Annotated in this window: 112 protein-coding genes, 4 tRNA genes, 1 other RNA gene, 1 pseudogene and 1 riboswitch (1 of these 119 only partly in view); of the genes and pseudogenes, 50 read left to right on the top strand and 68 right to left on the bottom strand. The window is 62.8% G+C overall.

Annotated elements, in window-relative coordinates; genetic code table 11:
- Positions 1 to 166: 166 nt before the first annotated feature.
- Positions 167 to 1,507, bottom strand: a complete 1,341-nt coding sequence (locus G394_RS0106605) for a sigma-54-dependent transcriptional regulator (RefSeq protein WP_028576984.1) — start codon at positions 1,505 to 1,507, stop codon at positions 167 to 169.
- Positions 1,508 to 1,830: 323 nt separating this feature from the next.
- On the opposite strand from G394_RS0106605, the gene G394_RS0106600 reads away from it, so the two are divergent.
- The 8 genes from G394_RS0106600 to G394_RS21135 all read left to right on the top strand — a co-directional run bounded on the left by G394_RS0106600 (position 1,831) and on the right by G394_RS21135 (position 10,297).
- Positions 1,831 to 2,019: a hypothetical protein gene (locus G394_RS0106600; RefSeq protein WP_028576983.1), complete on the top strand. Its 189-nt coding sequence runs from the start codon at positions 1,831 to 1,833 to the stop codon at positions 2,017 to 2,019.
- Between the two features lie 501 nt (positions 2,020 to 2,520).
- On the top strand, positions 2,521 to 3,195 hold the full coding sequence (locus G394_RS0106590) for a PilW family protein (protein ID WP_028576982.1): 675 nt from the start codon (positions 2,521 to 2,523) through the stop codon (positions 3,193 to 3,195).
- A gap of 400 nt (positions 3,196 to 3,595) precedes the next feature.
- The gene (locus G394_RS20700; protein WP_156902489.1) at positions 3,596 to 4,075 is read left to right on the top strand and encodes a GspH/FimT family pseudopilin; all 480 of its coding nucleotides are present in this window, start codon (positions 3,596 to 3,598) and stop codon (positions 4,073 to 4,075) included.
- 24 nt (positions 4,076 to 4,099) lie between these two features.
- The gene (locus tag G394_RS20695; RefSeq protein WP_084435400.1) at positions 4,100 to 4,687 is read left to right on the top strand and encodes a PilW family protein; all 588 of its coding nucleotides are present in this window, start codon (positions 4,100 to 4,102) and stop codon (positions 4,685 to 4,687) included.
- A 9-nt stretch (positions 4,688 to 4,696) separates the two neighbouring features.
- A complete protein-coding gene (locus G394_RS20690; protein WP_084435398.1) occupies positions 4,697 to 5,098 on the top strand; it encodes a type IV pilus modification PilV family protein in 402 nt (133 codons plus the stop codon).
- The gene (locus tag G394_RS21140) at positions 5,052 to 5,597 is read left to right on the top strand and encodes a pilus assembly PilX family protein (RefSeq protein WP_169725537.1); all 546 of its coding nucleotides are present in this window, start codon (positions 5,052 to 5,054) and stop codon (positions 5,595 to 5,597) included. Before G394_RS20690 ends, G394_RS21140 begins: the two co-directional genes overlap by 47 nt.
- Positions 5,598 to 5,685: 88 nt before the next feature.
- Entirely contained in the window at positions 5,686 to 9,729 is a 4,044-nt protein-coding gene (locus tag G394_RS20685; RefSeq protein ID WP_084435408.1) for a pilus assembly protein, read from the top strand.
- A gap of 280 nt (positions 9,730 to 10,009) precedes the next feature.
- Complete coding sequence (locus tag G394_RS21135) at positions 10,010 to 10,297, top strand: hypothetical protein (protein ID WP_156902485.1); 288 nt, start codon at positions 10,010 to 10,012, stop codon at positions 10,295 to 10,297.
- Here G394_RS21135 and G394_RS18265 read toward each other — a convergent pair.
- Positions 10,278 to 11,108 (bottom strand): histidinol-phosphatase, encoded by an 831-nt coding sequence (locus G394_RS18265; protein ID WP_051307006.1) that lies wholly within the window; start codon positions 11,106 to 11,108, stop codon positions 10,278 to 10,280. The two genes, G394_RS21135 and G394_RS18265, sit on opposite strands and share 20 nt — an antisense overlap.
- Positions 11,108 to 12,496: an aminopeptidase P family protein gene (locus G394_RS0106570; protein ID WP_028576981.1), complete on the bottom strand. Its 1,389-nt coding sequence runs from the start codon at positions 12,494 to 12,496 to the stop codon at positions 11,108 to 11,110. The genes G394_RS18265 and G394_RS0106570 overlap by 1 nt, the downstream gene beginning before the upstream one ends.
- A gap of 192 nt (positions 12,497 to 12,688) precedes the next feature.
- Between G394_RS0106570 and G394_RS0106565 the strand changes: the two genes are divergently transcribed.
- The gene (locus tag G394_RS0106565) at positions 12,689 to 13,327 is read left to right on the top strand and encodes a thiamine diphosphokinase (protein WP_028576980.1); all 639 of its coding nucleotides are present in this window, start codon (positions 12,689 to 12,691) and stop codon (positions 13,325 to 13,327) included.
- Between the two features lie 468 nt (positions 13,328 to 13,795).
- Here the strand turns inward: G394_RS0106565 and proB are convergent, their stop codons facing one another.
- From proB to G394_RS0106520, 9 genes are all read right to left on the bottom strand, one after another.
- Positions 13,796 to 14,950, bottom strand: coding sequence for a glutamate 5-kinase (gene proB, locus G394_RS0106560; protein ID WP_028576979.1), 1,155 nt, complete (start codon positions 14,948 to 14,950; stop codon positions 13,796 to 13,798).
- On the bottom strand, positions 14,934 to 15,977 hold the full coding sequence (gene obgE, locus G394_RS0106555) for a GTPase ObgE (protein ID WP_028576978.1): 1,044 nt from the start codon (positions 15,975 to 15,977) through the stop codon (positions 14,934 to 14,936). The genes proB and obgE overlap by 17 nt, the downstream gene beginning before the upstream one ends.
- A gap of 95 nt (positions 15,978 to 16,072) precedes the next feature.
- A complete protein-coding gene (gene rpmA / locus G394_RS0106550; RefSeq protein ID WP_028576977.1) occupies positions 16,073 to 16,339 on the bottom strand; it encodes a 50S ribosomal protein L27 in 267 nt (88 codons plus the stop codon).
- A gap of 18 nt (positions 16,340 to 16,357) precedes the next feature.
- A complete protein-coding gene (gene rplU / locus G394_RS0106545) occupies positions 16,358 to 16,669 on the bottom strand; it encodes a 50S ribosomal protein L21 (protein WP_028576976.1) in 312 nt (103 codons plus the stop codon).
- A 162-nt stretch (positions 16,670 to 16,831) separates the two neighbouring features.
- Entirely contained in the window at positions 16,832 to 19,435 is a 2,604-nt protein-coding gene (locus G394_RS20090; RefSeq protein WP_051307005.1) for a hybrid sensor histidine kinase/response regulator, read from the bottom strand.
- Positions 19,432 to 20,166 carry a ComFC family protein gene (locus G394_RS0106535; protein WP_043774891.1) on the bottom strand — a complete coding sequence of 245 codons (735 nt, stop codon included), beginning with the start codon at positions 20,164 to 20,166 and terminating at the stop codon, positions 19,432 to 19,434. The genes G394_RS20090 and G394_RS0106535 overlap by 4 nt, the downstream gene beginning before the upstream one ends.
- Positions 20,160 to 20,723: a flavodoxin family protein gene (locus tag G394_RS18255; protein ID WP_043774889.1), complete on the bottom strand. Its 564-nt coding sequence runs from the start codon at positions 20,721 to 20,723 to the stop codon at positions 20,160 to 20,162. The genes G394_RS0106535 and G394_RS18255 overlap by 7 nt, the downstream gene beginning before the upstream one ends.
- Positions 20,720 to 20,902 carry a hypothetical protein gene (locus G394_RS18250; RefSeq protein WP_043774887.1) on the bottom strand — a complete coding sequence of 61 codons (183 nt, stop codon included), beginning with the start codon at positions 20,900 to 20,902 and terminating at the stop codon, positions 20,720 to 20,722. The genes G394_RS18255 and G394_RS18250 overlap by 4 nt, the downstream gene beginning before the upstream one ends.
- Before the next feature lie 55 nt (positions 20,903 to 20,957).
- Positions 20,958 to 21,587, bottom strand: a complete 630-nt coding sequence (locus G394_RS0106520; protein ID WP_028576974.1) for an MBL fold metallo-hydrolase — start codon at positions 21,585 to 21,587, stop codon at positions 20,958 to 20,960.
- 125 nt (positions 21,588 to 21,712) lie between these two features.
- Between G394_RS0106520 and G394_RS0106515 the strand changes: the two genes are divergently transcribed.
- The 5 genes from G394_RS0106515 (at position 21,713) to G394_RS0106495 (ending at position 26,590) form a co-directional block, all read left to right on the top strand.
- Entirely contained in the window at positions 21,713 to 24,157 is a 2,445-nt protein-coding gene (locus tag G394_RS0106515; RefSeq protein ID WP_028576973.1) for a diguanylate cyclase domain-containing protein, read from the top strand.
- 42 nt (positions 24,158 to 24,199) lie between these two features.
- Positions 24,200 to 24,275 (top strand) — tRNA-Asn (locus G394_RS0106510).
- Positions 24,276 to 24,615: 340 nt separating this feature from the next.
- Positions 24,616 to 25,695, top strand: a complete 1,080-nt coding sequence (locus G394_RS0106505) for a TOBE domain-containing protein (protein ID WP_028576972.1) — start codon at positions 24,616 to 24,618, stop codon at positions 25,693 to 25,695.
- A gap of 97 nt (positions 25,696 to 25,792) precedes the next feature.
- Entirely contained in the window at positions 25,793 to 26,419 is a 627-nt protein-coding gene (locus tag G394_RS0106500) for a hypothetical protein (RefSeq protein ID WP_028576971.1), read from the top strand.
- Between the two features lie 95 nt (positions 26,420 to 26,514).
- A tRNA-Asn gene (locus tag G394_RS0106495) sits at positions 26,515 to 26,590 on the top strand.
- A 126-nt stretch (positions 26,591 to 26,716) separates the two neighbouring features.
- On the opposite strand, the gene trxB is transcribed toward G394_RS0106495, so the two are convergent.
- The 8 genes from trxB to G394_RS0106455 form a co-directional block, all read right to left on the bottom strand.
- Positions 26,717 to 27,664 (bottom strand): thioredoxin-disulfide reductase, encoded by a 948-nt coding sequence (trxB, locus tag G394_RS0106490; protein ID WP_245578277.1) that lies wholly within the window; start codon positions 27,662 to 27,664, stop codon positions 26,717 to 26,719.
- A 28-nt stretch (positions 27,665 to 27,692) separates the two neighbouring features.
- Positions 27,693 to 30,116, bottom strand: a complete 2,424-nt coding sequence (locus G394_RS0106485; protein WP_028576969.1) for a Lon protease family protein — start codon at positions 30,114 to 30,116, stop codon at positions 27,693 to 27,695.
- Positions 30,109 to 30,567: an Hsp20/alpha crystallin family protein gene (locus G394_RS0106480; RefSeq protein WP_028576968.1), complete on the bottom strand. Its 459-nt coding sequence runs from the start codon at positions 30,565 to 30,567 to the stop codon at positions 30,109 to 30,111. The genes G394_RS0106485 and G394_RS0106480 overlap by 8 nt, the downstream gene beginning before the upstream one ends.
- 29 nt (positions 30,568 to 30,596) lie before the next feature.
- Entirely contained in the window at positions 30,597 to 31,502 is a 906-nt protein-coding gene (locus G394_RS0106475) for a hypothetical protein (RefSeq protein ID WP_028576967.1), read from the bottom strand.
- A gap of 29 nt (positions 31,503 to 31,531) precedes the next feature.
- Positions 31,532 to 32,536 (bottom strand): ABC transporter ATP-binding protein, encoded by a 1,005-nt coding sequence (locus G394_RS18245; protein ID WP_051307003.1) that lies wholly within the window; start codon positions 32,534 to 32,536, stop codon positions 31,532 to 31,534.
- Positions 32,533 to 33,225, bottom strand: coding sequence for an ABC transporter permease (locus G394_RS0106465; protein WP_043774884.1), 693 nt, complete (start codon positions 33,223 to 33,225; stop codon positions 32,533 to 32,535). The genes G394_RS18245 and G394_RS0106465 overlap by 4 nt, the downstream gene beginning before the upstream one ends.
- A gap of 120 nt (positions 33,226 to 33,345) precedes the next feature.
- A complete protein-coding gene (locus tag G394_RS0106460; protein WP_028576965.1) occupies positions 33,346 to 34,218 on the bottom strand; it encodes an ABC transporter substrate-binding protein in 873 nt (290 codons plus the stop codon).
- A gap of 87 nt (positions 34,219 to 34,305) precedes the next feature.
- Positions 34,306 to 34,878, bottom strand: coding sequence for a FlgO family outer membrane protein (locus tag G394_RS0106455; protein ID WP_028576964.1), 573 nt, complete (start codon positions 34,876 to 34,878; stop codon positions 34,306 to 34,308).
- A 109-nt stretch (positions 34,879 to 34,987) separates the two neighbouring features.
- Between G394_RS0106455 and G394_RS0106450 the strand changes: the two genes are divergently transcribed.
- From G394_RS0106450 to G394_RS21130, 3 genes are all read left to right on the top strand, one after another.
- The gene (locus tag G394_RS0106450; protein WP_156902483.1) at positions 34,988 to 35,710 is read left to right on the top strand and encodes a hypothetical protein; all 723 of its coding nucleotides are present in this window, start codon (positions 34,988 to 34,990) and stop codon (positions 35,708 to 35,710) included.
- Positions 35,707 to 36,462 carry a FlgO family outer membrane protein gene (locus G394_RS0106445; RefSeq protein ID WP_028576962.1) on the top strand — a complete coding sequence of 252 codons (756 nt, stop codon included), beginning with the start codon at positions 35,707 to 35,709 and terminating at the stop codon, positions 36,460 to 36,462. The genes G394_RS0106450 and G394_RS0106445 overlap by 4 nt, the downstream gene beginning before the upstream one ends.
- A gap of 137 nt (positions 36,463 to 36,599) precedes the next feature.
- The gene (locus G394_RS21130) at positions 36,600 to 36,743 is read left to right on the top strand and encodes a hypothetical protein (protein ID WP_156902481.1); all 144 of its coding nucleotides are present in this window, start codon (positions 36,600 to 36,602) and stop codon (positions 36,741 to 36,743) included.
- 94 nt (positions 36,744 to 36,837) lie between these two features.
- Here G394_RS21130 and G394_RS0106435 read toward each other — a convergent pair whose 3' ends face one another.
- From G394_RS0106435 to G394_RS0106385, 11 genes are all read right to left on the bottom strand, one after another.
- Positions 36,838 to 38,898: a ribonucleoside triphosphate reductase gene (locus tag G394_RS0106435; protein ID WP_028576961.1), complete on the bottom strand. Its 2,061-nt coding sequence runs from the start codon at positions 38,896 to 38,898 to the stop codon at positions 36,838 to 36,840.
- Positions 38,899 to 38,932: 34 nt separating this feature from the next.
- Complete coding sequence (locus tag G394_RS0106430) at positions 38,933 to 39,571, bottom strand: anaerobic ribonucleoside-triphosphate reductase activating protein (RefSeq protein WP_028576960.1); 639 nt, start codon at positions 39,569 to 39,571, stop codon at positions 38,933 to 38,935.
- 65 nt (positions 39,572 to 39,636) lie between these two features.
- Positions 39,637 to 39,766, bottom strand: a riboswitch (cobalamin riboswitch).
- 64 nt (positions 39,767 to 39,830) lie between these two features.
- On the bottom strand, positions 39,831 to 41,030 hold the full coding sequence (locus G394_RS0106425; protein WP_245578275.1) for an MFS transporter: 1,200 nt from the start codon (positions 41,028 to 41,030) through the stop codon (positions 39,831 to 39,833).
- A 54-nt stretch (positions 41,031 to 41,084) separates the two neighbouring features.
- Positions 41,085 to 42,200, bottom strand: coding sequence for an acyltransferase family protein (locus G394_RS0106420; RefSeq protein ID WP_028576958.1), 1,116 nt, complete (start codon positions 42,198 to 42,200; stop codon positions 41,085 to 41,087).
- Positions 42,201 to 42,330: 130 nt separating this feature from the next.
- The gene (gene qrcD / locus G394_RS0106415) at positions 42,331 to 43,566 is read right to left on the bottom strand and encodes a menaquinone reductase integral membrane subunit QrcD (RefSeq protein ID WP_156902479.1); all 1,236 of its coding nucleotides are present in this window, start codon (positions 43,564 to 43,566) and stop codon (positions 42,331 to 42,333) included.
- On the bottom strand, positions 43,559 to 44,329 hold the full coding sequence (gene qrcC / locus G394_RS0106410; RefSeq protein WP_028576956.1) for a menaquinone reductase iron-sulfur cluster-binding subunit QrcC: 771 nt from the start codon (positions 44,327 to 44,329) through the stop codon (positions 43,559 to 43,561). Before qrcC ends, qrcD begins: the two co-directional genes overlap by 8 nt.
- A gap of 41 nt (positions 44,330 to 44,370) precedes the next feature.
- A complete protein-coding gene (qrcB, locus tag G394_RS0106405) occupies positions 44,371 to 46,431 on the bottom strand; it encodes a menaquinone reductase molybdopterin-binding-like subunit QrcB (RefSeq protein WP_028576955.1) in 2,061 nt (686 codons plus the stop codon).
- A 17-nt stretch (positions 46,432 to 46,448) separates the two neighbouring features.
- The gene (gene qrcA, locus G394_RS0106400) at positions 46,449 to 46,988 is read right to left on the bottom strand and encodes a menaquinone reductase multiheme cytochrome c subunit QrcA (RefSeq protein ID WP_028576954.1); all 540 of its coding nucleotides are present in this window, start codon (positions 46,986 to 46,988) and stop codon (positions 46,449 to 46,451) included.
- A 208-nt stretch (positions 46,989 to 47,196) separates the two neighbouring features.
- Positions 47,197 to 47,748 (bottom strand): dTDP-4-dehydrorhamnose 3,5-epimerase, encoded by a 552-nt coding sequence (gene rfbC, locus G394_RS0106395; RefSeq protein WP_028576953.1) that lies wholly within the window; start codon positions 47,746 to 47,748, stop codon positions 47,197 to 47,199.
- 154 nt (positions 47,749 to 47,902) lie between these two features.
- Positions 47,903 to 47,993, bottom strand: a tRNA-Ser gene (locus G394_RS0106390).
- Positions 47,994 to 47,999: 6 nt separating this feature from the next.
- Positions 48,000 to 48,095: transfer RNA gene (locus tag G394_RS0106385), tRNA-Ser, on the bottom strand.
- Between the two features lie 179 nt (positions 48,096 to 48,274).
- On the opposite strand from G394_RS0106385, the gene G394_RS0106380 reads away from it, so the two are divergent.
- The 13 genes from G394_RS0106380 (at position 48,275) to G394_RS0106320 (ending at position 61,874) form a co-directional block, all read left to right on the top strand.
- Positions 48,275 to 49,567 (top strand): homoserine dehydrogenase, encoded by a 1,293-nt coding sequence (locus G394_RS0106380; protein ID WP_028576952.1) that lies wholly within the window; start codon positions 48,275 to 48,277, stop codon positions 49,565 to 49,567.
- Positions 49,567 to 50,754 (top strand): cofactor-independent phosphoglycerate mutase, encoded by a 1,188-nt coding sequence (locus G394_RS0106375; protein ID WP_043774882.1) that lies wholly within the window; start codon positions 49,567 to 49,569, stop codon positions 50,752 to 50,754. The genes G394_RS0106380 and G394_RS0106375 overlap by 1 nt, the downstream gene beginning before the upstream one ends.
- Positions 50,751 to 51,164 carry an acyl-CoA thioesterase gene (locus tag G394_RS0106370; protein WP_028576950.1) on the top strand — a complete coding sequence of 138 codons (414 nt, stop codon included), beginning with the start codon at positions 50,751 to 50,753 and terminating at the stop codon, positions 51,162 to 51,164. The genes G394_RS0106375 and G394_RS0106370 overlap by 4 nt, the downstream gene beginning before the upstream one ends.
- A 1-nt stretch (position 51,165) precedes the next feature.
- Positions 51,166 to 52,005: an amidohydrolase family protein gene (locus G394_RS18240; protein ID WP_051307001.1), complete on the top strand. Its 840-nt coding sequence runs from the start codon at positions 51,166 to 51,168 to the stop codon at positions 52,003 to 52,005.
- Between the two features lie 66 nt (positions 52,006 to 52,071).
- Positions 52,072 to 53,580 (top strand): lysine--tRNA ligase, encoded by a 1,509-nt coding sequence (lysS, locus tag G394_RS0106360; RefSeq protein WP_028576949.1) that lies wholly within the window; start codon positions 52,072 to 52,074, stop codon positions 53,578 to 53,580.
- 46 nt (positions 53,581 to 53,626) lie between these two features.
- Positions 53,627 to 54,856 (top strand): lipoprotein-releasing ABC transporter permease subunit, encoded by a 1,230-nt coding sequence (locus G394_RS0106355; protein ID WP_028576948.1) that lies wholly within the window; start codon positions 53,627 to 53,629, stop codon positions 54,854 to 54,856.
- Positions 54,849 to 55,526, top strand: a complete 678-nt coding sequence (locus G394_RS0106350) for an ABC transporter ATP-binding protein (RefSeq protein ID WP_028576947.1) — start codon at positions 54,849 to 54,851, stop codon at positions 55,524 to 55,526. The genes G394_RS0106355 and G394_RS0106350 overlap by 8 nt, the downstream gene beginning before the upstream one ends.
- A complete protein-coding gene (gene bamA / locus G394_RS0106345) occupies positions 55,516 to 58,197 on the top strand; it encodes an outer membrane protein assembly factor BamA (protein ID WP_028576946.1) in 2,682 nt (893 codons plus the stop codon). Before G394_RS0106350 ends, bamA begins: the two co-directional genes overlap by 11 nt.
- A 39-nt stretch (positions 58,198 to 58,236) precedes the next feature.
- A complete protein-coding gene (locus G394_RS0106340; RefSeq protein ID WP_028576945.1) occupies positions 58,237 to 58,749 on the top strand; it encodes an OmpH/Skp family outer membrane protein in 513 nt (170 codons plus the stop codon).
- A gap of 11 nt (positions 58,750 to 58,760) precedes the next feature.
- Positions 58,761 to 59,789 (top strand): UDP-3-O-(3-hydroxymyristoyl)glucosamine N-acyltransferase, encoded by a 1,029-nt coding sequence (gene lpxD / locus G394_RS0106335; protein ID WP_028576944.1) that lies wholly within the window; start codon positions 58,761 to 58,763, stop codon positions 59,787 to 59,789.
- A 7-nt stretch (positions 59,790 to 59,796) separates the two neighbouring features.
- Entirely contained in the window at positions 59,797 to 60,261 is a 465-nt protein-coding gene (gene fabZ / locus G394_RS0106330; protein WP_028576943.1) for a 3-hydroxyacyl-ACP dehydratase FabZ, read from the top strand.
- Complete coding sequence (gene lpxA, locus G394_RS0106325; protein ID WP_028576942.1) at positions 60,261 to 61,052, top strand: acyl-ACP--UDP-N-acetylglucosamine O-acyltransferase; 792 nt, start codon at positions 60,261 to 60,263, stop codon at positions 61,050 to 61,052. The genes fabZ and lpxA overlap by 1 nt, the downstream gene beginning before the upstream one ends.
- 6 nt (positions 61,053 to 61,058) lie before the next feature.
- Positions 61,059 to 61,874 carry an LpxI family protein gene (locus G394_RS0106320; RefSeq protein WP_028576941.1) on the top strand — a complete coding sequence of 272 codons (816 nt, stop codon included), beginning with the start codon at positions 61,059 to 61,061 and terminating at the stop codon, positions 61,872 to 61,874.
- Positions 61,875 to 62,024: 150 nt separating this feature from the next.
- Here the strand turns inward: G394_RS0106320 and thrC are convergent, their stop codons facing one another.
- The 21 genes from thrC to G394_RS0106220 all read right to left on the bottom strand — a co-directional run bounded on the left by thrC (position 62,025) and on the right by G394_RS0106220 (position 81,933).
- On the bottom strand, positions 62,025 to 63,467 hold the full coding sequence (thrC, locus tag G394_RS0106315; RefSeq protein WP_028576940.1) for a threonine synthase: 1,443 nt from the start codon (positions 63,465 to 63,467) through the stop codon (positions 62,025 to 62,027).
- Positions 63,468 to 63,491: 24 nt separating this feature from the next.
- Positions 63,492 to 64,346, bottom strand: a complete 855-nt coding sequence (locus tag G394_RS0106310; RefSeq protein WP_028576939.1) for a UbiA-like polyprenyltransferase — start codon at positions 64,344 to 64,346, stop codon at positions 63,492 to 63,494.
- An 8-nt stretch (positions 64,347 to 64,354) separates the two neighbouring features.
- Positions 64,355 to 65,551, bottom strand: coding sequence for a tyrosine--tRNA ligase (tyrS, locus tag G394_RS0106305; protein ID WP_028576938.1), 1,197 nt, complete (start codon positions 65,549 to 65,551; stop codon positions 64,355 to 64,357).
- Positions 65,548 to 66,336 (bottom strand): TIGR00282 family metallophosphoesterase, encoded by a 789-nt coding sequence (locus G394_RS0106300; RefSeq protein WP_028576937.1) that lies wholly within the window; start codon positions 66,334 to 66,336, stop codon positions 65,548 to 65,550. Before G394_RS0106300 ends, tyrS begins: the two co-directional genes overlap by 4 nt.
- A 7-nt stretch (positions 66,337 to 66,343) precedes the next feature.
- Entirely contained in the window at positions 66,344 to 67,900 is a 1,557-nt protein-coding gene (gene rny / locus G394_RS0106295) for a ribonuclease Y (protein ID WP_028576936.1), read from the bottom strand.
- Between the two features lie 155 nt (positions 67,901 to 68,055).
- Positions 68,056 to 68,238, bottom strand: a non-coding RNA gene (gene ssrS, locus G394_RS20680) — 6S RNA.
- Positions 68,236 to 68,490, bottom strand: coding sequence for a cell division protein ZapA (locus tag G394_RS0106290; protein ID WP_245578281.1), 255 nt, complete (start codon positions 68,488 to 68,490; stop codon positions 68,236 to 68,238). Before G394_RS0106290 ends, ssrS begins: the two co-directional genes overlap by 3 nt.
- Before the next feature lie 24 nt (positions 68,491 to 68,514).
- A complete protein-coding gene (locus G394_RS18235) occupies positions 68,515 to 68,694 on the bottom strand; it encodes a hypothetical protein (protein WP_043774879.1) in 180 nt (59 codons plus the stop codon).
- 8 nt (positions 68,695 to 68,702) lie between these two features.
- Positions 68,703 to 70,091, bottom strand: a complete 1,389-nt coding sequence (glmU, locus tag G394_RS0106280; protein WP_028576934.1) for a bifunctional UDP-N-acetylglucosamine diphosphorylase/glucosamine-1-phosphate N-acetyltransferase GlmU — start codon at positions 70,089 to 70,091, stop codon at positions 68,703 to 68,705.
- Between the two features lie 205 nt (positions 70,092 to 70,296).
- On the bottom strand, positions 70,297 to 70,725 hold the full coding sequence (locus tag G394_RS0106275; protein ID WP_028576933.1) for a F0F1 ATP synthase subunit epsilon: 429 nt from the start codon (positions 70,723 to 70,725) through the stop codon (positions 70,297 to 70,299).
- Between the two features lie 21 nt (positions 70,726 to 70,746).
- Positions 70,747 to 72,156 carry a F0F1 ATP synthase subunit beta gene (gene atpD / locus G394_RS0106270; RefSeq protein ID WP_028576932.1) on the bottom strand — a complete coding sequence of 470 codons (1,410 nt, stop codon included), beginning with the start codon at positions 72,154 to 72,156 and terminating at the stop codon, positions 70,747 to 70,749.
- 13 nt (positions 72,157 to 72,169) lie between these two features.
- A complete protein-coding gene (locus G394_RS0106265; RefSeq protein WP_028576931.1) occupies positions 72,170 to 73,042 on the bottom strand; it encodes a F0F1 ATP synthase subunit gamma in 873 nt (290 codons plus the stop codon).
- A gap of 20 nt (positions 73,043 to 73,062) precedes the next feature.
- Positions 73,063 to 74,571 (bottom strand): F0F1 ATP synthase subunit alpha, encoded by a 1,509-nt coding sequence (gene atpA, locus G394_RS0106260; RefSeq protein ID WP_028576930.1) that lies wholly within the window; start codon positions 74,569 to 74,571, stop codon positions 73,063 to 73,065.
- A gap of 5 nt (positions 74,572 to 74,576) precedes the next feature.
- Positions 74,577 to 75,131: an ATP synthase F1 subunit delta gene (gene atpH, locus G394_RS0106255; protein WP_028576929.1), complete on the bottom strand. Its 555-nt coding sequence runs from the start codon at positions 75,129 to 75,131 to the stop codon at positions 74,577 to 74,579.
- A complete protein-coding gene (locus tag G394_RS0106250; protein WP_028576928.1) occupies positions 75,128 to 75,697 on the bottom strand; it encodes a F0F1 ATP synthase subunit B in 570 nt (189 codons plus the stop codon). Before G394_RS0106250 ends, atpH begins: the two co-directional genes overlap by 4 nt.
- Positions 75,698 to 75,757: 60 nt before the next feature.
- Positions 75,758 to 76,153 (bottom strand): F0F1 ATP synthase subunit B, encoded by a 396-nt coding sequence (locus G394_RS0106245; protein WP_245578274.1) that lies wholly within the window; start codon positions 76,151 to 76,153, stop codon positions 75,758 to 75,760.
- A gap of 292 nt (positions 76,154 to 76,445) precedes the next feature.
- Entirely contained in the window at positions 76,446 to 77,555 is a 1,110-nt protein-coding gene (rodA, locus tag G394_RS0106240) for a rod shape-determining protein RodA (RefSeq protein WP_028576926.1), read from the bottom strand.
- 12 nt (positions 77,556 to 77,567) lie between these two features.
- Positions 77,568 to 79,361, bottom strand: a complete 1,794-nt coding sequence (gene mrdA, locus G394_RS0106235) for a penicillin-binding protein 2 (protein ID WP_028576925.1) — start codon at positions 79,359 to 79,361, stop codon at positions 77,568 to 77,570.
- On the bottom strand, positions 79,348 to 79,854 hold the full coding sequence (locus G394_RS20085; protein ID WP_156902477.1) for a hypothetical protein: 507 nt from the start codon (positions 79,852 to 79,854) through the stop codon (positions 79,348 to 79,350). The genes mrdA and G394_RS20085 overlap by 14 nt, the downstream gene beginning before the upstream one ends.
- A complete protein-coding gene (mreC, locus tag G394_RS18225) occupies positions 79,851 to 80,888 on the bottom strand; it encodes a rod shape-determining protein MreC (RefSeq protein WP_051306998.1) in 1,038 nt (345 codons plus the stop codon). Before mreC ends, G394_RS20085 begins: the two co-directional genes overlap by 4 nt.
- Positions 80,889 to 80,892: 4 nt before the next feature.
- Positions 80,893 to 81,933, bottom strand: coding sequence for a rod shape-determining protein (locus tag G394_RS0106220; RefSeq protein WP_028576924.1), 1,041 nt, complete (start codon positions 81,931 to 81,933; stop codon positions 80,893 to 80,895).
- Between the two features lie 182 nt (positions 81,934 to 82,115).
- On the opposite strand from G394_RS0106220, the gene mnmL reads away from it, so the two are divergent.
- Entirely contained in the window at positions 82,116 to 83,063 is a 948-nt protein-coding gene (gene mnmL, locus G394_RS0106215) for a tRNA modification radical SAM protein MnmL/YtqA (protein WP_043774877.1), read from the top strand.
- A 2-nt stretch (positions 83,064 to 83,065) separates the two neighbouring features.
- Positions 83,066 to 83,545 carry a methylated-DNA--[protein]-cysteine S-methyltransferase gene (locus G394_RS0106210; protein WP_028576922.1) on the top strand — a complete coding sequence of 160 codons (480 nt, stop codon included), beginning with the start codon at positions 83,066 to 83,068 and terminating at the stop codon, positions 83,543 to 83,545.
- Here the strand turns inward: G394_RS0106210 and G394_RS0106205 are convergent.
- The 5 genes from G394_RS0106205 to G394_RS0106185 all read right to left on the bottom strand — a co-directional run bounded on the left by G394_RS0106205 (position 83,514) and on the right by G394_RS0106185 (position 89,304).
- On the bottom strand, positions 83,514 to 83,888 hold the full coding sequence (locus tag G394_RS0106205; RefSeq protein ID WP_028576921.1) for a PilZ domain-containing protein: 375 nt from the start codon (positions 83,886 to 83,888) through the stop codon (positions 83,514 to 83,516). The two genes, G394_RS0106210 and G394_RS0106205, sit on opposite strands and share 32 nt — an antisense overlap.
- 208 nt (positions 83,889 to 84,096) lie before the next feature.
- Entirely contained in the window at positions 84,097 to 86,025 is a 1,929-nt protein-coding gene (locus tag G394_RS18220) for a DEAD/DEAH box helicase (protein ID WP_169725536.1), read from the bottom strand.
- Between the two features lie 70 nt (positions 86,026 to 86,095).
- Complete coding sequence (gene hemW, locus G394_RS0106195) at positions 86,096 to 87,265, bottom strand: radical SAM family heme chaperone HemW (RefSeq protein ID WP_028576920.1); 1,170 nt, start codon at positions 87,263 to 87,265, stop codon at positions 86,096 to 86,098.
- Between the two features lie 3 nt (positions 87,266 to 87,268).
- Positions 87,269 to 87,817 carry an epoxyqueuosine reductase QueH gene (locus tag G394_RS0106190; RefSeq protein WP_028576919.1) on the bottom strand — a complete coding sequence of 183 codons (549 nt, stop codon included), beginning with the start codon at positions 87,815 to 87,817 and terminating at the stop codon, positions 87,269 to 87,271.
- An 8-nt stretch (positions 87,818 to 87,825) separates the two neighbouring features.
- Positions 87,826 to 89,304, bottom strand: coding sequence for an Rne/Rng family ribonuclease (locus G394_RS0106185; RefSeq protein WP_028576918.1), 1,479 nt, complete (start codon positions 89,302 to 89,304; stop codon positions 87,826 to 87,828).
- Between the two features lie 270 nt (positions 89,305 to 89,574).
- Here G394_RS0106185 and G394_RS0106180 point away from each other — a divergent pair, with 270 nt between their 5' ends.
- The 4 genes from G394_RS0106180 to mutM all read left to right on the top strand — a co-directional run bounded on the left by G394_RS0106180 (position 89,575) and on the right by mutM (position 93,825).
- Positions 89,575 to 90,414, top strand: a complete 840-nt coding sequence (locus G394_RS0106180) for a tRNA (adenine-N1)-methyltransferase (RefSeq protein WP_028576917.1) — start codon at positions 89,575 to 89,577, stop codon at positions 90,412 to 90,414.
- A 143-nt stretch (positions 90,415 to 90,557) separates the two neighbouring features.
- Positions 90,558 to 91,823, top strand: a complete 1,266-nt coding sequence (locus tag G394_RS0106175) for a phenylacetate--CoA ligase family protein (protein WP_028576916.1) — start codon at positions 90,558 to 90,560, stop codon at positions 91,821 to 91,823.
- Positions 91,823 to 93,007, top strand: a complete 1,185-nt coding sequence (locus tag G394_RS18215; RefSeq protein ID WP_051306996.1) for a ChaN family lipoprotein — start codon at positions 91,823 to 91,825, stop codon at positions 93,005 to 93,007. Before G394_RS0106175 ends, G394_RS18215 begins: the two co-directional genes overlap by 1 nt.
- Complete coding sequence (gene mutM, locus G394_RS0106165; protein WP_028576915.1) at positions 93,007 to 93,825, top strand: bifunctional DNA-formamidopyrimidine glycosylase/DNA-(apurinic or apyrimidinic site) lyase; 819 nt, start codon at positions 93,007 to 93,009, stop codon at positions 93,823 to 93,825. The genes G394_RS18215 and mutM overlap by 1 nt, the downstream gene beginning before the upstream one ends.
- 55 nt (positions 93,826 to 93,880) lie before the next feature.
- Here the strand turns inward: mutM and G394_RS0106160 are convergent, their stop codons facing one another.
- The 4 genes from G394_RS0106160 to minC form a co-directional block, all read right to left on the bottom strand.
- Positions 93,881 to 94,501: a GNAT family N-acetyltransferase gene (locus G394_RS0106160; RefSeq protein WP_028576914.1), complete on the bottom strand. Its 621-nt coding sequence runs from the start codon at positions 94,499 to 94,501 to the stop codon at positions 93,881 to 93,883.
- A gap of 89 nt (positions 94,502 to 94,590) precedes the next feature.
- A complete protein-coding gene (gene minE, locus G394_RS0106155) occupies positions 94,591 to 94,845 on the bottom strand; it encodes a cell division topological specificity factor MinE (protein WP_028576913.1) in 255 nt (84 codons plus the stop codon).
- A 1-nt stretch (position 94,846) separates the two neighbouring features.
- Complete coding sequence (gene minD, locus G394_RS0106150; protein WP_028576912.1) at positions 94,847 to 95,653, bottom strand: septum site-determining protein MinD; 807 nt, start codon at positions 95,651 to 95,653, stop codon at positions 94,847 to 94,849.
- An 18-nt stretch (positions 95,654 to 95,671) separates the two neighbouring features.
- Complete coding sequence (minC, locus tag G394_RS0106145; RefSeq protein WP_051306995.1) at positions 95,672 to 96,349, bottom strand: septum site-determining protein MinC; 678 nt, start codon at positions 96,347 to 96,349, stop codon at positions 95,672 to 95,674.
- Between the two features lie 142 nt (positions 96,350 to 96,491).
- On the opposite strand from minC, the gene G394_RS18210 reads away from it, so the two are divergent.
- From G394_RS18210 to G394_RS0106125, 4 genes are all read left to right on the top strand, one after another.
- Entirely contained in the window at positions 96,492 to 97,001 is a 510-nt protein-coding gene (locus tag G394_RS18210) for a PaaI family thioesterase (protein WP_342663405.1), read from the top strand.
- A complete protein-coding gene (locus tag G394_RS18205) occupies positions 96,998 to 97,639 on the top strand; it encodes a cysteine hydrolase family protein (protein ID WP_043774875.1) in 642 nt (213 codons plus the stop codon). Before G394_RS18210 ends, G394_RS18205 begins: the two co-directional genes overlap by 4 nt.
- A gap of 31 nt (positions 97,640 to 97,670) precedes the next feature.
- The gene (locus tag G394_RS0106130) at positions 97,671 to 99,089 is read left to right on the top strand and encodes a PAS domain-containing protein (protein ID WP_028576910.1); all 1,419 of its coding nucleotides are present in this window, start codon (positions 97,671 to 97,673) and stop codon (positions 99,087 to 99,089) included.
- 127 nt (positions 99,090 to 99,216) lie between these two features.
- Positions 99,217 to 100,131 carry a rhodanese-like domain-containing protein gene (locus G394_RS0106125; RefSeq protein ID WP_028576909.1) on the top strand — a complete coding sequence of 305 codons (915 nt, stop codon included), beginning with the start codon at positions 99,217 to 99,219 and terminating at the stop codon, positions 100,129 to 100,131.
- A 21-nt stretch (positions 100,132 to 100,152) separates the two neighbouring features.
- On the opposite strand, the gene G394_RS0106120 is transcribed toward G394_RS0106125, so the two are convergent.
- Together G394_RS0106120 and G394_RS0106115 are read right to left on the bottom strand one after the other, a co-directional pair.
- Positions 100,153 to 100,848 (bottom strand): phosphoribosylanthranilate isomerase, encoded by a 696-nt coding sequence (locus G394_RS0106120; protein WP_043774873.1) that lies wholly within the window; start codon positions 100,846 to 100,848, stop codon positions 100,153 to 100,155.
- Positions 100,848 to 101,114, bottom strand: coding sequence for a hypothetical protein (locus G394_RS0106115; protein WP_028576907.1), 267 nt, complete (start codon positions 101,112 to 101,114; stop codon positions 100,848 to 100,850). The genes G394_RS0106120 and G394_RS0106115 overlap by 1 nt, the downstream gene beginning before the upstream one ends.
- 262 nt (positions 101,115 to 101,376) lie before the next feature.
- On the opposite strand from G394_RS0106115, the gene G394_RS0106110 reads away from it, so the two are divergent.
- From G394_RS0106110 to G394_RS0106090, 5 genes are all read left to right on the top strand, one after another.
- Entirely contained in the window at positions 101,377 to 102,300 is a 924-nt protein-coding gene (locus G394_RS0106110; RefSeq protein WP_028576906.1) for a cation diffusion facilitator family transporter, read from the top strand.
- Positions 102,293 to 102,709 (top strand): MarR family winged helix-turn-helix transcriptional regulator, encoded by a 417-nt coding sequence (locus tag G394_RS0106105; RefSeq protein ID WP_028576905.1) that lies wholly within the window; start codon positions 102,293 to 102,295, stop codon positions 102,707 to 102,709. The genes G394_RS0106110 and G394_RS0106105 overlap by 8 nt, the downstream gene beginning before the upstream one ends.
- Before the next feature lie 120 nt (positions 102,710 to 102,829).
- A complete protein-coding gene (locus G394_RS0106100; RefSeq protein WP_028576904.1) occupies positions 102,830 to 103,606 on the top strand; it encodes a lysophospholipid acyltransferase family protein in 777 nt (258 codons plus the stop codon).
- A complete protein-coding gene (gene ansA / locus G394_RS0106095; RefSeq protein ID WP_028576903.1) occupies positions 103,603 to 104,631 on the top strand; it encodes an asparaginase in 1,029 nt (342 codons plus the stop codon). The genes G394_RS0106100 and ansA overlap by 4 nt, the downstream gene beginning before the upstream one ends.
- The gene (locus G394_RS0106090; protein ID WP_028576902.1) at positions 104,618 to 105,307 is read left to right on the top strand and encodes a pseudouridine synthase; all 690 of its coding nucleotides are present in this window, start codon (positions 104,618 to 104,620) and stop codon (positions 105,305 to 105,307) included. The genes ansA and G394_RS0106090 overlap by 14 nt, the downstream gene beginning before the upstream one ends.
- A gap of 53 nt (positions 105,308 to 105,360) precedes the next feature.
- Here the strand turns inward: G394_RS0106090 and G394_RS0106085 are convergent, their stop codons facing one another.
- Positions 105,361 to 105,729 (bottom strand): Hsp20/alpha crystallin family protein, encoded by a 369-nt coding sequence (locus G394_RS0106085; protein ID WP_028576901.1) that lies wholly within the window; start codon positions 105,727 to 105,729, stop codon positions 105,361 to 105,363.
- A gap of 25 nt (positions 105,730 to 105,754) precedes the next feature.
- Positions 105,755 to 106,168, bottom strand: coding sequence for an Hsp20/alpha crystallin family protein (locus G394_RS0106080; protein ID WP_028576900.1), 414 nt, complete (start codon positions 106,166 to 106,168; stop codon positions 105,755 to 105,757).
- 133 nt (positions 106,169 to 106,301) lie between these two features.
- On the opposite strand from G394_RS0106080, the gene rbr reads away from it, so the two are divergent.
- Positions 106,302 to 106,880, top strand: coding sequence for a rubrerythrin (gene rbr / locus G394_RS0106075; protein ID WP_028576899.1), 579 nt, complete (start codon positions 106,302 to 106,304; stop codon positions 106,878 to 106,880).
- A 9-nt stretch (positions 106,881 to 106,889) separates the two neighbouring features.
- Here the strand turns inward: rbr and G394_RS0106070 are convergent, their stop codons facing one another.
- Complete coding sequence (locus G394_RS0106070) at positions 106,890 to 107,381, bottom strand: hypothetical protein (RefSeq protein WP_028576898.1); 492 nt, start codon at positions 107,379 to 107,381, stop codon at positions 106,890 to 106,892.
- Positions 107,382 to 107,412: 31 nt separating this feature from the next.
- Positions 107,413 to 108,630 carry an APC family permease gene (locus G394_RS18200; protein ID WP_051306994.1) on the bottom strand — a complete coding sequence of 406 codons (1,218 nt, stop codon included), beginning with the start codon at positions 108,628 to 108,630 and terminating at the stop codon, positions 107,413 to 107,415.
- Positions 108,631 to 108,730: 100 nt separating this feature from the next.
- Between G394_RS18200 and G394_RS18195 the strand changes: the two genes are divergently transcribed.
- Entirely contained in the window at positions 108,731 to 109,627 is an 897-nt protein-coding gene (locus G394_RS18195; RefSeq protein WP_051306993.1) for a LysR family transcriptional regulator, read from the top strand.
- Here the strand turns inward: G394_RS18195 and aspA are convergent.
- Positions 109,624 to 111,036 carry an aspartate ammonia-lyase gene (gene aspA, locus G394_RS0106055; protein ID WP_028576897.1) on the bottom strand — a complete coding sequence of 471 codons (1,413 nt, stop codon included), beginning with the start codon at positions 111,034 to 111,036 and terminating at the stop codon, positions 109,624 to 109,626. The genes G394_RS18195 and aspA overlap by 4 nt on opposite strands.
- Positions 111,037 to 111,110: 74 nt before the next feature.
- Here aspA and G394_RS0106050 point away from each other — a divergent pair, with 74 nt between their 5' ends.
- The 3 genes and pseudogenes from G394_RS0106050 to G394_RS0106045 all read left to right on the top strand — a co-directional run.
- Positions 111,111 to 111,404: a DUF2845 domain-containing protein gene (locus G394_RS0106050; RefSeq protein ID WP_028576896.1), complete on the top strand. Its 294-nt coding sequence runs from the start codon at positions 111,111 to 111,113 to the stop codon at positions 111,402 to 111,404.
- Positions 111,405 to 111,469: 65 nt separating this feature from the next.
- Positions 111,470 to 111,658, top strand: a pseudogene (locus G394_RS21825) (Rdx family protein); the annotation flags it as partial.
- A gap of 153 nt (positions 111,659 to 111,811) precedes the next feature.
- Positions 111,812 to 112,307: the 5' portion of an NAD(P)H-dependent oxidoreductase gene (locus G394_RS0106045; RefSeq protein ID WP_028576895.1), read on the top strand. Its footprint extends 83 nt past the window's final position; the window shows 496 of its 579 coding nt (coding positions 1-496); the start codon lies at positions 111,812 to 111,814; its stop codon lies off the right edge, out of view.

Below are 112,307 nucleotides of genomic sequence, written 5' to 3'. Positions count from 1 at the left end.
AATTTGAACGCAGGGGAGGCGCGAACCGGGAAGCCCCGAACAAGCCGTCACCCCGTTGAAGAAGAACAAGTGCTTCTGTAAACCACTGAGGAGACATGAATTTTCGCCTTCGTGGGAATGACGTGCGGGCTCGCTCGGGACTACGTGCCGCGATGTCCGGGCAAGGCTAACTTGCCCTTCTGCCCGTCTCGATGCCAAATTTCTTGATCTTGTAATGCATGGTGCGGCGGCTGATGCCGAGCAGGTCGGCGGCGTCCTTGACCACCCAGTTGCTTTTCTCCAGGGCGCTGACGATGACCTGCCGTTCGCTGTCCTCAAGGGAGAGCACGTTGCCGGGCAGCGGGAGGTCCAGGTCGGTTTCCTCGAACTGCATGTCCTCCATGCGGATGACGCCGTCCGAGGACAGGATGACGGCCGCCTCGAGCATGTTCCGAAGTTCGCGGACATTGCCGGGCCAGGCATAGTCGAGCATGGCCTCGGCCACCTCGGGGTCGAGTTTGCGGACGCGCCCGTCCTCGGCGAACATCTGCAGGAAGCGTTCGGCCAGGATGGGAATGTCGGGTTTACGCTCGCGCAGCGGGGGCACCTGGATGGCGATTACCTTCAGGCGGTAGTAGAGGTCCTCGCGAAATTCCCCGCGCCGGACCAGTTCGGCCAGGTCCGCGTTGGTGGCGGCGATGACCCGGCAGTTGACGGGCGTCTCGGACACGTCGCCCACGCGGCGGATGCGGCGCTCCTGCAGGAAGCGCAGAAGCCGCAGCTGCATCTCCGAGGAGATGTTGCCGATCTCGTCAAGGAAAAGGGTCCCGCCGTGAGCCTCGGCCACGAGTCCCTTCTTGTCCTTGAAAGCGTTGGTGAAGGCGCCCTTGGCATGCCCGAAGAGCTCGCTTTCGAGCAGGGTGGACGGCGTGGAGCCGCAGTCCACCACAACGAACGGCCCGTACGCGCGCTGGCTCAGACGGTGCAGGAGGCCCGCGATCTTCTCCTTGCCCGTGCCGGATTCGCCAAGCAGGAGGATCGTGGCTTCCGTCGGTGCGACGCGTTCGATGAGCTTGCACAAGCGCTGCATGGCCGGACTCTTCCCGCCCCACAGCTCCTCGGCAAGCAGCCCGCGCCCCCCGATCCAGGCACGGGTGTCCCGGACCGCGAGGATGGACGCGATCTTGCCGAGCAACTCCCGACCGTCGAAGGGTTTGAGCAGATAGTCCACGGCCCCGGCCTTGATGGCCTCCACAGCCTCGGGCACGGTGCCGTACCCGGTCAACAGCACGACAGGCAGCCCGGGCCAGCGCCGCACGCACTCCCAAAGCAGCTCGCGCCCGCTCATGCCGGGCATCTTGTCGTCGGACACGACGAGGTCCACATCCCCATTCTCAAGCCTGAGCAGAGCCTCCTCGCCGTCGCCCGCAAAGACCGTCCTGTACCCGACAGAAGCCAGCAGATCCTGCAGGACCTGGCGAACGCCCTCGTCGTCATCGACGACCAGGATGGTCCGCTCCCGGTTCACGCCATCTCCAAAACAAGTCGGCAAAACACGAGGGGCGTCGGTGCGCAGGGGATGCACGGGTGTCCCGGCCCTTGCCGCCGTCCATGGCCCAGGGACGTCCGCGCGCAGAGGATGCAGGGCGTGAAAATATGTAGTCGCATTCCGCTCATGAGACGTGGATATATGAAAATCCATGAAGACTCAAACAGGGCATCATACCCACAGCGCGCAGCATATCATCAGCACCCATACGAAGAAAGCACCCGGCGGCCCCACCCGGACCATGTTGTCAGCGTGCTCCCCCGCGGCTATAGTCCGTACAGAAGAAACCAAGGAGGTCTCCCATGACGAACGAACAGGAAAAGCCCCTGTCCATATCAGGCGACACGACGAAGAAGCTTTCCGGCCGCAAGTGCAAGGAACTCAACGGCCAAACGGCCGCGATGCTCGAAGAGGGCGAGGTCAAGGCCATCACCGGCGACAAGGACGAATGGTGGTGTCCCAACCCGGACTGCGCGATCGTGGACAAATAGGGCCGAAAGAGCCCACGCATTTTCGGTTCGGCCGGGCTCCATGCCCGGCCATTTTTTTTCTGGCCCCTTGTTCACGGCTCCTGTCCGCCATCTTTTCAGGCACCGACAATCCTGTCCGCGCCAGCGTCAGCCTCTTGAAGAAAGGGAATCCCGTTCCCTGGTTGAATGCCTCGGCGGCTAAGCGTGAGGGACATCGTTCACTGAGCCCCACCACACTTCGTCGCCTTGCCGGTCATTTCCAGCTCAGTGCAGCAATCCATCCTTGCCTTCGAGGCAGCTCAGCTCGATGGCGCCATAAGAAAACGTCTCAAAGACTACGCATGCCCTCCCCCAAAGAACGGGTACCTGCGCACCGTTGCTCCCAGTTCAAAGGCAACCTCAATATACCGCCTTCCACCTTCATAACACGCGAAAACTCAACATCGTACGCATTTCCCTCTTCAGACCGGTCCTCTATCCTCTGCGGGATTTCCATCACCGACCTATCCTGCGGAGTGCTACGTGCAAACAACATTACGACCCCAATCCGGCATGACCCTTATCGAAATCCTCGTGGTGACGGCCATCGCAGGGGTCATGACAGCGGCAATTGCCACGCTTTTCCAGTTTCACCACCGCATGGCCATGAAGCAGGAGGAAACCACCCTCATGCAGCAGGAACTGCTCGCGGCAACCAGCCAGATCGCGGAGGAACTGCGCATGTGCGGTTACTCTCCCACCGGAGCCCCTGGGTTCGGCTTCAAAAATTTGCCGGAAAAGGGAAAACCGGACTACGGTAGAGCGACCAACCAAACGGCAATCTATTGCACGCTGGACTACATGGGCGACGGCAAGGTCGATGAAAGCGGCAGCGGCAGCCTTTGGGACCACGCAGGATTCAGACTGAATGTCCTCAACACCGGCGCACCCAAATCCGAACCCGACAACGTCCTCAGAAAATACGACACCGGTGCCGTGCACTGGCAGCCGCTATGCACGAACATCGGAGAACTTCGTTTCGCCTATTTTGACAACAAGGGCGAATCCATAGAGGACCCAGAACAGAACACCGATAAAATCTGCATTGTTGAGATCAAAATAACAGCTATCCCCTCTTCAAATCGCGCAAATCTGGGTATTGGAAACCGAACCATGGCTACGCGGGTAACATGCCGAAATCTTACGTGCGGCCGATAAGCCGCGTCCGAGACCACCACCAACGAAGATAATATACCCGCTCGCATTTAGCTAATCCGTGACTGCGCAGATTGACTGCGCAGAATATGTCAAATTTGAACAAAAAATGTCATCATCCAAGGTCGTGCGTACCCAACGACGGCCGATCGTTCAAAGCAACATCCTGCGAAGTCAGAAAGTTTGAGATAATGAAAGAGACACCGTGATTGGCTCAATTCTTGTTATATAATTCTGTTACGCACAAATATTGAGGTCGGGCATGCTGAGTCAGAACTTGACCACGCTACTGAAGCAAAAAGTACTCACTCCCCCCGGTGCCCCCCCTTTTTTACCTACGAAAAGGCTTGTGTACCTTGCTTAACTTGATATAGGATAATAACTAGGAAAAATACGACATCCCTTGTCCACCCTGATCATCAAAGAAAGCGTCATGATCACAAAAAAAAACACCCCGGCGACATCACAGGGTTTCAGTCTGGTCGAATTGCTCGTCATCGTGGCGATAATTGCCATCCTTGCAGGCTTGTCTGGCTTGGCGCTGATGAAATGGATTCCTCAAGCCAATCTGAAGCGGGCGGCGAGAACAATCGTGAGCATGTGCCAAGATGCGCGCATCGAGGCCATCAAGAGGAATCAGCCTGTCAGCCTGAACTGCACACAAAACGAAAATTCGTGTATCGTCAGACTAGATGATGGAACGATATACAGACAATTCAATCTTTCGTCCCTGCAAAGCAACGTTCATCTCACAGGATCCCTTATTACCACGTTTAACAGCCGTGGCAGAGCATCAGTTGCTGACTCACTACCAATCAAAAACAACGCCGAAAAGACACTGACAATAACCGTCCGATCCTCAGGCAGCATCGTGACAAATTAGTAATAAGCTTAAGGAGATTGAAGCATGCCTGAAAGAAACAAAGAACACGGCATGACCTTGGTGGAAATCCTAGTGGGCTTAGTCATGATGGGTATTATTGTGACGGGCATCTATAATCTTTTTCGCGTGCATAACCTTATGGCTGCCAAGCAGGAAGAGACAACAATGATGCAGCAAGAGCTTCTTACTGCGCTAGTCGACATGTCGGAAGAACTTAGAATGTGTGGCTTTAAACCGATGGGAATAGGAAATTTCGGATTTAATGCGACAGCTACAAATCAAACTTCCATATACTGCACACGCGGAATGTCATTAAACAACAACTCAACAAATATTATTGCATACACAAGAAACAGCACAAACCACCTTCTTGTATACATGACAGACGATGACACATGGGTTGAGGCAGCATCAAATATCAGCGATTTGCGCTTCGCATATTATGATGCAAACAGTGTCGAAATCTCCAATCCAACAAGCGGAAATGTTGACAAAATACGCATGGTCGAAATTAATGCAACAGCGACACCATCCCCTGCCAGAGCAGCACTAGGGATTAGTAATAGAAATATGCATACTCGCGTTTGGCTACGCAACATGGGGCTAGACTGAGGAAAGCGAATGAAACACCACAATGAATCCAAGATCAATGGCTTTACGCTAGTCGAAGTACTAATCGCTTCAGCAATACTAGCTGTCGGACTACTCGCTGTATCAACAATGATTGCAAAATCAACGATACAAGACAGCAGATCTTACTACATGACAAAAGCAAGCATGCTTGCTGAAGAATTTTTTGAACAAGAATCCTATAAACAATACACAACAAAATTTGGCAACCTCACTGATACCACAAAAAGCATAATCATAGACGGAATATCATACGAAAGAAACTGCAATGTCAACAATGCAACTCCAGTTGAATTTTGCAAAGAAATGACGTGCTCAATCACGTGGAACAATAAAGGGGTAGTAGGTGAAACAGAATATGTATATGATTTTTGTAGATACACGCAAGAATAGAATGAAACAAGAAAAAGGATCAGCACTTATCATAGCAGTAATTGTCCTAACTATATTAGGGATACTTGGGCTTGCTGCACTTGATATTGCCGACTTGAATCTTTTTATGGCGGCAAACGACAGAGAATCTAAAGCCTCCTTTTTTAGAGCGGATTCAGGGGCGAATATCGGCAGAGAATTCATAATGAAGGCTTTTGACGAAGGCAATTCAACATTCTATGAAAGCAATGCAAATGAATGGCAAAACGCCACATTTAACGCCACTGAACCAGGGCTTTTAAAATATCATATTTACAATGACCAAGCCACATATATCAAAGCAGGACTTTTAGAAATTAACGCCAAAGGAACTGGATTGATCATTGGGGCTGGGTATGAAGGCTTCGGCAAAGGATTAGCCCATGGGGCAGAGTTCCATTACCTTATTCGATCGCACAGAACTGGTGCGCGAAATAGTGAAGCCGAAGTCGATCTTGGCTTTAGAGATGTTGATAACTAAATCAATATTGCAGACTTTATATAACGCTAAGTGATGACTACGACCGACAAAAGAGTATTGCAAGCACACATGACCCAGGAGTGAAGGCATGAAAAGCAAAATCAATTATATTAAACACATTTTCTTACTGCTTACAATAATATCTACATCTACTCCAACGCTTGCATATAAAGCTACTGATTTCAACTGGAGACCACCGTTTACTAGCACCAGCGACAAGCCGTCTGTAACAATTATCTTTGATAATTCTCGCAAGATGAACAGGCCAGCCTATGCGAATATCAGTCTCGCAGGCGGCCCTAAAGAAACAATCGGCGAAATGTATAACTCTAAAAAAGAATACTATGGTTACTTTAATTCAAATTTATATTATAAATATAATAATTCAACAAATCCACAGCACTTTTATGCTGTCGATGAGCCTGACACGGAAACATTTTATGGAAATTTTTTAAACTGGGCAACAATGCATAAGCTTGATGTAGCTAAAAAAATACTAACCGGCGGACTCTACGAAAATGGTTACTATAAAGTTATGCCGAGCACAATCGATACGTCTCAAGACTCATATTGGACAATTTATATCGATTACTTACTTGGATCGACAGACTTAGACGGAAACATTCATAGCCCAATACCCGCGACATACCCCAGCAAAGACCTAGAACTTTTTCAATTAAGAGACACCACTAATTTAAGAATACGTTACAAATCAGGCGGAAAGGACATTGATAGTCTTTATAATTTATACATAAAATCGTCGACGCCCAAAGAGGGCGTCCTCCATAAATTTGAAACTAAGGCAAATTTTGCACTGTTTTGGTTTGTAGATTTAAAAACAGGGAACCCTGGAAATGAACATGCTGGTGGCGAGTTAAAAGTCCCAATGTCCTCTTCTAGCACTCCAGATATCATCGAGACAATAGACGAACTCGTTCCAACCTCAACATCGACAACACTTGGCGAAACATTATTGAGTGTAGCTGGGTACATAAATAATAACCACTATCCAGATCTTGTCTTTCCTGATGGCGATATGCCTGTTGGAACATACTATCCAAGCAGCGATCCATTTTTACCGACTTGGTGCACACAGCAAAATGTGATTATTATCACCGGCGGAGAAAGTACTCACGACAATATCTCACCTTCAAAAACATTCGATTATCCTTCAAAATCGAATCCGTATCCGGTTCTGAAAAATGTTGACCCTTACATTCCTCAGTTTTTTGAAAATGGAGGCTCAACTGACATCATAACCGCTTCATATTTTGTTCATACCCAAGACCTAAGACCAGACTTAGGCGGTCTACAATCTATAAATATTTTTACAGTTTTTGCTTTTGGAAAATCAAGCTCGCTGTTAAAGCACGCTTCAATATGGGGAGGCTTCCAGGACAAGGATGGCACGTATAGCCCCGCACGCCCATCACCAGACTTACTGGCGGAGGGAAAACTTGGATACGATAAAATTCCATACTCTGACGAATACAATACAGATGGTTATGTAGGAACCATCCCATCCAATGCCACAAAAAACGAGGTTAATCCCGACAACTACTTCGAAGCGGAAACTGGCGCAGATTTAGAAAAAGCTATCACCGAGGCATTTGAAGCTGCCACACGAGCAATTATGTCCGGAACAGCTGCAGCTGTAACCTCACAAACTCGCAGCGGAGAAGGCGCAGTATATCAAGCCCTATTTTTTCCACCTTCAAACGCTACATCATTCGCCCCCCCTTGGACGGGCCAAGTACACGCGCTACTTGTAGACACTGAGGGCAAAATGCATGAGGATACGCCTGATGCAAATAACATTCAAAACGGGATACTTGATGATTCTGACAAGTATATCGAATATAACGGCACGGATGTCTATAGATACTCAAAAGGTGACGCCACTAAACAAACTATATCTACACAAGATATCAATTTTTTATGGTCTTCGTCTCCTTGGCTTAACTCAATTAGCAATTCTACAATCACAAAAAACAGACAATACAACAATTATTTGGCTGGAGACAAAACTAGACACATAATTACATTCGCAGATGCAAACAATAACATGATTGCGGACACGAATGAACAACAAGAATTTGCGTGGAATAGTTCGCAGAGCATAAAAAATAAATCTCATTTTTCTAGTTATTTAACTTTGTTCGAATCAGATTCTGGCAAGCTTGGCTACCCGACTGACAACTCTTTGCGAGACGATGACGACGTCATGCCTATTTTGGCTCAACGACAAATCAATTTCATCCGAGGACAGGATCAGCCAGAAAAATCCTTTGTTATAAACAGCAAAACCGTTCCTGATCCTATGCGGTCTCGCACTCTTGGCAATGGCACGACTTGGCGACTAGGAGATATTGTTTATTCTTCACCCACAATAGTTGGAACACCAACTGAAAATTACCATATACTCTATCGCGACAGCACATATCGCGATTTCTACAATTATTACAAAAATAGGCGTCAAGTTGTTTACGTTGGCGCAAATGACGGAATGATACATGCTTTTAACGGAGGATTTTATAAATCAAAAAGCGAAGGATTTTCACTGTCGCATAATGGAACACAAACAACTTTTCCACTTGGAATGGAACTTTGGTCATATATTCCTTACAATCTTTTACCACATCTAAAGTGGTTAACAGATCCGGACTATGGTGGAAAATTACATGTCCCTTACATGGATTTAAAACCTAAAATATTCGATGCTCGGGTATTTAGTGCAACAAGTTCATCCGGAATATATCATCCGCAAGGTTGGGGAACCCTACTAGTCGCTGGAATGCGTTTCGGTGGCGGGATGATACAATCAGACCCACTTAAAAACGGATCCGACATCAGAACAATGACATCTGCATACGTCATCCTTGACATAACGGACCCGGAACAACCACCCAAGGTTTTAGCAGAGCTAACAATGCCGAACCAAGGGTTTACGACATGCTATCCAACCGTGCTGCCTATGGCCACGGCAAACACAATGGATCCTTCAAATTCCACAAACCAATGGTATCTTGTTTTTGGTTCTGGCCCGGCAGATGAAAATGGAGACGCAACCACCATACCTAATGACTATCGAAATCCAGCAATTAGCAAGCAAAATGGCCATCTATATGTTATAGACTTAAAAGAACTCGTAGCAGGAAAGGTCTACTCTTTAGACGAGAACAACAATAAGGCGAAAACCGCAGGCGCTCATATTTTTAAAACAACAGAATCTTTATCTTTTATTGGCGATCCGGTTTCAACAGATTTAGACTATGGCAGCTATAACACTCAAAAAGAATTTAAAACAGACTTTGTTTATTACGGCACAATCAGCGGAAATGAGACAAATCCAGCAGGAACATTAAGAAGAATCACTACATATAACAATCAAACTACTTCTTCATGGGACGATGCTGTTGTAATAGACGTAGCGAAGCCAGTCTACGCTGCACCCAACATATCTATTGATGAAACAGACCAGCTCTGGGTCTATTTTGGAGCTGGCCGATTTTTTAATCGCGGCGACATTCCTCAAACCCAGCACATGTCTTTCTATGGAGTCAAGGATCCTGTCTACAACGGCACGTTAGTCCAAAATACACCTAGCCCTGTCATAACTAGCGAACTTTACGACAGCACGCACGTTACACTCAACGGTGACGACTGCCCCTCAGGTTCATATGACAGAAAGTGCGTGAAAGTTTATAAATCTGGCCAACTGATCGGAGACTGGGATACATTTATTACAGAAATATCTCCATATAAAGGCTGGCGAAATGATTTCATTCCTAATTGGGAGCGCGTATTAGGACAATCTGCTGTTTTTGGAGGAGCTGTTGTTTTCACATCGTACACTCCTGACGATGATATCTGCATCCCAGAAGGAACTAGCAACCTTTACGCTCTTTATTACAAAACAGGCACATCATACTATCTCCCCATACTTAATGGAAAATTTGACAAATATATTTCACTTGAAAAAGGGTTAGCAATTACGCCAAGCATTCATGTTGGCGAAGATGGCTCAACTGCATATGTGCAAACTAGCACTGGAGCTATTTTAACTTTTAAAATCGAAACACCAATTAAAGTAAACCCAGGAGTGTTATTTTGGAGAAAAAATTTAAATTAAAAATATAATTATCAATAACGAAGTGCATATACAATTTCATTTCTCAATATTACATATGCACTTCGTTTATTTAAGTGAACGTACTACTTCATTCTTCAAACACACCATGCAAAGGCAAATAATTTATAGTCTCACGCCTCGCGCTACTCCCAAAACTCGACTTTTTGGTGCCGCCCTTACTTGGTCAATTGCGGGCTTGTTTCTGACAGGAAAAGGATTGTGGTTTTCACACCAGTGCTCATGGGCGTTCATACTGAACTCGATACTGGCAGGAACTGCTTTGGGATTCTTAAAGAGCCGGTTTGTTTTTGACAAAGTCGCATCCAAAATCGTAACTCATAACGACAATAAGCCCGAACGAACCTGTCTGGGTGGTCTGTTTTCTCTCAAAAACTGGGCGCTGATTATTGTGATGGTCTGTTTCGGCCGCATCATCGGGACTCTTCCCGTCGACGACTTGCTCAAGACTGGAATCTACGTCATGGTTGGCAGCGGGCTGGCCTTTTCCAGCCGACTCATGTGGTCGGCCTGGAAAAAACCGGTTACGCCTAAACTTCGCAGGATTTGATAGACATCTCCCCAACACCGAAGAGCAGAGCATCAACTCTTTCAAATCCGAAACCGACCTCACAGTGACCATGGGCGTCGTCCCCGTAGGCGAAACAAATTCCCATCCCCGACGCCGCTTGCAAAATGGAGCCACATACATACGGCTCGGCCTGCCCCTTCAGGAGCGCCCGTGCATTCATGTCCATCACAGCTCCAATCTCCCTCACGTATACCAGATTGCGCATAATTCGTCGCCAGACTTCCGGCTTTGCCAATGTGTCCGGGTAATTCGGATCGTGGAGCCTGATAAGGTCGAGGTGCCCTACCAGCTCCGGCTTGATCGTCTGCATCATGGTCAACTGGGAATCAAAGTAGGCCAGATACATGGGCTCAAGCCCTCCTAACCTGTCTGCTGTGTCAGCATAAGCCTCTTTCGAAAAATCGAAACACTGCCCACCTACGTGGTGGACCGAGCCAACCACGTAATCCAACTCATGCTCGCGCCGCAGCCTTGCCACCCATTCCCCGCACCCCGGATACCACTCGCTCTCCATCCCCACCAAAATCCGCATGCGCCCGGCGTATTCCCGCTCCAGCCGCCTGGCCTCGGCCACATATCGCCCGAATCGCTCCTGCATCCATACCGCCGTCCTGCCCAACTCAACCTCGTCGGGATAGAGCCACGCATCGCTCAGCGGTGGCATATGCTCCGTAAGCCCCACGCATTCAAACCCCGCGGCGTGGTAGGCCGCGACGATTTCCGCCAGGGTGTCTCGGGCGTGGTCGCAGAACTGGCCGCTGTGGCCGCCGTGGAGGCTGATCCGCTGCATCACTGCGCCATGCGGTCTTCGAGTTCCGCCACCGTCTTCGGGATGGTGGCACTGAGGACATCGACGCCGGTCTCCGTGACCAGCACGTCGTCCTCGATGCGGATGCCTCCAAAGTCCAGATATGGTTCCAGGGCGTCGTAGTCGATGAATTCCGTTTGCCGACCCTGTTCGCGCCACAGGCGGATCAGATCGGGGATGAAGTAGATGCCCGGTTCCACAGTCACGACGAAACCCGGCCGCAGCCTGCGGGCCATGCGCAGGCCGGACAGGCCGAATTGGCCGCTGCGGCGGAATTCCTGGTCATAGCCCACGTTGTCCTCGCCCAGGCTCTCCATGTCGTGCACGTCGAGGCCTAGCATGTGACCCAGGCCGTGCGGGCAGAAGAGTGCGTGGGCTCCGGCGGCCACGACGACTTCCGGTTTGCCGCGCATGAGACCGAGGGCCGAAAGGCCCTCGACCATGACTTTGGCCGCCGCCAGATGGCAGTCCAGGAAGGGGATGCCCGGGGCCATGCTGGCGATGCCCACTGCCTGGGCGTGCAGCACGATTTCGTAGATGTCGCGCTGCCACGGCGTAAACGCACCGCCCACGGGCAGGGTGCGCGTGATGTCCGAGGCGTATCCCCGCGGCGAGCAGACCCCGGAATCCACAAGCAGCAGGTCCCCCTGACGCAAAATCTGGTCATGGGTGTGATTGTGCAGGACCTCTCCCCGCCGGGAGAGGATCATGGGAAAGGCCTCCCGGCTGCCCCGCGACAGGATCAGGCCCTGCAGACGTCCGTAGAGTTCCATCTCCGACACGCCGGGACGGCAGCAGGCCATGAGTTCGGCATACATGTCCGCCGAAACCGCCACGGCTCGGCGGATTTCCTCGACCTCCGTCTCGTCCTTCAGGCTGCGCAATTCCACCATGGCCTCGATGAGCCGTTGCGAGAACCCGGCCTCGATTTCACCTGGAGTTCTGCCGAGAAATCTCGCCAGCCGCAGCACGCCGTCGCCCTGGTACGGCGGAAGATAGTGCACCTCGCGGCCATTGCCCATAGCCTTACGGCAAAGCTCCTGCACGCCGACCGCGCTTCCGTGCCGGGCAACCCCGGCCCTTTCCGCCAACTCACCCAGGGACGGCGCAGGGCCGCTCCAGATGGTGTGCATGAGGTCCGGCTCGGGCCCGCACAGCACCTCCTCACCGCTCTCGCAGTCGAGCCACAGGCACAGGCTTGGCGTATCCAGGCCGGTGAAATACAAAAAGGAGCCGTCCTGGCGGAAGGGGTATTCATTGGCCTTGTAATTCATGCCCAGCAGGTCGTTGCCGGGGAGCACAATGACGCCCGTCCCGACGGAGCGCATCGCTTGCGCACGCCTCGCCGCATATATCGTCGCATCGAACATTGAAGCCTCCGTGATGGGATCATGGCCGCCGGGCCGGACCTTTTTTATGCCCGTCGACCGGTCGGGGAAGCCGATTCGAACTAAGGCCAGGCCGAGCTCCTTGCCTTGGGCAACCGGCGTGATTACTCTGTGAAACGTATCGGGATGCCCCCGAAACAGCAAGATTTCCCCACTTCACACCAAGGACGTTCCATGCACTGGGTTCTCCTGGCCAACGGCCCTCTTGACCTCACCCACAACATCCGCACCCTGATCGCCACGGCCGACCGCGTCGTCGGCGTGGACGGGGGCAGCCGCCACCTTGCGCCGCTGTCCATCATCCCCCACCTGGCCGTAGGGGACATGGACTCCATTCCGGAAGACCTCCTCGCCAGCTACCGGGACGCAGGGGTCGAGATGGACCTCCACCCGCCGAAAAAGGACGCCACGGACCTAGAGCTGGCCCTGGAGCTGGCCCTGGAGCGCGGCGCGACGCGCATCTCCATCCTGGGCGGAACCGGCGGGCGCCTGGACCATACCCTGGGCAACCTCTTCCTGCTGTCGCGTTGCCTGCCCGTCGGCATACCGGCCTGCGTCATGGACGAGGGCCAGTGCGTGCACCTCACGGACCAGCCCCTGACCCTGAACGGAAGCGTCGGCGACACCCTGTCCCTGCTCCCGGCTACGGCCGAAGTCCACGGCGTGACGCTCTCCGGCCTGGAATACCCGCTCCGTGACGCCACCCTGACCTTCGGCACCAGTTGGGGCATGAGCAACATCTTCACCGAAACCACCGCCACCGTGACCCTGCGCTCGGGGCGGCTCTTCGTTTTTCACCTTTACAGACCCTGACAGGCCGCCCAAAAAGTTGTGTGAGTCACGCTCAGCAAATTTTCCACGGCATGAGGGGTAACCTCAAGCCGTTTGCGACCGAGAATCGGCCCGCCAAAACTCATCCAAGGTCGCGAACGCACAAAGCATACAGATCCGACAGTTGCCGCTCCAACTCCCCTCCTGCCAAGGAGGGGTGCCCGAAGGGCGGGGTGGTTGCCTCTTGCTCTGACCTGACCCGTCGGTTCAGGGGGAATACCCCCTCCCCCTTCGGGTACTCCCCCTTGGCAGGGGGAGAATCAAGACAATTCTTGCCGCGCAATCCCTTTCGACATGCAAAAAAACGGCGCTGGAAGCCGGAACATTGGGACAGACACGGACCGTCACGGACCGCGGGAATTTCGGCGTGCGCGGGCGCAAAAAAAGGCTTCGTGCATGAAAATGCAGAAGCCTTCCATCCCGCAGCGCGGCAGCGTCAACCCGAATTCTTCAGAGCGAACTGTCCAGCACCAGGTTGTCCCGGTGCACGACCTCCTGGTGGGGACACGGCCCCAGGACCTTCTCGATCTCGGCGCTGCTCAGGCCCTGGATCTTGCGCAGCTCCGCGGCCTTGAAGTTCGTCAGGCCCACGCCGACGGTGGCGCCGTCCAGTCCGGCGATGCGCACCAGCGCGCCCATGCCGAAGTTGCCCTCGACATCCTTCACCCCGGCGGCCAGCAGACTCTTGCCCTTGGACGTCAGGGCGCGGGCGGCACCGTCGTCGACCACGATGGTCCCGGCCGGGTCAAGGTGGTAGGCCAGCCAGAACTTGCGGCCCGAGAGCATCTTCTGGGTCGGCGCGACCCACGTGCCGATCTCCTCCAGGTTGAAGACGCGCTCCAGCACGAATTTCTGCTTCCCCGAAACGATGAGGGTCGGCACGCCGATGCTGGCCGCGCGGCGGGCGGCCATGAGCTTGCTGAGCATCCCGCCCGTCCCGGCCCCGGTCTTGCCCCGGCACATGGACTGCAGGTTCAGCTCGGCGATGTTCTCGATGCAGGGCACGAAGGCCGCTTCTGGGTTTTCCAGAGGGTTATCGTCGAAGACGCCGTCGGCCGAGGTCAGGTTGACGATGACGTCTGCGCCGACGAGGTTGGCTACCATGGAGGACAGGGCGTCGTTGTCGCCGAACTTGAGTTCCTGCACGGCCACGGTGTCGTTCTCGTTGACGATGGGGATGACCTTCCAGTCCAGCAGGCGCGTCATGGTGTTGCGGGCGTTCAGGAAGCGCTCGCGGCTGCGCAGATCGTCCTTGGTCAAGAGGACCTGGGCCGTGACCTTCTCGTAGCGGGCGAAGGCCTCGTCGTAGCTGTGCATGAGGCGGCTCTGGCCCACGGCCGAGGCCGCCTGCTTGTGCACCATGCACCCGGCGGCTCGGTCCGCGCCGAGCACGCAGCGGCCCGCGGCCACGGCGCCGGAGGTCACGAGGACGATCTCCAGGCCACGGTCGTGCAGGCCCGCGATCTGGTCGGCCAGACGGTTGACCACCCGCTCGTCAAGGCCCTTGTCCGTGGTCAGCACAGCGCTGCCCACCTTGACGACCACGCGCCTGGCCTTCTCCAGAATCCTGCGGCGCTGGACGCGCCAATCAGTCGACTGTTCCATCTTCGGTTTCGCCCCCGTCCTTCACGGTCGCGAGATGCAGCGCCCACATGGCCGCAAGCACCTCGTCGACGCCGATCTCGTTCAACGCCGACATGAAGTACACCTGAAGGCCCAGGCGGTCAAAGGCCGCCCGCACCTCGGCCAGACGCTCGGCGTCGACCAGATCGATCTTGTTGATGACGCGCATCTGGGGCTTCTCGGCCAGCTCCGGGTCGAACAGGCGCAGTTCGTCGTCGAGGATATGAAAGCCGGCCAGGGGGTCTTCGGGGTTCACGTCCTCGATGCTCAGAATATGCACCAGGAAGCGCGAGCGCTCCACGTGCCGCAAAAAGGTGTGCCCCAGGCCCAGGCCCGTGTGCGCGCCCTCGATGAGGCCGGGGATGTCGGCCACGACCAGCTTGCGGTCGTTCTCGTCGATGACCACGCCCAGGTTGGGCGCCAGGGTGGTGAAGGGGTAAGCCGCGATCTTTGGCCTGGCCGCGGAAATGCGCGAGATGAACGTGGACTTGCCCGCGTTGGGCAGGCCCAGCAGACCCACATCGGCGAAGACCTTGAGCTCCAGGCGGATGTACTTCTCCACGCCCGGCTCGCCGGGCTGGGCGAAACGCGGCACCTGCATGGTCGAGGACTTGAAGTGGGCGTTGCCCTTGCCCCCGCGCCCGCCTTCGGCCACGACAATCTCCTGGCCGTCCCTGGTCAGGTCGGCGATGAGGACTTCGCCGTCATCCGTCTCCTCGAAAACCTGGGTGCCCACGGGCACCTCGATGACCTTGTCCACCCCGGCCCGGCCATAGCAGAGCCGCCCGGACCCGGGCCGGCCGCTTTCGGCCTCCTGGATGGGCGCGTGGCGATAGTCGTAGAGGGTCAGCAGGTTGCCCACGGCGCGGAACACGACGTCGCCGCCCTTGCCCCCGTCCCCTCCGTCGGGGCCCCCGCGGGGCACATATTTCTCCCGGCGGAACGACACGGAGCCCTGGCCTCCGCTGCCGGAACGGATAATGATCTTGGCCTCGTCAACGAATCTCATGTGATCTCCCGGCCCGGGATCGACCCGGACAGCAAAAAAAGCCGCCCAAGAGCACCCTCTTGAAGCGGCTTGAAAAATCGTCGCAGCGACAATGTCTAGACGGCGGGAACGATATTGACCCTGGTCCGGACCTTGTTCTTGCGGGTGTATTTTTCAAACTTCACGACCCCGTCAATCAGGGCGAACAGCGTAAAATCCTTGCCAACACCGACGTTGACGCCGGGATGGACCTTGGTGCCGTGCTGACGCACGAGGATGTTGCCCGCCAGGACAGCCTGGCCACCGAACTTCTTCACGCCGAGCCGCTGACCGGCACTGTCGCGTCCGTTGCGTGAACTACCACCTGCTTTTTTATGAGCCATGTTTTCCTCCCGACGACACTAGGCCTGAATGGACTTCACCTTCAGGGTGGTGAAATCCTGACGGTGGCCCTGTGTTCTACGATAATCCTTGCGGCGTTTCTTCTTGAAAATGATGATCTTCTTGTCACGACCGTGCTCGACCACCTCACACGTCACGGCAGCGCCGTCGACGAAGGGCTGACCGATCTTCACGTCGGCGCCGGTCCCGACCAGCAGGATTTTGTCCAGAGTGATCTCCGAACCGGCCTGCGCATCAAGCTTGGCGACCCTCAGGCTGCGGCCTTCTTCAACACGGAACTGCTTTCCGCCAGTTTCTACGATTGCAAACATCTTGCGACCTCCAAAATATTGAACGACGTGGCTACCTTTTCCGGGGAACCCCGTCAAGACTTTCATAACGCTACAAGGCCGCCCGGAGCAGAGCAGCCGTCGAGAGGGAGGATGCACATAAAACGAAACCAAGAGTCCGTCAACCGAAATCTGACGACTGCCTCACCCGCACCACTTCGCCAGCGTGTCCCGCAGGTCCTTCAGGCTGTAGGGCTTGGGCAGATGTCCGTTCATGCCTGCCTCCCGGCTCTTCTGCTGGTCCGACTCCAGGACGTGGGCCGTCAGGGCGATGATCGGCACCTCCTGGCCCATTGCCCGGATGGCCCGCGTGGCGTCCAGTCCGTCCAGAACCGGCATCTGGATGTCCATGAGAATGATGTCGAAGACCTGCCCCCCGGCCAGCGCGTCCACGGCCTCCTGCCCGTTCTCGGCCATGGTCACCCTTGTCACGCCGAGGGTGCCGAGCATCTTCTTGAGCAAACTGCGGTTGAATGCGTTGTCCTCCACGGCCATCACACGGACTTCGACGTAGACCCCTTCCCCGGCCACGTCCTGCGGCAGCCCCTGCACGCGCGGCATGACGATGGCCGGGACGTCCAAAGGCAGGACAAAGGAGAACGTGCTGCCCTGACCGGGGAGGCTGTGCACGGAGATGCCGGCGCCGCCGAGCAGGCGGACCAGGTTGTTGGCGATGGTCAGCCCCAGGCCCGTTCCTCCGTACTGCCGGGTCAGGGAGCCGTCGACCTGTTCGAAGGACGTGAAGATGTCCTTCTGGCGGTCGGCAGAAATCCCGATGCCCGTGTCGCGCACGAAAAAATGCACGCTGGCCCGGCCGCCCCGCACCGGTTCGGCGCTGACCGTGATCTCCACGCTGCCCCTCTCGGTGAACTTGACGGCGTTGCCGACGAGATTGACCAGAACCTGCACGAGCCGCCCCTGGTCCGTACGCACCGTCGCGGGCAGCCCCGTCGTGGTCAACCGCAGTACCAGGCCCTTCTGGTGGGCCTGCTCGCCGAACATGGTCCGCAGGCGTTCGAGCATGGCCGCGAGGTCCACGTCCTCGGGCACGATGCGCATCATGCCGGCCTCGATCTTGGAGAAGTCGAGGATGTCGTTGATGATGACCAGCAGGCTTTCGGCGCAGACCCGGATGCTCTGCACGCATTCGGCCTGCCCCGGGTCCAGGGCGGTGTGGGAGAGCAGCTCGCCGTGGCCGACGATGGCGTTCATGGGCGTGCGGATCTCGTGGCTCATGTTGGCCAGGAACATGCTCTTGGCCTGGGAGGCGGCCTCGGCCCTGCGCCGGGCGTCGACGATCTCCGTGACCTCGATGACGCTGACGATCATGCCGCCGAAGGCGTCCTTGCCCAGCACGGGCTGCATGCGCACCACCAGGGCCATGTCGCGGAAGGATTCGAGCTGGATCTCGCGCAATCGGGTCCGCGGGTCATGCCTGAGACTGCGCAGGCCCTCGTCGAGCTCGTCCCCGAGAACGCCTCCGGGGAAAAGGTCCCAGACCTTGGCCCCGAGCAGCCGTTGCCTGTCCAGGCCAAGGATGCGGCAGAGGCTCGCGTTGACCTCGATCACCGACCCATCCTCGTCGCTCAGGGCCACGCCTTCGTCGATGCCGGCCAGCAGGGATTCCAGGCGCGACTTCTCCTGCAGCAGGGCGTTTTCGGCCTGCTTGCGCTGGGTCACGTCCATGAAGACCTCGAGGATGAGCGTCTCGCCCTTGAGGATGACGGGGATGGAGCTCTTGATGACGTCGAGGGTCCGCCCTTGCATGGCGTGCATGCGCACCTCGTGCTCGAATTCGACCCGGGGGCCGTTTTCGGACGTCTCCGTCTCCTCGCAGAACATGTCCCAGGGTATGCGGCGCTCGAAGAACCAGCCGGGCTCGATGTCGAGGAGGTTGGTGGCGGCGAGGTTCACGCGACGGATGGTGCGGTCCTGGCCGAGGATGGCTATGCCCACGGGCAGGGCCTCCAGAATCCGCTCCATGCCGGCGTTGGCCTCGACTACGGCCTCGGCGTCCCGGACCCGCTCCTCCAGAAGCCCACCCACTGCGGCCATGCTGCGCAGGCACAGTCCGCTCATGACCGCCAGCAACAGCGCCCCCACCGCGAGGCGGCCCACCAGCGCGCGGTTGGCCCGCGTCTGATGGTCGTCGATGTGTCCCGAGATGCTCTCGGCAATACGCTGCGCAACGGCCTGCGCCGTCGCATCGGCCTGAATGAAAAGGCTCTCCACCCGCACCGCTGTCACCGGGTCGAACGTTGCCGACGTTGCAGTTCTCGCCGTCAGATTCGTGCTCGCGTCCAGAATCCCCTGGACCATGGGCACGAGAGGCGCTGCCGTTGCCAGGAACTCGGGCGGCATGGGTTCAGGCAGGGAAATGGGGACGGCCCCGGCGCTCTCCCCTTTCACGCGCAGCGCCCCGCCCTGGTGCATCAGGACCAGCAGTCCCTTGGCCCGCAAGAGCCGCCTGTCCGCCTCGACCGAAAGGCCCTTGGCCACGGAGGGGTCACTCTCCCCGGGCAGCCTGGAAAGGGCCAGGCGGGCGGCCCCGAGGTCGAAACGCAGGCTCTGCACCAGCTCCAGATGGCGCTGGTCGATACGCAGCTGCTGCTGGTGCTCGTCGATGCTCAAAAAACGGTACACCTCGATGCCCATCAGCCCGACGGTCCCAACCACCAGACAGACCAGCATGACCAGCAGACGCTTCTGATCGGGATGCCTCCAGCGGAGGGTGAGAACGCTCTTCATAGGGCCCTGGCCAGGACGAAGACATCCACCTTCGCGGCGCCGGCATCGAGACAGGCGCGGGCGCAGGCCGTCATCGTGGCCCCGGTGGTCATGACGTCATCGACGATGAGGACATGCCGGCCCCGCACCTCGGGAGAGGCGGCGAAGGCTCCGGCGACGTTGCCGCGACGGGCGGCGCGCCCCAGGCTCGACTGGGTGCGCGTCTCACGGGTCTTGACCAGGGCGTGCGTCAGCGGCCGCAGGGCCATGGCCCGGCCCAGCATCCGGGCCAGCTCCGCGCTCTGGTTGAATCCGCGGCGCAACACATGGCCCGGCAGCATGGGCACGGGGACGATCACGTCCGGCCGGCCCATCCCCCGCAACTCCCAGGCCTGGCGGGTCAGAAAGGACAGCAGGCGGCCCAGGCCGAGCTCGTGGCCGAACTTGTGACGGTGCACCAGTTCCTTGAGATGGCCGTCGTAGGGACCGTGAAAGGCCAGCCCGGACCAGGGCGGCGGGGACATGCGGCAGGCCAGGCAGCGGTAGACCGGCGATCCGGGATCGGCAAAGCAGGTGCCGCACAGCGGGCAGTGTCCGCCCCGGCGCGGCGCCAGTTCCGATGCGCATTCCGGGCACAGGGGATAGTCGCGCGGGTCGTCCAGCACCGCCGCGCAGAGCTGGCAGCGTCGGCCCGTAAGGCAGGCCAGGGCGTCCAGGCAGCGCCCGGCCGTGACCGCAAGGCCGCCTACCATCCGCTCCTCCCGGCCAGGTCGCGCACCGCCTGCATGGCCTCGTGGCATCCCGAGAAATCGCCGGCCTCGTCGATGCCGCGCAGCAGGGCGGTTCCTTCCAGGCGGAAATCCAGGACATCCAGAAAATAGCGCAGGGTCGGCAGAATACCTTCGAAAAGCTTCTCGCCGCGCGGGCGCCCGGCGACGATCACGGCATAGGCCGGGCGCACGGCGCCCACCGCCGTCAGCCCCGCCTGCCTGGCCAGGTACCGGGATTGGGCGCGGTCGATCCAGGCCTTGGCCTGGCTCGGGAGATGATAGAAATAGACGGGCGCGGTCAGGACGAGCCCTGAAGCCTGATCAAGCCGCATGAAGAGGTCGTCCGCAGCGTCCTCGCCGCTCATGCGGCAGACACCTGCGGCGGCGCAGGCACCGCAGCCCGTGCAGGGCGCCACATGGTGGTCCCGCAGGCGCAAGGCATGGCTTTCGCCATGCAGGCAGCGCGCGAAAAGGTCCGCGGCCTGATCGCTGTTGCCGCCCCCGCGGGGGCTCAGGGACATGACGACGGGCCGTCTCATGGGCGACGCTTGCGGACGAACTCCGCCCGCACGTATTCCCCGACCGGCTGCGTGGTCAGGGTCCAGTCGGTTTCGACGTAGAGCGCGTTCTCAAGCTGGGGAACGACGCCCGGGCTGACCCAGAAAACCTGCCGGTCCGTCCGGCTGAAACGCAGATACCAACTGGCATCGGAACCCACGTGTCAGCACTTGTCCCGGAAATCGTGTTCGCCTTCGGGAATCATGCGGTCCTCCCTAGTGGGTGAACTCGGTGAAAAATGGGTTGTTGAGCCGTTCCTGCCGCACCGTGGTCTCGGGCCCGTGGCCGGGATAGATCACGGTGTCCTCGGGCAGGGTGAAAATCTTGGTGCGCACGGAACGCATGAGCTCCCTCTCGGAGCTGCCGGGAAAATCGGTGCGCCCCACGGAGCGGTAGAAGATCAGGTCGCCGACGAAGACGGCCCCGATCGTCTCGAAGTAGAAGGACAGGCTGCCCGGGCTGTGACCGGGGGTTGCCAGGACACGGCACGTCGTGCCCAAAAGGGGCAGTTCGCCCTCCTCCAGCGGGGTGATCTCGAAGGGAGGCGTGCGGGGAAACCCCATCATGCCGCCCCCGCCGAGCTCCGTCTGCATGAGATAGGCGTCCTTGGGATTGGCCATGACCGTCACGCCCGCGGCCGCCACCAGGTCGGCGTTGCCCTGGATGTGATCGAAGTGCAGATGCGTGTTGAGAACGCTGTGCAGGGCGAGCTTTCTGGAGGAGAGAAAGGACAGGATCTCGTCGGCGTCCCCGCCCGGGTCGATGACCACGGCCTCGCGGTCGGAGTGCAGGACATAGCAGTTGGTATCCAGGGGCCCCAGGGGCATGGCGGTCACGTGAAGCATCGATTCCTCCCTCGGAAATGGTGTCTTCCCGGGCTGTAGCCACCTTCGACCCAAAACACAATTCTCCTTTCTGGACAAGGGGTGCGGCATGAGGCAAAGGCTTCGGAAACACCCTGGGGTCAATCATGAACACGGCCAGTCCCATCTCTCCCCTGCGCCGGCAGGATATTGTCGAATACGAGCCTCTGCTCAAAAGCTCCTTCAAGGAACTCCTGTCCTTTTCCTCCTACAGCCTCATGTTCCCGGCCGTCAGTCCGGAGGAACTCGAGCCCGACGCCGAGCACCCCTACGGCAAGGCCGTGCTGGAGGACGACCGTCTTCAACTGCCCCTCATCCGCGGCGACAGGCTGCTGGCAATCTTCGAGGCCCGCGGGGTGGACGCCGGCAAGACGGCCCAGGCCCTGCCCTACCTGCCGGTCATGGCCTCCCTGTGCCTGGAGCAGATCGGGCTCAGGAAACTGGCCATCACCGACCCCCTGACGGGCCTCGCCAACCGCCACTGCCTGCACGGGGCGCTGATGCGGGAGATCTCGGGCATCCTCGGCTCCATCATGCCCGGCCCCGAGGCCGTGGCCGACGATTCCCTGCAGGGGCACAGCGCCTGCTTCGGACTGATCATGATCGACCTGGACCGCTTCCGGCAGGTCAACGAGAGCTATGGGCACCTCTTCGGCGACCGCATCCTGAACCTCGCGGCCGAGGTGCTGCGCGACGTCTGCCCAAAGCAGGCCCTGGTCTGCCGGCTGGACGGCGACTCCTTCGGCGTGCTCTGGCCCCAGGCCTCAAGGTCCAAGCTGCGCGACCTGGCGTCGAACCTCGGCATCGAGATGTCCAAGGTCACGGCCCGCTTCGCCCCCCTGCGCGAGGACGTGTCCGTGTCGGCCAGCATCGGCTTCGTCAACTATCCCCAGGACCTTCAGGGCTCGCAGTTCCAGAAGGCCCCGGCCGAACAGGCCTGGCTGGTGCTGGAGAAAGCCGAGAAGGCCCTGAACACGGCCAAGGCCTGCGGCCGCGGGCAGGTCTACTCCTTCAACCAGATCCTGACCCAGGGCGGCGTCGTGCTCGAAGTCATGCCCATGAACCGGCTGATCATCAACCTCGGCCGCAGCGTGGACGCCCACGAGGGCCAGCGCTTCCTGGTCTGGTCGCGCAAGTTCAACGGCCGCGAGACCATCGTCGGCGCCAGCGGGGACGTGGTCTTCGGGCACTATCCGCCCATGTACAAGGCCGAGGTCTCCCTGGTGGAAGTCCAGGACGAAATGGCCATCGCCGAGATCCTGGTCCAGAACGACCCGGACTGGGTGGTGGAGAAGGGAGACAAGCTGACGCTTCTGGACGAGCATTCGGGTCTGATGGAGCAGCGCGAAGCCCAGCCGGGCGCCCGCTCACCGCAAAAGGACCTGCTGACGGGCCTCTACCCCTACCGCGATTTCCTGCAGACGTGGCAGACCGCGCGCAGCCAGTCCAAGACCTTCTCCGTGCTGCTCATGCGCCTGGAGTCGCCCCACTCCGAACGCACGCCCATGGACCAGATGAAGGAGGAACAGTTCTTCCAGGCCCTGACCAACCGCGCCGAAACCCTCTTCGGCCCGTCGGCCCTGGGCGGCCGCTACAGCATGAACTGCGTCGTCTACCACGTGCCGGACATGGAGCCGTCCGAATGCGCGCGGGCGGTGCGCGAGCTCTTCGAGGACGAGCGCTTCGCCGGGCTGGACAAGTCCGTGGGCATCGCGGGCTACCCCTTCCTGGACTTCACCCGCTCGGACATCCTGGACAACGCCCGCAAGGCCATGGACCACGCCGCGCTGCTGCAGGACGAAAAGATCGCCTGCTTCGACTCCATTTCCCTGAACATCAGCGCCGACCGGCTCTTCGCCCAGGGCGAAGTCTACGACGCCATCGCCGAGTACAAGAAGGCCCTCACGGCCGACGAAGGCAACCTCCTGGCCCGCAACTCCCTCGGCGTCTGCTACGCCCGCCTGAACAAGTACAACTCGGCCAGGGCCATCTTCCAGGATCTCGCGGCAAGCCACCCGGACCAGATCATGCCCCTCTACAATTTCGGCTGCGCCTGCCTCAAGGACGGCGACCCCGAAGCGGCGCGGCAGGCCTTCGAACAGGTTCTGGCCGTCAAGCCCGACCACATCTACGCCCTCATCCGCCTGGGCCTCATGGCCGAGGAGGAAGGGGATTTCGAGCGGGCCTGGGCCCTCTACGAGCAGGTCGGGGCCGCACCCGCAGGCGACGGGCAAACGCCGGCGAGCAGCCTGGCCCACCGCTACCTGGCCCGTCTGGCCTTCCGCCGCGACGACCGCGACACGGCTCGCGAACTGCTCCACCAGGCCATCACTTCCAACCCCCAGGACGCCCACTCCTTTCACCTGCTGGCCAAGATCTACCTGGAGCGCGGGGACGACCCGGAGATCGCCGAATCCCTGGCCCGCCAGAGCGTACACCTCAAGCCCGACGCGCCAGCCTTCTGGGAAGTCCTCATCTCGGCCCTGGAGCAGCAGGGCAAGGCCGAGGAGGCCGGACAGACAAAAATTCGCGCCGCGGCCCAAACCGGTTGACAGCGCATCCCTCTTTGCCCTAAAGGGGCTTCTCACGAGCGATCCCCGGTAGCTCAGTTGGCAGAGCAGGTGGCTGTTAACCACCCTGTCGGCAGTTCAAATCTGTCCCGGGGAGCCAGAATTTCAAAGGCCCTTCACATCGAAGGGCCTTTTCTTTTTCCCGACGGCCTGGGGTATTCCCAATCTTCGACGCCTCTCGACGCCAAGGCGCAGGTCTTCGGCCGGGTGCCGTCCGCGCGGCGTCGGCTGTCCGACTGCGCCAGGCATCGTCGGGAGAACCGTTGCCTTCGCCCGAAGCGCGGTTTCCGGCCGTGCACGCAACGGTTATCCCCTTCGAGGCCGGCAAAGGAGTTCCGACACCGCGCGGACGGCACCCGGCCGAAGACCCCCGAGCCGCCTCCCCCCAATCTGCATTCTCCTCTTGCCTTTTCTCCTCCGACCAGTCCAAAATAAATCTTATGAACCCTCCCACCAGCAAGAAGACCCGACCAGCCTCCCGCCCGTCCGACCACGGCCGCATCGTGGCCGAGCCGTCCTCGTGTCTGGACACGCTGCAGCTCGAACGCCTGGAACGGGAGTTCAAGACATGGGCCGACGGAACGCCGCGCGCCGACGTGGCCCTGTCCCGCAAACGCATCCTGCTCATCTTCCTGCTCATCCGCCATACCGGGGCCAAACTGCACGAGGTGCTGACGCTGAACCCCGTCCGCGACGTCGACCATGGCGCCCTGACCGTTGCCTTCGGTCGCGACGCCCAGGACGCCGAGGCGCGGACGGTGCCACTGGCCGAAAACGTGTCGCGGGAAATCAGGGCGCTGCTGGACGACGAGGCCTTCCTTCGCAGCGCGGGGCAGACCCTCAGCGTGGACCCGGCCTTCGTGCGCCGCAAATTCTACGAACGCGCCCAGGCCTGCGGTTTCCCCAAACAGATGGGCAGCCCGGAGGCCATCCGCAAGTCCCGCGGGGTCGAGCTGATGCAGTCCAACATGCCCCTGCCGGCGGTGCAGAAGTACTTGGGGCACTCCACCCCCAACCTGACGTCTTCCTACGTATCGTTCTCCGAAGAGGACATCCGGGCCGTGACCTCCACGTTCCTGCAGCGCGAAAGCGCGCGCAAGACCAGCGCCCGCAACGCCTTCTTCGGCCGCGTCGACCGCATCCTGCCGGCCGACCTGCAGGCCGTGGTGGAACTGGTCACCCCCGGCGGACACACGCTTTCGTCCATCATCACCCTGGACAGCCTGAAGCGCATGGGCCTCAAGGCGGGCCGTCTGGCGACCATCGAGGTCAAGGCCCCCTGGGTGCACCTGTACCGTTCCGAAGCGGAGCCCCTCTGCTCGGCCGAAAACCGATTCCTCGGCCGCATCGTCCGCCTGACCCGCGGACGGATCAACACCGAATGCGTCCTGAGCATCGACGCCGAGACCGAGCTGTGCACCATCGGGACCAACGAGAGCATCGACCGTCTCGGGCTGCGCGAAGGCACTGCGGCCTGGGCCGTGTTCGGCGCGTATTCCACCATCCTGCGCGTCGATTAGAAGCTTCGGGCCGCATCTGATGGCACGCACCGGCCGCGGCATGGACTTCGGGCCCCGATGGCGTATGATGCTGTCGAATTCAGCCGAGGAGGACGACATGTGCAAACGAATTCTGCAGGCAGGCGTTCTTGATTTCATGGCGCTGGCCATCGTGGCCGTGTTGGCCGGATGCGCGGGCACCCGCTTTGCGGACCTTTACCAGCCCGGCGACGCGGAGGTTGCCCTGTGGGGCTCCGAAACCATTCCCGTCGAACCTGGTTGGCGCTATATCGGAGCGGAACAGTTCAACGTCAGGGGCGAAACCAGGGACACGTCCCTGCCGCCCATCGATCTGATCCAGACTCTGGTTTTTGTGCGGGAGGGAGAGGGGCCGGCCTCGATCCTTCTGCTGTCGCGGGTCGTCAAGACAGGCGATCAGGAGGTGTTCGTCTTTCTCGGCGGGTACAAGACCGAACTGAACGGGCGAACATTCCGCGAAAGCCTGTACGGGCTCCCCTCGGAAACAACGGACCCCGAATATCGCCGCTATCTTGCAAGGGCTTCCGCCGCGGGAGCCGAGCTGGCGCCGATCTACCGGGTGAAGGTTTTGGACAGGCTGCCGGTGGACACGGTCATGATACGCGCCATGGAACTGACTCCGGGCAAGATCACTTCGTCCCTGCCGCCCTACGGGAAACTGTATCCTCAGGAGCGTCTCGATCCGCTCTTTCGCGATTTCCGGTAAGCCGACCGGAAGTCCGCTGAATAGGCCGAAAAGAAGGGGGCTTTCCCGGTTGACAGCCGAGCCCCCTTTCCCTAAAAGCGCCTTCTGGCCGACGTTCCCCGGTAGCTCAGTTGGCAGAGCAGGTGGCTGTTAACCACCCTGTCGGCAGTTCAAATCTGTCCCGGGGAGCCAGCAGATTTCCCGCCGCAGGCGACAAAAAACCCCTTGAAATTCAAGGGGTTTTTTGTTTTCACGACCACTGCGTGAAACCGGCGCATGGCGCGGACCGCGTCCGGCGCCATGCATCCGCCAGCCGCCCTACTTGCGGCCGGCCTGGGCCTTGCGGGCCTCCACGAAGTGCGCCGCGGCCAGGGCCGCGACACAGCCGTCGGCCGCAGCCAGGACGATCTGGTTGGCGTATTTCTGCCGCAGGTCGCCCACGGCGAAGATGCCGGGCAGACTCGTTTCGCACTTCTCGTCGGTGACGACGTATCCCGCCGCGTTCATCTTCACTCCGGCCGGCACAAGCATGTTGTTCGGCCTGAACCCGACGAAGATGAACACGCCGTCGGTGTCGATGTCGCGGGTTTCGCCGCTCTCGACGTGCTGGACGGTCACGCCGGTCACGCCCTGGTCGTTGCCGGCGATGTTCGTCAGCACGGAGCTCAGGACCAGGGTGATGCGAGGCTCGGCGAAGACGCGCTGCTGAAGGATGCGGCTGCCGCGGAACTCTTCCCGCCGGTGCACGAGATAGACCTTTTTGCAGATCTTGGAGAGATACAGGGCATCCTCCAGGGCTGTGTCGCCGCCGCCGACCACGACGACGGTCTTGCCGCGGAAGAAGAACCCGTCGCACGTCGCGCAATAGGACACGCCCTTGCCGTACTGCTCCATCTCGCCGGGCACGCCCAGCTTGCGGGCCGAGCCGCCGGCGGCCAGGATCACGGCATGGGTGTCCAGCCGGGTGCCGTCGGTCAGCACCACCTCGTGGAAGTCAACGCCGGGCTCCACCCGGGCCACCTCGTTCTCCCGAATCTCCAGATTGTAGCGTTTGGCGTGGTTCAGGAACTTCTCGCACAGCTCGAAGCCCCCGACCTCCTCGATGCCGGGGTAGTTCTCCACGTCCTTGGTCAGGGCGACCTGCCCGCCGGGCATGCCCTTCTCGACCAGCACGGCGTTCATGGCCGCGCGCATGGCGTAGATGCCCGCCGAGAGACCAGCAGGCCCCCCGCCCACAATGACCAGATCGTACATGTTCTTTTCCAAGATATGCTCCTTATGGGCAGTCGCCCGTTCAATCATTGTCCTTCGTGTTGTTCTCGTCCTTGCCGAACCGGACCATGCCCTCGGCCAGGCTCTTCAGGCGCTCGTCCGCCAGGGCGTAGATGCTGCCCTTGGGGTACGTGCCGTCCTTCCTGCGCGCACCGGCCTTCTTGCCGGTCAGAATCTCGATGCCCTGCTCGATGGTGTCCACGGACCAGATGTGGAACGTCCCCCCGCGCACGGCGTCCACGACCTCGGGCTTGAGCATGAGGTCCTTGACGTTGGCCCTGGGGATGATGACGCCCTGCGCGCCGGTCAGTCCGCGCGCCTTGCAGCAGGCGAAGAAGCCCTCGATCTTGTGGTTGACCCCGCCGATGGCCTGCACCTCGCCGTTCTGGTTGACGGAGCCCGTCACTGCGACGCCCTGCTTGATGGGCACGCCCGAAAGACTCGACAGCAGGGCGTACATCTCCGTGGACGAGGCGCTGTCGCCGTCGACCCCGGAATAGCTCTGCTCGAAGGCGATGGACGCGCTCATGGCCAGGGGCTTGTCCTGGGCGAACATCTTGCGCAGGTAGCCGCCGAGGATGAGCACGCCCTTGTTGTGGGTGCTGCCCGACAGGTCGGCCTCGCGCTCGATGTTGATGATGCCTGCCTTGCCCATGGACGTGGCCACGGTGATGCGGCTGGGCTTGCCGAACATGATGTCGCCCATGCTGTACACGGCCAGGCCGTTGATCTGGCCGGCCTTGGCGCCGTCCGTGTCGATCATGATGGACCCGCGGTCGATCATGTCCTGAATCTTTTCCTCGATGAGGCTGGAACGATGGATGCGGGCCTCGACGGCGCGGGCCACGTCGTCACCCATGACCGTGTCCCGGCCGTCCTGTTGTGCGAAATACTCGGCCTCCATGAGCAGGTCCGTCAGCTTGGGGAAGGTGGCGGCCATCTTCTCCTGCCGCCCGCCCATGCGCACGGCCTCCTCCACCAGGGCCGCCACGGCCGTGCGGTCGAAGGGGCGCAGGCCGTGTTCGGTGCAGCGGGCGCGGACGAAGCGGGCGAACTGGCTCACGGCCTCGCCGGTGTTGTCCATGGTCGTGTCGAAGTCCGCCCGGACCTTGAATATCTTGGGCACGTCATCGTCGTAGTGCTGCAGCAGATGGTACATGTACGTGTCGGCCAGGACGATGACCTTGATGTCCATCTCGATGGGCTCAGGCTTCATGGAAGAGGTGGTGAACAGATAGAAGGGGTCGTAGGTCTGGATCTCCATCTTGCGGCTCTTCAGGGCCCGCTTGAGGGACTGCCAGACGCCCGGTTCCATGATGGCGTCCAGGAGGTTCAGGACCAGATAGCCGCCGTTGGCGCGCACGAAGGAGCCGGCCTTGATGCGCGAGAAGTCCGTGCGCCAGACGCCGCTGCGGTCCACGATGCGCTCGATGCTGCCGAACAGGTTGCGGTAGGTCGGGTATTCCTCGATGATGACCGGTGGCCCCTGCTGCTCGGAGTTGTCCACCATCACGTTGACCGTGTACTGCTCGAAGGGGTCGCCCACGGGCATGTGCGGGGGCTGTTCCTGGGCGAAGAAGATGGCGATGTTCTCGACCATGTTGTCGATCATGTGCCGGAAATACTCGTTCAGCTCCTCGCAGGCGAAATCCTCGCGCAAGGGGGCGATGAGATCGTCGGCCAGGTTCGAGAACATGGCCTTGTCGGCCTGCCGGTTCTTCTCCTGGATCTCCTTCTGCAACTGCCGAATCTGGAGAAAGATGGAGTCGATCTCGCTCTTGATCTCGGAATGCTTGGCCTTGATGCGCTCGAACTCGTCGCGGGGGAAGCGGCCCTTCTCGACCATCTGTTCGAGCTTGAGGACCGGGGTCGGCTCCCCGTCGACGACGGGCATGACCTCGGGCGGCTGGCCCTGACGCCCCTGGAAGGTGACCAAGGCGAAGCCGGCCTCCTTGACCTGTTTTTCGAGATTCATGAAGAAGCTCGCGGTCTTTTTTTCGTAGGCCTCGTTGATCTCGTTCTTGCGGGCGAGATATTCCGGGCTCTCGAAGAGCTTGGGAACCTCCTTCCGGAGTTCGTCCACCAGCGCCTGCATGCTCTTCTTCAGACGCGCGCCCTGCCCCTGGCCCAGGCGCACCAGGATGGGGGCTTCGGGGTCCTTGAAGTTGTTCAGGTAGCACAGGTCGCCGGGGACATTGCCACCCTCCACGGCCATGGCCAGGACCTTCTTCACGGCGTCCATGCGGCCGGAGCCCGGAGCGCCAGTGACCAGAATGTTGTAGCCCGGACGGCGCACCCCGATGCCGAAGCGCAGGGCTTCCACGCCCCGGTCCTGGCCGAGGATCTCGTCCAGGGGCTCGAGTTCGTCCGTGGTGGCGAAAGGCAGGGTGGAAGTGTCGAGGGTCCACCGCAATTCCTCGGGAGTCAGTCGTAACGATTCACTCATGCCAACCTCGCTCGTTGTTGTGCTCGTTCGCCCGCTTCCGCACCGGCGTGCGGCCCGCGAGCCTGGGCAGGACGATCCTGAGCATCCCGCCCGCGTAGCTGGCGGTCACCTGGTCCGCGTCCACGGCCGAGGAGAGCCGCACGGAACTGGCGAACCCCTGCCGGGCAATGTACAGGCTCCCCTCGTCGCGGTCCTCCTCCACCCGTTCCCCGGAAATGGACAGCCTGTTCCCGGACACCGAGACCTTGATGGAACGCGGGTCGAGGTTGGGAACAAGGGCCGTGACGACGATGGCCTCGCCTTCGTTGACCACGCGCACATCCGGCTCGCAACGCAGCAGCCGAAGATCCAGGGGGCTGCAGAAGTCCCGCACGAGGGAGTCGAAGAGCTCCTCCATGTCCTGCCTGAGCTTTCCGAGTTCGGTGCGGTGCCACAAATGCAGATCGGACATATCGCCTCCGCCGCAAAACGTGGAAACTGTCAGAGGCCGAAAAAAAAGGTCCCGAAGGAGATGTTTCCGGCGTCGCCAAGGCAATGAATATCACTCCGGGCGCCGCTGCGGTCAAGCCCGCGTTCGAGGTCGGCGCGCAGGGACGGCAGCCCGGCCTGACGCTGGGCGTGGTCGAAGTCGACGATAAGCAGGCGGACATACGGGTGGACGTGCAGGGATGGTGGCAGGCGGTAGCGCCGGGAATGTCGGGTGTCGAGGGCGGCGCCGCGCTCCAGGAGGCCGCTGACCCAGGCGGAGGCGGCCGCCTGGTCCGCGAGCCGGCGGTCCATTTCCCGCATCCGCCAGACGATGCCCCCGCGCCCCTTCAGGCGCAGGTCCCCGTCGGCGTAGCGCCGCAGCAGAAACAAAACGGCCACGCCCTGCGGCGACAGGGCCACGAGATCGACCCGGCCGGCGTCAAGGGGGGCTTCAAACGGGGCGTCAAGGGCCAGGACGCAGACGTGGCGGAGGAAGAGGCGATCCAGGATGGCCTGGCGGCGGTCCACATGACGGCAGGCATGGCGGCGGACATGATCGTAGTGTTCGGCCAGTTCGGACAGGGTCTGGACCGAGCGGGCGCAGGCCACGCCGTCCCCGAGGACGGTCCGCCCTCCCGGATGGGTCAGCAGAAGGTGCCCTGGCTCGATGCGGCATTGCGGCTCGCCGCCGCGCAGCCCGATCTCGGCGAAAACGTTCCCGCGCAGCCGCACCACGACCCCGGATACGTCGATCCTGGGGACGGCCTCGGCATCAGCCTCGATCTTCGACCACCAGCCGCCCTCGTCGCGGCGGAGACGGTTGAGGGTCGAGCACAGTTCCCGCCAGGCGGACTCGCCAGGACGGACGTGGGGACGGGTGGCCGCACCGGACGCGGGGATAAGGTCGTGGGGCATCATCGTGGTCTCTCTTCCTGGTGGCGGCGGGATCAGTGCCCGGCATGGCATTCGACTGCCTCGGGTCGAATCTCGGCCAGGACCATATCCCCGACGGTCAGACCCGCCGCCCTGAAATCAACGAGTGGCATCTGCACATCCAGGGGGCGCCCCAGATTGACGCTCAAGGCCACTGTGTCCCCTTCCAGACGAATCTTGGCCAAAGGGCCGCAGTTGAGCCCCGTCTCCAGGGCCCGCTGCAGGCGCACCCCTTCGGGGTCGATGGATATCCTGACCCTCCCCGGCTCACAGCCGTTGACGGGCACGCGGAAATTCTCTGCGATCCGGCACCATGCCTGTCCGTCCGTCACGTTCGTGATCCCGGCGTAAGAATTGGCGCGAGAACGGTGCACCAGCTTCCCGTCCTCCAGGAAGATGACGTGCGGGCACAGGGCCCAGGCCTGTGAGCGGTTGTGGGTGCAGAGCACGATGGTCGTGTCCCCTCTGTCGCGCAGCTCGGCCACGACCTGCTCGATGACGATGCGGTTCTGCGTGTCCACGCTGGCCGTGGGTTCGTCCAGCAGGAGCACTTTCGGGTTGTTGGCCAGGGCCCTGGCGATGGCCACGCGCTGGGTTTCGCCCCCGGATAGGCGTGGGGCATAGACCTCGGACAAGTGGGACAACCCCACCAGTTCCAGCGCCTCGTCCACCAGCCTGTTGCGCTCCGCCCTGGCCACTCCCCGGATGGCCAGGCCGTATCCCACATTCTCGCGCACGCTGCGGCTGAACATGACCGGGTGCTGTTCAACAAGAGCGACCTGGCGCCGCAGTGGACGCAAGCTGGATTCTTTCCAGAGCACTGGCTCGCCCTGAAAAAGGACCCGCCCCTCGTGAGGCGCGGTCAGAAAGGACAGTATCCCCAGGAGCGTCGACTTGCCGGCCCCGTTTGGCCCTTGCAGGGAATAGGCGAGTCCATGCTCGATCCCGAGCCGCGGCAGATCGAGCACGACCCGTCCGTCGTAGACCATGCGCACGCCGTGGAGTTCGAAAAGGCTCATCGCTGCGTCCTCCCCTGCACGTACCCGAGCAGCACGTTGACCACCAGGCTGATGGTCAAAAGCACGATGCCCAGCCCCAGGGCCAGCACGAATTCGCCCTTGTCGTACTCCAGGGCCATGGCCGTGGTCATGGTCCGGGTGAAGCCCCTGGCGTTGCCGCCGAGCATCATGGAGATGCCGATCTCGGAGATGACCCTGCCGAACGCGGCCACGATGGCGGCCATGATGCTGAATCGCGCCTCGCGCAGGACCACCAGGGCCACCTGCCACGAGGACGCGCCCAGAGTCAGGGCCGTGCGCCGGTAGCGGTCGTCGATTCGACCGACGGCCGCGATGGTGAAGGCCACGATAATGGGCGTGATGAGAATGATCTGGCCGACGATCATGGCCTTCTGGGAATAGAGCCAGCCAAGCTGACCGAGCACGCCGCGCCGGGACAGCAGCGAGTAGACCAGCAGGCCGATGACCACGGTCGGCAGGGCCAGCATGGTGTTGAAAAAGGTGATGACCGCCTGCTTGCCCCTGAAACTGGCGATACCGATCAAAAAACCCGCCGGTACGCCGATGACGCAAGCAGCCAAGGTGGCCCAAAAGCTGACGTTGAGCGACACGCCGACGATATGCAGAAGTTCCCCGTCAAAGCTGAACAACAGTTGGAGCGCCGCCCAAAGACTATCCCAAAAAAACATGCATACCCCTGAAATGAGTGCCCTCGGGAAAAAAAGGCCCGCTCGAGGAGCGGGCCGCTAACGTCAATTCCCCGGACGCCTGGACGTGGCGTCCGGCGCGCGAAATCGAGCCGCCTCGGCCTATTTCGCGTCGGGGAAGAAGAGCTGCTTGTCAAGCAGCTTGAAGTCGCCGATGACCTTCTGTCCGCGCTCTGAGACGAGCCACTTGGCAAACGTCTCCGCCAGGTCGAAGCGCACATGGGGGTGCTTGGCCGGATTGACCGGAATGACGCCGTAAGGGTTGAAGAGCGTCTTGTCGCCTTCGCTGATGGACTCGAGCTGCAGGCCCTCGGGCCGGCCGTACTTGTACTGGACGTAGGTCCCGCGGTCCGTGATGGTGTAGCCCTGCTTCTCCTCGGCAAAGGTCAGGGTCTTGCCCATGCCCTGGCCGATGGACATGTAGCCCTTCATGCCTTCGGGGTGCACGGTCTTGAACTTCATTTCCTTGTCCTTGGCCTTGAAGACGGTATCCTCTTCCTTCAGGGGCAGCCCCGTGGCCTTCCAGAGCTCCTGCTCCTTGGCGTGGGTGCCGCTGTCGTCGCCGCGGGAGACGAAGACCGCCTCGGACTGGGCGATCTTCTTCATGGCCGCCGCCGCGTCGGGGCCCTTGGCGCCGGCAGGGTCCGTGGCCGGACCGATCAGCAGGAAGTCGTTGTACATGACGTAATAGCGCTTGGTGCCGAAGCCGTCGGCCACGAACTTCTCCTCGCGGGCGGGGTCATGCACGAAAATGACGTCCACGTTGCCGTCGATGCCGTCCTTGATGGCCGCGCCCGTGCCCTTGGCCATTACCTGGACGTCGATGCCCGTGTCCTTCTTGAACTCGGGCAGAAGCACCTCAAGCAGTCCCGAAGACTCGGTGCTGGTGGTGGTGGACATCTTCAGCACCTTGTCCTGGGCCATGCCCGTGACAGGCAGAAACAACAGCGCGAATACCAAGAGCAATTTCTTCATGCTTCCTCCGAATATGTAAAGATTGACACAAGAATCCCTACATAAGTCAATCTTGGCACAAGAACAAGCACGAAGCGGGCGGGCGCGTCATCTGAGAATCGTTTCCACTGAAGGCTGAACGGCAGCAGGCCTTCCGTCGGCCTTCTGCTGGCGGACATACGGCAGGGAAAAATCCGAAGAGGCCAGAGCGATGCCGTCGCTGGCCCGCAGGACGCGAGCGTTGACGTACATCTGACGCCCCACGACCGTGTACGTCCCGACCAGGATGGAATATGCGGCTGAGTCGGTGTTGATCTCGGCGATGTCGCGGGACAGGGCCATGACGCCGCCGGACGGATCGACGCGCAGCTGATCCGAACGCAGCTGGATTTCCGTCACGGAGTAGCCGTGCTGGCTGAGCCGCGAGGCGACCTGTTCCGACAAGAGCCTGCCGAGATCGTTGGTGTTCTCCATGCTGGCCGAATCGACGAAGGACGCCGCGAGCATGGGGTAGGACGCCACCGGGCCGCCCGAAAGCTGCGAGTGCAACTGGTCCCCCGCCTTGTAGGAAAAATCCAGCAGGCGCGGCTCGGCAGGGCCCGAAGCCTTGCCGACGAAGGCCGGCAGCTGGATGCAGCCGCACAGGAACACGCTCGCCAGAGCGATGAATATTCTGGACATGGTCGAACCCCCCGGAGAAAAATGCCGACTTGCAACTGCAAAGCATGCCCCGTGCCAAAGGCCTGCCGCCTGACCTTAAGTTTTCTTCGGCGCGGCCGATAACCTGATCATGGAAAGAACCGATTTCAAGGAGCACGTCATGCGCCTGACCACCCTTCTCGCCCTTTTGGCCGCACTGTCCCTGGCCGCCTGCTCCCCGGCCGGCATCAACAGCTCGCAGTCCGACAGCTTTGCCACGGCCCAGGCCCCGCTGGCCTCCGGATACCCGCTGTCCTCGCAGCCCAAAATGCAGGCCATGGCCCACTGGGATCGCCTCGCGGCCACGGTCGCCGGCAACTGCGCCAAGGCGCTGGAACATTTCCATCCCGAAGGGGACGTGCGCGTCTACGTCGCGCCGGCGCCGGCCACCACGTTCGGCAAAACCTACCGCGAAGCGCTGCTGACCCGCCTGGTGGACTACGGCGTGCCGGTCTCCTTCACGCCGGACGGAGCCGCCGTTCTGGAAGTGGGCGTGGAGACGGTCACGCACCGCCGGACCCTCACGCGGAACCGGTCGGGCCGCCTCCTCATCGCGGATCCGGATTTCGTGCAGGCCAAAGACGACAAGGGACGCTACCCCGAGGTGCCCATGGTGTCCGAAGAAAGCGGCCTGTTCGACCCGCAGACGCCGCAGACGGAAATCCAGGTCACCTCCGCCCTCGTGCACAACGGCGGCTACCTGTACCGGGATTCGAGCATCTTCTACGTCGACGGCCGCGACATGGCCCAGTACAAGCTCGGCGCGCCGAGCGGGGACGTCGAGCTCAAACGCTATTCGCTGGTGAACAAATGACCCGCGCCATCCTGCTCCTCTGCGCCCTGCTCTGCGCCATCCCAGCCCCCGGCACGGCCGGCTGCGGGGCGTCGCGCATCGAGGAACTCTGCACCGCCCTGGCCGACAGTCTGGCCGGGAACCTCCAGGTCCGCCTGGACCGGTCCGCCGCCATCATGACCGCCCCCTTCGCGGACCTGAACGACCTCCGGTCGACGTCCCCGCTGGGGCGCATCCTGGCCGAAGAGACCGGCAACGCCTTCGCGCGCCACGGGTACCGAGTGGCCGACACCCGCGTCTTCATGCCGAGCCCTTACAGCCTCAAGGAAAACGGGGAGACGGCCCTGTCCGGAAGCCCGGATCAGGTCGGCTCGACCTCGGGCCTGCAGACCGTGCTGACCGGCACATACACCCTGGCCGACGGCGGGGTACGGGTCAGCGCGCGCATCGTGCAGACCGCGGACCGCGTCGTCCTGGCCTCGGCCTCGTGCCGCCTGCGCCTGACCGAGGAAGTCCGCCTCCTCATGGGGGCGGCCCCGTCCGCCGTCAAGGCAAAGACCCCGCCCGCCCCGCTGCTCGATCTCAAACACAAGGCAGACGCCAAACGCGTCCAGCAGGCCCTGGCGGGCCAAGGCCTCTACAAGGGCAAAATCGACGGCGTGTGGGGCAAACGATCCAAGGCCGCCCTGGCCCGTTTCCGCGCGTCATTGGCTATGCCGGCCACCGCCCAGTGGGACCGGGCCACCCAGGACGCCTTGCTGCCGCCGTCCTGACAGGCCAGCGACCTGAAATCATACAAAAATATAATCGTCAGAAATTCTCTTGACGAACAGATCTTTCGCGCCTAATTGACCCTCGCTTCAAAACGACATTCACAAAATTTACCATATTTCCGAATACGAGGTTCATCATGCGCGAAATTACCGTCTTTCTGCACTCCCAGAAAATCAACCGGCCCGAGCCGGTCATCTCCAAGGCCATCCTCCGGCTGGCCGCCGGGCTGCGCTCCGTCTTCAGCAGCCTGGGGCAGGGGAACCGGACGACGCTGCGCTGACTCCCCTCCCGGCGCCCCGGGACCTGGCCTGCAACGTCGAACGGCCGGACTGCACAAGCAGCCCGGCCGTTTTCTTTTTGTTTCCCGCGAGGGCCTAGGCGCCGAAGCAGGAGGCCTGGGAGTACTCCACGCGATCCTTGTACTCAGCCTGCTTGCCGCGGTTCCACATCTTGACCGGCCGGTAGTAGCCCACCACCCGGGTGTAGACCTCGGTCTCCTGGCCGCAGCGCGGGCAGGTGGCCTGTTCGCCCGTGAGGTAGCCGTGGTCCTTGCAGATGGAGAAGGTCGGCGTGACGGAGATGTAGGGGATCTTGGTCTCGCTCAGGGCCTTGACGATGAAGCTCCGCAGGGCCTTGATGTCCGGCACGGACTCGCCCAGGAAGCTGTGGAACACGGTGCCTCCGGTGTACATGGGCTGCAGGCGATTCTGGTGCTCCAGGGCCGTGAAGATGTCCGTGGTGTGGCCCACGGGCAGCAGGGTCGAGTTGGTGTAGTAGGGCACGCCGTTGCCCGAGGCCTGGATGTCGGCGTAGAGCTTCTTGTCGATCTTGGCCAGGCGGTAGCTCGTGCCCTCGGCCGGCGTGGCTTCGAGGTTATAGAGGTTGCCCGTCTCCTCCTGGAAGCGCGCCGTGATGGTCCGCAGATGGTCCAGGGTGCGGATCATGAGCCTGGTCCCGGCGTCGGTCTCGATGCCCTTGCCCAGGAGGTTCAGGCAGGCCTCGTGGCCGCCCAGGATGCCGATGGTGCTGAAGTGGCCGCGGAAGCCGTTCTTGAGGTAGCGCCGGGAGAAGGGGAACATACCCTTGTCCATGTTGTCCGCGACCATCTTGCGCTTGAACTCCAGGGAATCCTTGGCCAGGGCCGCGTACTCGCCAACCAGGTCCAGGAAATCTTCCTCGCCCTGGGCAAGATAGGCCAGCTTGGGCAGGTTCAGGGTGACCACGCCGATGGAGCCCGTCAGGTCGCCGGCGCCGAAGAGGCCGCCCGTGCGCTTGCGCAGCTCGCGCAGGTCCATCTGCAGGCGACAGCACATGGAGCGCACGTCCTCGGGCTTGAGGTCGGAGTTGATGAAGTTCTGGAAGTACGGGGCTCCGTACTTGGCCGTGAGCTTGAGCAGCAACTCGCCCACCTCTGACTCCCAGGGGAAGTCGGGGGTCACGTTGTAGGTCGGGATGGGGAAGGAGAAGATGCGCCCGTGGTAGTCGCCCTTGAGCATGACTTCCAGGAAGGCGCGGTTGATCATCTCCATTTCCACGCCGTATTCGCCGTAGGTGCTGTCCTGCAGAGCTCCGGCGATGATGACCGCCTCGGAGGCGATATGCGTCGGCGGGGTCAGGTCGAAGGTCAAATTCGTGAACGGGCTCTGCCCGCCCCAGCGCGAAGTCGTGTTCAGGTTGAAGACGAACTTCTGCATGGCCTGCTTGACCTCGTCGTAGTTCAAGCCGTCATGACGCACGAAGGGCGCGAGATAGGTGTCGACGTTGTTGAAGGCCTGGGCGCCGGCCCATTCGTTCTGCAGGGTGCCCAGAAAGTTGACCATCTGGCCCAGGGCCGCGTCGAAGTGGCGCGAGGGGCCCGAGGAGCAGCGGCCTTCGAGGTTGAAGCCTTCCAGCAGCAGGTCGCGCAGGGACCAGCCGGCGCAGTAGCCGGCCAGGCCGAAGGACAGGTCGTGAATGTGAAAATAGCCGTGCTCGTGGGCCTGCCGGATTTCCTCGGGGTATTTCTCCAGGGAGTAGCGGGCCTGGACCGAGCCCGAGAGGTGCAGCATGAGCCCCTGGAAGGAGTGGGCCATGTTGGCGTTCTCGCTCACGCGCCAGTCGGACTTGTTCAGGTAGCTGTCGATGGTCTCGGTCACGTCCAGAAACGTCTCGGTCTGGCTGCGGATCTGGCGGCGCTTTTCGCGGTACACGATGTAGCGGCGTGCGACGTGATAGAGGCGGGACTCCATGAGCACCTGCTCGACGGTGTCCTGCACGAGCTCCTGTTCGGGATTGTCCATGCCGTCGAGCTTGGCCTCCACCTTCCCGGCCAGGCGTTTGGCCAGGAGGGGGTCCTTGATGCCGCTGGCGTTCAGGGATTTGAGGATGGCCTGGGCAATGCGGTCCACGGACCAGGATTCAATCCGTCCGTCACGTTTCACAATCTGCTGGGGCATGAATACTCCGATCGAAAAATCTGGTTTGAGGTTCTCAAGAAACGTCCGCGGCACTTCGGGGCGGCACGAACTCCTGGAAGGACAGGGGCTGGTCCGCGGGCACCTGGGCTCTCGTCTCCTCCAGATCATCCGGGGAAAGGGCCGGGACCTTGGTGCAGCGGAAATAGACGCGACCCGGATACTCGGCGGCCAGGCCGAAAACCCGCTCCAGAGACTGCCTGGCCCCTTGGGGCGTTATGGCGCGCCCGGTCAGCTCCGGGTACATCCGCCACGGCCCCTTGACGTCCACGGCCACGGTCTGGACCAGGTTCTCCCTGAGCAGATCGGCCAGGACATCGGGGGCGGAGCCGTTGGAATCAAGCTTGACCGGAAGGCCCGTGACCGCAAGGTCGGCGAGCAACTCCGGCAGGCCGTCCAGACAGGTCGGTTCGCCGCCGGACACGGTGATCCCGTCCAGCCAGCGGCGGCGCCTGCCGAGGTCGGCCAGCACCGTCGCCCTGTCCAGGGCGGGCAGTTTCTCCCAGGTCCAGGCCAGGGAGGCATTATGGCAGGTCGGGCAGCGCAGGTTGCAGCCGCCGGTGAAAAGCACGCAGGAAACCCTTCCGGGCCAGTCGCACAGACTCACCGGCTCAATGCCGCGCACGCGATCCCAGACAGGGCTCGTGTCCGTCATGTCAGCTCGAAGTTTTGGACGTTTCTTTCTGAATATCTCAACGCCCTGCATCCGCGTGCAGAGGGTTAAGAGAAATGCTTCAGACCGGTTTTCTGGCTCGCCCTTTGGGGCTTACAGTGGCGGGACCGCCCCGGATTCGCACCGGGTTCCCAGGCTCCTGAAGTGGATCAGCGGAACGGAGTCATTCTTAATCGATCCGACTCGCTGCGGCAACCGAAACCTTTTCCACACGGCCTCCAAAGCATTGTGGAAGGGCAAACTAGATTTTGGAATCCGGATGGTTGCGGCGCAAAAATTCTCTTCCCACCAGGGGCAGCGCCACCGCAAATGCACAGGCCAGGGTCAGGAAGGTCGCGGGCAACCCTTCGGCATCGGCCAGTCGGCCCACCAGGGGGCCGGTCAGGACGAAGCCCAACCGGAACACCAGGCTGTGCAGAGAAAGGATGCTCGCCCGGTTGCGGCGCTCGCTCAGGGCCTGCAGCCGGGAGCGCATGAGCGGGCCCTGCAGGCCGCGCATGGCCGTGAGCAGGTAGTAGAAGGCAAAGCTTCCCAGGGCTGTGGAAAAGCCAAGGCCGGCATAGGCGGCGACGATGAGCAGGAAGAAGAGCCCGTACATGCCCCGCATGCCGATGCTCCGCTGCACCCTGTGGCTGCCTGAGGCGGCCAGGGCCACGACCAGGTTGGCGCCGGCCCAGGCCGGGCCGAACCAGCTCAGAGGAACGCCGCAGGCCTGCATGTGGGGTTGGATGAGCCAGACCATGTAGAAGGAGGCCAGACCCAGAAGCGTCCCGCTCAGGATGGTCGACCGGATGGCCGGGCTGGTGAAGGCCAGGCGACACACACCCAGAGCCTCGGCCAGATGGGAGGTGACATGTCCGCCGTCATCCCCGACGGGCTCTCGCAGGCTCAGGCACAGCCCCAGGGCCAGGGTCCAGACGGCGATCTGCGCCACAAAGGGCATGAGCGGCCACTGGGCGTACATGAAGCCCGCCATAAGCGCCCCGGCCGCCTCGCCGCCCTGGGCCCAGCCGACCATGCGTCCGTCGCAACGCGCGTAGAGATCCACCCTGTCGGCGGCCCGCAGGCTTTCGAAGAGAAGCGCCGTGTCGGAGCCGCTGATGAAGGCGTAGCTCACCCCGAGCAGCAGCTCCGCCAGCAGGACGCCCCAGAAGGTCTCAGCGGCAAGATACCACCCCCAGCCCAGGAGCCCGAAGACGCAGGCCGTGACAAGGGCGAAGCGGTACCCGAGCCGGTCGCTGACGTAGCCCGAAGGGTATTCCATCACGACGCTGGCCAGGGAGAAGAACACCTGCAGGGTCAGGATCTCGGTCAGCGACAGGCCGATCTCGTCCTTCCAGAAGAGGGTGATGACGGCCATGGGAAAGAGCGTCATCTTCAGGGCCGCAAAGACATTGAGGGTCAGGAGCGTCCTACGCAAACCGCGCTCGTCGGCCGTCACCGCCACCTCCCTGCACCTGCCGCGGGCAGGATGCGCAGCGTATTCACGACGTCCCTATCCGCGCACCAGCGGACCGAAAAACATCCCCGACTCTCGAGGCTTGCCCACAAGCTGGGGGATGGCCCGGTTCAGGGCGTGAATGACGGGCACGCTCGCCGCGATGCTGCAGACGGTGACCGCGGAGCTGACGAGAAAGACCGTCAGCCCGTCCGCGGGAAGCGTGGCCAGCGTCCACGCCGCAAGGGGCTTGTTCACGAAGTGGTAGAAGACCCCGTTCATGGCCAGCAGGATCATGCCGTTGCGTCCCAGAAATGTCAGGAGCTGGACCCGTTGCAGCGTCTTGCCCAAGGCCAGGACCATGCACGTGCCGGCCAACGCCGTGAAGGGGAACCACAGGAAATGGCCATGCCCCGAAAGAAGAATGATGACTGCCTGCAGATAGCGGAAAGGGCCCTGGTTGAGGTCAAAGGTCAGATGCACTGCTGCGACCGAGACCAGAAAGATGGCGACAGCCGTCCCGGGCCCGACCCTGTCCAGCACCCGTGTGCGTCCCAGGAGAACCCCGCTGAGATAGAACGCGTACACGACCGGCACCTCGTGCAGAAGCCAAAAGCTCATGTTCTGCCCGAAGAAGAAATACCGCTCGTTGAGGGCGTACCCGCCGATGTAGCAGGCCGCTGCGGCCAGCAGAATGCGCCGGGGGGTGTTCAGCGCCCAGCCGGCCAGACGGTGCACGCACTCCACGCTGACGAGGCAGGCCACGAACCACAGGGGAACGCAGAAAAGCGGGAACCCCATGGCCGTGGCCACGGTGGCCTGCAGGTAGCCGGCCGGCTTCGAGAGGTCGACGATGGGAAACCATCCCGGCAGAAACAGGGAGATGAGGGCCAGGACAAGGCTGAAAAACAGGTACGGCACGATCCTGCCCGCCCAGGTCGAAGCCACGAAGGCCTTCGGCGGCACGACGGCCGGACGCGCACCGCGGACCAGGCCGGACAGCACGAAGAAGAGGATCATGTGAAAGGAGTAGACCCATTTGTACTGCAAAGCCGCAGCAGGGTTCTGCAGGTACATGGTCTGCTCGACGAAATGGCCGTAATAGACCAACCCGAGCCCCAAGGCTCGTGCCGCGTCGACGGCGTCCAGACGCCCTTCCCCGTTTCGAATCATGACGGCTCCTCGCGCTGTGTTGCGGTCCGGCACGGTGCCGGTCCAAGGTCGAAGATGAGCACAACCGCCCGCCTTTTGTCACCAATAAAAAAGGCCCCCGAAGGGGCCTTGGTGTGGAGCGGGATGCGTCCTACTTGTTCAGCTTCACTTCCTGGGGGAAGATCGGCAGATACCGGTAGGAAAGGCTCATGACCAGGAAGCCGTAGGCCACGATCATGCCGGAGGTGGACCATTCGGCCCAGTTGGGGGCGTAGGACGTCCAACGGTCGAAGGGCATGACCGGGATGGCCAGGGCCTGGACCGTGAAGACGAAACGGTTGATGGTCACACCGATGGCGGTCATGACCGCGGCGGTGTACATCAGTGCCGGACGCTCGCGCACCCAGGGAGTGATCAGCATCACGGCCGGGATCACGCCGAACCAGAAGAGTTCGAGCCAGAGCAGGATCTGCCCGTAGCCGTACTCGCTGTTGTACATCTGGTCGAAGGTCAGCCCCATGCCGGGCAGGATGCCCTTGGCCCAGGCGTAGGTATCGATGATCTTGAAGAAGATGTAGACGCACAGGAGCAGACCGGAGATCTTGCCCATGAGCTTCTTGGTCTCGTAGCTGACCAGCTTGCGGCCGGTGATGGCTTCCATCAGGGCGGCGCAGATCATGGTGAAGCCGGGACCGGAGGCAATGGCCGAGGAGATGAACAGGAAGAAGGTCCAGGGCCAGATGAAGAAGCCTTCGCGGAACACGAACGGACGGCCGAAGAGCACGCCGTACATGCCGCCCAGGGAACCCTGGTGGAAGAAGGACAGGAAGGTGCCGATGCCGGCAAAAAGCGGCATGTACACGTGGAAGTTGTGGGCCAGATGGTGGCAGAACCGGTTCTCGTTGATCTTGCGGTTCTCCAGGATGAGCGGAACGTACTCGATGATCAGCACCGTGCAGTAGCAGGTGATGCAGAAGATGACTTCCGTCAGCATGGAGTGGACGTTGGGATGCCAGTAGCCGAACCAGGCCCGCAGCGGCTGGCCGATGTCCAGCACCAGGACGAGCATGGCGCCGGAGTAGCACAGGAACCCGACGATGACCGCCAGGTTGATGATGTTTTTCAGTTCGTCGATGCGGATGATGTACCGCAGGAAGCCGGAGAAAAAGGCGCCGGCGCCCAGGGCGATGACCGCCAGGTCAAAGGTGATCCACAGCCCGAACCCGAAGTAGTTGTCCAGTCCGGTCACGCCGATGCCGGTTCCCAGCACCTTGAACGCGCCGTATCCGCCCCAGGCGAGGAAGATGCTGATCACGCCCAACCAGGCCAGGAACTTCCCAACAGAACAACGTTCCACCCCTTCGGGCCAGTACGCTCTATCAGACATGTTCGCCTCCCTTCGCATTCTTCAGGTAGTTGTCCCCGAGTTTCCTCACCCACTCGCGCTTGGAGTAGTAGTAGACCTGCGGGTCGGTGCCGAGCTTGACCAGCAGGCGGAAGGCGTTCTCGGACGCGGCCAGCTTGCTGACTTCATGCTCGGGGTTGTTCAGATCGCCGAACTTGATCGCACCCGTGGGGCAGACCTCGGCGCAGGCCGGGATGTATGCGTCCTCGGCCAGCTCCGTCGGGTCCTCGCCGTTCATGCGGGCCTGTTCCTTGGCCGCCATGAAACGGTGATGGCAGAAGGTGCACTTCTCGACCACGCCGCGGGGACGGGTCGATGTATAGGGGGTCAGTACCTTCTCCATGCCCTCGGGCCAGATCGGGTCGAACCAGTTGAAGTAGCGGGCATGGTACGGGCAGGCCGCCATGCAGTACCGGCAGCCGATGCAGCGGGGGTAGATCTGGCTGACGATGCCGCCTTCCTCGTCCTTCAGGGTCGCCACGACGGGGCAGACCGTGGAACACGAAGGCTTGCCGCACTGCATGCAGGGGCGGGGCAGATAGGCCACCTCATGGTCCGGGAAGGGCTTTTCGTTGGACAACTCGTATATGTTCATCCAGTCGTTGGTGCGCAGCTTGTTGGATGCGTCGACCTCGGGCGGCAGGTTGTTCTCCGCCTTGCAGGCCACGGAGCAGGCACCGCATCCGGTGCACTTGTCGAGATCGACAACCATGCCCCATTTCACCTTGAATTCTTTTGCTTGCATTGTGGGTATCCTCTTCTTTTCGCCAGGTGCTTACGGAACGACTACGCCTTGCTCACAGTGACCCGCGCCGTGGCGAACCGGGACAGGCCGGTTTCGCCTTCGGCCTCGGCGGCCAGCAGCTTGAAGACATTGTCTCCCTTGCCTCTGGAAAAATCATCCCAGGCGGTATGGCCGAACCCGAGGGGGGCCACCACGGTATCGTTCATGACGCCTTCGAAGATGCGCACGCGGGCCTTGCACTCGCCGGAAGCGGCGGAGAGCTTGACCGCGTCATCCTTCTTCACGCCCAGATTCTTGGCCGTCGCGCCGTTCATCAGCACGTACATGTCCTTGCCGAGCATCTCGTTGAAGCGGATGGCATTGGTGTTGAACGGCGGGATGGCGACCTTGGCGCTGCCGACCTTGAGCTGGAAGGCCACGGCCAGGGCCAGGGACTTGCCGTCCGCTGCGGTCACGGGGATCTCCTTGAGCGGGGTCGCCCACAGGGCCAGTTCCTGGACCGGGAATTCCTCACCGAGCCAGGGACCGCCCTCGACCAAGGCGTCGAAATCGGCGCCCAGGGCCTCGGCCTTGGCCTTGACCACGTCCTCGAAGGTCTCGAAGCCCAGTTCCAGTCCGGCCTTGGCGGCCACGGACAGGATCACGTCGCCGGCGGGCTTGGTGTCGTAGACGGGCTTGATGATGGCGCCCGCCACCGTGTAGTTGGGCTGGCCGGAACCATACGGGGAGTAGGCGTCGTCCAGGCGCTCGAAGGCGTAGCAGTCGGGCATGATCAGGTCGGCCATGGCCGCGGTCTCGTCCATGAAGGGGCTGAAGGAGACCACGAAGCCGGCCTTATCGATGGCGGCCTGGGCCTTGGCCAGGTTCGGCATGGCATAGGCCGGGTTGGCGGCGTGGACCATGAGCAGGGCCGGGGCCTCGACTGCGCCTTCGGCGACGGAGGTCAGGTAGCCGGCGAGGTCGGCGGCGAGCAGGGCCTTCTTTTCAGGGGCGGACTCGACGACCTTGGGGCTCCAGGGCAGAATGCGCACGCCGCCGACGGTGTTGACCCGTTCCAGCAGCAGGTTGAGGCTCATGCTCGCGGCCATCTCGAAGGCGCCCAGACCCTGTCCGGCGCCGGCGGCGGTCAGGACCAGCGGACGGCCCGCGCGGACTAGTTCCTGGGCCAGGCCCTTGATCACGTCGACGGAAACGCCCGTGATTTCCGACACCTTTTCAGGTGCGTATGCGGACTGCACGAACTTGGCGAAATCGGCGTACCCGGCCCAGGAGGCGCGGTCACGGCCGCCTGCGGAGATCACCGCCGCCAGGCCCAAGGCCAGCACGGCTTCGGTGCCGGGGGCGCAGGGCACCCAACTGTCGCAGACCGCGGAGGTGCCGTTCTGGGCAGGCCCCACGTAAACGAACTTCACGCCCTTTTCGCGACTGGCACCCAAGGCCTTGCCGTTGCGGGCCACGTTGCCCCAGGAGCCCAGGGCGTCGGCGCCGAGCAGGAGCACGTAGCTCGCGTTCTCGATGTCGTAGCCGACTTGGCCGTCCCCACCGATCATGGCCAGGGCCGCGGCGGCCGGGGCGCTTTCACCCGGCATCAGAAAAGTCTTGTCGGATCCGGCCTTGCCTACCAGGCCAGCCAGCACGTCGGTTACGGAGCCGGTCTCATCGCCGCTGATCATGGCCACGCCGGCGCCGGCTTCCTTGATCTTCCCGGCCAGGAGGTCTTCGGCCTCTTCCCAGCTGATGTCCTTGAAGGACGAGCCGTCCTTGAGCTTGGGGTTCTTCACCCGCGAGGGGCTGTAGAGCATGTGCACGCTGGCCGCGCCTAGGGGGCAGATGCCGCCCTGGCTCAGGGGGTGGTCCGCATCGCCTTCGGCGGCGACGGGGCGGCCGGCCACGGTCTTGACCTGGATGCCGTAGGCGTCGGCGCCGAGCTTGCACAGGGCCGGAACCTTCGCTTCCTCGCCGTACTGCAGCCGCGGAATCCAGGGCCAGTTCTGGGTCCAGATGGACACGTCATCAAGGGATTTCCAGATCACGGGAGTGAAGAGGCTGCCCGCCACACCGCCAGCCACCAAGGAAATAAAGCTTCTTCTGTCGATTCCCATCGTAACTCGCTCCTGTCTTATTTGTGGCACACAAAACAGGCGTTGCTGGCGCCGGTCTTGGCATGGCATTCTTCACACTGCCACATCTTCATGGTGTCCTTGCTGTAGCCCGAGAGCCTGTTCTCGTGGTACACAGGCGGGGTCTTCATCTTGGCCACGTCGGGATGACACGAAGTGCACTCGAGCTCCTTGTGCGCGATGTGGGAGAAGTACACGTTGTCCGGCTGCGTCTGGTACGCGAGCCATTCGACTTCCTTTTCCTGCTGCACATACTCGGTCACGAAACGGGCTTCGTCGGGATCCTCACCCTGGACATCCTCATGACAGCCGACACAATTCGCATTGGTGGGCAGACCGGTAAAGGAACCATCCTCCCGAAAAGCATGACAGTCTTCGCATGCCATGCCCTGATCTTCCACATGCACGACGTGATCGAACCGGATGGGTTGGGTCTTCTGACTGTACAGGACTTTTGGAAAGCCCCACCAACCAAGCACGATCGATGCCACCAAACCGATCAGGAATGGCAACACCACGCAGCTCTTGCATTTTGCCACAGTCCTCTCCTCCTACCGCGTTAAGATGAAATGTGAAAAACCGCTCAAGAAATAATTGCCTCTGTGTATGCAAGAGACTCGTCGGGTGTCAAGAGATAATGAAAAAAATCACGATCTTCCGAACACCCCTAACTCCCTCGCAACATTTGAAAATCAACGTCCAAAAGCCCTATTGCCGACCGAAACGCTCGGCAATTTTCACCCCTCCTCAGAAGCTGAACGGCGAGTCGAAATCCTTCAGCCGCGGCAGGCGCACATCCTTCTGCGACAGCACGGGCGGAAGGTCCGGCCACGCAATGCCCAGGCCCGGATCGCACCACAGGATACCGCCGTCATGTTCGGGGGAGTAATATCGGTCGACCTTGTAGAGAAAGTCCGTGTCCGGCTCCAGCGTCATGTAACCGTGGGCCAGACCCGCAGGAATGAGCAGTTGACGATGATTTTCGGCCGAAAGCGTGAAGCCCTCCCAGCGGCCATAGGCAGGCGACCCCTTGCGCAGGTCCACCACCACGTCGAAGACTGCGCCGCGCGTCACGCGCACCAGCTTTGTCTGGGCCATGGGCGGGGACTGGAAATGCAGTCCGCGCAGCACGCCGGCCTGGGCCGAGAAGGCATGGTTGTCCTGCACGAAGTCGACGACAAGGCCGTTGTCCTCGAACCGTCTGCGGCTGTACGTCTCGCTGAAAAAGCCCCTGTGGTCGCCGAACACCTCGGGCTTGATCAGCAAAACTCCTGGTATGTTGGTGCGGGTCACATCCATGCTGGCCTTCCTTGGTTTGGGGTTGAAGCGCCTCCTCCCCTACAGAAAGAGCGGCCCGAAAACAATGCCGAGGCCTACCCAGCCCCGAAGGACCATCTGCGCAGAAACAAAAAAACCGCCGGAAACATAACGTTCCAGCGGCAGTAATCGCGTGTGGCGGAGGGTTAGGGATTCGAACCCCAGATGCCCGCAAAGGCATGCCGGTTTTCAAGACCGGTGCAATCAACCAACTCTGCCAACCCTCCAGGGGATGGCGGAGAGGGAGGGATTTGAACCCTCGATAGAGGTTTACGCCCCTATACTCGCTTAGCAGGCGAGCGCCTTCAGCCTAGCTCGGCCACCTCTCCGTTCGTGTGAAGAAAACGCTGGTTATACAAAACAGAATGGAGCGTCAACAAAAAATGACTGCCGCAAGCGTTTCCCGCCGCCCCCGAGCGCCCGCTTTTGACAGCGCGCCACGGATGGGGCAAAGAGCATGCTTCGACTCTATAATCTTTTTCTCAATGCTTCGGCGTGGAGGAATCCCTTGAAAGACTCCGTCATCCATCTCGGCCTGGCCGGCCTGGGCACGGTCGGCTCCGGGCTCGTCAAGATCATCCAGGAGAACGGCGACTGGATCGAGCGCAGGCTCGGCAAGACCCTCAAAGTGAAGACTATCATGGTCCGCGACCTCGACAAGCCCAGAAACGTCGTCCCGTCCCCGGACACCGCCTTCACCACGAATATCGACGACATCATCGGCGACCCCGAAATTGACATCGTGGTCGAACTGGCCGGGGGCATCGATTTCCCGCGCAGGCTCATTACCCAGGCCCTGCACAGCGGCAAGTCCGTGGTCACGGCCAACAAGGCCCTGCTGGCCGAGCACGGCCCCGAACTCTTCGAACTGGCGGCCAGCAGGAACCTGGGCCTCTATTACGAAGCCAGCGTGGCCGGGGGCATCCCCATCATCCAGACCCTCAAGGAAAGCCTGGCCGGCAACCGCATCAAGGCCATGACCGGCATCCTGAACGGCACGGCCAACTTCATCATGTCCGAAATGTCCGAGAAGGGCGAGGACTTCGCCACGGTCCTGGCCAAGGCCCAGGCCAAGGGTTACGCCGAGGCGGACCCGACCCTGGACGTCGAGGGCATCGACGCCGCGCACAAACTGGTCATCCTCATCCGCCTCGCCTACGGCCAGGACTTCCCCCTGAGCAAGCTCACGGTGGAAGGCATCTCCAAGGTCGAGCAGTTCGACATCACCCTGGCCAAGGAATTCGGCTACCGCCTGAAGCTCCTGGCCCAGGTCCGCGAAAAGTCAGGGCTACTGCACGCCGGCGTGTACCCGGCCCTGCTGCGCCAGGACCACATCCTGGCCAAGGTCGACGGCCCCTTCAACTCCATCCTGCTCGAAGGCAACGCCGTGGGACCGGTCATGCTCTACGGACAGGGCGCCGGCGACCTGCCCACGGGCAGCGCCGTGCTGGCCGACATCCTGGCCCTGGCCCGCACCAACTGCGTGCCCAACAACACGGGCTTCCTGGAGACGCGCCTGCCCCAGGCCCAGATCCTGGCCCCGGAGCTGACCGTGTTCCGCCACTACTTCCGCTTCACCGTGGTCGACCGGCCTGGCGTCATGGCTTCCATCGCAGGGGTCATGGGCGAGTACAACATCAGCATAGCCCAGGTCGTACAGCGCCAGTACGCGCCCGACGCCGGCGTACCCATCGTCTTCATCAGCCATTCGGCGCAGATGCAGAACGTTTCCGCGGCCCTGGACACCATCAAGAAATTCAGCTTCGTGCTCGACCCGCCGGTGCACTACAGGATCATCTGATGAAGACCGTCTTTCTCGTGGCCGACGGCATGGCCGGCTGGCCTTTGAACGTCCTGGACGGACGCACCACCCTGCAGGCCGCTGCAAAGCCCACCCTCGACTCCCTGGCCCCGCGCTCGCGCTGTGGCCTGTGCCGGACCGTGCCCGAGGGCATGCCCCCCGGCTCGGACGTGGCCAACATGTCCCTCCTGGGCTACGACCCGCGCACGCACCACACCGGCCGGGGCCCCATCGAGGCCGCGGCCCAGGGCCTGGTCCTTGATCCCGACGACCTGGTCTGGCGCATGAACCTGGTCAACCTGACAGAACTCTCGGACGCCGGGGTCATGCTGGACTATTCCTCTGGACACATCGGCACCGCCGTGGCCGCCCCCCTGGTCGCCAGGCTGGCGGAAATGGCCCAGGGCTCTCCCTTCCAGCCGGTCCAGGGCATCCAGTACCGCCACCTCCTGGTGCAGCGAGGCGGCGCCCTGACCGGCGCGGCCGGCTTGAACATTCGCCCGCCCCATGACATCCTCGATCAGGCCATCGCCCAGGATCTGGCGGCCTTCGAGACCTTTCCGGAACTTGCGGCCTTCCTCAAGGCCGCCCATGAGTTCCTGCGCTCCGAACCCACCTCGCACGCCACATCCGTATGGCCATGGGGGCAGGGACGCCCTCTGATCCTGCCGGCCTTCACCGGCCGTTTCGGACTGCGCGGGGCCGTGGTCTCGGCCGTGGACCTGGTCAAGGGCCTGGGCAGGGCCGCGGGCATGGACGTGCTGGAAGTCGAGGGCGTCACCGGCCTCATCGACACCAACTACGAAGGCAAGGTCCGGGCGGCGCTGGAATTTCTGCGGCACGGCGACTTCGTCTACGTGCATGTGGAAGCCCCGGACGAATGCGGCCACATGGGCGACCCGGAACTCAAGAAGCGCGCCATCGAACTCTTCGACGAGCGCATCGTGGCCCCGGTCCTGGCGGCCCTGGAAAACGAGGACGCAACCATCGTCGTGACCTGCGACCATTTCACGCCAGTAGTCCGCCGCACCCACACCGAGGACCCGGTGCCGTTCCTGCTCTTCCGCACCCGCGCCCCGCGCGCGGACGGACCGGCCGTCTTCGACGAGCGCACGGCCGGGACATCGGGCCTGTTCCTGCCCCAGGGGCTTGACCTCCTCCCCTTCTGCCTCGGAACGGACGCATGACCGACGCCTTCCCCAAGCCCTCGTGCTGGCTCACCCACCGCGTGTCCTACGGCGAGACCGACGCCATGGGTGTGGTCTACTACGCCAACTACCTGCACCTCTTCGAACGCGGCCGTAGCGAGTTGATCAGGAACCTGGGCTTCAGCTACAGCGTCGTCGAGGAGCGCGGCATCTTCCTGCCCGTGCGCGAGGCCTCCTGCCGCTATCTCGCCCCGGCACGCTACGACGACGTCATCCACATCCGCACCGGTCTGGCGGGCCAGTCGCGGGCCAGCCTGAACTTCGTCTACGAGATCATGGACGATGCACGCGAACACGTCCTGACCAGGGGCACGACCCAGCACGCGGTGGTCAACGCCCAGGGCCGGCCGGTCCGCGTCCCGGAATGGCTCTCGGCCCTCTTTGTCTAGGATGGTCGACTGTCACACCCACGTCTTCCCCCCCAAGATCGGCCCAAGGCTGGCGGCGGCCATAGGCCGCGAGTTCGGGCGCGACCCGGCCGGCGACGGCTCGGCCGAAAACCTCCTCAAGCACCTGACCGAAGCCGGTCTGTCGCAGGCGATCTGCTTCACCGCGGCCCTGCGCCCGGACCAGATGATTCCGGCCAACTCCTGGATGATCGGGCTGCGGCGGACCCACGCACACCTCATCCCGCTGGGCACGGTCCACCCGGAGCATCCCGCCTGGGCGGAGGAGCTGGACCGCCTGGAGCGAAACGGCATCCGCGGCCTGAAAATCCATCCCGACCTCTCCGGCGTCCCCTTGAACTCGCCGCTCTGGGACCCCGTCTGGGAAAGCGTCCGGAACCGCTTCCTCGTCATGGTCCACATGGGCCCGGTTCGGCCCGGCGAAGCGACGCTCTCCCACCCGCGGGACCTGTCCCTCGTCCTTATGCGCCACCGGGGCCTCGACGTCGTGGCCGCCCATCTTGGCGGGCTCGGACTGTGGGAGGAAACCCTGGAGCATCTGGCCGGGAAGGACATCTATATGGATACGTCCTGCTGCAATGACGTCGTCCCCGCTTCGGCCATGGGCGCCCTTCTGGCCCGCCATGACCGGAGCCGGATCATCTTCGGCAGCGACTACCCGCTTTTCTCCCCGAAATCCGAGCGTTCGGCCCTGACCCGCCTTCTCGCGCAACTGCGTGTGTCCGACAGCACGATCCTGGGCAACGGAAATCGGCTGGCGCAGAGCCTCCAACCCGGCGGATTTGCAGGCCGGCCGCCAGCTCCCGGCATTGACTTTTCTTGACGACGGGTACAATTTCCAATACCCGCGTCTGGTTAACCGACGCAATACCCCCCGAGGAGACTTTCCTTGACACAAGAACAGACAAATGCCCCCAGCGAAAAGCAGCTGCTGCGCCACCGCAAGGATAAGGCCCAGTTCCTGCTCGACGCGGGCATTCCGCTATATCCCAACGACTTCCGCCGCTCGGCCGAAATCGGAGACATCCTCGACGCCCACGGGCACAAGGATGAAGAAACGCTGGCCAGCGAAGCCGGCTCGTTTTCCCTGTGCGGCCGCATCATGGCCCACCGCTCTTTCGGCAAGGTGACCTTCTTCCACATCCAGGACACGAGCGGAAAAATCCAGGTCTACACGGCCCGCGACGACCTCGGCGCAGAAGCGTACGGGGTTTTCAAGAAATTCGAGATCGGCGACATCGTCGGCGTAGTCGGCGGCCTGTTCCGCACCAAGACCGGCGAACTGACCGTCAAGGCGGATCAGGTCCGCCTGCTGACCAAGTCCATGCGCCCCCTGCCGGAAAAGTACCACGGCCTGAAGGACGTTGAGACCCGCTACCGCCAGCGCTACGTCGACCTGCTGGTCAACGACCGCGCTCGCGAGATCTTCCGCAAGCGCACGGCCATTGTGCAGTACATCCGCAATTTCCTGAACGAGCGCGGGTTCCTGGAAGTCGAGACGCCCATGATGCAGCCCATCGCCGGCGGCGCCACGGCCAAACCCTTCCGGACGCACCACAACGCCCTGGACATGGACCTCTTCCTGCGCATCGCCCCGGAACTGTACCTCAAACGGCTTCTGGTGGGCGGCTTCGACCGGGTCTACGAGATCAACCGAAATTTCCGCAATGAAGGCATCGACACGCGGCACAACCCGGAATTCACCATGATTGAATTCTACTGGGCCTACGCCACCTTCGTCGACCTCATGGACCTGACCCAGGAACTCCTGGGCGGGGTGGCCAAAGCCGTAAGCGGCACCCACCTCGTGGAATACCAGGGCCAGATCATCGACCTGCAGGACGGCTGGGTGCGCATGCCCTTCCACGAATCCCTGGAAAAGATCGGTGGCGTGTCCCCGGATGTCTACACCGACTACGACAGGTGCAAGGACCTGGCCCAGAAGCTCGGCGAAGCCGTGCAGCCCAAGGAGAAGCTCGGCAAGCTCCAGGCCAAGCTCTTCGACAACCTGGTGGAGCCCAAACTCATCCAGCCGCACTTCATCTATCACTACCCGACGGACATCTCCCCGCTCTCGCGCAAGAACGACCAGAACCCCGACATCACGGACCGGTTCGAACTGTTCATCTGCGGGCAGGAGATGGCCAACGCCTTTTCCGAGCTCAACGACCCCTACGACCAGAAGGACCGGTTCGAGGAGCAGGTGCGCGAAAAGGCTGCCGGTGACGACGAGGCCCACGCCATGGACGAGGACTACATCCGCGCCCTGGAGTACGGCATGCCCCCCGCCGCAGGGCAGGGCATCGGCATCGACCGCCTCGTCATGCTGCTGACGGACTCGCCGTCCATCCGGGAGGTCATCCTCTTCCCGCTGCTGCGGCCCGAGATCGCCGGCTAGCGCCCCGGCGCTGCTTGTCCGGCACGTCTCCACCAAGCGAGAACCCATGCAATTCGAACTGTTTGTCTCTCTGCGGTATCTTCTGGCCCGGCGCAAACAGGCCTTCATTTCCGTCATCTCGCTCATCTCGGTGCTGGGCGTGGCCATCGGCGTGGCCTCGCTGATCGTCGTCCTCGGCGTCATGAACGGATTCAGCGAGAACCTGCGCGACAAGATCCTGGGCATCAACTCCCACCTCATCGTCGGCTCGGTCAAGCAGACCATCGAAAACTACGACCGTCTGGTGGACAAGAGCATGCAGCTCGACGGCATCGCGGCCGCCACCCCCTTCATCTACTATGAAGTCATGCTGTCCACCCCTTCGGGGGTCAAAGGAGTGGTCCTGCGCGGCATCGACCCGAATACGGCCGGTCAGGTCCTGTCCGTGGAAAAGGATCTGGTCAGCGGCAGTCTGAAGGATCTGGGGAACCAGGCCGACACGCCGGGCATCGTCATCGGCAAGGAGCTGGCCACACGTCTGGGGCTGACCATGGGCAGCCGCGTCAGTCTGCTCGCCCCGAGCGGCAAGAAGTCCGCAGCCGGCTTTTCGCCCAAGATTCTCTTCTTCAACGTGGTCGGCATCTTCAATTCCGGCATGTACGAATATGACTCGTCCCTGGTCTTCGTCTCCATTCCCGAGGCTCAGAAAATCCTCGGCTTCGAGGGCGACGTCGTCACGGGCATCGAGTACCGGGTGACCAACATCGACGCGGTGCAGCAGACCGGCGAACTCCTGGTCCGCAGCCTCGGGGGCTTCCCCCTCTACTCGCGCAACTGGATCGAGATGAACCAGAACCTCTTCGCGGCGCTTAAGCTCGAAAAGACGGCCATGGCCGTGATCCTGACCATGATCGTGCTGGTGGGTTCCTTCTCCATTATCACCACCCTGGTCATGATGGTCATGGAGAAGACCAAGGACATCGCGGTGCTCATGGCCTTGGGCGCCACGCCGCCGCAGATCCGCAACATCTTCATCCTGCAGGGCTCCCTCATCGGCGCCGTGGGCACGAGCATCGGGTTCGGCCTGGGCCTGGCCATCTGTTCGCTCCTCAAGAAGTACCAGTTCATCAAGCTCCCGGCCGACGTCTACTACCTGGACCACCTCCCGGTGAAGACCGAGCTTCTGGACATGTCGCTCATCGCCGTGTCGGCCATGATCCTGTGCTTTTTGGCCACCCTCTACCCTGCCCGCCAGGCGGCCGGGATGCACCCCACCGAGGCCCTGCGCTATGAGTGACGTCTACCGCCTGCAGGGCATCGGCAAATCCTACCAGCAGGGCGAGGAAACCCTCACCGTGCTGAACGACATAGACCTGACCGTGGGCCGCGGGGACTCCCTGGCCATCATCGGGGCCTCGGGCTCGGGCAAGAGCACGCTCCTGCAGATCATGGGCACCCTGGACGTACCGTCCCGGGGGACCATCCTCTTCGACGGCGCGGACATCTCGACCCTCGGCTGGAAGGAGAGGGCCCGCATCCGCAACCGGAACATGGGCTTCGTGTTCCAGTTCCACCACCTTCTGCCCGAATTTTCCACGCGCGAAAACGTGGCCATGCCAGGCATCATCGGCGGCATGCCCCGGGGCCGGGCCCTGGAAATGGCCGACGCTGCTTTGTCGCGCGTGGGGCTTGCGCATCGCCTCCATCACAGGGTAACCACTCTGTCCGGTGGAGAGAGACAGCGCGCGGCCATTGCCCGCGCCATCCTGCTCGAACCTGCGGTGGTGCTGGCCGACGAGCCCACCGGAAACCTGGATGAACGAACGGGGCGGGAGGTCAACGACCTCCTGCTGCATTTGAACAGGAATCAGGGTGTGACCCTGGTCGTCGTCACCCACAATGTTGAACTTGCCCAGTGCATGCGTCGCACCTTGGAGCTTCGTTCCGGAGAACTGTATGAATCGTAACGCGTTCCTGCTTCTGCTTCTCGTCCTCGGTCTTTTCTGCGCCGGACCGTCCTTCGCGGAAACTTCGGGAAAGGTCATCGTCCTGCCCTTTGCCGTGAATGCGGGCCCGGATCTAGCCTATCTGGAGGAAAGCCTGCCGAAGATGCTTCGGGAACGGTTGACGGACATGGGCTTCGACGTGGTGCCTGAGGGCGAGACCATGCGCCTGCTTGAGGAACAGCGAATCGAATACCTGGACCTGAACGTGGCCAAGGACATGGCGCTGCTCGCCGGAGCCGGCCATGCCGTCTACGGCAGTTTCAGCCAGGTGGGCGAAAGCATCAGCCTGGACACCCGTCTGGTGGAGGCCTACGGCGTGACCGAGCCCAAGCCGTTCTTCGTCGTCAAGGAGGGGGTCATCAACATCCTCCCGGCCATCGACGAGACGGCGGCCAAGATCAAGCTCGGCATGCAGCAGAAGGACCGCATCGCCTCCATCGACGTGCGCGGCAACGAAATCCTCGACGACGATGTCGTGCTCATGCGCCTCAAGATCCAACCCGGCGACACCTACGACCCCAAGGCCGTTAACGCCGAGCTCAAAAGCCTCTACGACCTCGGCTACTTCGACGATATCGAAATTTCCATGGATGACAGTTCCGAGGGCAAACGCCTGATCATCACGGTCAAGGAAAAGCCCCTCATCCAGGCCATCTCCGTGCAGGGCGCCCAGGAACTGGACGCCGACGACCTCCTGGCGGCCATCGCCACCAAGACCGGAGCCGTCCTCAACCCCCGCGTCCTGGCCGACGACATGGGCAAAATTCGCGAACTGTACCGCAAGGACGGCTACTACAACGCCAAGGTCAGCTACAGCCTCGAACAGGCTGACGCCAAACGCGCCCGCCTGAACATCCTCGTCGACGAGGGCAAGAAGCTCTATGTCACGGACATCATCATCCAGGGCGCCAAGCAGCTCGACCCCGACGACCTCAAGGACGAACTGGCCCTGTCCGAACGCGGGATGCTGTCCTGGATCACCGGCTCCGGCGTCCTGCGCGAGGAGATCCTCGACCGAGACGCAGCCGCCCTGGAAGCGTATTACGGCAACCGCGGCTTCCTCAACGCCAAGGTCGGCCAGCCCGAGGTCACGTACTCGGAAACGGGCATCACCGTCACCTTCCAGGTGGACGAGGGCGCGCGCTACAAGGTCACGTCGGTGGAATACGCCGGCGAGATGATCGGCGCGCCCCAGGATCTGAACTCCGTGGTGAAGATGGACGATCTGGTGGCCAAGAAGGAATACCTCGACCGTTCGGTCATGCGCTCGGATCTGCAGAAGCTCACGGAGCACTACTCAAACTTCGGCTATGCCTTCGCCGAAGCCGACGTGAAGATCGACCGCAACGACGCCGAAAACACCGTGGCCCTGACCTACACCATGTCCAAGGGCGCCAAGGTGTCCATCAACCGCGTGCTGATCGAAGGCAACACCAAAACCAGAGACAACGTCATCCGCCGTGAAATGCGCCTGGCTGACGGCGATCTTTTCAGCGGCTCCCAGCTGCGCAGGTCCAATGCGCGCCTGAACAAGCTCGACTTCTTCGAGACCGTGGAAATCACCCCGGAACCCGCAGGCTCCCCCAACGAACTGAACCTCCGGGTCAAAGTCAAGGAGAAGCCCACGGGGCAGTTCTCCGCCGGCGTCGGCTACTCCAGCTACGCGCAGGTCTTCTTCTCGGGCCAGATCCTGGAGCGCAACCTCTTCGGCATGGGCTACCAGCTCGGTTTCACGGGCACCATCAGCGCCAAGTCCGCCGACTACACGGCGACCTTCTGGAACCCCCACTACAACGACACCAACCTCGGCATGGGCGTGAGCCTCTACAACAAGCTCAACGACTATTCCGACTACGACAAGCAGGCCATGGGCGGCCGTCTGCTCTTCGGGTACCCCCTAGGCGAGTACACCAACCTGAACTGGCATTACCGCCTCGAGCAGTACACCATCGAGGACGTGGAGGACGACGCCGACAAGGTCATCAAGGACATCGAAGGCGAGAACTGGGCCAGTTCGTTCTACGCATCGATCAAGCGCGACACCACGGACCGCCGCATCAACCCGACTAAGGGCATGACGCACCAGTTCTCCACCGAGTACGGCGGCGGCATCCTGGGCGGCGACGACGACTTCATCAAGTACATCGCCGACGCCAACCACTACTTCCCCATCTTCCTCGAAACCGTCATCCATCTGCACGCCCAGGCCGGGTACATCATGGAGAACGGGGGCGATCGGATTCCGCCCTTCGAAAGGTTCTACCTCGGCGGCATGAACTCTGTGCGCGGCTACAAAGAACGCAGCGTCTCACCGCTCTACGATGACAAGGACGCGTCCGAAGGGTATGAAGAAGGCGACGAGAAGGGCGGCAACAAGAGCTTCTTCTTCAACGCCGAGTATCTTGTGCCCCTGCACAAGGAGATGGGCATCCTCGGACTGGTCTTCTTTGATGCCGGCAAGGCCTGGGACGAAGACGAGAATATCGACACCGACCTGTACAAGAGCGTCGGCGCCGGTGTGCGCTGGTACTCCCCCCTCGGCCCCCTGCGACTGGAGTATGGCTACCCGCTTGACGAAATCAACAATGAGCGGGAAGGACGTTTCGAGTTTTCAGTTGGACAGTTCTTTTAACATCAAACCAAAGATTACGGACATATCGAGGAGATTTCCATGCGTGTATTCATCCTGACGTTTTTTCTCGTCCTGTGCATGAGCCTGACAGCCAGCGCCGAAACCAAAATCGGGTTTGTGGACATGAAGGCCGTCATCGCCAAATCCGAGCCCGGTTCCAAGGCCATGGAACAGCTCAAGTCCCAGTTCAAGGACATGAAGGACAATCTTGACGCCCAGAAGAAGTCCCTGGACGGCCTCAAGGACGAACTGCAGAAGCAGTCGATGATGCTCAGCCAGGAAGCCAAGCTGGACAAGGAAGCCCAGTACAAGCGCAAGGTGCGCGACTTCCAGGACATGGGCCAGAGCTACCAGCGCAAGCTGCAGCAGGCCGAGCAGAGCCTCTCCAAGCCCATCATCGACAAGCTCCTGGAAGTCATCCAGGACTACGGCAAGAAGAACGGGTTCACGGCCATCTTCGACAAGCAGGCCAGCGGCCTTGTCTTCAGCCAGGACAACGTCGACCTGACGGGCGCCATCATTGCCGAACTGAACAAGGCCATGCGCAAGTAATCGGGACAGCAATGCGTCTTTCCGAAATCGCAACCAGCCTGGGACTGCCTCTGCAGGGCGGGGACATGGACGTCAGCGGGGTCAACACCCTGGCCGACGCCTCGCCCGCGGAGCTGTCCTTCCTGGCCAACCCGAAGTACGCCCCCCAACTGGCCACGACCAGGGCGGGGGCGGTCATCGTTTCGGCGGACCAGGCGCCTGGGGACAAGCCCTGCCTCATCAGCTCCAACCCCTACCTTGACTTCGCGCGGTGCGTGCAGCTCTTCGCCAAGCCGCAAGGCTGCTTCGAGGGCGTAAGCGACTTGGCCTTCGTCCATCCCCAAGCGGAGATAGATCCCGCCGCCGCCGTGGCGCCCTTCGTGTCGATAGGCAAGGGCACGCGCATCGGCCGCGGAGTCCGGATCTTCAGCGGCAGCTACATCGGCGAAGACTGTGTCGTCGACGAGGACTGCGTCATCTACCCCAATTGCTCCCTGATGGCCGGGACGAACCTGGGCAAACGCGTCATCCTCCATGCGGGCACCGTGCTCGGCAGCGACGGCTTCGGCTTCGCCCAGGGTGCCGGAGCCATGACCAAGTTCCCGCAGATCGGCAGGGTCGTCATCGAGGACGACGTCGAAATCGGCGCCAACACGACCATCGACCGCGCCGCCCTTGGCGAAACCCGCGTCGGCCAGGGCACCAAGATCGACAATCTGGTCCAGCTCGGACACAATGTCCGCGTCGGCCGCAACTGCCTGATCGTGGCTCAGGTCGGCATCGCCGGCTCCACGACCCTGGGCGACGGCGTCATCCTGGCCGGCCAAGTCGGCGTGGCCGGGCACATCCACCTCGGAGACGGCTGCCGCATCGGGGCCAAGTCCGGCATCGGGCAAGACGTGCCTCCCAAGCAGGATATGAGCGGTATCCCGGCCATGTCCCACGGCACATTCCTGCGGACATCCGCGATCATGCCCAAGCTGCCGGAGATGAAACGCCGCCTTTCGAAACTGGAAAAGGAACTGGCCGCCTTACGGGAAGAAATCGCCAACAAAGGGTAACGACATGATCACCAAACCAGAAAGCGGCGAAATCGTCAGCCGGGACATCCTGGACCTGCTCCCTCACCGCTACCCCTTTCTGCTCGTGGACCGGGTACTGAGCTTCGAACCCATGAAATCCGTGCACGCCATCAAGAGCGTGTCCATCAACGAGCCTTTTTTCCAGGGCCATTTCCCGTCCTACCCCGTCATGCCCGGCGTCCTCATCCTCGAGGCCCTGGCCCAGGCCGGCGGGATCATGGTCATCAAAAGCCTGCCCGCGGCCGAAACCGTCGGGAAGATCTTCCTGTTCACGGGCATGGAGAAAGTGCGTTTCCGGCGCCCCGTGTTCCCAGGCGACCAGCTGCACCTGCACGTCACCTACGAGCGCCACAAGATGATGATGTGGAAGACAAACGGCAAGGCCATGGTCGACGGCAAAGTTGTGGCCGAAGGCATCCTGACCGCATCCGTGGTACCCAGGGAGGACTGATGCAGACGACCATCCACCCCGCCGCCATCGTATCGCCCGGCGCGATCCTGGGCACCGGCGTGACTGTCGGGCCGTTCGCCATCATCGAGGATGACGTGCGCATCGGAGACGGCACCGTCATCGACGCAGGGGCGCAGATCAAGCGCTTCACCACCCTCGGGGCGGGCAACCACGTCCATTCCATGGCCTGTGTCGGCGGCGAGCCCCAGGATCTCAAATTCCACGGCGAAGAGACCCGCCTCGAAATCGGGGACCGCAACAAAATCCGCGAATTCTCCACCATCCACCGCGGCACCGAAGGCGGCGGTGGCCTGACCAAAGTCGGGTCGGACAACCTGATGATGGCCTACTCGCACATCGCCCACGACTGCATCGTCGGCGACAACAACGTCCTGGCTAACGCCGCGACCCTGGCCGGCCACGTCATCGTCGGCAGCGAAGTGGTAGTGGGCGGCCTGTCAGCCGTGCACCAGTTCGTGACCATCGGCGATTTCGCCTTCATCGGTGGCAAGACCGGCGTGGCACAGGATGTCCCTCCGTTCATGCTTACCGTTGGCGAGCGCGCCACCCTGCGCGGCCTGAACCTCATCGGCCTGCGCCGCCACGGCTTCTCGTCCGAGGAGATCAGCGCCCTCAAGTCGGCCTACAAGCTCATCTGGCGCTCGAACCAGGAACGCAACGAAGTCATGCAGCAGGTCGAGACGGAGCTTGGCAGCTTCCCGCAGGTCATGAAACTCCTGGAGTTCATCCGCGCCAGCAAACGGGGCACCATCACGCCTGAACGCATCTGAGCGGGCATGAGCAGGACCCTTGGCATCATCGCCGGCGGGGGCGCCTTTCCCATCACTGTGGCCAAAACCGCGAAGGAACGGGGAGAGCGGGTCGTCGGTGCCGGATTCGCGTCAGACACCGACCCGGCTTTCCCCGTGCGTTGCGACGCCTTTGTATGGCTCAAGCTCGGCCAACTCGGCCGCCTCATCGACTTCTTTACCGCCCATGGCGTGACCCACGTGGTCATGGCCGGCCCCATCAACAAACCCCGCGCCCTTGACCTGCGCCCGGACTGGCGCGCTGCGAAGCTCCTTTTTTCAACGAAGACACGCGGCGACGACGCGCTACTGCGGGCCGTCACTTCGGAACTGGAGCGTGAGGGCATGCAGGTTGTGGCCCCCCATCTCTATTCCCCCGACCTGCTCCCCCCCGAGGGCGTCCTGACCCGCCGAAAGCCCACGGAACGCGAACAGGAGGATATCTCCTTCGGCTGGAACGTGTCCCAAAGTCTGGGGTCGTTCGATATCGGGCAGTGCCTAGTGGTGCGGGAAAAGATCGTCCTGGCCGTGGAGGCCATAGAGGGCACCGACGCCGCCATACGTCGCGGCGGTCAGCTGGGAGGGGCCGGCGCCGTCGTGATCAAACGCCCGAAACCCACGCAAGACCGGCGCCTGGACATGCCCGCCGTCGGTCCGAACACCCTGCGCGTCATGGCCGAGGTCGGGGCCACCTGCCTGGCCGTAGAGGCCGGAGGGTGCATATTCTTCGAACAGGGTCGCACCCTGGAATACGCCGACGCAAGCGGCATCACCATCGTCTCCTTGGCCGCAAGCGCTTCCTGATCCCCGCACGCTGCGCACGCAAGACAACGCACCGGCGCTCTCTATCCACGGATACTCCTCCGACAGCCAAGCGACGCCGTCGCTCTACGCCAAAAAAATAGGCCGGGACGCAAGCCCCGGCCTTTCCTGCACGGATTGTCTCGGACAGAACTACCTTTTGTTCAGCCCCAGAATCTCGACAACGTTCTGCGCCGCCTGGGCCGTGAAGGCGTCCTCGGAAAGACGGTCCTTGTCCTCCTGCCCGATGACCAGACGCGGAGCGTTGGCGAGCTTCTCGTCGGGCGTGATGCCGTACTCCGGGCCGAAGGAATTCTGGTAGTACATCTCCTGGAAGCCCGAGAACTTGAGGGCGTGGGCCGTGGCGTCCAGCACGGCCAGCTCGCCCTTGTCCATGAGGCCCTGCTCCCGGGCCTTGAGCAGTCCGGCCAGGCATTCGCCGCCCTGGGTGCAAGCGATGTGGCCGTGGCGGTTGGCCAGCAGCATGGACTCGATGATGCGCTGCTCGCTGACCTGCACGACCTGGAAGGAGCCGCCCAGAGCCTGGTATTTGTCCGCCAGGAAGGCCACGCGCGGGAAGGAGACGGGATTGCCGATCATGGCTGCCTGGGCCACGGAGGGGCGCACCTTGACGGCCTCGTAGCGTCTCTCGCCGACAGTCTGGTTGTAGTAGCGGAAGACCGGGTCGGCATGTTCGGACTGCACGCCGAAGATGCGCGGCAGCACGTCGATGACGCCAAGGCGCAAAAGCTTCAGGAAGCCGCCCATGACGGCCGTGATGTTGCCAGCGTTGCCGATGGGCACGAACACGGCCTTGCCGCGCATGTCCCAATCGTACCACTGGGCCACTTCAAAGGCGTAACTCTCCTGGCCCAGGATGCGCCAGGCGTTCTTGGAATTGAGCAATGCCACGCGGTAATGGTCGGCCAGATACTCGACGACCTTCATGCAGTCGTCGAACACGCCGGGGATTTCGAGCACGCGCGCGCCGCTGCCCAGGGGCTGGGACAGCTGCTGTGCCGTGACCTTGCCCTTGGGCAGGAGCACCACGGAGGTCAGGGGCTCACCCACGTAGGCGGCATAGAGCGCCGCGGCGGCCGAGGTGTCGCCCGTGGAGGCGCAGATGGTCAGGACGTTGTCCCAGCCGTGCTTGGCCACGAGATGGCGCAGGTAGGAAAAGGCGCAGGCCATGCCGCGGTCCTTGAAGGAGGCCGAGGGGTTCTGCCCGTCGTTCTTGAAAGCCATGGGCTGGCCCACGAGACGCTCCAGGGCGGCGGAGGAGCGGGTCACGGGCGTGTTGCCTTCGCCGAGGTAGACGATGTCGGATTCGCCGAGCACGGGCGCCATCAGTTCATAGAAACGGAAAATGCCGCGTAGCGCCGGGTTCTTGGTGGCGGCGCGCAGGTCGAACGTGTCGCGCCAGGCTTGGCCGGAGGTCTTTTCGAGCTCGCCGAAACGGGCGTCCTCGAGCAGGAACACGCCCTTGCACTGCGGGCAGGTGTAGTGCAGTTCGTCGATGGGATACCTGGCCTGACAGCCGAGGCAGACATATTCCATTTCCCCGCGGTAGGAAGGGAAAACATTGGCTTCGTGCATGAGACGCCCCCTCAAAGGACAGAGTTACCCGAGCACCGTATCGAGGACGGCCCCGGCAAACAGAAAGACGGCCACAAAACCGTTCAGGGTGAAAAACGCCAGGTTGACCCGGCTCATGTCGTGCTCCGATATGAGTCGATGCTCAAGCAGCAGGATAGCTGCCACCGCCAGGCACACGGCGAGATAGACGAGTCCGGCCCCGGAGGCCCAGCCCGCCAGCAGAAAAAAAAGACTGGTGACCACGTGGCTGAAGGTCGAAACGGCCAGGGCCGGTCCCACGCCAAGCCGGGCCGGAAGGGAATGCAGGCCCTCGCTGCGATCGAACTCCACGTCCTGGCAGGCGTAGAGGATATCGAAGCCGCCCACCCAGAAGGTCACGCCGAGGGCGAGCAGGACCGGGGCCATCTCCACCGCGGGCGAAACGGCCAGCCAGCCGGCCAGCGGGGCCAGCCCCAGGACCGAGCCCAGAAAGAAATGACACAAAGCCGAGAACCTCTTGGTGAAGCTGTACAGGCCGGACCAAACGAGGGCCGCGGGTGAAAGCATCAGGCACAGCGGGTTCAGGAACCAGCAAGCCACGACGAAGACGGCCGCGCTCGCTGCGATGAAGACCCGCGTTTCGGCCACGCCGATTTCCCCGGTCACCAGGGGGCGCGTCAAGGTCCTCGGGTTCTTGGCGTCGATGGGCAGGTCCGCCAGCCTGTTCACGGCCATGGCGAAGGAGCGCACCGCGACCATGGCCACGGTCAGGGCGATGAAGACCCGCCAACCGGGCCACCCGCCGGCAGCCCAGAGCATGCCGAGATAGGCGAAGGGCAGGGCGAAGATGGAATGCTCGATCTTGACCATGCGGGCCAGGAGAACGATTTTACGCCACATGCTCCCCCCTACTTCGCCATGACCTTGAGGAAGCGCTTCTTGCCGACCTTGAGCACGTATTCGCCGGCATCGAACGCAAAGGCGGGATCGTCCTCCTTGCGGCCGTCGATGGTCACGGCGTTCTGCTTGCACATACGGCGGGCGTCGCCCTTGGACGAGCAGACCCCACTCTCGCTCAGCACGTCGACCAGCGCCGTCCCGGCAGCAGCGTCGAACACCTCGATATCCTCGGGGATTCCCTGCTTGGCGAACACGGCGTTGAACCCCTCGCGCGCCGTGGCTGCCGCCGCCGGGCCGTGGAACCGCCGGGTGATCTCCTCGGCTAGGTCCTCCTTGGCGGTCTTGGGGTGCAGGGCTCCGTTCAGGACCTGTTCGCGCAGGTTACCAATGTCGTCGAGGGAGCGGTCCGAAAGCAGCTCATAGTAGCGCCACATGAGTTCGTCCGATATGGACATGACCTTGCCGAAGATGTCGGCCGGGGCCTCGTCGATGCCGATGTAGTTGCCCAAGGACTTGCTCATCTTCTGCACGCCGTCGAGGCCTTCGAGGATGGGCACGGTCAGGACAATCTGCGATGCTTGGCCGTGCTCGCGCTGCAGGTGGCGCCCCATGAGCAGGTTGAACTTCTGGTCCGTGCCGCCGAGTTCGACGTCGGCGCGCAGGGCCACGGAATCGTATCCCTGCACCAGGGGGTAGAGGAACTCGTGGATGGCGATGGGCTGGTTGCCCTTGAAGCGCTTCTCGAAGTCGTCGCGTTCGAGCATGCGCGCCACGGTGTAGCGGGAGCACAGGCCGATGAAATCCGCGGCCGTGAAGGCGTCCATCCAGGTGGAGTTGAAGGCGACCTCGGTCCGCTCGGGATCGAGGATCTTGAAGATCTGCTTCTTGTAGGTCTCGGCGTTTTGCAGCACGGCCTCGCGCGTCAGGGTCTTTCGCGTCTCGGACTTGCCAGACGGGTCGCCGATCATGCCCGTGAAATCGCCGATCAGAAAGATGACGTGGTGGCCGAGCTCCTGGAAGTGCTTGAGCTTCTGGATGAGGACGGTGTGGCCCAGGTGCAGGTCCGGGGCCGTGGGGTCGAACCCCGCCTTGACGCGCAAGGGCGTGCCGCGGCGCAACTTCCCGACCAGTTCCTCTTCGTTGATGATCTCCACGCTCCCGCGCCGGATCTGTTCCAGCTGGCGGGCCAACTCTTTGTCTGTCATGACTCTTCCTTATGTTCCCTGTATTGCCAGGGGACGATGCTCAGGCATTTTCCCCGGTCCAGTTCGATCACAACACCGTTCAGCATGCACGGTCCTTTCGCAAGTTCGAAACGTTGCGGCAGGCAGGTCTGAAACTTGCGCAGAATGACGTCGTTGTCCATGCCCAGACACGAGTCCTCGGGCCCGCACATGCCGAGGTCTGAAATGTACCCCGTGACACCGTCCAGCACGCAGGCGTCGTTGGTCTGCACGTGCGTGTGCGTGCCCACGACGGCCTGCACGCGGCCGCGCAACATGTGGGCCAGGGCCCGCTTTTCGGAGGTGGCTTCGGCGTGCATGTCCACCACGACCAGCGCCCCGGACGGGATGGATGCCAACAGGCCCTCGGCCGTTGCGAACGGGCTGTCCACGGTGTCCATGAACGTCCGTCCCTGGAGGTTCATGACCGCAAGCTCGGGCAGTCCTTCCCCCAGACTGAACACGCCGCAGCCCCGGCCCGGGGCCCCGGCCGGGTAGTTGGCCGGCCGCAGTATCCAGGGTTCGTCCGCCAGCACGGGCCGGATGTCGGGGAACTTCCAGACGTGATTGCCCGTAGTCAGCACGTCCACTCCGGCGCGCCGCAGTTCGATGGCGCTCTTGGCCGAAATCCCCAGGCCCCCGGAAGCGTTCTCGCCGTTGGCCAATACGGCGGTCAGGCCCATTTCACGACGCAAACGCGGCAGATGGTCCTTCACCATCTGCCGCCCTGTTCTGCCAACTATGTCGCCGAGAAAAAGAAGCCGCACAAAGGAGCTACTTGGCAATGCCTACGGCCCTCTTCTCGCGGATGACTGTGACCCGGATCTGGCCGGGGTAGGTCATCTTCTCCTCGATCTGCTTGGCGATGTCCTTGCTCAGCATGAATATCTGGTCGTCGTTGACCGCGTCGCAGTCAACCATGACGCGCACCTCGCGGCCGGCCTGGATGGCGAAGGCGCGGCTCACGCCGTTGAAGCCGGTGGCGATGCCTTCCAGCTCCTCCAGGCGCTTGACGTAGCTCTCCAGCAGTTCCTTGCGCGCGCCGGGGCGGGCGCCGGACAGGCTGTCGGCGGCCTGCACCAGGACCGCGTACACTGACTTGGGCGGCACGTCCTCGTGGTGGGCCGCGATGGCGTGCACGATTTCGCTCGACTCGTTGTACTTCTTGGCCAGGTCGGCGCCGATGATGGCGTGGGGACCTTCCACCTCGTGGTCCACGGCCTTGCCCAGATCATGGAGCAGGCCGGCGCGCTTGGCCTTCTTGATGTCCAACCCCAGCTCCGCGGCCATGATGCCGCATAGGAACGCGACTTCGAGGGAATGTTGCAGCACGTTCTGGGTGAAGCTGGTGCGGAAGCGCAGCTGCCCCAGCAGGCGCACGATCTCGGGGTGGATGCCGTGCACGCCGAGGTCGAAGGTGGCCTGCTCGCCGATCTCGCGGATCTGGACGTCCATCTCCTTCTCGACCTTCTTGACTATGTCCTCAATGCGGGCGGGGTGGATGCGGCCGTCGCTGATGAGGCGCTCCAGGGAGCGCTTGGCCACTTCGCGACGCAGGGGGTTGTAGGCGGAAAGAATGACCGTCTCGGGGGTGTCGTCGATGATCAGGTCCACCCCTGTTGCGGCTTCGATGGCGCGGATGTTGCGCCCTTCGCGGCCGATGATGCGGCCCTTCATGTCCTCACTCGGCAGCTCGACGGAGCTGACCGTGTGCTCGGCGACGTAGTCACCGGCGTAGCGCTGGACCGCGCTGGCGATGATCATCTGGGCTTTGCGGTGGGCGGTCTCCTGGGCTTCGACCTCGATGACGCGAACCATCTTGGCCGCTTCATGCCGGGCCTTGCTCTCGATCTCCTGCATGAGGCGGGTGCGGGCCTCTTCGGCCGTCAGGCCCGAAATTTCCTCGAGCCTGGCCTGCTGCTGGGTGACCAGTTCCTGCAGGGACTCCTCCTTCTCCTCCACGGCCCGTTCCTGCCTGGCGACCTTCTTCTCCAGGTTGACCAGCTCGCTTTCCTTCTGGGCCAGGGATTCGACCTTCTTTTCCAGGCGCTCTTCCTTGGCCTGGAGTCTGGCCTCGTTCTTTTTGAGCTCGCGCTCGCGGTCCTTGGCGTCCTGCTCGATCTCCTTCTTCAAGGCAAAGACCTCGTCCTGGGCCTGAAGCAGCAGCTCCTTCTTGTGGGCCTGGGCGTCCTTCTTCGCCTCGTCGAGAATGCGCTCGGAAAGTTTCTGCGCGTCCTCGATTTCCTTGTCGGTGATATATTTCTTGAAAAGATAACCCGCTACCGCACCGATGCCGATACAGATGAATGCGGTGATGATGATGTCAGCCATGAAAAACTCCTTGGCGCAATATATTGAAACGCCTGCGCGAGGGCCATAAAGTGACGCTCCTGTCCTTCAATCGGACGTCCGGAACGACAGCGCGTGTGATCGCATCTGCAAGGAGGGAATCGGGCGGGCCTGGTCAACGAAGGGACAGACTTTTGAAAAGCCCCGGAAGGCAGTGTTGGGATTTATTTTGAACCTCTTAAGTTAAGAGGGGGTTGGCTACAGCCCATAAGGCTTCTCCGGTAATATCCGGAGCATGCACACAAGGCCGTTGTAAGCTACCCTAATTGCGCTTTATTGGCTCAAAAACGCATCACCAATCACTGACCCTCCAGGGTTTAGGTCTGCTGTTCTTCAGGACTATCTATCTTCGAAAGAAGCTGCTGCAGATTGCCTTCAAGCTGCGACAGCCTCCCTTGATCATGTAAATAATCGTCGGCCAGACTGAGTGCCAGATATGTCAGGAGCCGCTCCTTGCTCATGTTGCTGGCCCGCCCCTGCAACTCGCTGTATCGCTTGTGCACGAAATCCACCGCTTGGCGAATCCGCTCGGGCGGGACGTCGGCCTCGAAGGAAAGTTCGAGGCCGAGCACGGTCAAATTGTATCCTGGCATTGACTAGTTTCTATCAACCTCTTGCAACCTGTTCAAGATATTTTCGACCTTGGCCAGGACCGCTTCCTTGGTCTGTCGTTCCTGCTCAAGAGATTCCTTTAATTGCGAATTCTCAAGTTTCAAGGCCTCCTGGCGTTCCAGGAGAAGGGTTATCTTCTCGGTGAGTTGATTCAGGATATCCATGTAACGTCCTAGGATTGAGGTTTTTCTTGGCGCTTTCTTCTCTCGATGTTCGTCTGTCGGGCCCTGGCGACGCAGAGGGCCGCGTCAGGGACGTCCTTCGTCACCACGGACCCAGCCCCGACAACTGCCCCGGCCCCAACGACCACCGGGGCCACCAGGGCGGTGTTGCTTCCGATGAAGGCTTTCTCGCGGATCTCGGTGCGGTGCTTGCGCACCCCGTCATAGTTGCAGGTGATGGTGCCCGCGCCGATGTTCACGTCCGCGCCGATGTCGCTGTCGCCGAGGTAGGACAGGTGCCCCGCCTTGGCGCCCTCGTGGAGGGTCGCATTCTTGACCTCCACGAAATTGCCGACCCGAGCCTTGCGGCCGATGTCTGCCCCCGGCCGGAGACGGGCATAGGGACCAACCGACGCACCTTCGCCGATGCGTGCCCCCTCAATATGAGAAAAGGATTTCACTTGGCAAGGACCAAGAACCGCGTCCCTGATCCAGCAGTGGGACGAGATGCGCGCGCCGCGCTCAATCCGTGTGCGCCCGTAGATTTCGCACGGACCGACGATCTCGGCCCCGGGTGCGATTTCGACATCGGGCCCGATGACGATCGATGATCCACCGCGCAGAATGACGCCTGACCGCAGATGTCCCGCGACAATCCGGGCTCGGAGTGCTTCCTCGAAGTCAACCAACTCCTGCGGAGAATTGATGCCGCGCAGCAGCTCGGAGCTGCCAAACGGCATGCCTGCAACGCACAGCCCCGCCTCGGCGCAAAGGCTGATCAACTGCGTAAGATAGAACTCGCCCTGGGCGTTGTCCCGGTCCATCTTCGCCAAAAGCCCTGAGCACTGGGCCACATCGAACACGTAGACGCCGGAATTGACCTCATTGATCTCGCCTCCATATTCCACGGCATCGAAGTCTTTTTCCTCCACGACACGCAAGACCGTGCCATCTGGGAACCGAACTACCCGTCCGTATCCGAAAGGGTTTTCCAGCTCCAGGGTCAGCATGCCCATTGCAGCGCCCTCATCTCGGCACAAATCCGCAAGGGCCTCCACTTCCTGCACCGGCACGTACGGGGTGTCTCCATTCAGAACACAGACGTGGGTCAGACCGCTGGCGACGATCTCCGGCCAGGCGAGCGAAACGGCATGCCCTGTGCCCAGTTGCTCTTCCTGCAGGACGAATTGCAGATCCCGTGCGGCAAATGCAGCGCGGACCTCATGCGCCCCGAACCCGATGACCGTCCAAACGAGCCCTGGCGGGACATGCGCAAGCGCATCGAAGACATATCCAAGTAAAGGCTTGCCCAAAACCGCTTGCAGCACCTTCGGGGAATCGGAATGCATCCTGGTTCCCTTTCCGGCCGCAAGAAGAACATAACCCAATGTGGCGCTCATCCGTTACTCCATAGCTGTGCGAGAGTCTCCCGACTGGCGGGAAATATCGGCGCCTGACAGGACGCCGGCGTCGCAGATGTTCTCATAATCCCGTTTGCAAACAGACCAGGAAAATATCGACAGATGAGCCGCCCTTCAAGAGCCTGATGCCAAAAAAAAGGCAGGTTCCGGAGAACCTGCCTTCGTAGTCGTCATACAGCCTTCATTACATGCGGCACGTGCCTTCGCTCACGGCGCTAGCACGACACTTCATGCGGTGAAGCGCCCTGGCCAGGGCGGCCTGCACGGCCGCGTGATCCAATTTCTCCTGTTGCTGCTTGGCGCGCTGCTCGGCTCTTTCCTGAGCCCTGCGGGCCCGTTCCAGATCGATTTCTTCAGCTTTTTCCGCCACTTCAGCAAGAACTGTCACCTTCGCAGGGGACACCTCTGCAAACCCGCCGGCAACAAAGACGTAGTACTTTTTGCCGTTCAGTTTGTAGTAGAGGCTCCCTATACCAAGCGCAGAGAGAAACGGGATATGATTGGGCAGGACACCGAATTCACCGTTGATGCCGGGAGCGCCGACGTAGTCGACCTCTTCCTGCAGCACCATCTTGTCCGGTGTCACAATTTCAAGCGTTATTGTCTTAGCCATATCAATACCCCAGGGCAAGAATTACTGTTTCTTGGCGTTTTCCAGAGCCTCGTCCAAGCCGCCGACCATGTAGAAGCAGGACTCCGGAATGGAATCGTGCTTGCCTTCGATGATCTCCTTGAAGCCCTTGATGGTGTCTTCGAGCTTCACGTAGCGGCCTTCCTTGCCGGTAAACTGGGCGGCAACGAAGAAGGGCTGGGACAGGAAGCGCTGCATCTTGCGGGCGCGGGAAACGGTCAGCTTGTCTTCGTCGGACAGCTCGTCCATGCCCAGAATCGCGATGATGTCCTGCAGGTCCTTGTACTTCTGAAGGATTCTCTGCACGGCGCGAGCGGTCATGTAGTGGTCCATGCCGATGACGTTGGGGTCGAGGATGCGGGACGTGGAGTCCAGCGGATCCACCGCGGGGTAGATGCCAAGCTCGGCGATCTGACGGGACAGAACGATGGTGCCGTCAAGGTGCGAGAAGGTCGTGGCCGGGGCGGGGTCGGTCAAGTCGTCGGCGGGAACGTAAACGGCCTGCACCGAGGTGATGGAACCCTTGTTGGTGGAGGTGATGCGTTCCTGCAACTCACCAAGGTCGGTGCCCAGGGTCGGCTGGTAACCGACGGCGGAGGGCATGCGGCCGAGAAGCGCGGAGACTTCGGAGCCGGCCTGGGTGAAACGGAAGATGTTGTCGACGAACAGGAGCACGTCCTGGTTTTCTTCGTCACGGAAGTACTCCGCGGCGGCCAGAGCGGTCAGAGCGACGCGGGAACGGGCTCCCGGAGGTTCGTTCATCTGACCGTAGACAAGGCAGGCTTTGTCCAGAACGCCCGCGTCTATCATTTCATGGTACAGGTCGTTTCCTTCACGGGTGCGCTCACCGACACCGGCGAACACGGAGATGCCGCCGTGGTTCTTGGCGATGTTGTTGATCATCTCCATGAGGATAACGGTCTTGCCGACGCCGGCACCACCGAACATGCCCATCTTGCCACCCTTGGGGAAAGGGACGAGCAGGTCGATGACCTTGACGCCAGTCTCAAGCACTTCGATCTTGGTCGACTGCTCGGTGAAGCTCGGGGCCGTGCGGTGGATCGGGTAGCTCTTCTCTGCGACGATGGGGCCCTTTTCGTCCACGGGGCGGCCCACGACGTTCAGGATGCGGCCCAGGGAGGCCTTGCCTACGGGCACCTGGATGGGCCTGCCCGTGTCCTTGCCGACCTGGCCGCGGACGAGACCGTCGGTGTTGTCCATGGCGATGCAGCGGACGACGCTGTTGCCAAGGTGCTGGGCGACTTCGACGACCAGGTTGTCTTCTTCGGCGTCGATGGTCGGGTTGGTGATTAGAATGGCGTTCAGGATGCCTGGAAGTTTGCCTTCTGCAAACTCCAAGTCGACAACAGGCCCGATGACCTGCACTATTTTACCGGTATTAACAGCACTCATGCGTTATGCCCCCTTATCCTTTCAGTGCCTCGGCACCGCCTACGATGTCCATTAATTGGGTGGTGATGCTCGCCTGGCGCGCCTTGTTGTAGACAAGGGTCAGGCTGCCGACCATTTCGTCGCAGTTCTTGGTCGCGTTATCCATGGCCGACATGCGCGCCGCATGCTCGCTGGCCGAAGTATCAAGCAGGCCGCGGTACATCTGAACCTTGACGTATCTGGGCAGAAGTTCGGCCAGAAGCCCTTCCACCGATGGTTCGAAGATGTATTCGCTGGTGGCGCCGGTCGGTGCTTCCGCCTCGGCCGTCTCGGCCGGGAGGATCTGTGACGACGTCGCTTCCTGCTTGGCGATGCTCACGAACTTTCCGAAAACGATATGCACTTCGTCAAACTGTCCGGAGAGATATCCATCGATGACGAGGTTGCCCGTTTCGCTGGCCAACTGGAAATCGAAGTTGGTCATATTCTCAGCGTACTGCGAAACGATCTCGAACCTCGTCTTGCGGATGAAATCCCTGCCTTTTTTTCCGATGCAGATAAACTTGACGGTCTTGCCTTCTGCTTCCTTCTGCTTGGCCAGCCTGTTGGCGGCGTTGCAGAGGTTCGCGTTGAAGCTGCCGCACAGCCCCTTGTCCGAAGTGACCAGAACGATGCCTATGTTCTGGATCTCTTCGCGCTTCTCAAGCAGGGGATGAACGCTGGCGTCGGCGCGGGAAGCCAGATCGATAAGAATGTCATGGAACTTATCAGCATAGGGACGGAAGCGCTCGATTCGGTTCTGAGCACCACGCAGCTTCGCGGAAGCGACCATGTTCATCGCTTTCGTGATCTGCTTGGTCTTTTTCACACCGACGATCTTGTTTTGAATGTCCCTCAGTGATGCCATTTACGACTCCTTAAACGATCCTAGGCTTTGAAACCGGCTTTGAACTCGGTGAGGGCTGCGGCCAGCTTCTTTTCGGTTTCGGCGCCAAGGTCCTTGGTCTGCACGATTTCGGCCAGGACGTCGGATTTCTGGTTGCGCATGAAATCGACCAGTTCGTTACCGAAGCGGATGGCGTCGGTCACGGCGACGTCGTCGAGGTAGCCGCGGGTACCGGCGTACAGCACGGCGACCTGCTCTTCGACGGGCATGGGCTGGTACTGGGGCTGCTTGAGCAGTTCGACCAGACGCTCACCGCGGGTCAGCTTGGTTTTGGTGGCCTTGTCCAAATCGGAGCCGAACTGGGCGAAGGCGGCCAGTTCGCGGTACTGGGCGAGGTCAAGACGCAGGGTGCCGGCGACCTTCTTCATGGCCTTGATCTGGGCCGCACCGCCGACTCGGGAGACGGACAGACCGACGTTGATGGCGGGACGGATGCCGGCCATGAACAGGTTCGGCTCCAGGTAGACCTGACCGTCCGTGATGGAGATAACGTTGGTCGGGATGTACGCGGACACGTCGCCGGCCTGGGTTTCGATGACCGGCAGGGCGGTCAGGGAACCGGCGCCGAGGCTGTCGTTGACCTTGCAGGAGCGCTCCAGCAGGCGGGAGTGCAGGTAGAAAACGTCGCCGGGGAAAGCTTCACGTCCCGGAGGGCGGCGCAGCAGCAGGGACATCTGGCGGTAAGCCACTGCCTGCTTGGACAAATCGTCGTACACGATCAGGGCGTGCTTGCCGTTGTCGCGGTAGAACTCCGCCATGGTGCATCCGCAGTAGGCCGCGATGAACTGCAGGGGAGCCGGTTCGGAAGCGGTGGCGGAGATGACCGTGGTGTAGGCCAGGGCGCCGTTCTGACGCAGGGCCTCGACGACCTGGGCGACGGTGGAGCGCTTCTGGCCGATGGCGACGTAGAAGCAGTGGATGTCGCTGTTCTTCTGGGCCAGGATGGCGTCGACGCCAACGGCGGTCTTGCCGACCTGACGGTCGCCGATGATCAGTTCGCGCTGTCCGCGGCCGATGGGGGTCATGGCGTCGATGGCCTTCAGACCCGTGTACATGGGTTCATGCACGGACTTACGGGCGATGATGCCGGGAGCCTTGATTTCGACGTTACGGAACATATCCGTCTGAATCGGCCCCAGACCGTCGATGGGATTGCCCAGGGGGTCGATGACACGGCCCATGACCGCGTCGCCGACGGGAACCTGGAAGATCCGGCCCGTACGTTTGACGATGTCGCCTTCCTTGATGTGTTCGGTCTCGCCGAGAAGAGCGACGCCCACGGAGTCTTCTTCAAGGTTCAGAACCATGCCCATGACGTTACCGGGAAACTCGAGGAGTTCCATGGCCATCGCGTTTTCGCATCCGTAAACGCGGGCGATACCGTCACCCACCGACAGGACCACGCCAGTCTCGCTCATCTCGACCTTTTTCTCGTAGTTCTTGATCTGGCCTTCGATGATCTGGCTAATTTCTTCTGCTTTGATCTGCATAGCCTCTACTCACCCCTTTTGATATTTTCTTTCAAAATTTGCAGTTGAGCCCGAATACTAGCGTCAAGGACCTTGTCCCCGATCTTGAGCATGAGCCCGCCGATGATGTCCTGATCAACTTCGTAATCGAGGACCACCTTCTGACCCGACTCTTTTTGCAGTTTGTCGACAACGTTCTTCTGCACCCCGTCGGAAAGCTTCACAGCCGTCACCAGTTTGCCACGAAGAACGCCTTGGGCCGCATCCAGGAGCATGCCGTACGACGCGTTGATCTCGGGGAGAAAAGCCAGCCTGTTCTTGTCCGCCAGAAGCAGACAGAAGTTCCGGACCATGGCGCAGGGCGCGACCTTGTCCAGAATCTTGACGATCACTCCTCTCTTTTCTTCCACTCCGAAAATCGGGTTGCGGAAGATCTTCGTGAGCTCAGGCGCATTCTCCAGGACTCCAGCCAGCCTGGCCAAGTCGTCGCCGTACTGCGCCATGACAGCCTTGTCGGACTGCGCCTGCGCAACGGTGAACAACGCCTTGGCGTACCGTCTTGCTACGATATTCCCAGTCAATTGAGCACCACCTTTTTAAGATATTCGTTGACCAAATCTTCGTGATCTTTCTTCTTCAGCTGCTTTTTCACCATGTCTTCGGCGGCAGCGACGATCTTTTCGGCCAGCTCTTCACGGATGGCGTCGATGGCCAGCTTGGCCTCCTGAGCCGCGGAAACTTCGGCCTGAGCCTTGATCTGCGCAGCCTGGACTTCGGCCTTCTCGATGATCGCCTGGCGCATGGCCTCGCCCTGGGCCTTGGCGTCGGCAAGGATCTTGGCCTTCTCGGCCTCGAGATTGGCGATGCTCGACTCAACTTCCAGCAGGCGCTTCTCCGCGTCTTCCTTACGCTCGTCGAGGTCAGCCAGATCCGTCTCGATCTGCTTGGTGCGGCCGGTCAGCATGTCCGCAACGCGCTTGCCCGCGAACTTGTAGACCAGGAAGGCCACGATGCCGAAATTGATAAAGCGATACAGAAGGTCGAGCCATTTATTGTGGCCCCCACCCTCTCCGTCGCTGGCGAAGGCAATCGCCGCGCAAAGAACCAGTGCTGCCGTCACCAATCCGACAGTCTTGAATTTTTTCAAAATTCCGCCCTCCTTATATGAAAAAGTACATCTATGACACACAAGGAAATTCCAGCCCGACTACGCCTTGCTGAGCACCTTGTCGGCGACGTTCTTGGCATAGCCCGCGACTTCGTTGCGCAGGGCCTTCAGGGCGGCCTGCTTCTGACCATCGATCTCTTTGCGGGCGGCGGCGACCTTCTCGGCGGCTTCGGCGCCGGCCTTGGACAGGACCGCGGCCTCGGCTTCTGACCCTTCGGCCTTCAGGGACACGCGCAGCTGCTGCGCCTCGACCCGGGCGCCGGACAGGGAAGCCTTGTAATTTTCGAGCTTGGACTCAGCCTTGGCCGTGAAGGCCTCGATGGAACCGAGCTTTTCGCTCATGACCTCGGCCCGCTTCTTGATGATCCCACGGATCGGGCGAAACAGGATCAGGTTCAGCACCGTCAGGATGATCAGAAAGTTCACAAGTTGCATAAAAAATGTCCAATCGAGATCAATCATGCCGCCCCCCAAAAAGTATGTGAATTTTTGTTCAAAGTCACAGGGCCTCTATCTGATTCCCATTTTCGTGTCAAAATCTTTTTGGACAAACTGTCAGCAAATTGGTTTGCAACTCCTGGGTTTGCGCACTTTGTTCAGAAATTCACGTGCCTTGGATGCACCATTCTGACCCATGAAAACGCGTCGACCGGAAACGGTGCCGAAACATTTTCCGGCACCTCCAGTCTGAAAAGAAGACATGCTCCGAAAAAACGGATCAGAAACCTCAGGCGTTCTTGAAGACGAACCTGCGCATGGCCACGTTGAGAACCACGCCGATCATGCAAAAATTGACCACGGAAGCGCTGCCCCCGTAACTGATGAAAGGCAGGGGGATGCCAACCACGGGCATGATGCCAAGGACCATGCCCATGTTGATGAGGATCTGCCAGAAGAAGTAGAAGAAGACCCCGGCGGCGAGATAGCTGCCGAAATCGTCCTTGGCCTCCATGGCCACGATGTAGATCTGGTAGAGGAAGGAGCAGAAAAGGGTCAGCAGAATCACGGACCCGAAAAATCCCCACTCCTCGCCGAACACGGCGAAGGCGAAGTCCGTGTGTTTCTCGGGCAGGAAGCGCAACTGGCTCTGGGTGCCCTGCAGGAAGCCCTTGCCCCAGAAACCGCCCGACCCGATGGCGATCTGGGACTGGATGATGTGATACCCTGCGCCGAGGGGATCGTTGCCGGGATCGAGGAATGTCAGGATGCGCTGCTTCTGGTAGTCGTGGAGAAAGAACCACCCGAAGGGCAGCGTGGAGGGCAGAACCACGATCAGCACTTTGAAGACCCCGCCCGCGATGCCCTTGAAAAGGATCATCCCGCCCAGAATCAGCAGGATGTTCAGGGCCGACCCCAGGTCGGGCTGCTTGACCACGAGCACCGCCGGCACGAGCCCCACAAGGAGGACCTTGCCCAGATTGACCCAGCCGAGGCGTCCGTCCATTCGGGCCAGAAGTCGCGCGCCCAGGATGAGCACGGCTATCTTGGCCAGTTCCGTCGGCTGCAGGTTGAAAAACCCGAGGTCGAGCCAGCGTCTGGCCCCGTAGATGGTTTTCCCGGCCACGCTCACCCCGACCAAGAGAAGCAGCGACAGGACGAAATAGGGCCAGGACACGGCCTTGAAATGGCGATAGTCCACAAGGACGATGCAGGACATGACCAGCAGGCCCGCGCCGCCCCAGAGCAGCTGCTTGTTGAAGTAGCTGTCGAGTTCGATGCCCGTCGCGACGCGCAGGGCGCTGGCCGAATAGAGGTTGATCACCCCGACCAGGAAGAGGATCGCGGTCAGGGCCACGAGCCCCCAGTTGATGTGGAAGACAAGGCGTCTGTCGAACATGTGCGTCTCCCCTCAATTCCCCTGCTGCACGCCGAAAAGGGCGTCGAACACCGCGGCGACCACAGGCCCGGCGTCCGAGCCTCCGTGTCCGCCGTGCTCGACCATGGCCACGGCCACATACCGCCGCCCGTCCTTTTCCGCGAACCCCGCCAGCCAGGCATGATCCCTGTATTTGTAGGGGATCTCCTGGGTTTTCTTCTTCTCGTACTTGTCCATGAGTTTGACGACCTGCGCCGTGCCCGTCTTTCCGCCGATGCGGATGCCCGTACGGCGCAGCAGGCGGGCGGTGCCCCTGTCCTCCTCGACCGTGGCCACCATGGCGTCGAGGATGAGCTTGCGCGTAGAGGCCTTCATGGGCAGCTCGCCGATGACATCTGGCGAAGCCGTGGCGAGCAGCGTCGGCCGCAGGAGCTTCCCGCCGTTGACCAGCGCGGCCACGAATCGGGCCACCTGCAACGGGGTCGTCTGGGTGTACCCCTGGCCGATGGAATAGTTCAGGGTCTCGCCGCGCTGCCATTTCTCGCCGAAGCGCTTGAGCTTCCATTCGGCGGTGGGCATGTTTCCCGACCGCTCGTGCGGCAGTTCGACGCCGGTCCTGACACCGAAACCGCAGCGTGTCGCGTAGTCGCTGATGGCGTTTACGCCGAGGCGTTCACCGAGTTGATAATAGTATACGTCGCAGGACTCACGCAGCGACTTCTTGAAATCGACAAGCCCGTGCCCGCCTTTGTTCCAACACCGGAAGGACCGCTCGCCGAGTTTGTAGCTGCCCGAGCAGAACACGGTCGTGGCCGGGGTCACCGAGCCGCTTTCCAGGGCCAGCCCGCCGACGACCAGCTTGAAGACCGAACCCGGCGGGTAGGCGCTCTGCACGGGACGGTTCTGCATGGGATGCTCCGGGTCTTCGAGGAGTTCCTTCCACTTGGCGTGGCTGATGCCGACCACGAACTCGTTGGGGTCGTAGCTGGGCAGACTGACCTGGGCGAGGATTTCACCCGTGTCCGCGTCCAGGGCCACCACGGACCCCGCGCGACCGTCCAAGGCCTTGGTCGCCACTTCCTGCAGACTCAGGGAGACGCTCAGGCTCAGGTCCTCGCCCTTGACCGGCTGGGTGACGATCCTGGATGACAGCACACGGCCCGACGCATCGACCTCGAACTCCTCCAGCCCCTTGGCCCCGCGCAGCCGGCGTTCCAGCACGTACTCCACACCCTGCTTGCCGACGTCGTCGCCGAGCTGCAGGTCCGGGTCGTCGTTGAGCTCCTCCTCGTTGGCCCTGGCCACGTAGCCGAGAACGTGGGCCAGGGTCGGGCCGTAGGCGTACGAGCGTTTCGGCCGCACGGCGATGGTCAGGCCCGGCCAGTCCAGCCGGTGCGCTTCGACCAGGGCCACGAGTTCGAAGGGGATGTTGGGCACGATGACCTGCTCGTCAAAGTGCTTGACCCGCTTTCGACCGATCTCGAAGACCTTCTCCAACTCGTCGCGCGGCTGACCTGTCCAGCGGCTGACCTGGTCGAGGGTCTTCGGGATGTCCGGGCAATCCTCGCGGACCAGGGCTAGGGCGTAGGCAGGCGTGTTCTCTGCCAGAAGCACGCCGTCCCGGTCGCGGATGATTCCGCGCGGCGAAAACATTGTGCTCTGCCGGGTCCTGTTTTCCTGGGCGCGGCTGGTGTAGAAATCGTTCTTGTAGATCTGCAGATACCACAGGCGGATGCCGAAAACGCAAAAAAGCAGGACGATGCAGATCAGCAGCAGGTTGGGGCCGGAAAAAATCCGGGGTCTTTCGGGGGTGTCAAACGCGCCCATGTCCGCCCCACCTGCGGTATGCGATCAGCATCCCGCCCCAGAACAGCACATACGCCAGCCACTGCTTTGCGATCCACGGCCAGGGCGCATGCATCCGCGCCCCGATTTCCTGGAAGCTGATGGCGCCGCTCAGGACCGCCCAGGCCCACACGGAGAGCACCAGGGAGAAAAGAAGGATGAAGAGCGGATTTTCAGGCTCGAGCAGCCATTTGGTGAGCAGAAACAAGGCGAACATCCCGGCGTAGAAGAGCACGGCCACGCCGAAGGCCAGATTGCCGATCCCTTCCTGCACGAGCGTCCACAGCACGGTCATCCAGCCCACCGTCCACCACCGTCCGGTCTGAAGGCAGACGAGAAGTCCGGGGGTCAGAAAATCGAACCCTCCGGACATTTCCTGGGCCCAGAGGGCGAGCACGAGATACCCCGCCCACCAGACCGGGTCGGGCATCTGGCCCGGACGTCGCCGGCCGTAAGGGGTGGCGGACAATCTCACGACCTCTTGCGCACGGGATGGCGCGCTGGCTTGGACGGCTCGGTCCCTGGTTCAGCCGGCTTCGTCGCATTGGCCGCAGACGGCCCCTGGGAGCCGCCGGTCGAATTCGCAGCGGCCTTGGCCGAACCGGCGGTCGCATCGACCGGACCTGCGGTACTGTTTGCCGCGGGTTGCCCATCGCCGACGGCGGTTACGGGCTGTCCCGGATCGTACCCGTCCGCGCGGCTCAGGACCAGCAGTTCTTCGTAGTACCTCAGGGCCAGCAACGGCTCGGCGTAGACCTTCTGGAACAGGGAGACGTCGGCAGGGGTCACTTCGACCACGCGGGCCACGGGGATTCCCTTGGGAAAAACGCCGCCCTGCCCGGAGCTGATCAGGATTTCGCCCGGGGAGACGGGATCGTTGCGGGGGATGAACTTGACTTCAAGAAACGCGCCCGGCCCCTGACCCTGGACAATGGCCGGGACCCGCCCGTCGCTGGTGATGACCGGTATCCGGCTGGTCGAATCCGAAAGGAGCAGGACCGAGGAAAAATGCAGCCCGGGCTTGGCGATGCGCCCCACCACCCCGCGCGGCGAGATGACCGGATCGTTGGCCCGCACACCGTGGACCGTGCCCAGGTCGATGAGCAGCGTCTCCAGGATGGCGTTGGGTCCGAGCCGCTGGCCGATGACCCGGCCGCCGCGCGTCTGCCAGCCGGCCTCGGGGCTGAAGCGCAGCAGCGACGTCAGGCGGTCGGCCGACTTGGCCTTTTCCGAGAGCCGGACCAGTTCAAGCTCCAGTTCGCGGACTCGCTGGGTCAGGTCCTCATTCTCCTGCCGCACCCCAACCAGATAGACGTAGCGCGACCAGAACTCATCGACGTTGTTCTGCAGCCAACGCCCCGGAGTCATGGCCCAGCCGGCGACATCCAGACCGACCATGGCGGCCAGCCGGTCCAGATACCCCGTCTTCCAGTTCCACGTGTACATGGAAAAGTAGAGAAAAAGCGGAAGAAAGAAGAACAGAAGCAGATATTTGAAACGGGGCGACATACGTCTAATCGATGGTTACCTCGCGCAGCACGTCCAGGTTGTCGAGAACCTTGCCGGAACCCAGGGCCACCGTGGACAGGGGGTCTTCCACCACGGTGATGGGCAGCGAGGTCTCCTCGCGCAGCAGGCTGTCGAGGCCCTTGAGCAACGCCCCGCCGCCGGTCAGCACGATGCCCCGGTCAACGATGTCCGCGGCCAGTTCGGGCGGCGTCTGCTCCAGGGCGATGCGCACGGCCTGGACAATGGAGTCCACGGGCTCGGAGATGGCCTTGCGCACCTCCTCGGAGGTGATGGAAATATTCTGCGGGATGCCCGAGACGAGATCGCGGCCCTTGACGTCCATGATCAGCTCCTCGTCCAGGGGATAGGCCGAGCCGATGGTCATCTTGATGTCCTCGGCCGAGCTTTCGCCGATAAGCATGTTGTACTTGCGCTTGACGTGCTGCAGGATGGCCTCGTCCATCTTGTCCCCGCCGATGCGCACGGACTTGGAGTAGACGATGCCCGCCAGGGAGATGACCGCCACCTCCGTGGTGCCGCCGCCGATGTCCACGACCATGTTGGACGTCGGCTCGGTGATGGGCAGGTCGGCCCCGATGGCCGCGGCCATGGGCTCCTCAATGAGGAAGACCTCGCGCGCGCCGGCGCTCTGGGCCGATTCGCGCACGGCGCGCTTCTCGACCTGGGTGATGCCCGTGGGCACGCAGATGACGATGCGCGGCCGCACCAGCCGGCGGCTGTTGTGCACCTTGGAGATGAAGTGCCTGAGCATGGCCTCGGTCACCTCGAAGTCGGCGATGACGCCGTCCTTCATGGGCCGGATGGCCACGATGTTGCCGGGCGTGCGGCCGAGCATGCGCTTGGCCTCGGAGCCAACGGCCAGGACCTTGTTGTTGCCGCGGTTGTCGCGCTTGACGGCCACGACGGAGGGTTCGCGCAGGACGATGCCCTTGCCCTTGACATAGACGCAGGTATTGGCGGTCCCGAGATCGATGGCCAGGTCGTTCGAGAAGAACCCTAAAATCTTATCCAAAATTCTGGACATATATTTCCTCTTTTATCATGTTCAGCATGGTCCGCTCGCGCGGACACTTCCGGGACATGCCAAGGCGGAACACCGGCCCGGTGGGCCGGAAAAATGACGTGTAATGAGCCGCGCTGAATACCAGAAGATCACCGCGCAGGCAACTACCGCCCCGGAAGGGACAAATTTCAATCATACCAGGCATGTCACCAAACCGATTCCATTCCCTCTCGGTCTATTTCCGGCGACGTTTCGGGCGCCGGGTCCGCAAGATCCCCCTGGACGCAGGCAGTTCCTGCCCCAACCGCGACGGCAGCATTTCCGTCGGCGGATGCGCCTTCTGCAACGAGAAGGGCTCCGGAACGGGCCAGGCAGCCGCAATGTCCCTTGCGGAGCAGTACCTGGCCGGCCGCGAACGCATCCTGGCCAGAGGCGCGGGAATCCGCTTCCTGGGCTACATCCAGTCCTTCTCCAACACCTATGGACCGGCCGCGCGGCTGCGGGCCATGATGCAGGAGCTTGAAGGGCTGCCCGACCTCCTCGGCATCGCCATCGGCACCCGTCCGGACTGCCTGGACGAGGAAAAGCTGGACGTCCTGCGGGCTGCCCCCTTCGAGGAGGTCTGGCTGGACCTTGGGCTGCAGTCGGCCCACGACCGCACCCTGCGGCGCATCAACCGGGGCCACGACGCGGCCTGCTTCATGCGCTGGGCGCGCGAGGCAGGGGAAAGGGACATCAAGGTCTGCGCCCACGTCATCACCGGTCTGCCCGGCGAAACCCTGGCGGACTTCGAACAAACCATGGCCGTTGTCAACAGCCTGCCCGTGGCCGGCGTCAAATTCCACAATCTGTACATCTGCCGGGGCACGGCATTGGCGCGGGACTGGCGCGAAGGGCGCGTGGAACTTCTCACGAAGGAGGAGTCCATGCGCTGGCTGGTGCGGGGGCTTGCCCTGCTGCGGCCGGAAATCGTGGTGCACCGGCTCGGCGGCGACCCCGCCCCCGGCGAGTTGGTTGCCCCGGACTGGGCCTTGGACAAGGCCGGATATCTCGACGCCGCCAGGAGGCTGCTCGCGCACGAGGATACCTGGCAGGGCAAGGCGCTGGGCTTTCCACTGCCGCAATGGTTCAATCCCGAGGGAGGAAAATAAGCATGAATACGACCGCGGAGACCTTCACCAACGACTGGTTTTCGGCCACGTTTCACTGGCGGGACGGCCTGCTGACGGCCATCGACCTGAGCGGCGACCGCAGGCCGGCCACCCCGCCGCGCTCACCGTTCGGGGCGGAACTGGCGCGGATCGTCGCGGATTACGGACTTCTGGAAGAGGATGTCTGGCCGGAGCTGCCCATGAACTGGAACGGGCTTTCGGCCTTTTCGATCCTGGTCCTGGACAACCTGCGCCGCCGCGTGCCCCGCGGGGCCTTCACCACCTACGGACAGCTGGCCGCCATGTGCGGCTCGCCACGCGCGGCCCGGGCCGTCGGCAGCGTCATGGCCCGCAACCCCTGGCCGCTGCTGTACCCATGCCATCGCGTCCTGGCCGCGGACCTGGGGCTGGGCGGGTTCGGTCCCGGTCTGCCCCTGAAACAGACCCTGCTCACTCTGGAAAAGGCCCGCCCTCTGGAGTGAACGCCGGACGGCGCAGTTCCTCGTCCACGACGTCCGCATCCTCGGCGTAGAGCCTGACGAGGTTGCGCAGGTGACTGAAGCTCGTCTCGTCCATGCGCAGGAAGTCTATGGCCCCGTCCTGGCCGGCCCGGATGATGCGGCCGTGGATGTGCATTCGCAGCCCCGATTCCAGTTCCAGGGTCACCTCGCACTCCTTGCCGGGCAGAATCCACTCCTCCGTGGAGCAGGACAGCCCCTTGAGGCTCAAGTCATGGACCCGCCCCCGGACGCGCTTGCCCTCGAAGGCGATGGTCAGGGGAAATTCCAGGTTGACGCGGCTTCTCGTGCGTCGTTCGTGTGTCATGTTGCCTCCTGTCCCGCAGCGGATCCCTTTCCCGGGATGAAATGAAACCGGCCTCGATTTTTCAGTGCGGGGCTGCACCATTTCACCTACGCGAATTCAACCTTCCCGTCGACCGCAAAGCAGCAATCACCGGAATCCGGCCGACGGCAGCCCCGTCCTCACGGCATGTGCCCTGAACAAAAAACCCCGGCGAGGCCGGGGCTTGTGCTCATTCGAGGAATATCTTCTTCTTGGGCTTCGCAGGCTCGGCCGGCTGGTCCGCAGGCTTCCTGCCCCGGGAACGGCCCCGGTCATTGCCCGCTCCCTTGGGCGCTGGCGCGTCCTCCGCCGAACGCGGCTCCGCAGGCTCCTTGCGCGCCGCGGGACGGGCCTCGGCAGGCGCCTGCTCGGCTCCGCCGTCACGGGCCCCTTCGGCCTTCTGGGCAGAGGATTTCCGCGGGCGGCGGCGACGACGCTTCTTCGGCGCGGTCGCAGGCTGGCCATCCACCGCTTCCGCAGGACTGCCGCCAGAAACCTCTTCGAGCGGAGTCAGCTCTTCGTCTTCCGGCTCTTCGCGGTCGAGCTCCACAGCCGGGGCCGCATCACGCTGCGGCAGTGGAGCTTCCGCCTGCGGAGCGGCCGCCGCCTCGGGTGCGGAGACGTATGCGTCCTCTTCCTGCGACGTCAAAGAAGCATCGGTCCGCTCCTGTTCTCGCGCCTCGCCTCCGTTGCCCGGCTTCTTGCGGGAACGCTTGCGGCGGCGCTTCTCGCCCTCGGCCCGGCCGCCCTCGACCGGGGCCGCCTGGCGGACCTCGATGGGCACCGGGCGGACCATGTCGACCATTTTCTCCGACGGCTGCTCCAGCGGTGCATGGAACGTGGCTTGGTAGAACTCGTCCACGAGCATGGCCAGCAGGGCACGGGAATCGTCATTGGTCGCCAGTTCGCCCACGGTGCGCATGAAGCGCTGCATGCGTTCCTTCTGGATGTTGTCGGCCTTGCGCAGGCGAGACTCCAGCAGGAAGACCGCGCGCTGGGAAATGAGCGTCTCCAGTTCCTCGTCGGCCGGGACCTGGTGCTCGACCATGGGGATGGAGAACTTCTTGGCGATCTGCTCGAGTTCGATCTCCTCCATGCCCGAGACGAACGAGATGGCCACGCCCGCCGCCCCGGCCCTGCCCGTGCGTCCCGTGCGGTGCACGTAGGCCTCGTGGTCCTGGGGCGGCTGGTACTGGAAGACGTGGGACAGCTCATGGATGTCGATGCCGCGCGCGGCCACGTCCGTGGCCACCAGGAACTTGAGCTTGTTCAGGCGCAGCTTCTCCAGGACCTCCTCGCGGGCGGCCTGGGTCAGGTCGGCGCTGATCTCGCCCACGTCGTAGCCGAAACGGCGCAGGACCGTGGCCACGAAGTGCACGTCTGCCTTGGTGTTGCAGAAGATGATGGCCGAGGCCGGGTTCTCCTGCTCGATGATCTTGACCAGGATGCGGCTCTTCTGCATGGCCGGCACCTTGTAGACCACGTGCAGCACCTCGCTGACGTGGACGTGCTCCTGACTCAGGGAGACGAAGACCGGGTCCTTCAGGAACTGCTGGGCCAGACGCTTCACGTGGCCGGGGTAGGTGGCCGAGAACATGGCCGACTGCAAGCCGCGCGGCAGGTAGCGCTGCAGCTGCTTCATGTCCGGGTAGAAACCCATGGACAGCATGCGGTCGGCCTCGTCGAAGATCATGACCTTCAGCCGGTCCAGGTTGAGGGTGCCTTTGAGCAGATGGTCGAGAATGCGGCCCGGCGTGCCGATGACCAGTTGGGCCCCGCTCTCCAGTCCCTGGATCTGGCCCTTGTAGCCCACGCCGCCGTAGATGGACACGGGCCGCACGCCGCACTCCCGGCCCAGTTCCTCGGCGTCGCGCGTGACCTGCACGGCCAGCTCGCGGGTCGGGACCAGGACCATGGCCTGGGGCGCGCCTAAGGCCGTATCGATGCGGTTCAGAGTCGGTAGCAGAAAGGCGCCGGTTTTGCCGCTGCCGGTCTGGGACTGGACCATGACGTCGAGCCCCTCCAGCATGAGCGGGATGGTCTGGGTCTGGACCGGCATGAGCTCGGTCCAGTTCAGGCGCAGCGATGCGGCCCGCAGGACGGGCGGCAGGTCTGCCATGGTGAATGCCTGTGCTTCGAAATTCTCGTTTTGGGATGTCCCGTTCGGGGTCTCACCAAATTCTGTGTTGTCAGTCATACGATTCCTGCGCGGTTGATGCGGGCGTGCGGTCCAGGACTCCGAGCACCAGCTCGATGACGGAGTTGCTGACCAGCATGCCCTCGCGTGTCAGTTGAAGGCGACCAGCGCCGAGGCGGACCAGCCCGCTGGAGCGAAGCCGCTCGACAGCCGGGTCGCGCCGCGGAAACTCAATTCCGGTCGCTGCCATGAATTCTTGCAGGTCCAGGCCGTCCCTCGTGCGCAAGGCCAGCATGACCATTTCCTGCCGCCGCACATCGGCGGTCAGGATCTCCGTCCCTTCCCTTTCGGCGCCAATGGCCGCCGTGCGGGCGTACTCGTCGAGACCGGCCGGGTTCGCCCAGCGCCGCCCGCCCAGGGTGGACACGGCTGCCGGGCCCAGACCCAGGTAGTCCCGGCCGGACCAGTACCCCCTGTTGTGCCGGCTCTCGCGGCCGGGCCGGGCGTAGTTCGAGATCTCGTAATGCCCGAACCCTTCGGATTCGAGATACGCCGACCCTTCCAAATACATGCGGGCCCCCTCCTCCTCGTCGGGCAGGGACAGCCCCCCGGCGTCGACGGCCTCGGCCAGCGGCGCGCCCTCCTCCAGGCTCAGGCCATAACAGGAGACGTGTTCCGGGGCCAGCGCCACGATGCCGGCCAGGTCCGCGAGCCACGCGGACACGTCCTGACCGGGCAGCCCCCAGATCATGTCCAGGCTCAGGTTCGAAAACCCCGCCTCGCGCGCCGCCCGCGCCGCCAGGCGGGCCCGTGCGGCGTCGTGGGCTCGGCCGAGTGTGGCCAGCAGGTCGTCCCGCAGGCTCTGCACGCCGAGGCTCAGGCGATTGACGCCCAAGGCCCGCACCGCGACCAGAAAGCCGGTCTTCAAGGCCGACTCGGGGTTGGCCTCCAGGGTGATCTCGGCCCCCGCTTCCAAGTCGAAGCGCGCAGCCGCACCTTCAAGGATGGCCCCGATCTGCGCCGGGGTCAGCAGGGAGGGTGTCCCGCCGCCGATGTAGACCGTCTCCACCGCGCGCCGCCCAAGGGCCTTTCCCCGGCAGTCCAGTTCGCGCAGCACGAGCTCCACATAACGCTCCGCCTCGGGCGCAGAAAATGGCCCGGAGTGAAAGGCACAGTACCCGCACTTGCGCACGCAGAAGGGTACATGAACGTAGAGCAGCATGAATCAGGCGCGCGTGCGCAGTTCGGAGGAATACCGCTCGAACTCGCTGTACAGGCACCCGCAGTACTGCTGGCGGTAGACTCCCCACTCCTTCGACAGGGCGATGCCTTCGGACCACCCCGCCCTGAAATCCTCGTAATGAAACGCCACGCCGGCTCCCTGGGCCAGATCTTGCCCCATGGTCCGTATCTGCTCATGCTTCTGGAACTTGCTGTAGAGGAGCGTGGTCGTGAAGGCGTCGAACCCGCCGCGCCGGGCGATGGACAGGGTCCGCTCCAGGCGCAGGGCATAGCACGGGGCGCAGCGGTTGGGTTCGCGGAAGGTCACGGCCCGGAAATACGCCTGCGGGTCGTACTCGTCGTCCTTGAAGATGACCGGAATGCCGAGACGCTCGGCCACCTGGGCCACCCCCTCGCGACGGCGCAGGTATTCCTGCAGGGGGTGGATGTTGGGGTTGTAGTACAGGCCGGTCACGCCAGCCCCGGCCTCGAGGAGGGCCAGGACAGGCGTGATGGCGCACGGCCCACAGCACATGTGAACCAGTATTTTCATCGAAGAACCTAGCAGAATGCGCAGCTGGGCGTTGCCGAGGGCATGATGTAGATCTTGCGCTCGAAGGTCTGCTCGAACTCCAGAAGCTTTTCACGCTTGCGGTTGACGAGGTAGTGCATCAGGTCCGCATCGGTGGTGTAGGTGAAGGGCTCGGTCTGCTTGTCCTTGCGCAGTTCGCGGTACAGGTCCTTGAGGGCCTGCATGGAGCGCCACTCCAGGTTGCGGCGGGTGCCGGCGCCGGAGCAGTGCGGACAGGGCTCGAGGCTCCCGGACAGGGCCGACGTGCCCAGACGCTGGCGCACGATCTCGAGCAGGCCGAACTTGGAGATCCGCCCGATGTCCGTACGCGCCCGGTCGACCTTGAGGGCCTGACGCAGCTCCTTCTCGACCTCGCGGATGTGCTTGCCGTCCTTCATCTCGATGAAGTCGACCACGATCTGGCCGCCGATGTCGCGCAGCATGAGCTGGTTGGGGATCTCCCTGGCGGCCTCGATGTTGGTGCGCAGGGCCATCTCCTTGAAATTCTTCTCGCCGCCGATCTTGCCGGAGTTGATGTCGATGGCCGTCAGGGCCTCGGTGTGGTCGATGACGAGCTGGCCGCCGCTGGGCAGGTTGACCGAGCGGCTGAAGATCTTCTGCAGCTGCGCCTCGATGCGGAAACGCTCGTAGAGGGTACGCTCGGTCTCGGTGTGGACCTTGATGAACGTCTTGCGGCGCGGGAACAGGAGGGTCGCGAACTCGGTGATCTGCCTGGCGGTCTCCTCGTCGTCGACCCAGCACTCGGCGATGTCCGGGGTCAGGTAGTCGCGGATGGCGCGGAAGGCCAGGTCCTTCTCCTCGTAGACCAGGGAAGGGGAGTCGGAAGAGATGCCCTTCTTGCGGATGTCCTTCCACAGGCGCTTCAGGACTTGCAGGTCCTTGGAGAGGCTGCTCTTGCTCTGGGCTTCGCTGACCGTGCGCACGATGACGCCCAGGCCCTCGTCGAGCTTGAGCTCCTCCACGACCTCCTTCAGGCGGTCGCGCTCCTTCTCGTCCTCGATCTTGCGGGAGATGCCGAGCTGCTCGCGGCCCGGGGTCAGCACGAAATAGCGTCCCGGAATGGACAGGTAGGTGGTCAGGAACGCGCCCTTGGAGCCCACGGGCTCCTTGACGACCTGCACCAGCACTTCCTGGCCGGGCTTCAAAACTTTCTGCAGGGGCGGGTACTTGCCGCGGGTGGGCACGTCGCTCTGGTAGTATTCGGGGTGAACCTCATCGACCTGCAGAAAGCCGTTCTTCTCGGCCCCGTAGTTGATGAAGGCGGCCTGCAGGGCCTGGTCGATGTTGTGTATCTTTCCTTTATATATGTTGCCCTTGGTTTTGCTCTGGTGGAGCATCTCGACGTAGTACTCGACGACGATGCCATCCTCCATGATAGCCACCTCGACCTGTTCGCCAGGCAACACGCTGATGAACATCTTGCGCTTCTGCTTTTCTCCCATGAACATCCTCAAATGAAAAAGGTTTCCGGCAGGGCCGGGAAAAATGGTGAAATTTGCGGACGGAAATCCGATGAAAATTTGCGAACGCTGGGCGCGGGGCTCTAGAGGAGGCGAAAGGGGCCGGTCACTGCCGGACGCACGCCGCGCTACGATTCAAGGGGAATACATACCCGGCAGGCGTGTCCATAGCAAGAAAAACCCTTCGAGGGGCAGGCGCTGGCTTGACATCCCATTTTGCCATGGCTACTCCCGCCTTCTCACTGCACAGGAGGCCACATGCTCGAACCGGGACAGCTGGTAATGCTGCTCAACGCAAAGGACAAGAGATATTTCGTTTCCGCCCAGGAAGGGCAGGTCATGCACACCAACGAGGGGATTCTCCACCTCGACGAGGTCCGCGCCGCGGGCTGGGGACAGCAGGTCCTGACCCACAAGGGCTACCCCTTCACGGTCATGCGGCCGACCCTCTACGACCTGATCAAGTCCGTCAAACGCCGCACCCAGATCATTTACCCCAAGGAGATCGGGTACATCGCCATGAAGCTGGGCATCGGCCCGGGCTGCCGCATCGTCGAGGCCGGCTGCGGCTCCGGCGGCCTGACCACGGCCCTGGCCTGGCTGGTCGGCGACACGGGCAAGGTTTACACCTACGAACGCCGCGAGGAGTTCTACACCCTCTGCCGCCAGAACCTGGAGCGCATCGGTCTGGCCCATCGTGTGGAGCAGTTCCACCACGATATCGCCGAGGGCTTCCACCCTCACGCCGCCGACGCCCTGTTCCTGGACGTGCGCGAACCCTGCGACTACATCCATCATATCCCCGGCGCCGTTGTTCCGGGTGCGCCGATCGGCTTTCTGCTGCCGACCACCAACCAGGTCCAGGACCTGCTGAAAGCCATGGAGGGCGGACCGTTCCGGCAGATCGAGGTGCTCGAGATATTCCTGCGCCACTACAAGCCCGTGCCCGAGCGCCTGCGCCCCGACGACCGCATGGTCGCCCACACGGGATTCCTGGTCTTCGCGCGCACCTACGCCCAGCTCGAGGAGCCGGAAACCCCGGACTACGAAGGCCCGGCGGATGAAGACGCCGGGGACGGCGAGTTGCCGGAAGAATAGCCGCAAGTTCAAATCGCTTTCTATTTCAAGGATTTGCAAGAAGCCTCTTGCAAATCCTTTTTCTATTCCTGTAGAGATGAATTTTCTTTCACCTTTCAACCCCGACCCCACGGCCGGACCGAGCCCCGCAAGGAGGAGCGCTGATGACCCGCAAGGATCGCACTGAAGGCATTTTCAGCCGGCGCGAAGTTCTGGACGCCACCGAGCGCCAGAAATACTACCAGATCCAGCTCAAGGAGCTGCTTTCGTACGCATACAGATATTCCGAGGACGTGAAGAAACGCTTTGACCGCGCCCAGTTCTCCGTGGAGAAGTTCCGCGACCTCATCGACCTCAAGCACGTGCCCATCCTGAAGAAGAAGGAACTCATCTTCCTGCAGTCCATGGGCCCTCGCCTTGGGGGCCTTTTGACCAAGGACCTGGGCGAGCTGCGCCGCGTCTTCCTGTCTCCCGGTCCCATCTTCGACCCCGAGGACAGGGGTGACGACTACTGGGGCTGGACCGAGAGCTTCTACGCCGCGGGCTTCCGCTCGGGCGACTTGGTCCAGAACACCTTCAACTACCACATGACCCCGGCCGGCCTCATGTTCGAGGAGCCCCTGCGCCAGCTGAGCTGCGCCGTGGTGCCCACGGGCCCCGGCAACACCGGCAGTCAGCTGGACATCATGAAGAAGCTGCGCGTCACGGGCTACGTCGGCACGCCGAGCTATCTCATGCACCTGGCCCAGAAGGGCGAGGAGAAGGGCCTGAACCTGCGCAAGGACCTCTACCTCGAGGTGGCCTTCGTCACGGGCGAGAAGTTCTCCGAGAAGATGCGCTCCACCCTGGAAAAGAAGTTCGACCTGATCATGCGCCAGGGCTACGGCACGGCAGACGTGGGCTGCATCGGCTACGAATGCTTCCACAAGAACGGCCTGCACATCGCCAACCGCGCCTACGTCGAAATCTGCCACCCCGACACGGGCATCCCGCTCAAGGACGGCGAGGTGGGCGAAATCGTGGTCACGGCCTTCAACAAGACCTATCCCCTCATCCGCCTGGCCACGGGCGACCTGTCCTACATCGACCGCGCGCCCTGCCCCTGCGGCCGCACCTCCCCGCGCCTCGGGACCATCGTCGGCCGCGTGGACACCACCGCCCGCATCAAGGGCATGTTCGTGTACCCGCACCAGGTCGAGCAGGTCATTTCGGGCTTCGAGGAAATCAAGAGATGGCAGATCGAGGTTACCAACCCCGGCGGCATCGACGAGATGACGCTTCTGATCGAAACCTCGGGCTTCAAGCGCGAGGAAGAGCTGCTGCACATGTTCCGCGAGAAGATCAAGATCCGCCCGGCTCTGAAGATCCTCACGCCCGGCACCCTGCCGCCGCAGATCCGCTTCATCGAGGACAAGCGCAATTGGGACTGATGACCCGCCTGGTCCTGCCCCTGCTGCTGGCCGTGCTGGCCGGCTGCGCAAAACCGACGGCGGTGACGCCCCCCTGGGTGTCGCCGCCGGCCGGGTCCTTCCTTTCGGCCGATGGGACAGTGCTGGCCGATGACGCCGTCGCCGGCCTGGCCCGCTCCGCGGACTTCGTCCTGTTGGGCGAGAGCCACACCAACCTCTGCGACCACGCCGTCAAGGCCCGCCTCATCGAGGGCATGGCCGGCGGCGGGGCTCGCTTCGCTATCGGCCTGGAGATGCTCCCGGTCACGGCCCAGCCCGTCCTGGACCGCTTCAACGCCCGCGCCCTGTCGGCCGCGGAACTGGGCGATGAGGTCGGATGGGAGAAGCTGTGGGGCTTCCCCTACGCCCAGTACAGGCCTGTCTTCGAACTGGCCGAGCAGTACGGCCTGCCCGTGGCGGCCCTGAACATCCCCCGCCGGGTGCTGACGGAATTCCGCGACAAGGGCGCCGAAGCACTGAGCCCCGAGGACCGCAAGCTCCTGCCCGGACGCATCATCCCCGTCAGCCCGGCCCAGCAGGCCGCCCTGGAGGAGCAGGTCGGGCTGCACCAGACCATGCGCAAGGCCGCGGCCAATGCAACCTCCGAAAAGATGCCGGACATGGCCGCAATGTCCGAAAAATTCTTCCTCGTGCAGGCCCTGTGGGACTCCATGATGGCCGAACAGGCCCTGGCCTGGCGCGACCGGCTTGGCCTGCCCGTGCTCATCCTGGCCGGCGCCGGCCACGTGGAGCATGGCTGGGGCATCGAATACCGCCTGCGCACCCTTGACCCTTCAGCCTCGTGCCTGGCCATCATGCCCGTGCGCGGCGGCGAGGACTTCCACCAGCAGGCCGACCCGTCCCTGCGCCCCATGCCGGGCACGGCCGTCTTTTTCCACTGCGCGGCCCAGCACAAGAGCCGCCTGGGCATGAACGTCGTCTTCGAGGACTCCGGCATGCTGGTGGAGAGCGTCGAGCCCGGCTCACGGGCCCAAAAGGCCGGCCTTCTGCCCGGGGACGTCCTGCTCTCGGCCGGCGGCCGGGAACTGCAGGAGGCCACGGATCTGCACTTCGCTGCCATGGCCGCGTCCCGCGACAAGAAGCCCCTCGAACTGACGGTCATGCGCCAGGGGCAGACCGTGACGCTGAACCTTCCCCTCGACTGATGCCCGAACTGCCCGAAGTCGAAACCATCGCCCGCGGACTGCACGTCCTGATCCAGGGCCGCAGCATAGCGGACGTCAGCCTTCTGACGCCGTCGATCCTGCGCGCAGGCGCCACGCAAGTCCTGCCTGGCAGAACCGTGACACACGTGTCCAGACGCGCCAAACTGCTGCGTCTGCACCTCGACAACGGCGGGCTCCTGATTTTTCATCTGAAGATGACCGGACGCGTTTGGGTCGCCGGGCCGGGCCTGCCCCTGCCGAAGCACACGCATCTCGTCTGCGGGCTTGACGGCGGCGACAGGCTGGTCTTCGAGGACACGCGGCGCTTCGGATACTGCGCCGTCTTCGGACCCGGCGAGATCGACCAGTGGGATTTCTTCAGAAACCTCGGCCCCGAACCTCTGGACGCCTGCGCCGGCGACCTGGCGCGGCGTATCGGCGCGCGCCGGGCCGGGGTCAAGGCCCTGCTCCTCAACCAGACCGTTCTCGCCGGCATCGGCAACATCTACGCCGACGAATCCCTCTTCGCGGCCCGCATCCACCCGGCGAGCATCGCCTCCGCCATCCCCGAAGCCCGGCGCCTGATCCTCTTCGAGGAACTGCGCCGCATCCTGCTGGAGGCCATCGCGGCCGGCGGCAGCACCATCAGCGACTACCGCAACGCCTACGGCAAGAGCGGCATCTTCCAGGACTCGTTCCAAGTCTACGGCAAAAAGGGCGAACCGTGCCCGGCCTGCGGCAGGGCCCTCAGGGCGGAGCAGGTGGCGGGGAGGACGTCGACGCATTGTCCGGGGTGTCAGAGAAAATATCTGGACTGACACGGACGGGCACGGACCTTCACGGACCGGCACTCAAGCGGGAGAACGAACCGGATCAGGATTCGGGTTCCAGGGAGGTGGCTCCGCAGAGGGGTTTTTCCTGGTTTTTGGCGGCCGCCGTCTTCGGGCGGCGGGGCTTCTTGCGCGGTTCGGCTTCGCCGTGACCGTTGCCGTGCTTTTCGAGGAGGGCCCGGTAGCGCTCGGTGCGGCTCAGGTTCAGGGACAGCACCACATGTTCGCGCTCGTCCTTGAAGCCCTTCTTGGTGAAGAACTTGAGGGCTGCGGCGTTGCTCGGGTCCGTGTCGGCGATGAGATAGCGTGCGCCGGCCTCGACCATGCGTTCCACCAGCTTGTCGTAGAGCTTGTGGGCCACGCCCGTGGACTGGAAGGCGCGGTCTACGCCCAGCCAGACGATGTAGCCGTAAGTCCAGGACGCCTTGCTGATGAGGGTGCCGATGATGAACCCGGCCAGGGCGTCGTCCACCTCGGCCACGAGGCTGAACTCCGGATCCGTGTTGTAGTGGCCGACCACCTCCCACTCGTCCCAGGTGCGGTAGAGAAAGGGGTAGAGGTCGCAGGTGAAGAGGCGCTCGCCCAGGTGATAGACCGGGGCCAGGTCGTCCAGTTCCATCTCGCGGATGGTGATGTCGGGGCGTTGGGTGCGTTCTGAGGCCATGGTGTGGATGGTTGAAATGAAATGGGCTCCGGGCGAGGTTAAAACGCCCGCCGCGCCGCTGTCAACGCGGCCCGGCGGGCGTCTGTCGTTCAGCGCTTGTTCTCGGGCAGGGTCACGTTGAATTCCAGGACCTCGCAGTCTCCGTCCCGGTTCACGTCCACGCGGATGTTCTCGAGTTCCACGTGCACGTATTTCTGGACAACGAGGAGCAGTTCCTGACGCAGCCGCGGCAGGAACTCGTACCCGCCGTTCTGGGCGCGCTCGTGGGCCACGATGATCTGCAGCCGGCTCTTGGCGACCTCTGCGCTCGACTTCTTGGTGCGGAAATAACTGAAGATGCCCATGTCAGCCTCCGAAGATGCGGGCGAAGAAGCCCTTCTTGGCCGGAGTGAGGAAACGATGCGGCAGGTCCTCGCCCAGAAGGCGCGACACGGCGTCGTCGTAGGCCTGGCCGGCGTCGCTTGCGTCATCGAGGATGACTGGCTCGCCGGAGTTGGAGGCCGCCAGCACGGACTTGGACTCGGGGATGACGCCCAAAAGCGGAATGGCCAGGATCTCCTCCACGTCGGTCACGCTCAGCATCTCGCCGCGGCTGACGCGCTCGGGGTCGTAGCGGGTCAGGAGCAGGTGCTCGCGGATATTCCCGCCGTCTTTGGCTTTTTTCGTCTTGCTCTGCAAAAGTCCCAGCACCCGGTCCGAGTCGCGCACCGAGGACACCTCGGGGTTGGTCACGACCACGGCCTCGTCGGCGAAGTGCATGGCCATGAGCGCCCCGTGCTCGATGCCGGCCGGAGAGTCGCAGAGGATGAAGTCGAAGCGGCCCGTAAGCTCGTCCAGGACCTTTTCCACTCCGTCCATGCGCAGGGCGTCCTTGTCCTTGGTCTGGGAGGCCGGCAGGATATAGAGGTTCTCGACCCGCTTGTCGCGGATGAGCGCCTGGTGCAGGGTCGCCTCGCCCTGGATGACGTTGACGAAATCGTAGACCACGCGACGCTCGCACCCCATGATGAGGTCGAGATTGCGCAGGCCCACGTCGAAATCCAGCACCGCGACCTGCATGCCCCGTCGGGCCAGACCCATGGCCAGGGATGCGCTGGACGTGGTCTTGCCGACCCCGCCCTTGCCAGAAGTAACAACGATAATTTTACCCACAGTCCCTCCTGGTCCTGTCTAGAGAGGTTCGATCACAAGCTGGCGTCCGCTCAGGCTGACCTGGACGGAGGAGCCGTTGAAATTCCCGGGAAGGTCCTCGCTGACCCGGTACAGACCGGCCACCGAGATCAGTTCGGCCCGCAGTTCCGTGCAGAAGATGCGCGCGCCCTCGAAACCCATGGCCCCGGCCAGGGCCCGGCCGCGCAGGGGCGCGTAGATGTGGATGTTGCCGTCGGCGATGACCTCGGCCCCCTGGCCCACCGGAGCCAGCACCACAAGATCGCGGCCCCGGGCGTAGACCTGCTGGCCCGAACGCACGGGCTTCTCCACGACCATGGCCCCGGTTTCCGCCGGGGGGGCGGGGACGCTGCCGGTCCGGGGCGCCTCGGCCCTGTTCCCGGAAAACACGCCCAGATGCAGGTCAGCGGCCTGACGCTCGTGGGCCTCGCCCCCGCCCTGGATGCCCACGGGCGTGAGGCCGTGGTCCCGCAGCAGCGCAGTGAGGCCCGGCACGTCCAGTTGGTCGCGCATGGCTCCCAGGGCCGAAAAATCCATGATCACCGCCAGGCCTCGCAGAAAGTCCGGCGTCTCGGCCAGGCGGGCGGCCACGTCCCCGGCCAGCGCGGCCAGATCCGTGGTCAGGGGGCGGAACAAGGTGCACGGGGCGACCTTGCCCTTGAGTTCGAAGGACGACACGCGAATGTCCTTAGCGGGTTAAGTGTTGCGGATGCGGTTCGCGTCGAAACGAACGGCGGGTTTACCGAGGGACGGCGGCGAAGACAAGCCCGGTCTCACGGCCATCCGCGCCCGGCCCTTGACGGGCGCGCAGGTCTCGCCGATGAAAATGAATTACGCCGTTTTTCCACCCGAGGTGCTCATGGACATCCGCCACGTCATCGAACACGAAATCCCCTTCGACCATTTCCTGGGCCTGGTGGTCGAGGAGATCCGTCCGGGCTACGCGCGCCTGCGCATGCCCTTCCGGCCCGAATTCATCGGCGACCCGCGCCGGCCCGCCCTGCACGGCGGCCTCATCTCCATGCTCGTGGACACCTGCGGCGGATCGGCCGTGTGGGCGGCCTGCTCGGTCCGCGACCGCGTGGCGACCATCGACATGCGCGTCGACTACCTCCGCCCGGCCGACCCGGCGGACCTCATCGCCGTCGGCGAGGTCCGACTTTTGGGCAACCGCGTGGGCAACGCCACGGTGCAGATTTTTTCGGCCGCAAATCCGGAAGTCGTCATTGCCGAAGGCCGGGGCGTGTATAATATACGAAAAGCGGGCGCCAAGGCGCCGGACATCGTCCAGGCCAAGGCGCACACCCCTACCCGTGAGGAGGTACCATGAACGCTTCAGCCCTGGCATTTGTCATCGCCGCCGTGTTGTTCCTGTTCCAATCCCCGGCAGCCACGGCGGGCACCGTCGTCGACGAATGGGCGGCCGCAAAGGCCCCTGCGCCCGTGGAACTCAAAGCCGTGGAGGTCAACGCCACGGACACGGCACTTCTTGTCCTCGACATCGAGGAGAGAACCTGCAACATGGAAACCCGTCCGCGCTGCGTGGCCTCGGCACCCCGCATCGGCGAGTTCCTGGTCAAGGCCAGGGCGGCCGGAATGCCCGTTGTGCACAGCCTGACCAGCCGGGGCACGCCCGACACCATCCTGCCCCAGGCCCTGCCCCTGCCCGGCGAACCCATCGTCCAATCCACGGTGGACAAGTTCTTCCGCACGGACCTTGAGGCCATCCTGGAAAAACTCGGCGTGCACACGGTCATCGTCACCGGCACCACGGCCGAAGGCGCCGTCCTGCACACGGCAACGGGAGCGGCCATGCGGGGCCTCTCCGTCATCGTGCCCGTAGACGGCATGTCGGCGGCCACGCTCTACGCCGAGCAGTACACGGCCTGGCACATGCTCAACGCCCCCGGCACCCGGGCCAAAACCAGCCTGACGACCCTCGGGGCCATCACCATCAACGCCAAGTAACACGCCGGAAACCCGGACGCACCGAACGCACATGCAGCTTCTGAGCACGGACCAACTGCGCATCCTGGACGCCATCAGCCAGGGTACGGTCATCTTGAAGGACGGCATCATCCGCCACGCCAACGCCTGTTTCGCCGCGTTCTGCAAGACCGGCCAGGCCGGGTTGCCGGGCCATCCCATTTTCGACTTCGTCATCCCCAAGCACCACCGCCGCGTCGGCAGGTACCTGGAATCGATCCCGACCGACAGCTCGGTCTGCGCCGCCGGCAAGCTCGAATTCACCCTGCGCGACATAGACGGCGCGGAATCCTTCATGATCATGCAGGCCCAGGCGGTCGCCCATGACGGCGTCCCCGCCCTGCTGTGCTCCCTGACGGACATCACGCAGAGGACCAAGGCGGAACGGAAGCTCAAGCGCATCCTGGACTCCATCCCCGAGGTCATCATCGCCTTCGACCGGGACCACTCGCGCATCGAATCGGCCAACCACGCCACCGAAGGGCTCTACGGCCTGCCCGCTGAGCAGTTTGTGCGGAACATCTTCCACCCGATCGACCTCGTCTTCCCGGACGATGCGGACAAGGTCCATGCGTTCTACGCCGGCCTCGTGGCCAGGGAGTTCGACCGCATCGAGTACCGCATCGTCCACGCCAACGGCGACATCCGCTGGGTCCGGGACGAGGGCGAGGTGGTCTTCAAGGAGCAGGGGTTGGGCAGAGTCCAGCAGGTCTACCATTTCATCAAGGACATCACGGACCGCAAGAACGACGAGGAGCGGCTGCGCATCAACGAACAGAAGTACCGCCGCATCTTCGAGAACTCCACGGACCCCATCTTCGTGGCCTCGGCCGACGGCACCTTCACCGACATCAACCAGGCGGCCGTGCACCTCTTCGGCTTCGCCTCGCGCGAGGAAGCCCTGGCCGCCAATGTCGGGGACCTTTTCCCCAACCCCGGGAAACGCGACGCCTTCATGGCCCTCATCGACGAGGCCGGCGGCGTCACCGGCCAACCGTTCAGGCTGCAGACCCGCAACGGGGAGATGGTGGACGTGGCCGTCACCGCGGGGTGCCGCCGCAACCGCAACACCGGGCGGCCCGAGAGCTACCAGGTCATCCTGCACGACATGCGGGCCCTCATCGCCCAGACGGAAATCGAAACATACAGGCGGACCATGGGCGGCCTGTCGGACCGGCTGAACAACATCGCCCAGGTCCAGCTCATGGAGCTCGGGCTCATGCTCGACTACATCGACGCCCTCAAGGCCGCCCGTGACCCGGAACGCTCGGACCAGCTGCTCGCACGCATCCTCGAACAGGCCCGCGAGGTCGAACGGAGCCTGCAGGAACTGCGGCACCTCGGCGAGAAGATCCGGCGCATCTACCACGCTCCCGAGCCGCCGGTGCCGGTGCCGGACGGGACGGGCGGCATCCTCTTCGACCTCAAGTAGGCCCGGCGCGCAGTGGGGACGGCGACGGCCCGCCCCTTGACCGGCTCCGGGAATCGGATGAGAGAGATGAAATCCCCCGACGCCGGATGCCTCCGGCCGGCACCGAACCGCAGCGCGAGGACATCCCATGCCCAGCACGCCCGCATCTACCGAAGACATCCTTGCGGCCACGCAATCCGGACGGCAGACCGTCCTTGACGTCCTGCCGCCGGAGCACTTCGAGGCCCGCCACATCCCCGGAGCGCGCAACGCCTGCGTCTACGAGGTGACGTTCCTCGACCAAGCGGCCGCCCTGGCGCCGGACAAGACCGCCCCGATCATCGTCTACGGCGCGGGCGAAGGCTCACTGGACGCCGTGACGGCCGCCGGCAAGCTGCACCGGGCCGGGTACGTCAACGTGTCCGTGCTCCACGGCGGGTTTCCGGCCTGGCAGGCCGCGGGGCACCCCCTCGAAGGAACACGGGCCGACGAGCACGACTCGGCCCACCCGGTCCTGGAACTGCGCAAGGCCCGCTACGTGGCCGTCCCCGCGGAATCAACCCTGATCTGGACCGGTCGCAACGCGGGCGGCAGGCACACCGGCACCCTGGCCATGCGTGAAGGCACGCTGATCCGCGAAGGCGAAGGGTTCAAGGGCATCTTCACCCTGGCCATGGACTCCATCGCCAACACGGACCTCGCAGGCACGGACCTGCAGCCCGTGCTGGAGAACCATCTGAAGTCCGACGACTTCTTCTTCGTCTCCCATTTCCCGACCTGCACCGTGGAGATCACGGACATGACGCCCGTTCCGGACGCCCCGGCCACACTGCCGAACTTCCGCGCCACAGCGGTCATGACCCTGCGCGGGGTGGCCCGCGAGATCGCGTTCGACGCCCACGCCTGCCCCCTGGCCGAAGGCAGGCTGGCCCTCATGGCCCATCTGGACCTGGACCGCACCATCTGGGGCGCACTGTACGGCTCGGCCAGGTTCTTCAAATACCTGAGCTACCATGTCGTGCACGACATGATCAGCGTCGACCTGCGCGTCGTCCTGGAGTGAGCCGGGGGAACTTCGGGGAAATCAGGAAGGGAATGCCCGGGCGAATCCGGCCCTGGCCTCCTGCACGAAGGCGCGGACCCGATTCGGGTCCTTGAAGCCGTCCGGCGCCTCGACGCCCGTGTGGACGTCCACGGCGGCGGGCCGCACGGTCAGGACGGCCTCGCGAACATTGTCGGGGTTCAGGCCGCCGGCAAGAATGACCGGCAGCGGGGAACACCCGACCAGCGCGGAACTGACGGCCCAGTCGTGGCGCAGGCCCGTGGCTCCGCTGGCCCCGGTGGATGGGTCGAAGGTGTCGGTGATGAAGGCGTCGCAGACCGGGGCATAGACCCGCGCGAACTCGTCGGGGCCGAGGTCCTCGCGGCCGACGACATAGCTCTTGATGATGGCGAGGGGGGAAAGAGCCTTGATGCGGGCCAGGGTCCCGGGGGGGACGTCGGCGTGCACCTGCACGATGCCGACGCTCAGGAACCGGCACAGTTCCACCAGGCGGGACGGGTCGTCCTCGTAGGTGATGAGCACGCAGCACGCGGGGCCGACCGCCTCGATGACCGCCCGCGCCTCGGGTTCGGACAGGTCGGGCGCATGCACGGGCAGGCGCAGGGGAAACCCGAGCAGGTCCGCCCCGCACTCGCGCAGCATGCGCGCCTCCTCCAGGCCGCGCACCCCGGCCACCTGCACGAGGCCCTGGATGGCCAGGCCCCGGGTCCGCCGCATCACTTCTTCTTGGATTCCCTGATCAGATAGCGGGCCGTCTCCAGGTCGTAGATCGAGGTCGGGTCGCCCTTGGAGCCGCGCTCCTCGAACATCCTGGCACCACGGCGCACGATGTCGATATCGATCCAGCCGTGCTTTTCCCAGATCTCGGGATGGTCCACATTGCTCAGCCTGAACTCGATGCTGCCTTCGTTCTCGCGCACGTACATGCGGATGCGTTTGTTGGCCGGGTTCGGGTAATAGAAGATTCCGTCCTTGTCCTGCACTGTCGCCTCCAGAAAAATGTTTGTTCCCGGGACTTTCAAAGCCAGCGACAATTGTCAATCCCCAGACAGGCGTCGGCGGCCCCGGCCACGACCCCCCAGCGCCGTCCTCGATAGGGCCGAATCGTCAGCACCGCGCCTCCTGCCGCGACAAAAGGAACGTCGCGCAGCTTTCCTCCACTTCGAAAATTCAGTTTGACAATCAAACATCTCATCTTTATTTGAGCATCAAGATTTCAGCCAATCAAACGAAAAGAGGCTCCACATGCACGACCATTCCTGTTCCTGCGGCCACCATCACGAGCACGAGCACGGCGAGCGCGGCACGCGCCTCGTCTTCTGGCTGACCATGGCCACCATGGCCGCGGAAATCGTCTCAGGCTGGCTCTTCGGCTCCATGGCCCTGCTGGCCGACGGGTGGCATATGGCCAGCCATGCCGGGGCCATGGCCGTGGCCTGGTTTGCCTACGTCTGGGCCCGCCGCAACGCCGACAACCCGGACCTGGTCTTCGGGGCCGGCAAGGTCAACGCTCTGGCCGGGTTCGCCTCGGCCGTGGGCCTGTTCCTCGTGGCGGCCTTCATGGGCGCGGAGTCGATCATGCGCCTCGTGTCGCCCGTGACCATCTCCTTCGGCCCAGCCACCCTGGTGGCCGTGGTCGGCCTGGCGGTCAATCTGGTCAGCGCCTGGTGGCTGCGCGACGAAGACCACTCCCACGCCCACGACCACAACCTGAAGGCCGCCTACATGCACGTTCTGGCCGACGCCCTGACCTCGGTCCTGGCCATCTTCGCCCTGCTGGGCGGCAGGTTCTGGGGCCTGGCCTGGCTGGACCCGGTCATGGGCATCGTCGGGGCGCTGGTCGTGGGCCGCTGGGCTCTGGGCCTGCTGCGCCAGACCGCCCGGGTCCTCCTCGACCACCGCGCCGACCCGGTTCTGCACGACGACATCGTGCGCCGCCTTGAAAACGGCGGCGCGGTCAAGGTCCGCGACCTCTATGTCTGGAACGTGGGCCCCAGGCGCCTGGCCGCCCACGTCACGGTCGAAGACGCGGCCCCGCGTCCGCCGGAGTTCTACAAGGAACTCATCGCCGAGGTCCCGGACCTGGAGCGCGTCACGGTCGAGGTCCACGCCTGCCCCTGCCCGGCCGAAGCGCAGACCGGCGAATGTCCGGGGGGCGGCCATGCATGACCTGGAGCGCCTGAGCGATCTGCTCATCGAATTCTACGAAAAGCTGTCGTCCTGGGAGCAGGCAGTGGTCAGGGACACGTCCATCACCCTGCCCCAGATGCACACCCTGGAGATCCTGGGCCAGCAGTCCCCGCTGCGCATGAAGGAGTTGGCGGCAAAGATGGGCGTGACCACGGGCACGCTGACGGTCAACGTGGACCGCCTGGAAAAGCAGGGGCTCGTGGCGCGCATCCCCCACGAGACCGACAGGCGTTCCATCCTCGTGGGACTGACCCCTGCCGGAGCGGAACTCTTCCGCGAGCACCACGACCATCACCTGCACCTGACCCGCGAACTGCAGGCCGCCCTGAGCCCGGAGGAGACGGAGCAGTTCGCCTCCATCCTGGCCAAACTGACCCAAGCGCTCTAGGCGCTCCGGCACGCGCAGGCGGCAAAAAGCGCTGGAAGCCCGGAGCCACTTGGGCTACCTTCCCCGGCACGAGACAACGGCGGGCTCCCGGCCCGCCAAAACCAACCGGTGGAATCCAGCATGAACATCGCGCCCTTCGACGATCCCTACACCTCCCCCGAAATCCAGGTCGGCCCCGTCTCCAGGCTCTTCCCGAGCCTCGCCTTCTACGCCCGCACCCTGGCCATCGTCTGCGAGGCGGCCTGGCGGACCCGCGGCGGCTACTCCATGGCGCAGTGGGCCGCCGACAGCATGACCTTCATGCGCCGGGCCGAGGCCGCCGGAGTGCGCTTCCACATCGAGAACACCTCGGCCTACGCAAAGCTGGACGGTCCGTGCGTGGTCGTGGCCAACCACATGTCGACCATGGAGACCTTCTGCCTGCCGGGCATTCTCGCCCCCCACAAGCCCGTGGCCTACGTGCTCAAGCGCAGCCTGACCAGGTACCCCGTCTTCAACCGGGTGGTAAACGCCATCGAGCCCATCGCCGTGGACCGCGTCAACCCGCGCGAGGACTTCAAGACCGTCATGGACGAGGGGCAGGAACGCCTGGCGCGCGGCATCTCGGTCATCGTCTTCCCCCAGACCACGCGCACGCCGGGCCTGGACCGATCGGCCTTCAACACCATCGGCATCAAGCTGGCCAAGAAGGCCGGCGTGCCGGTGCTGCCCCTGGCCCTGAAGACCGATGCCTGGGGCGTGGGCTCCCTCATCAAGGACTACGGCTTCATCCGCCCGGAGCTGCCGGTGCGGTTCTGCTTTGGCGAGCCCATCCGCGTCGGCGGCGCGGGCAAGAACGAGCACGAGGAGGTCATGGAGTTCATCCACTGGAAGCTTGAAGCCTGGAAAACGGCATGAAGAAAAAAGTCTGCATCCTCTACACGGGCGGCACCATCGGCATGAAGCCCACCCCCCAGGGCTACGCCCCCGAGGCGGGGTACCTGGGGCTGGTCATGGCCTCCATGCCCGACTTTTCGAGCCCCGAGATGCCGGAGTACGTCATCCGCGAATACTCGCCACTCCTGGATTCCTCCAACATGGGCCCCAGACACTGGCTGGCCATCGCCCGGGACATCGCCGACCTGTACCGTGACTTCGACGGGTTCGTGATCATCCACGGCACGGACACCATGGCCTACACGGCCTCGGCCCTGCCCTTCATGCTCGAGGGGCTGGCCAAGCCCGTAGTCCTGACCGGGTCGCAGATTCCCTTGTGCCGGGTCCGCAGCGACGGCCGCGAGAATCTCGTGACCGCGCTCATGGTCGTGGCCCAGACGCACATCCCCGAGGTCTGCCTGTGCTTCGGCAACCGCCTGCTGCGCGGCTGCCGCGCGACCAAGGTCGACGCGGCGGGCTTCCAGGCCTTCGACTCGCCCAACTATCCGGACCTGGGGCACATCGGCGTGACCATCCGGCCGCACCCCGAGCACATCCTGCCCGCGCGGCCCGTGAACGGCCTGACCGTCCACCCGCTGTCCGACGCCAGGGTCGGCGCCCTGCGCCTCTTCCCGGGCATCTCCGCAGACCTCGTGGCCAACGTGCTGCGCTCCCCCCTGCAGGGGCTGGTCCTCGAAACCTACGGCATGGGCAACGGCCCCTCCGACGACGCGGGCCTCATGGCCGTCCTGGCAGAGGCCTACGAGCGCGGCGTCGTCATCGTCAACTGCACCCAGTGCCTGCGCGGCACCGTGGACCAGGGCGGGTACGCGGCCGGGTCGGCCCTGGCCCGGGCCGGGGTGGTCTCGGGCGCGGACATGACGGCCGAGGCGGCCCTGACCAAGATGATCTACCTTTTCAGCCTCGGCCTCCCGCCCAGGGACATCCGGGCGCAGATGCCGCGGAACCTGCGCGGCGAGCTGACCGAAAGCCATGCCCGGAGCTGAGATCGAAATCCTGTACCGCGACGACGACCTGGTGGCCGTGCACAAGCCGGCCGGGCTCCTGGTCCATCGCAACGCCCACGCCGGTCGCGAACCGTTCCTGCTGCAGACGCTGCGCGACATGTTGGGGACGCGGCTCTACCCCGTCCACCGCCTGGACCGGCCCACCTCGGGCCTGATGATCATGGCCCTGTCCCCCGGCGCGGCGGCAATCCTGGCCCGGCAGTTCGCGGCCCAGGAAGTCCGCAAGGCCTATCTGGCCGTGGTCCGCGGCTTCACGGACGAAGAGGGCGTCATCGAGTGGCCCCTGAAGAGCGAGTCCGGAGCCGAAGTCCTGGCCCGTACCGAATTCACGCGTCTGGGCATCGCGGAACTCCCCCATCCCGTCGGCCCGCACCCCACGGCCCGTTACAGCCTGGTCCGGGTCGAACCCCGCACGGGCCGCACCCACCAGATCCGCCGCCACTTCGCCCATATCCGCCACCCCCTCGTCGGCGACGTGCTGCGCGGCGACGGCCGCCAGAACCGCTTCTTCCGCGAGCAGTTCGGCGTGTACCGCCTCCTCCTGGCCAGCGTCGAGCTGAGCTTCCGCCATCCCTCGGACGGGGGGGACATCCACCTGCAGTGCCCCCCGGACGAGGAAATGCGAGCCCTCTTCTCCAAACTGGGCTGGGCCTGACCGATCCCCCGAAAAAAGAAAGGCCCGGAAATCCGGGCCGTTCAGCCGGCGGTCTAGCCCGCCAGAATCTCGATGCGCCTCGGCTTGAACCGGGCCGCCTTGGGCAGGAAGAGCTCCAGCAACCCCTTCTTCAGGGAGGCGCGGATGCCCTCGCGGTCAACGCCGTCGGAGATGGTGAAGGTGCGGACGTATTCGCCGTCCCCGAACTCTACGTGCAGGGCCTTGGCGTTCTCCTCGCGCGGGTAGACCGCCCTGCCTCGCACCTCGAGTTCATTCTCCCTCAGGTCTATGGACAGGCCGTCCTTGCCCACTCCGGGCATGTCGACGAAGATGTGGAAGCCGTCCTCGCGTTCCAGCACGTCGGTGTTGGGGCGAAAGCGGGGCAGGGCCGGGGTCGTCTTTTTTTCAAGATCGTTGGTCATGGCGTCGTCTCCTCTTGCCGGACGCTCACTGCGCGTCGATGGAAATGGTCAGCGGACGGCTTTCCCTGGCCTTGGGCATAACCACCCGCAACAGCCCGTCCTTCATGGTCGCCTTGATGCCGTCGGCCTGGACAGGGACGTTCAGGTTGACGATCCGCTGGAAGCTGCCCGTGGGGCGCTCCTGGCGATAGTAGTTGCCGACCTCGTTCTTCTTGGCGCCCCTGATGATGAGGCTCTTCTCGTTCAGGGTCAGCTCGATGTCGCCTGTATCCATGCCGGGTATCTCGGACGTCACGATGATCTCGCCGTCGCTCTCGCTGATGTTGACGGGAGGATAGGCGACCCGGCGCTGGCTCAGAGAGCTCGGCTTCCAGAGTTCCTCGAAGAAGCTGTCCATGTTGCGGGGCAGATCGTAATATGAGCTGAAATCGATAACCATGGGTGACACCTCCTGGCTTTTGATGGCACATAACTAACCACGATCCCCGGGGCGTCAAGCCGGACGCGGTGTGCGGACATGGCCCAGGCCCCGGAAAGGCGCCCCCCCCCTTCAACCCATACACGGAGAAAGCATGTCGAAATCAATCAAGGGCACACGGACCGAAAAGAACCTCCTGACCGCCTTCGCCGGCGAGTCCCAGGCACGCAACCGCTACTCCTTCTTCGCCAAGCAGGCCCGCAAGGAGGGCTACGTGCAGATAGCCGACATCTTCGCCGAGACGGCGGACCAGGAGATGGTGCACGCCAAATCCTTCTTCAAGCTCCTCGAAGGCGGCGAGGCCGAGATCACCGCGACCTTTCCGGCGGGACGCATCGGCACGACGCTCGAGAACCTGCTGGAGTCCGCCGACGGCGAGCAGCACGAGTGGGGGCACATGTACCCGGACTTCGCCAAGGTCGCCCGCGAGGAGGGGTTTCCCGAGATCGCCTCTCTGTTCCAGGCCGTCTCCGTGGCCGAAAAGCACCACGAGCGCCGCTACCGGGCCCTGGCCAGGAACGTCGAGGAGGGAAGGGTCTTCCAGCGGGAGGAAAAGATCAGCTGGCGCTGCCGCAACTGCGGCTACGTGCACCAGGGCGCCAGGGCCGCCGAGCGCTGCCCTGCCTGCGACCATCCCCAGGCCCATTTCGAGGAACTGGCCGAGAACTGGTAGCGCCGGGGGTCAGGGGCGCTTGCCCGGCACGAAGGTGGAGCGCAGGAATCTGGGGTGGAAGAAATACAGCGGGTTGGCCACGATGGCGTCGGGCAGGATGTGGTACCAGCGGTAGCCCAGGTCCCGAAAGACGCGCCGGGCCTGGTCACGGCAACCGGCCTGGCGCGCCGCCAGCAGGGCTGCGTCCCGTTGGCAGCGCGACGAGGCCACCAGCCGGAAGACCCTGGGGCGGAAGCCGTAGCGGGACAGAAGACCGCACAAGCGCTTGAACTCGCGGTAGCGGGACAGGGCGTCGGCCTGGCACAGGACCACGCCCCAGGCGAACAGCCCGCTCAGCGCCGCCCAGCCCCAGGCCAGCCAGGACGGTTCGGGCCCGGCCAGGACAAGACGCGCCTCGAGGCCCGTGACCACGGACAGGGCTGAAACCTTGAGGGTGGTCAGGTGTGGGAAGGGCGCCGCCTGCAGGTAGCGCAGCAACTCGTACGCGATGGTCCGAAACATGGACGAAAAATCGCCGCTTCCGGCGATTTCGTCAAGCCCGGCCGCACTCGGGCAGACGCGACCGCCCACGACGGAAGGCCCACCCCGTCATGACGGCCAGGACCGCCAGCACGGGCCAGGCGGACATGGCCAGCATCACACCGAGCGCGCAGGCCAGGAGGCCCGAGAGCACCCGCATGGTCCCGGAGGCAAGGACGCGCGTCCCGGCCAGCAGCGCCATGATGGCGTTGGACAGGAAAAAGGCGTTGGCCATGGCCACGAGGTCTTCCAGGCCGAGCACGCCGGACAGGTTCAGCCCCAGCACCGCCAGATGGATAGCCGTAAGGGCCGTGGCCGCGGAGGCCGGGGCTCCGGCGCTGTTGCGCAGCCCAAGCATGGCGGGCAGCACCCCGTCGGTCGCCATGGCCGAGACAAGCCGGGCCACGGCGCCGGTGAAGGCCAGTTCGGTGACGAGACACAACGCCACGGCCAGCACCGAAAGAAGCAGCGCGCTGCCCGGCCCGAAGACCGGCACGAGGATATCCGTCATGCTGCGGCCGCCCACGCCCTGCATGGCCGCGGCCACGACCAGGGTCACTCCGGCGATGACCGCCACGCTCAGCACCACGGAACGCGGGATGGTACGCTGCGGGTCGCGGATTTCGGCCGAGTAGTTGCCGATGATCTCCCAGCCCACCACCGTCCAGAAAAGCAGCAGCAGGCCGTAGCCGAACCGCGCCGGCTCGAAGGGCGTCGCGGGCAGGGGCACCGACGCCCCGGATGCGAGGCTCCCGATGCCGCCGACGAGAAGCAGGACCGCGGCTCCCGTGGACAGGATGAAGGCCGCTCCGCCCAGGGAGGTGATCCGGCGCAGCAGGAGCGCCCAGATGACCACGACCAGCCCGGCGGCCACGAAGCCGTCGCGGACGAATCCGCCCAGCCCCATGTATTTGGCGGCCGTCAGGGCCACGGCCACGGGTCCGACGCAGACCGCGCCCAGGAGGAAGAACGAGGTCAGGGTCCTGGCCCGGGAGCCGAAGGCCTCGGCCACGCACTGGCTCACGCCGCTGTCGCCGGGAAAGAGGATGCTCATGCTGCCGAACACGGACGCGAAGAGCGCCCCCACGACCGTGATGACCACCCAGGCAGGCAGAGCCCAGTTCCCCAGCAGCTCGTAGGCCAGGGGCGGCAGGATGATGATGCCGGACCCCAGGATGGGGCCGATGATGAAGCCCGTCAGCAGGACCGGGCCGAGTTTTCGCGCGGACATGTACCCTCCTTGTCTCTGACAGCACGGCTACCCGCAGGGATTTGACAAATCCAATGCTCATTTGTGAAATCGGCGTTCGACAAAACCGAACGGAGCGAAAATGGAGCTGTTTCAACTGCGGTCCTTCCAGGCCGTGGCCCAGACCGGGAACCTGACCAGGGCGGCCGAAGCCCTGCACCTGAGCCAGTCGGCCCTGTCCGTACAGATCAGAAACCTCGAGGACGAACTCGGGGTGGAGCTGTTTGCGAGGCAGGCCAAGGGCATGCGGCTGACCCCGGCCGGAGAGGCCCTGCTGCCCCATGCCGGGGACATTCTGGAGAAGTCTGCGGAGATGGGCCGGGCGGCCCTGCACCTGCGGGGGGAAATCGGAGGCAGCCTGAACATCGGCCTCAACACCGACCCGACGTTCCTGCGCCTGAACCGCGTCATCCGCGCCGTGACCACGGCCCTGCCGCGGGTGTCCCTGACCTTCTGCATCAGCCAGACCCTGACCACGGAGGGGATGCTGCGGCGCGGCGAAATGGACATGGGCTTCGCCTTCGGCACCGGCTTCCCGGCCGACGTGACGGTCGTGGAGCTGGCGACCACGCCGGTCAGCGTGGTCGTGCCGACGCATCTGGCCCAAGACCCCTCGAACCTCGACTGGCGCCGCATCGCGGCCATGCCCTGGGTCTGGACCACCTGCCAATGCCCCTTCCACCTGCTCTGCCAAGAGCGCATGGACGAGGCCGGGGTGCGCCCCAACACCGTGACCGAAGCCGTGGACGAGAACATCGTCAAGGAGCTGGCCCTAGGCGGCCTGGGCGTGACGCTCCTGCGCAAGTCCGAGGCCCTGGACGTGGTCCGGCAGGGGGCCGGCGTCATCTGGGAGCCTGGCGAACTGCAGGTCCCCTTGAGCCTGACGTGGCTCGCCAGGCGGGACGGCGACCGGCTCATCGCGAGCGCGGCCGCACAGATCGCCGCCATCTGGCGGGAAAACGGAGAGGATGCGGGCTAGAAGCGGCCGCTGCGCACCATGCGCGGGTGGGTCATCTTCATGGGATCGAGGGCGTCCTCCAGCTCCTCCTGGGTCATGAGCCCCTTTTCCAGCACCAGGTCGTAGACCGCCTTGCCCGTCGAGGCCGCCTCCTTGGCGATGGCCGCGGCTTCGTCGTAGCCCAGATAGGGCACGAGGATCGTCACGATGCCGGCCGAGGCCCGCACCAGTTGGGCGCAGCGCTCGCGGTTGGCCGTGATGCCGACGATGCAGCGGTCCTTGAGGATGCGCATGGCCCGCACGAGCATGTCCATGGTCTGGAAGAGGTTGAAGGCGATGATGGGCTCGAAGACGTTGAGTTCAAGCTGGCCGGCCTCGGCGGCCATGGTCACGGTCAGGTCGTTGCCGATGGCCTGGAAGCAGACCTGGTTGACCATCTCGGGGATGACCGGATTGACCTTGCCCGGCATGATGGACGAGCCCGGCTGGCGGGGGGGGAGATTGATCTCGCCCAGGCCGCAGAAGGGGCCCGAGGACAGCAGGCGCAGGTCGTTGCAGATCTTGGAGAGCTTGACGGCCACGCGCTTGAACACCCCCGAGAGCTGCACGAAGGCGCCCGTGTCCGAGGTGGCCTCCACGAGATTGGGCGACTTGGTCAGGGGCAGTCCCGTGATGTGCGCGAGCTTCTCGCAGACGAAGGCTGCGTAGGCCGGCACGGTGTTGATGCCCGTGCCGATGGCCGTGGCGCCCATGTTGATCTCCATCAGGAGCTTGCGGCATTCCTGGATGCGCTCCATGTCCTCGCCCACGGTCACGGCCCAGGCCGCGAACTCCTGGCCGAGCGTCATGGGCACCGCGTCCTGGAGCTGGGTGCGGCCCATCTTCAGCACGTCGGCGAACTCCGCGCCCTTGGCGGCCAGGGCCTCCACCAGATCCTCCATGCTGCGCATGACCTCCCTGATCTTCCAGATGGCCGTGATGCGCAGGGACGTCGGGTAGACGTCGTTGGTGGACTGGGAGAGGTTGACGTGGTTGTTGGGATGGCAGAAGGCGTACTGCCCCTTGTCGTGGCCCATGAGTTCCAGGGCGCGGTTGGCGATGACCTCGTTGGCGTTCATGTTGACCGACGTGCCGGCCCCGCCCTGGATGACGTCGACCACGAACTGGTCGTTGAACTTCCCTTCCCGCACTTCCCGGCAGGCGGCCATGACGGCCTCGGCGATGACCGGGTCCAAAATGCCCAGTTCCAGGTTGGCCAGAGCCGCGGCCTGCTTAATGCACGCCAACGCCTCGATGTGCAGCGGATAATGGGAGATGTGAATCCCCGTGACCTGGAAATTCTCCATGGCCCGCACGGTCTGCACCCCGTAGTAGGCGTGTGCCGGGACCTTCCTATCGCCGAGGGAATCCTTTTCGATCCGGTATTCCATATCTCCCCCCTTTACGCGCCATTGTCTTGCGTCCTAGTGTGGCGCTGAAATTCCCCCTAACCGGAGACAGCCCGATGCGAAAGACCTTTTTCATTCTGGCGACCCTGACATTTCTGGCCGGCCCGTCATGGTCCGCAGATCTGCGCTGCCAGGGCGACCTCATGACCCCCGGCACCATCATCGCCAAGGTGCGCAAGAAATGCGGCGACCCTCTCTGGGAGGAGCGCGTGGGCGAGATCACGGTCAGGCGCGCAGGCCAGGAGGTCCTGCTCTACGTCACGGAAATGACCTACGAAGTGAGCGGGGGCTACTACGTCCTGACCTTCGAAGGCGGGGAACTCAGGAAGACGGAATATTTCCAGAACTGAAACGCCCGGAGTGCGTCATGCAGGTACGAATTCTCTATTGCGGCGTGTGAGCTGGCTATGCCAAGCGCGCCGCAGGTCTTGCGGACAGACTGCGCGTCGAGTGCGGCGCATCGGTGAGCCTGAGCCAAGGAAGCAGAGGCTCCTTTGAGGTCTTCGTCGATGACCGCCTGGTCCATTCCAAGCTTGAAACAGGCCTCATCCCGAAAGACGAGCGGATTGCCCAAATCCTGCGGACTTCCTGTCAACAGCCCTGAATTGCTGCAACTTCACCGCGCGAACCAAAAAAACCTTTCCAGAATTTTTCACGTGGCGTATGGTTCATCATAATCCCATTCCCTGTTCTCCGGCGCATCGGCCGGGGACGCACGGAAGAATCCCGTGAAGCTCAGCGCATACAAGGGGACGCCATGAACCATCTCATCATCTTCTGCCACCCGAACCCCACGAGTTTCAACGCGGCCATAGCCGATTCCGTGGAGGCGGTCTCCTCGGCCATGGGGCATGACATCCTCCGCCGCGACCTTTACGGCATCGGCTTCAACCCGGTGCTCGGAAGGGTCGAACTTGAAGCGCCGCCGCACATGCGGGCCCAGGACGTCCGACAGGAACAGGAGTTCGTCTCCTGGGCCGACATCCTGACCTTCGTGTACCCGGTGTGGTGGACGGGCATGCCGGCCATGCTCAAGGGCTATTTCGACCGGGTCTTCTGCCAGGACTTCGCCTACGCGCTCCACGACAACATGATGACGGGCCTTTTGAGCGGCAGGAAGGCCCTCATCTTCAGCACCACGGGGCTGCCCAGCACCGTCTGTGACTCGCGGGGCATGCACGAGGCCATGGCCATGACCACGGACACCGGGATTTTCGAACTCTGCGGCATCGAGGTGCTCCATCACGCCTTTT

This window comes from Desulfomicrobium escambiense DSM 10707 (genome assembly GCF_000428825.1).
Classification (GTDB): domain Bacteria; phylum Desulfobacterota; class Desulfovibrionia; order Desulfovibrionales; family Desulfomicrobiaceae; genus Desulfomicrobium; species Desulfomicrobium escambiense.
This window is presented reverse-complemented; position numbering and strand designations above follow the sequence as displayed.

What these genes read in the sequence shown, in the direction of transcription:
- G394_RS0106600 (WP_028576983.1), top strand. Translation starts at nt 1,831, where the DNA reads ATGACGAACGAACAGGAAAAGCCCCTGTCCATATCAGGCGACACGACG.
- G394_RS20695 (WP_084435400.1), top strand. Translation starts at nt 4,100, where the DNA reads ATGCCTGAAAGAAACAAAGAACACGGCATGACCTTGGTGGAAATCCTA.
- G394_RS20690 (WP_084435398.1), top strand. Translation starts at nt 4,697, where the DNA reads ATGAAACACCACAATGAATCCAAGATCAATGGCTTTACGCTAGTCGAA.
- G394_RS20685 (WP_084435408.1), top strand. Translation starts at nt 5,686, where the DNA reads ATGAAAAGCAAAATCAATTATATTAAACACATTTTCTTACTGCTTACA.
- G394_RS18265 (WP_051307006.1), bottom strand. Translation starts at nt 11,108, where the DNA reads ATGCAGCGGATCAGCCTCCACGGCGGCCACAGCGGCCAGTTCTGCGAC.
- G394_RS0106570 (WP_028576981.1), bottom strand. Translation starts at nt 12,496, where the DNA reads ATGTTCGATGCGACGATATATGCGGCGAGGCGTGCGCAAGCGATGCGC.
- G394_RS0106565 (WP_028576980.1), top strand. Translation starts at nt 12,689, where the DNA reads ATGCACTGGGTTCTCCTGGCCAACGGCCCTCTTGACCTCACCCACAAC.
- proB (WP_028576979.1), bottom strand. Translation starts at nt 14,950, where the DNA reads ATGGAACAGTCGACTGATTGGCGCGTCCAGCGCCGCAGGATTCTGGAG.
- obgE (WP_028576978.1), bottom strand. Translation starts at nt 15,977, where the DNA reads ATGAGATTCGTTGACGAGGCCAAGATCATTATCCGTTCCGGCAGCGGA.
- rpmA (WP_028576977.1), bottom strand. Translation starts at nt 16,339, where the DNA reads ATGGCTCATAAAAAAGCAGGTGGTAGTTCACGCAACGGACGCGACAGT.
- rplU (WP_028576976.1), bottom strand. Translation starts at nt 16,669, where the DNA reads ATGTTTGCAATCGTAGAAACTGGCGGAAAGCAGTTCCGTGTTGAAGAA.
- G394_RS20090 (WP_051307005.1), bottom strand. Translation starts at nt 19,435, where the DNA reads ATGAAGAGCGTTCTCACCCTCCGCTGGAGGCATCCCGATCAGAAGCGT.
- G394_RS0106535 (WP_043774891.1), bottom strand. Translation starts at nt 20,166, where the DNA reads ATGGTAGGCGGCCTTGCGGTCACGGCCGGGCGCTGCCTGGACGCCCTG.
- G394_RS18255 (WP_043774889.1), bottom strand. Translation starts at nt 20,723, where the DNA reads ATGAGACGGCCCGTCGTCATGTCCCTGAGCCCCCGCGGGGGCGGCAAC.
- G394_RS0106520 (WP_028576974.1), bottom strand. Translation starts at nt 21,587, where the DNA reads ATGCTTCACGTGACCGCCATGCCCCTGGGGCCCCTGGATACCAACTGC.
- G394_RS0106515 (WP_028576973.1), top strand. Translation starts at nt 21,713, where the DNA reads ATGAACACGGCCAGTCCCATCTCTCCCCTGCGCCGGCAGGATATTGTC.
- G394_RS0106505 (WP_028576972.1), top strand. Translation starts at nt 24,616, where the DNA reads ATGAACCCTCCCACCAGCAAGAAGACCCGACCAGCCTCCCGCCCGTCC.
- G394_RS0106500 (WP_028576971.1), top strand. Translation starts at nt 25,793, where the DNA reads ATGTGCAAACGAATTCTGCAGGCAGGCGTTCTTGATTTCATGGCGCTG.
- G394_RS0106485 (WP_028576969.1), bottom strand. Translation starts at nt 30,116, where the DNA reads ATGAGTGAATCGTTACGACTGACTCCCGAGGAATTGCGGTGGACCCTC.
- G394_RS0106480 (WP_028576968.1), bottom strand. Translation starts at nt 30,567, where the DNA reads ATGTCCGATCTGCATTTGTGGCACCGCACCGAACTCGGAAAGCTCAGG.
- G394_RS0106475 (WP_028576967.1), bottom strand. Translation starts at nt 31,502, where the DNA reads ATGATGCCCCACGACCTTATCCCCGCGTCCGGTGCGGCCACCCGTCCC.
- G394_RS18245 (WP_051307003.1), bottom strand. Translation starts at nt 32,536, where the DNA reads ATGAGCCTTTTCGAACTCCACGGCGTGCGCATGGTCTACGACGGACGG.
- G394_RS0106465 (WP_043774884.1), bottom strand. Translation starts at nt 33,225, where the DNA reads ATGTTTTTTTGGGATAGTCTTTGGGCGGCGCTCCAACTGTTGTTCAGC.
- G394_RS0106460 (WP_028576965.1), bottom strand. Translation starts at nt 34,218, where the DNA reads ATGAAGAAATTGCTCTTGGTATTCGCGCTGTTGTTTCTGCCTGTCACG.
- G394_RS0106455 (WP_028576964.1), bottom strand. Translation starts at nt 34,878, where the DNA reads ATGTCCAGAATATTCATCGCTCTGGCGAGCGTGTTCCTGTGCGGCTGC.
- G394_RS0106450 (WP_156902483.1), top strand. Translation starts at nt 34,988, where the DNA reads ATGGAAAGAACCGATTTCAAGGAGCACGTCATGCGCCTGACCACCCTT.
- G394_RS0106445 (WP_028576962.1), top strand. Translation starts at nt 35,707, where the DNA reads ATGACCCGCGCCATCCTGCTCCTCTGCGCCCTGCTCTGCGCCATCCCA.
- G394_RS21130 (WP_156902481.1), top strand. Translation starts at nt 36,600, where the DNA reads ATGCGCGAAATTACCGTCTTTCTGCACTCCCAGAAAATCAACCGGCCC.
- G394_RS0106435 (WP_028576961.1), bottom strand. Translation starts at nt 38,898, where the DNA reads ATGCCCCAGCAGATTGTGAAACGTGACGGACGGATTGAATCCTGGTCC.
- G394_RS0106430 (WP_028576960.1), bottom strand. Translation starts at nt 39,571, where the DNA reads ATGACGGACACGAGCCCTGTCTGGGATCGCGTGCGCGGCATTGAGCCG.
- G394_RS0106420 (WP_028576958.1), bottom strand. Translation starts at nt 42,200, where the DNA reads ATGATTCGAAACGGGGAAGGGCGTCTGGACGCCGTCGACGCGGCACGA.
- qrcD (WP_156902479.1), bottom strand. Translation starts at nt 43,566, where the DNA reads ATGTCTGATAGAGCGTACTGGCCCGAAGGGGTGGAACGTTGTTCTGTT.
- qrcC (WP_028576956.1), bottom strand. Translation starts at nt 44,329, where the DNA reads ATGCAAGCAAAAGAATTCAAGGTGAAATGGGGCATGGTTGTCGATCTC.
- qrcB (WP_028576955.1), bottom strand. Translation starts at nt 46,431, where the DNA reads ATGGGAATCGACAGAAGAAGCTTTATTTCCTTGGTGGCTGGCGGTGTG.
- rfbC (WP_028576953.1), bottom strand. Translation starts at nt 47,748, where the DNA reads ATGGATGTGACCCGCACCAACATACCAGGAGTTTTGCTGATCAAGCCC.
- G394_RS0106375 (WP_043774882.1), top strand. Translation starts at nt 49,567, where the DNA reads ATGAAGACCGTCTTTCTCGTGGCCGACGGCATGGCCGGCTGGCCTTTG.
- G394_RS0106370 (WP_028576950.1), top strand. Translation starts at nt 50,751, where the DNA reads ATGACCGACGCCTTCCCCAAGCCCTCGTGCTGGCTCACCCACCGCGTG.
- G394_RS18240 (WP_051307001.1), top strand. Translation starts at nt 51,166, where the DNA reads ATGGTCGACTGTCACACCCACGTCTTCCCCCCCAAGATCGGCCCAAGG.
- G394_RS0106355 (WP_028576948.1), top strand. Translation starts at nt 53,627, where the DNA reads ATGCAATTCGAACTGTTTGTCTCTCTGCGGTATCTTCTGGCCCGGCGC.
- G394_RS0106350 (WP_028576947.1), top strand. Translation starts at nt 54,849, where the DNA reads ATGAGTGACGTCTACCGCCTGCAGGGCATCGGCAAATCCTACCAGCAG.
- bamA (WP_028576946.1), top strand. Translation starts at nt 55,516, where the DNA reads ATGAATCGTAACGCGTTCCTGCTTCTGCTTCTCGTCCTCGGTCTTTTC.
- G394_RS0106340 (WP_028576945.1), top strand. Translation starts at nt 58,237, where the DNA reads ATGCGTGTATTCATCCTGACGTTTTTTCTCGTCCTGTGCATGAGCCTG.
- lpxD (WP_028576944.1), top strand. Translation starts at nt 58,761, where the DNA reads ATGCGTCTTTCCGAAATCGCAACCAGCCTGGGACTGCCTCTGCAGGGC.
- lpxA (WP_028576942.1), top strand. Translation starts at nt 60,261, where the DNA reads ATGCAGACGACCATCCACCCCGCCGCCATCGTATCGCCCGGCGCGATC.
- G394_RS0106320 (WP_028576941.1), top strand. Translation starts at nt 61,059, where the DNA reads ATGAGCAGGACCCTTGGCATCATCGCCGGCGGGGGCGCCTTTCCCATC.
- thrC (WP_028576940.1), bottom strand. Translation starts at nt 63,467, where the DNA reads ATGCACGAAGCCAATGTTTTCCCTTCCTACCGCGGGGAAATGGAATAT.
- G394_RS0106310 (WP_028576939.1), bottom strand. Translation starts at nt 64,346, where the DNA reads ATGTGGCGTAAAATCGTTCTCCTGGCCCGCATGGTCAAGATCGAGCAT.
- tyrS (WP_028576938.1), bottom strand. Translation starts at nt 65,551, where the DNA reads ATGACAGACAAAGAGTTGGCCCGCCAGCTGGAACAGATCCGGCGCGGG.
- rny (WP_028576936.1), bottom strand. Translation starts at nt 67,900, where the DNA reads ATGGCTGACATCATCATCACCGCATTCATCTGTATCGGCATCGGTGCG.
- G394_RS18235 (WP_043774879.1), bottom strand. Translation starts at nt 68,694, where the DNA reads ATGGATATCCTGAATCAACTCACCGAGAAGATAACCCTTCTCCTGGAA.
- glmU (WP_028576934.1), bottom strand. Translation starts at nt 70,091, where the DNA reads ATGAGCGCCACATTGGGTTATGTTCTTCTTGCGGCCGGAAAGGGAACC.
- G394_RS0106275 (WP_028576933.1), bottom strand. Translation starts at nt 70,725, where the DNA reads ATGGCTAAGACAATAACGCTTGAAATTGTGACACCGGACAAGATGGTG.
- atpD (WP_028576932.1), bottom strand. Translation starts at nt 72,156, where the DNA reads ATGAGTGCTGTTAATACCGGTAAAATAGTGCAGGTCATCGGGCCTGTT.
- G394_RS0106265 (WP_028576931.1), bottom strand. Translation starts at nt 73,042, where the DNA reads ATGGCATCACTGAGGGACATTCAAAACAAGATCGTCGGTGTGAAAAAG.
- atpA (WP_028576930.1), bottom strand. Translation starts at nt 74,571, where the DNA reads ATGCAGATCAAAGCAGAAGAAATTAGCCAGATCATCGAAGGCCAGATC.
- G394_RS0106245 (WP_245578274.1), bottom strand. Translation starts at nt 76,153, where the DNA reads ATGCAACTTGTGAACTTTCTGATCATCCTGACGGTGCTGAACCTGATC.
- rodA (WP_028576926.1), bottom strand. Translation starts at nt 77,555, where the DNA reads ATGTTCGACAGACGCCTTGTCTTCCACATCAACTGGGGGCTCGTGGCC.
- mrdA (WP_028576925.1), bottom strand. Translation starts at nt 79,361, where the DNA reads ATGGGCGCGTTTGACACCCCCGAAAGACCCCGGATTTTTTCCGGCCCC.
- mreC (WP_051306998.1), bottom strand. Translation starts at nt 80,888, where the DNA reads ATGTCGCCCCGTTTCAAATATCTGCTTCTGTTCTTCTTTCTTCCGCTT.
- G394_RS0106220 (WP_028576924.1), bottom strand. Translation starts at nt 81,933, where the DNA reads ATGTCCAGAATTTTGGATAAGATTTTAGGGTTCTTCTCGAACGACCTG.
- mnmL (WP_043774877.1), top strand. Translation starts at nt 82,116, where the DNA reads ATGTCACCAAACCGATTCCATTCCCTCTCGGTCTATTTCCGGCGACGT.
- G394_RS0106210 (WP_028576922.1), top strand. Translation starts at nt 83,066, where the DNA reads ATGAATACGACCGCGGAGACCTTCACCAACGACTGGTTTTCGGCCACG.
- G394_RS0106205 (WP_028576921.1), bottom strand. Translation starts at nt 83,888, where the DNA reads ATGACACACGAACGACGCACGAGAAGCCGCGTCAACCTGGAATTTCCC.
- G394_RS18220 (WP_169725536.1), bottom strand. Translation starts at nt 86,025, where the DNA reads ATGGCAGACCTGCCGCCCGTCCTGCGGGCCGCATCGCTGCGCCTGAAC.
- hemW (WP_028576920.1), bottom strand. Translation starts at nt 87,265, where the DNA reads ATGCTGCTCTACGTTCATGTACCCTTCTGCGTGCGCAAGTGCGGGTAC.
- G394_RS0106190 (WP_028576919.1), bottom strand. Translation starts at nt 87,817, where the DNA reads ATGAAAATACTGGTTCACATGTGCTGTGGGCCGTGCGCCATCACGCCT.
- G394_RS0106185 (WP_028576918.1), bottom strand. Translation starts at nt 89,304, where the DNA reads ATGTTCATGGGAGAAAAGCAGAAGCGCAAGATGTTCATCAGCGTGTTG.
- G394_RS0106180 (WP_028576917.1), top strand. Translation starts at nt 89,575, where the DNA reads ATGCTCGAACCGGGACAGCTGGTAATGCTGCTCAACGCAAAGGACAAG.
- G394_RS0106175 (WP_028576916.1), top strand. Translation starts at nt 90,558, where the DNA reads ATGACCCGCAAGGATCGCACTGAAGGCATTTTCAGCCGGCGCGAAGTT.
- G394_RS18215 (WP_051306996.1), top strand. Translation starts at nt 91,823, where the DNA reads ATGACCCGCCTGGTCCTGCCCCTGCTGCTGGCCGTGCTGGCCGGCTGC.
- mutM (WP_028576915.1), top strand. Translation starts at nt 93,007, where the DNA reads ATGCCCGAACTGCCCGAAGTCGAAACCATCGCCCGCGGACTGCACGTC.
- G394_RS0106160 (WP_028576914.1), bottom strand. Translation starts at nt 94,501, where the DNA reads ATGGCCTCAGAACGCACCCAACGCCCCGACATCACCATCCGCGAGATG.
- minE (WP_028576913.1), bottom strand. Translation starts at nt 94,845, where the DNA reads ATGGGCATCTTCAGTTATTTCCGCACCAAGAAGTCGAGCGCAGAGGTC.
- G394_RS18210 (WP_342663405.1), top strand. Translation starts at nt 96,492, where the DNA reads ATGAAAATGAATTACGCCGTTTTTCCACCCGAGGTGCTCATGGACATC.
- G394_RS18205 (WP_043774875.1), top strand. Translation starts at nt 96,998, where the DNA reads ATGAACGCTTCAGCCCTGGCATTTGTCATCGCCGCCGTGTTGTTCCTG.
- G394_RS0106130 (WP_028576910.1), top strand. Translation starts at nt 97,671, where the DNA reads ATGCAGCTTCTGAGCACGGACCAACTGCGCATCCTGGACGCCATCAGC.
- G394_RS0106125 (WP_028576909.1), top strand. Translation starts at nt 99,217, where the DNA reads ATGCCCAGCACGCCCGCATCTACCGAAGACATCCTTGCGGCCACGCAA.
- G394_RS0106120 (WP_043774873.1), bottom strand. Translation starts at nt 100,848, where the DNA reads ATGCGGCGGACCCGGGGCCTGGCCATCCAGGGCCTCGTGCAGGTGGCC.
- G394_RS0106110 (WP_028576906.1), top strand. Translation starts at nt 101,377, where the DNA reads ATGCACGACCATTCCTGTTCCTGCGGCCACCATCACGAGCACGAGCAC.
- G394_RS0106105 (WP_028576905.1), top strand. Translation starts at nt 102,293, where the DNA reads ATGCATGACCTGGAGCGCCTGAGCGATCTGCTCATCGAATTCTACGAA.
- G394_RS0106100 (WP_028576904.1), top strand. Translation starts at nt 102,830, where the DNA reads ATGAACATCGCGCCCTTCGACGATCCCTACACCTCCCCCGAAATCCAG.
- ansA (WP_028576903.1), top strand. Translation starts at nt 103,603, where the DNA reads ATGAAGAAAAAAGTCTGCATCCTCTACACGGGCGGCACCATCGGCATG.
- G394_RS0106090 (WP_028576902.1), top strand. Translation starts at nt 104,618, where the DNA reads ATGCCCGGAGCTGAGATCGAAATCCTGTACCGCGACGACGACCTGGTG.
- G394_RS0106085 (WP_028576901.1), bottom strand. Translation starts at nt 105,729, where the DNA reads ATGACCAACGATCTTGAAAAAAAGACGACCCCGGCCCTGCCCCGCTTT.
- G394_RS0106080 (WP_028576900.1), bottom strand. Translation starts at nt 106,168, where the DNA reads ATGGTTATCGATTTCAGCTCATATTACGATCTGCCCCGCAACATGGAC.
- rbr (WP_028576899.1), top strand. Translation starts at nt 106,302, where the DNA reads ATGTCGAAATCAATCAAGGGCACACGGACCGAAAAGAACCTCCTGACC.
- G394_RS0106070 (WP_028576898.1), bottom strand. Translation starts at nt 107,381, where the DNA reads ATGTTTCGGACCATCGCGTACGAGTTGCTGCGCTACCTGCAGGCGGCG.
- G394_RS18200 (WP_051306994.1), bottom strand. Translation starts at nt 108,630, where the DNA reads ATGTCCGCGCGAAAACTCGGCCCGGTCCTGCTGACGGGCTTCATCATC.
- G394_RS18195 (WP_051306993.1), top strand. Translation starts at nt 108,731, where the DNA reads ATGGAGCTGTTTCAACTGCGGTCCTTCCAGGCCGTGGCCCAGACCGGG.
- aspA (WP_028576897.1), bottom strand. Translation starts at nt 111,036, where the DNA reads ATGGAATACCGGATCGAAAAGGATTCCCTCGGCGATAGGAAGGTCCCG.
- G394_RS0106050 (WP_028576896.1), top strand. Translation starts at nt 111,111, where the DNA reads ATGCGAAAGACCTTTTTCATTCTGGCGACCCTGACATTTCTGGCCGGC.